Source organism: Duganella aquatilis, assembly GCF_009674565.1.
In the GTDB taxonomy this organism is placed as follows: domain Bacteria; phylum Pseudomonadota; class Gammaproteobacteria; order Burkholderiales; family Burkholderiaceae_D; genus Rugamonas; species Rugamonas aquatilis.
This window is the reverse complement of record NZ_WKJL01000010.1, coordinates 1-109,246: the sequence shown is the minus strand read 5'-3', so window position 1 is coordinate 109,246 and position 109,246 is coordinate 1. Positions and strand designations below refer to the sequence as shown.

Annotated in this window: 121 protein-coding genes and 1 pseudogene (1 of these 122 cut by a window edge); 45 read left to right on the top strand and 77 right to left on the bottom strand. The window is 62.5% G+C overall.

The window, feature by feature from the left end; all coding sequences use genetic code 11:
- On the bottom strand, positions 1-2,769 hold the 5' portion of the coding sequence (locus GJ698_RS15170; RefSeq protein WP_229260009.1) for a sensor histidine kinase. It extends 165 nt beyond the left edge of the window; 2,769 of the gene's 2,934 nt are visible here — the first part of the coding sequence; it begins with the start codon at positions 2,767-2,769; its stop codon lies beyond the left edge, outside the window.
- A gap of 289 nt (positions 2,770-3,058) precedes the next feature.
- On the opposite strand from GJ698_RS15170, the gene GJ698_RS15165 reads away from it, so the two are divergent.
- The gene (locus tag GJ698_RS15165) at positions 3,059-3,673 is read left to right on the top strand and encodes a Crp/Fnr family transcriptional regulator (protein WP_154358497.1); all 615 of its coding nucleotides are present in this window, start codon (positions 3,059-3,061) and stop codon (positions 3,671-3,673) included.
- Between the two features lie 43 nt (positions 3,674-3,716).
- On the opposite strand, the gene ppa is transcribed toward GJ698_RS15165, so the two are convergent.
- Positions 3,717-4,256 carry an inorganic diphosphatase gene (gene ppa / locus GJ698_RS15160; RefSeq protein WP_154358495.1) on the bottom strand — a complete coding sequence of 180 codons (540 nt, stop codon included), beginning with the start codon at positions 4,254-4,256 and terminating at the stop codon, positions 3,717-3,719.
- Positions 4,257-4,505: 249 nt separating this feature from the next.
- Between ppa and GJ698_RS15155 the strand changes: the two genes are divergently transcribed.
- Both GJ698_RS15155 and GJ698_RS15150 read left to right on the top strand, forming a co-directional pair.
- Entirely contained in the window at positions 4,506-4,694 is a 189-nt protein-coding gene (locus tag GJ698_RS15155) for a site-specific integrase (RefSeq protein ID WP_154358493.1), read from the top strand.
- An 81-nt stretch (positions 4,695-4,775) separates the two neighbouring features.
- On the top strand, positions 4,776-5,564 hold the full coding sequence (locus GJ698_RS15150) for a hypothetical protein (protein WP_154358491.1): 789 nt from the start codon (positions 4,776-4,778) through the stop codon (positions 5,562-5,564).
- On the opposite strand, the gene GJ698_RS15145 is transcribed toward GJ698_RS15150, so the two are convergent.
- From GJ698_RS15145 to GJ698_RS15035, 24 genes are all read right to left on the bottom strand, one after another.
- Positions 5,561-5,869 carry a hypothetical protein gene (locus tag GJ698_RS15145; RefSeq protein WP_154358489.1) on the bottom strand — a complete coding sequence of 103 codons (309 nt, stop codon included), beginning with the start codon at positions 5,867-5,869 and terminating at the stop codon, positions 5,561-5,563. The genes GJ698_RS15150 and GJ698_RS15145 overlap by 4 nt on opposite strands.
- A complete protein-coding gene (locus GJ698_RS15140; protein WP_154358487.1) occupies positions 5,866-6,285 on the bottom strand; it encodes a hypothetical protein in 420 nt (139 codons plus the stop codon). Before GJ698_RS15140 ends, GJ698_RS15145 begins: the two co-directional genes overlap by 4 nt.
- Positions 6,270-7,229 carry a lysozyme family protein gene (locus tag GJ698_RS15135; protein WP_154358485.1) on the bottom strand — a complete coding sequence of 320 codons (960 nt, stop codon included), beginning with the start codon at positions 7,227-7,229 and terminating at the stop codon, positions 6,270-6,272. Before GJ698_RS15135 ends, GJ698_RS15140 begins: the two co-directional genes overlap by 16 nt.
- Positions 7,226-7,516 (bottom strand): P-loop NTPase family protein, encoded by a 291-nt coding sequence (locus GJ698_RS15130; protein ID WP_154358483.1) that lies wholly within the window; start codon positions 7,514-7,516, stop codon positions 7,226-7,228. The genes GJ698_RS15135 and GJ698_RS15130 overlap by 4 nt, the downstream gene beginning before the upstream one ends.
- A gap of 68 nt (positions 7,517-7,584) precedes the next feature.
- The gene (locus GJ698_RS15125) at positions 7,585-8,001 is read right to left on the bottom strand and encodes a hypothetical protein (protein ID WP_154358481.1); all 417 of its coding nucleotides are present in this window, start codon (positions 7,999-8,001) and stop codon (positions 7,585-7,587) included.
- On the bottom strand, positions 7,998-9,998 hold the full coding sequence (locus GJ698_RS15120; RefSeq protein WP_154358479.1) for a hypothetical protein: 2,001 nt from the start codon (positions 9,996-9,998) through the stop codon (positions 7,998-8,000). Before GJ698_RS15120 ends, GJ698_RS15125 begins: the two co-directional genes overlap by 4 nt.
- Before the next feature lie 3 nt (positions 9,999-10,001).
- Entirely contained in the window at positions 10,002-11,060 is a 1,059-nt protein-coding gene (locus tag GJ698_RS15115; RefSeq protein WP_154358477.1) for a hypothetical protein, read from the bottom strand.
- Positions 11,057-16,894, bottom strand: a complete 5,838-nt coding sequence (locus GJ698_RS15110) for a tape measure protein (protein WP_154358475.1) — start codon at positions 16,892-16,894, stop codon at positions 11,057-11,059. The genes GJ698_RS15115 and GJ698_RS15110 overlap by 4 nt, the downstream gene beginning before the upstream one ends.
- A 77-nt stretch (positions 16,895-16,971) precedes the next feature.
- Positions 16,972-17,331 carry a hypothetical protein gene (locus GJ698_RS15105; protein ID WP_154358473.1) on the bottom strand — a complete coding sequence of 120 codons (360 nt, stop codon included), beginning with the start codon at positions 17,329-17,331 and terminating at the stop codon, positions 16,972-16,974.
- A 44-nt stretch (positions 17,332-17,375) separates the two neighbouring features.
- Positions 17,376-17,804 (bottom strand): hypothetical protein, encoded by a 429-nt coding sequence (locus tag GJ698_RS15100; protein ID WP_154358471.1) that lies wholly within the window; start codon positions 17,802-17,804, stop codon positions 17,376-17,378.
- A 95-nt stretch (positions 17,805-17,899) separates the two neighbouring features.
- Entirely contained in the window at positions 17,900-18,364 is a 465-nt protein-coding gene (locus GJ698_RS15095) for a hypothetical protein (protein ID WP_154358469.1), read from the bottom strand.
- A 70-nt stretch (positions 18,365-18,434) separates the two neighbouring features.
- Positions 18,435-18,845 carry a tail completion protein gp17 gene (gp17, locus tag GJ698_RS15090; protein WP_154358468.1) on the bottom strand — a complete coding sequence of 137 codons (411 nt, stop codon included), beginning with the start codon at positions 18,843-18,845 and terminating at the stop codon, positions 18,435-18,437.
- Positions 18,842-19,324, bottom strand: coding sequence for an HK97-gp10 family putative phage morphogenesis protein (locus tag GJ698_RS15085; protein ID WP_154358466.1), 483 nt, complete (start codon positions 19,322-19,324; stop codon positions 18,842-18,844). The genes gp17 and GJ698_RS15085 overlap by 4 nt, the downstream gene beginning before the upstream one ends.
- Positions 19,321-19,662 (bottom strand): head-tail adaptor protein, encoded by a 342-nt coding sequence (locus GJ698_RS31425; protein ID WP_154358464.1) that lies wholly within the window; start codon positions 19,660-19,662, stop codon positions 19,321-19,323. Before GJ698_RS31425 ends, GJ698_RS15085 begins: the two co-directional genes overlap by 4 nt.
- On the bottom strand, positions 19,662-20,141 hold the full coding sequence (locus GJ698_RS30660; protein WP_208023827.1) for a head-tail connector protein: 480 nt from the start codon (positions 20,139-20,141) through the stop codon (positions 19,662-19,664). The genes GJ698_RS31425 and GJ698_RS30660 overlap by 1 nt, the downstream gene beginning before the upstream one ends.
- Positions 20,138-20,314, bottom strand: a complete 177-nt coding sequence (locus GJ698_RS30480) for a hypothetical protein (RefSeq protein WP_166454874.1) — start codon at positions 20,312-20,314, stop codon at positions 20,138-20,140. The genes GJ698_RS30660 and GJ698_RS30480 overlap by 4 nt, the downstream gene beginning before the upstream one ends.
- A gap of 47 nt (positions 20,315-20,361) precedes the next feature.
- On the bottom strand, positions 20,362-21,648 hold the full coding sequence (locus tag GJ698_RS15070) for a phage major capsid protein (protein WP_154358463.1): 1,287 nt from the start codon (positions 21,646-21,648) through the stop codon (positions 20,362-20,364).
- Entirely contained in the window at positions 21,645-22,490 is an 846-nt protein-coding gene (locus GJ698_RS15065) for a head maturation protease, ClpP-related (RefSeq protein ID WP_154358461.1), read from the bottom strand. Before GJ698_RS15065 ends, GJ698_RS15070 begins: the two co-directional genes overlap by 4 nt.
- Positions 22,468-23,736 carry a phage portal protein gene (locus GJ698_RS15060; RefSeq protein ID WP_154358459.1) on the bottom strand — a complete coding sequence of 423 codons (1,269 nt, stop codon included), beginning with the start codon at positions 23,734-23,736 and terminating at the stop codon, positions 22,468-22,470. Before GJ698_RS15060 ends, GJ698_RS15065 begins: the two co-directional genes overlap by 23 nt.
- 7 nt (positions 23,737-23,743) lie before the next feature.
- A complete protein-coding gene (locus GJ698_RS15055; protein ID WP_154358613.1) occupies positions 23,744-25,426 on the bottom strand; it encodes a terminase large subunit in 1,683 nt (560 codons plus the stop codon).
- Positions 25,427-25,432: 6 nt separating this feature from the next.
- Positions 25,433-25,720, bottom strand: coding sequence for a hypothetical protein (locus GJ698_RS15050; protein WP_154358458.1), 288 nt, complete (start codon positions 25,718-25,720; stop codon positions 25,433-25,435).
- Positions 25,721-25,952: 232 nt separating this feature from the next.
- Positions 25,953-26,354, bottom strand: coding sequence for an HNH endonuclease (locus GJ698_RS15045; RefSeq protein ID WP_154358457.1), 402 nt, complete (start codon positions 26,352-26,354; stop codon positions 25,953-25,955).
- Between the two features lie 60 nt (positions 26,355-26,414).
- Positions 26,415-27,692 carry an SGNH/GDSL hydrolase family protein gene (locus GJ698_RS15040; protein WP_154358455.1) on the bottom strand — a complete coding sequence of 426 codons (1,278 nt, stop codon included), beginning with the start codon at positions 27,690-27,692 and terminating at the stop codon, positions 26,415-26,417.
- Positions 27,693-28,154 carry a hypothetical protein gene (locus GJ698_RS15035; RefSeq protein WP_154358453.1) on the bottom strand — a complete coding sequence of 154 codons (462 nt, stop codon included), beginning with the start codon at positions 28,152-28,154 and terminating at the stop codon, positions 27,693-27,695.
- Between the two features lie 200 nt (positions 28,155-28,354).
- On the opposite strand from GJ698_RS15035, the gene GJ698_RS15030 reads away from it, so the two are divergent.
- A complete protein-coding gene (locus tag GJ698_RS15030; protein ID WP_154358452.1) occupies positions 28,355-28,678 on the top strand; it encodes a hypothetical protein in 324 nt (107 codons plus the stop codon).
- 132 nt (positions 28,679-28,810) lie between these two features.
- The gene (locus tag GJ698_RS15025) at positions 28,811-29,797 is read left to right on the top strand and encodes a GTP pyrophosphokinase (RefSeq protein ID WP_154358450.1); all 987 of its coding nucleotides are present in this window, start codon (positions 28,811-28,813) and stop codon (positions 29,795-29,797) included.
- Positions 29,798-29,816: 19 nt separating this feature from the next.
- On the opposite strand, the gene GJ698_RS15020 is transcribed toward GJ698_RS15025, so the two are convergent.
- The 5 genes from GJ698_RS15020 to GJ698_RS15000 form a co-directional block, all read right to left on the bottom strand.
- The gene (locus tag GJ698_RS15020; protein WP_154358448.1) at positions 29,817-30,332 is read right to left on the bottom strand and encodes a hypothetical protein; all 516 of its coding nucleotides are present in this window, start codon (positions 30,330-30,332) and stop codon (positions 29,817-29,819) included.
- On the bottom strand, positions 30,329-31,711 hold the full coding sequence (gene dnaB / locus GJ698_RS15015) for a replicative DNA helicase (protein ID WP_267874806.1): 1,383 nt from the start codon (positions 31,709-31,711) through the stop codon (positions 30,329-30,331). Before dnaB ends, GJ698_RS15020 begins: the two co-directional genes overlap by 4 nt.
- Before the next feature lie 2 nt (positions 31,712-31,713).
- Complete coding sequence (locus tag GJ698_RS15010) at positions 31,714-32,553, bottom strand: hypothetical protein (RefSeq protein WP_154358445.1); 840 nt, start codon at positions 32,551-32,553, stop codon at positions 31,714-31,716.
- Positions 32,543-32,854: a hypothetical protein gene (locus tag GJ698_RS15005; RefSeq protein ID WP_154358443.1), complete on the bottom strand. Its 312-nt coding sequence runs from the start codon at positions 32,852-32,854 to the stop codon at positions 32,543-32,545. The genes GJ698_RS15010 and GJ698_RS15005 overlap by 11 nt, the downstream gene beginning before the upstream one ends.
- A gap of 100 nt (positions 32,855-32,954) precedes the next feature.
- The gene (locus tag GJ698_RS15000; RefSeq protein ID WP_154358441.1) at positions 32,955-33,131 is read right to left on the bottom strand and encodes a hypothetical protein; all 177 of its coding nucleotides are present in this window, start codon (positions 33,129-33,131) and stop codon (positions 32,955-32,957) included.
- 184 nt (positions 33,132-33,315) lie between these two features.
- On the opposite strand from GJ698_RS15000, the gene GJ698_RS14995 reads away from it, so the two are divergent.
- The gene (locus GJ698_RS14995) at positions 33,316-33,795 is read left to right on the top strand and encodes a hypothetical protein (RefSeq protein WP_154358439.1); all 480 of its coding nucleotides are present in this window, start codon (positions 33,316-33,318) and stop codon (positions 33,793-33,795) included.
- A gap of 192 nt (positions 33,796-33,987) precedes the next feature.
- On the opposite strand, the gene GJ698_RS14990 is transcribed toward GJ698_RS14995, so the two are convergent.
- Entirely contained in the window at positions 33,988-34,722 is a 735-nt protein-coding gene (locus tag GJ698_RS14990) for a transcriptional regulator (protein WP_154358437.1), read from the bottom strand.
- Between the two features lie 95 nt (positions 34,723-34,817).
- Here GJ698_RS14990 and GJ698_RS14985 point away from each other — a divergent pair, with 95 nt between their 5' ends.
- Positions 34,818-35,027 carry a hypothetical protein gene (locus tag GJ698_RS14985; RefSeq protein ID WP_154358435.1) on the top strand — a complete coding sequence of 70 codons (210 nt, stop codon included), beginning with the start codon at positions 34,818-34,820 and terminating at the stop codon, positions 35,025-35,027.
- On the opposite strand, the gene GJ698_RS14980 is transcribed toward GJ698_RS14985, so the two are convergent.
- Both GJ698_RS14980 and GJ698_RS14975 read right to left on the bottom strand, forming a co-directional pair.
- On the bottom strand, positions 34,993-35,283 hold the full coding sequence (locus GJ698_RS14980; protein WP_154358433.1) for a hypothetical protein: 291 nt from the start codon (positions 35,281-35,283) through the stop codon (positions 34,993-34,995). The genes GJ698_RS14985 and GJ698_RS14980 overlap by 35 nt on opposite strands.
- Complete coding sequence (locus GJ698_RS14975) at positions 35,280-35,495, bottom strand: Cro/CI family transcriptional regulator (RefSeq protein WP_154358431.1); 216 nt, start codon at positions 35,493-35,495, stop codon at positions 35,280-35,282. Before GJ698_RS14975 ends, GJ698_RS14980 begins: the two co-directional genes overlap by 4 nt.
- Positions 35,496-35,577: 82 nt before the next feature.
- Here GJ698_RS14975 and GJ698_RS14970 point away from each other — a divergent pair, with 82 nt between their 5' ends.
- The 5 genes from GJ698_RS14970 (at position 35,578) to GJ698_RS14950 (ending at position 38,583) form a co-directional block, all read left to right on the top strand.
- Positions 35,578-36,288: a helix-turn-helix domain-containing protein gene (locus GJ698_RS14970; RefSeq protein ID WP_154358430.1), complete on the top strand. Its 711-nt coding sequence runs from the start codon at positions 35,578-35,580 to the stop codon at positions 36,286-36,288.
- Positions 36,289-36,415: 127 nt separating this feature from the next.
- Positions 36,416-36,658 carry a hypothetical protein gene (locus GJ698_RS14965; protein WP_154358429.1) on the top strand — a complete coding sequence of 81 codons (243 nt, stop codon included), beginning with the start codon at positions 36,416-36,418 and terminating at the stop codon, positions 36,656-36,658.
- Positions 36,655-36,999, top strand: a complete 345-nt coding sequence (locus GJ698_RS14960; protein WP_154358427.1) for a hypothetical protein — start codon at positions 36,655-36,657, stop codon at positions 36,997-36,999. The genes GJ698_RS14965 and GJ698_RS14960 overlap by 4 nt, the downstream gene beginning before the upstream one ends.
- Positions 36,996-37,307, top strand: coding sequence for a hypothetical protein (locus GJ698_RS14955; RefSeq protein WP_154358426.1), 312 nt, complete (start codon positions 36,996-36,998; stop codon positions 37,305-37,307). The genes GJ698_RS14960 and GJ698_RS14955 overlap by 4 nt, the downstream gene beginning before the upstream one ends.
- A 382-nt stretch (positions 37,308-37,689) precedes the next feature.
- Positions 37,690-38,583: an antA/AntB antirepressor family protein gene (locus GJ698_RS14950; RefSeq protein ID WP_154358425.1), complete on the top strand. Its 894-nt coding sequence runs from the start codon at positions 37,690-37,692 to the stop codon at positions 38,581-38,583.
- A 34-nt stretch (positions 38,584-38,617) separates the two neighbouring features.
- On the opposite strand, the gene GJ698_RS31155 is transcribed toward GJ698_RS14950, so the two are convergent.
- The gene (locus GJ698_RS31155) at positions 38,618-39,199 is read right to left on the bottom strand and encodes an Arc family DNA-binding protein (RefSeq protein WP_154358423.1); all 582 of its coding nucleotides are present in this window, start codon (positions 39,197-39,199) and stop codon (positions 38,618-38,620) included.
- A 124-nt stretch (positions 39,200-39,323) separates the two neighbouring features.
- Here GJ698_RS31155 and GJ698_RS14940 point away from each other — a divergent pair, with 124 nt between their 5' ends.
- From GJ698_RS14940 to GJ698_RS14895, 10 genes are all read left to right on the top strand, one after another.
- Positions 39,324-39,488, top strand: a complete 165-nt coding sequence (locus GJ698_RS14940; RefSeq protein ID WP_154358422.1) for a hypothetical protein — start codon at positions 39,324-39,326, stop codon at positions 39,486-39,488.
- Between the two features lie 85 nt (positions 39,489-39,573).
- Positions 39,574-39,870, top strand: coding sequence for a hypothetical protein (locus GJ698_RS14935; RefSeq protein WP_154358420.1), 297 nt, complete (start codon positions 39,574-39,576; stop codon positions 39,868-39,870).
- Entirely contained in the window at positions 39,867-40,265 is a 399-nt protein-coding gene (locus GJ698_RS14930; protein ID WP_154358419.1) for a hypothetical protein, read from the top strand. The genes GJ698_RS14935 and GJ698_RS14930 overlap by 4 nt, the downstream gene beginning before the upstream one ends.
- Entirely contained in the window at positions 40,262-40,570 is a 309-nt protein-coding gene (locus tag GJ698_RS14925) for a hypothetical protein (protein ID WP_154358418.1), read from the top strand. Before GJ698_RS14930 ends, GJ698_RS14925 begins: the two co-directional genes overlap by 4 nt.
- Entirely contained in the window at positions 40,567-40,806 is a 240-nt protein-coding gene (locus GJ698_RS14920; RefSeq protein WP_154358417.1) for a hypothetical protein, read from the top strand. Before GJ698_RS14925 ends, GJ698_RS14920 begins: the two co-directional genes overlap by 4 nt.
- Positions 40,785-41,186: a hypothetical protein gene (locus tag GJ698_RS14915; RefSeq protein ID WP_154358416.1), complete on the top strand. Its 402-nt coding sequence runs from the start codon at positions 40,785-40,787 to the stop codon at positions 41,184-41,186. The genes GJ698_RS14920 and GJ698_RS14915 overlap by 22 nt, the downstream gene beginning before the upstream one ends.
- A complete protein-coding gene (locus GJ698_RS14910; RefSeq protein WP_154358415.1) occupies positions 41,183-41,770 on the top strand; it encodes a hypothetical protein in 588 nt (195 codons plus the stop codon). Before GJ698_RS14915 ends, GJ698_RS14910 begins: the two co-directional genes overlap by 4 nt.
- Positions 41,767-42,180 carry a Lar family restriction alleviation protein gene (locus GJ698_RS14905; RefSeq protein ID WP_154358414.1) on the top strand — a complete coding sequence of 138 codons (414 nt, stop codon included), beginning with the start codon at positions 41,767-41,769 and terminating at the stop codon, positions 42,178-42,180. The genes GJ698_RS14910 and GJ698_RS14905 overlap by 4 nt, the downstream gene beginning before the upstream one ends.
- Positions 42,167-42,439, top strand: coding sequence for an excisionase family protein (gene xisR / locus GJ698_RS30655; RefSeq protein WP_208023826.1), 273 nt, complete (start codon positions 42,167-42,169; stop codon positions 42,437-42,439). The genes GJ698_RS14905 and xisR overlap by 14 nt, the downstream gene beginning before the upstream one ends.
- Entirely contained in the window at positions 42,430-43,620 is a 1,191-nt protein-coding gene (locus GJ698_RS14895) for a site-specific integrase (protein WP_154358413.1), read from the top strand. Before xisR ends, GJ698_RS14895 begins: the two co-directional genes overlap by 10 nt.
- Before the next feature lie 598 nt (positions 43,621-44,218).
- Here GJ698_RS14895 and GJ698_RS14890 read toward each other — a convergent pair.
- On the bottom strand, positions 44,219-44,569 hold the full coding sequence (locus tag GJ698_RS14890; protein WP_154358412.1) for a lysozyme inhibitor LprI family protein: 351 nt from the start codon (positions 44,567-44,569) through the stop codon (positions 44,219-44,221).
- A gap of 580 nt (positions 44,570-45,149) precedes the next feature.
- Between GJ698_RS14890 and GJ698_RS14885 the strand changes: the two genes are divergently transcribed.
- Positions 45,150-46,211, top strand: a complete 1,062-nt coding sequence (locus GJ698_RS14885) for an MBL fold metallo-hydrolase (protein ID WP_154358411.1) — start codon at positions 45,150-45,152, stop codon at positions 46,209-46,211.
- 97 nt (positions 46,212-46,308) lie between these two features.
- Here the strand turns inward: GJ698_RS14885 and GJ698_RS14880 are convergent, their stop codons facing one another.
- From GJ698_RS14880 to hemC, 4 genes are read right to left on the bottom strand one after another with little or no spacing between them, the layout of a single operon-like run.
- A complete protein-coding gene (locus tag GJ698_RS14880) occupies positions 46,309-47,505 on the bottom strand; it encodes a heme biosynthesis protein HemY (protein WP_154358409.1) in 1,197 nt (398 codons plus the stop codon).
- Positions 47,506-47,507: 2 nt separating this feature from the next.
- Positions 47,508-48,668 carry a uroporphyrinogen-III C-methyltransferase gene (locus GJ698_RS14875; RefSeq protein ID WP_154358408.1) on the bottom strand — a complete coding sequence of 387 codons (1,161 nt, stop codon included), beginning with the start codon at positions 48,666-48,668 and terminating at the stop codon, positions 47,508-47,510.
- The gene (locus GJ698_RS14870; protein WP_154358407.1) at positions 48,665-49,456 is read right to left on the bottom strand and encodes a uroporphyrinogen-III synthase; all 792 of its coding nucleotides are present in this window, start codon (positions 49,454-49,456) and stop codon (positions 48,665-48,667) included. The genes GJ698_RS14875 and GJ698_RS14870 overlap by 4 nt, the downstream gene beginning before the upstream one ends.
- A gap of 7 nt (positions 49,457-49,463) precedes the next feature.
- The gene (gene hemC / locus GJ698_RS14865; protein ID WP_267874804.1) at positions 49,464-50,489 is read right to left on the bottom strand and encodes a hydroxymethylbilane synthase; all 1,026 of its coding nucleotides are present in this window, start codon (positions 50,487-50,489) and stop codon (positions 49,464-49,466) included.
- Between the two features lie 152 nt (positions 50,490-50,641).
- On the opposite strand from hemC, the gene ppc reads away from it, so the two are divergent.
- Complete coding sequence (gene ppc / locus GJ698_RS14860) at positions 50,642-53,467, top strand: phosphoenolpyruvate carboxylase (protein WP_154358405.1); 2,826 nt, start codon at positions 50,642-50,644, stop codon at positions 53,465-53,467.
- A gap of 34 nt (positions 53,468-53,501) precedes the next feature.
- Here ppc and GJ698_RS14855 read toward each other — a convergent pair whose 3' ends face one another.
- From GJ698_RS14855 to dctA, 3 genes are read right to left on the bottom strand one after another with little or no spacing between them, the layout of a single operon-like run.
- A complete protein-coding gene (locus tag GJ698_RS14855; protein ID WP_154358404.1) occupies positions 53,502-53,888 on the bottom strand; it encodes a GFA family protein in 387 nt (128 codons plus the stop codon).
- Positions 53,881-54,369, bottom strand: coding sequence for a hypothetical protein (locus GJ698_RS14850; protein WP_154358403.1), 489 nt, complete (start codon positions 54,367-54,369; stop codon positions 53,881-53,883). Before GJ698_RS14850 ends, GJ698_RS14855 begins: the two co-directional genes overlap by 8 nt.
- A 55-nt stretch (positions 54,370-54,424) precedes the next feature.
- A complete protein-coding gene (gene dctA / locus GJ698_RS14845; RefSeq protein ID WP_371865329.1) occupies positions 54,425-55,726 on the bottom strand; it encodes a C4-dicarboxylate transporter DctA in 1,302 nt (433 codons plus the stop codon).
- Between the two features lie 160 nt (positions 55,727-55,886).
- Between dctA and leuC the strand changes: the two genes are divergently transcribed.
- From leuC to GJ698_RS14830, 3 genes are read left to right on the top strand one after another with little or no spacing between them, the layout of a single operon-like run.
- Entirely contained in the window at positions 55,887-57,305 is a 1,419-nt protein-coding gene (gene leuC / locus GJ698_RS14840) for a 3-isopropylmalate dehydratase large subunit (protein ID WP_154358401.1), read from the top strand.
- A 1-nt stretch (position 57,306) separates the two neighbouring features.
- Positions 57,307-57,912, top strand: a complete 606-nt coding sequence (gene leuD, locus GJ698_RS14835; RefSeq protein WP_154358400.1) for a 3-isopropylmalate dehydratase small subunit — start codon at positions 57,307-57,309, stop codon at positions 57,910-57,912.
- On the top strand, positions 57,900-58,823 hold the full coding sequence (locus GJ698_RS14830; protein WP_229259998.1) for an alpha/beta fold hydrolase: 924 nt from the start codon (positions 57,900-57,902) through the stop codon (positions 58,821-58,823). Before leuD ends, GJ698_RS14830 begins: the two co-directional genes overlap by 13 nt.
- Here GJ698_RS14830 and GJ698_RS14825 read toward each other — a convergent pair.
- Together GJ698_RS14825 and rpoD are read right to left on the bottom strand one after the other, a co-directional pair.
- Entirely contained in the window at positions 58,805-59,707 is a 903-nt protein-coding gene (locus GJ698_RS14825; RefSeq protein ID WP_154358399.1) for a LysR family transcriptional regulator, read from the bottom strand. The genes GJ698_RS14830 and GJ698_RS14825 overlap by 19 nt on opposite strands.
- A gap of 102 nt (positions 59,708-59,809) precedes the next feature.
- On the bottom strand, positions 59,810-62,284 hold the full coding sequence (gene rpoD, locus GJ698_RS14820; RefSeq protein ID WP_154358398.1) for an RNA polymerase sigma factor RpoD: 2,475 nt from the start codon (positions 62,282-62,284) through the stop codon (positions 59,810-59,812).
- 406 nt (positions 62,285-62,690) lie between these two features.
- Between rpoD and GJ698_RS14815 the strand changes: the two genes are divergently transcribed.
- Genes GJ698_RS14815 through GJ698_RS14800 form a run of 4 tightly spaced genes read left to right on the top strand, consistent with a single transcriptional unit; the run spans position 62,691 to position 65,849 of the window.
- Positions 62,691-63,170, top strand: coding sequence for a ProQ/FINO family protein (locus GJ698_RS14815; protein WP_154358397.1), 480 nt, complete (start codon positions 62,691-62,693; stop codon positions 63,168-63,170).
- Positions 63,170-63,835, top strand: a complete 666-nt coding sequence (locus GJ698_RS14810) for a 3'-5' exonuclease (protein ID WP_154358396.1) — start codon at positions 63,170-63,172, stop codon at positions 63,833-63,835. Before GJ698_RS14815 ends, GJ698_RS14810 begins: the two co-directional genes overlap by 1 nt.
- Positions 63,836-63,873: 38 nt before the next feature.
- Entirely contained in the window at positions 63,874-64,578 is a 705-nt protein-coding gene (locus tag GJ698_RS14805; protein WP_154358395.1) for a c-type cytochrome, read from the top strand.
- Complete coding sequence (locus tag GJ698_RS14800) at positions 64,575-65,849, top strand: cytochrome c (protein WP_154358394.1); 1,275 nt, start codon at positions 64,575-64,577, stop codon at positions 65,847-65,849. Before GJ698_RS14805 ends, GJ698_RS14800 begins: the two co-directional genes overlap by 4 nt.
- A gap of 7 nt (positions 65,850-65,856) precedes the next feature.
- Here GJ698_RS14800 and GJ698_RS14795 read toward each other — a convergent pair whose 3' ends face one another.
- Positions 65,857-66,975: a type IV pilus twitching motility protein PilT gene (locus tag GJ698_RS14795; RefSeq protein ID WP_154358393.1), complete on the bottom strand. Its 1,119-nt coding sequence runs from the start codon at positions 66,973-66,975 to the stop codon at positions 65,857-65,859.
- Between the two features lie 64 nt (positions 66,976-67,039).
- Positions 67,040-67,684 (bottom strand): class I SAM-dependent rRNA methyltransferase, encoded by a 645-nt coding sequence (locus tag GJ698_RS14790; RefSeq protein WP_154358392.1) that lies wholly within the window; start codon positions 67,682-67,684, stop codon positions 67,040-67,042.
- Positions 67,685-67,829: 145 nt separating this feature from the next.
- Here GJ698_RS14790 and GJ698_RS14785 point away from each other — a divergent pair, with 145 nt between their 5' ends.
- Positions 67,830-68,600 (top strand): head GIN domain-containing protein, encoded by a 771-nt coding sequence (locus GJ698_RS14785; protein ID WP_154358391.1) that lies wholly within the window; start codon positions 67,830-67,832, stop codon positions 68,598-68,600.
- A gap of 2 nt (positions 68,601-68,602) precedes the next feature.
- Here GJ698_RS14785 and GJ698_RS14780 read toward each other — a convergent pair whose 3' ends face one another.
- The gene (locus GJ698_RS14780) at positions 68,603-69,409 is read right to left on the bottom strand and encodes an alpha/beta fold hydrolase (RefSeq protein WP_154358390.1); all 807 of its coding nucleotides are present in this window, start codon (positions 69,407-69,409) and stop codon (positions 68,603-68,605) included.
- Positions 69,410-69,537: 128 nt separating this feature from the next.
- On the opposite strand from GJ698_RS14780, the gene GJ698_RS14775 reads away from it, so the two are divergent.
- Positions 69,538-70,983, top strand: a complete 1,446-nt coding sequence (locus GJ698_RS14775; protein ID WP_154358389.1) for an NAD-dependent succinate-semialdehyde dehydrogenase — start codon at positions 69,538-69,540, stop codon at positions 70,981-70,983.
- A 6-nt stretch (positions 70,984-70,989) separates the two neighbouring features.
- Here GJ698_RS14775 and GJ698_RS14770 read toward each other — a convergent pair whose 3' ends face one another.
- The 6 genes from GJ698_RS14770 to purU all read right to left on the bottom strand — a co-directional run bounded on the left by GJ698_RS14770 (position 70,990) and on the right by purU (position 75,873).
- Entirely contained in the window at positions 70,990-71,967 is a 978-nt protein-coding gene (locus GJ698_RS14770; RefSeq protein ID WP_154358388.1) for an Rpn family recombination-promoting nuclease/putative transposase, read from the bottom strand.
- Positions 71,968-72,086: 119 nt separating this feature from the next.
- Complete coding sequence (locus tag GJ698_RS14765) at positions 72,087-72,818, bottom strand: GTPase family protein (RefSeq protein WP_154358387.1); 732 nt, start codon at positions 72,816-72,818, stop codon at positions 72,087-72,089.
- Positions 72,818-73,705: a GTPase family protein gene (locus GJ698_RS14760; protein WP_154358386.1), complete on the bottom strand. Its 888-nt coding sequence runs from the start codon at positions 73,703-73,705 to the stop codon at positions 72,818-72,820. The genes GJ698_RS14765 and GJ698_RS14760 overlap by 1 nt, the downstream gene beginning before the upstream one ends.
- On the bottom strand, positions 73,702-74,349 hold the full coding sequence (locus GJ698_RS14755; protein ID WP_154358385.1) for an EcsC family protein: 648 nt from the start codon (positions 74,347-74,349) through the stop codon (positions 73,702-73,704). The genes GJ698_RS14760 and GJ698_RS14755 overlap by 4 nt, the downstream gene beginning before the upstream one ends.
- Before the next feature lie 93 nt (positions 74,350-74,442).
- Complete coding sequence (locus tag GJ698_RS14750) at positions 74,443-74,985, bottom strand: YaeQ family protein (protein WP_154358384.1); 543 nt, start codon at positions 74,983-74,985, stop codon at positions 74,443-74,445.
- Positions 74,986-75,003: 18 nt separating this feature from the next.
- The gene (gene purU, locus GJ698_RS14745; RefSeq protein WP_154358383.1) at positions 75,004-75,873 is read right to left on the bottom strand and encodes a formyltetrahydrofolate deformylase; all 870 of its coding nucleotides are present in this window, start codon (positions 75,871-75,873) and stop codon (positions 75,004-75,006) included.
- Between the two features lie 122 nt (positions 75,874-75,995).
- Here purU and GJ698_RS14740 point away from each other — a divergent pair, with 122 nt between their 5' ends.
- The 3 genes from GJ698_RS14740 (at position 75,996) to GJ698_RS14730 (ending at position 77,933) form a co-directional block, all read left to right on the top strand.
- Complete coding sequence (locus GJ698_RS14740; RefSeq protein ID WP_154358382.1) at positions 75,996-77,015, top strand: NADP-dependent oxidoreductase; 1,020 nt, start codon at positions 75,996-75,998, stop codon at positions 77,013-77,015.
- 104 nt (positions 77,016-77,119) lie between these two features.
- Positions 77,120-77,524, top strand: a complete 405-nt coding sequence (locus GJ698_RS14735) for a phasin family protein (RefSeq protein ID WP_166454872.1) — start codon at positions 77,120-77,122, stop codon at positions 77,522-77,524.
- Between the two features lie 85 nt (positions 77,525-77,609).
- Positions 77,610-77,933 (top strand): KGG domain-containing protein, encoded by a 324-nt coding sequence (locus GJ698_RS14730; protein ID WP_154358380.1) that lies wholly within the window; start codon positions 77,610-77,612, stop codon positions 77,931-77,933.
- A 7-nt stretch (positions 77,934-77,940) separates the two neighbouring features.
- Here the strand turns inward: GJ698_RS14730 and GJ698_RS14725 are convergent, their stop codons facing one another.
- The gene (locus GJ698_RS14725) at positions 77,941-78,618 is read right to left on the bottom strand and encodes an inositol monophosphatase family protein (protein ID WP_154358379.1); all 678 of its coding nucleotides are present in this window, start codon (positions 78,616-78,618) and stop codon (positions 77,941-77,943) included.
- A gap of 97 nt (positions 78,619-78,715) precedes the next feature.
- Here GJ698_RS14725 and GJ698_RS14720 point away from each other — a divergent pair, with 97 nt between their 5' ends.
- Complete coding sequence (locus GJ698_RS14720; protein ID WP_154358378.1) at positions 78,716-79,513, top strand: helix-turn-helix domain-containing protein; 798 nt, start codon at positions 78,716-78,718, stop codon at positions 79,511-79,513.
- Here GJ698_RS14720 and GJ698_RS14715 read toward each other — a convergent pair.
- A complete protein-coding gene (locus tag GJ698_RS14715) occupies positions 79,510-80,430 on the bottom strand; it encodes an AraC family transcriptional regulator (RefSeq protein ID WP_154358377.1) in 921 nt (306 codons plus the stop codon). The two genes, GJ698_RS14720 and GJ698_RS14715, sit on opposite strands and share 4 nt — an antisense overlap.
- Positions 80,431-80,561: 131 nt before the next feature.
- Between GJ698_RS14715 and GJ698_RS14710 the strand changes: the two genes are divergently transcribed.
- Positions 80,562-81,389, top strand: coding sequence for an oxidoreductase (locus GJ698_RS14710; protein WP_154358376.1), 828 nt, complete (start codon positions 80,562-80,564; stop codon positions 81,387-81,389).
- On the opposite strand, the gene GJ698_RS14705 is transcribed toward GJ698_RS14710, so the two are convergent.
- From GJ698_RS14705 to modA, 4 genes are read right to left on the bottom strand one after another with little or no spacing between them, the layout of a single operon-like run.
- Positions 81,386-82,177 carry a TOBE domain-containing protein gene (locus GJ698_RS14705; protein ID WP_154358607.1) on the bottom strand — a complete coding sequence of 264 codons (792 nt, stop codon included), beginning with the start codon at positions 82,175-82,177 and terminating at the stop codon, positions 81,386-81,388. The two genes, GJ698_RS14710 and GJ698_RS14705, sit on opposite strands and share 4 nt — an antisense overlap.
- 2 nt (positions 82,178-82,179) lie before the next feature.
- On the bottom strand, positions 82,180-82,869 hold the full coding sequence (locus GJ698_RS14700) for an ATP-binding cassette domain-containing protein (RefSeq protein ID WP_154358375.1): 690 nt from the start codon (positions 82,867-82,869) through the stop codon (positions 82,180-82,182).
- Positions 82,866-83,576, bottom strand: a complete 711-nt coding sequence (modB, locus tag GJ698_RS14695) for a molybdate ABC transporter permease subunit (protein ID WP_154358374.1) — start codon at positions 83,574-83,576, stop codon at positions 82,866-82,868. The genes GJ698_RS14700 and modB overlap by 4 nt, the downstream gene beginning before the upstream one ends.
- Positions 83,548-84,291 carry a molybdate ABC transporter substrate-binding protein gene (gene modA, locus GJ698_RS14690; RefSeq protein WP_154358373.1) on the bottom strand — a complete coding sequence of 248 codons (744 nt, stop codon included), beginning with the start codon at positions 84,289-84,291 and terminating at the stop codon, positions 83,548-83,550. Before modA ends, modB begins: the two co-directional genes overlap by 29 nt.
- Positions 84,292-84,469: 178 nt before the next feature.
- Here modA and GJ698_RS30650 point away from each other — a divergent pair.
- A pseudogene (locus GJ698_RS30650) lies at positions 84,470-85,123 on the top strand (peroxiredoxin-like family protein); the annotation flags it as partial.
- Between the two features lie 75 nt (positions 85,124-85,198).
- Entirely contained in the window at positions 85,199-85,648 is a 450-nt protein-coding gene (locus GJ698_RS30645; RefSeq protein ID WP_208023828.1) for a carboxymuconolactone decarboxylase family protein, read from the top strand.
- 4 nt (positions 85,649-85,652) lie between these two features.
- Here GJ698_RS30645 and GJ698_RS14680 read toward each other — a convergent pair whose 3' ends face one another.
- Positions 85,653-86,543 (bottom strand): LysR family transcriptional regulator, encoded by an 891-nt coding sequence (locus tag GJ698_RS14680; RefSeq protein ID WP_154358371.1) that lies wholly within the window; start codon positions 86,541-86,543, stop codon positions 85,653-85,655.
- A 147-nt stretch (positions 86,544-86,690) separates the two neighbouring features.
- Between GJ698_RS14680 and GJ698_RS14675 the strand changes: the two genes are divergently transcribed.
- A complete protein-coding gene (locus GJ698_RS14675) occupies positions 86,691-87,311 on the top strand; it encodes a glutathione S-transferase family protein (protein ID WP_154358370.1) in 621 nt (206 codons plus the stop codon).
- Between the two features lie 52 nt (positions 87,312-87,363).
- Positions 87,364-87,873, top strand: a complete 510-nt coding sequence (locus GJ698_RS14670) for a M48 family metallopeptidase (protein ID WP_154358369.1) — start codon at positions 87,364-87,366, stop codon at positions 87,871-87,873.
- A gap of 1 nt (position 87,874) precedes the next feature.
- On the opposite strand, the gene GJ698_RS30960 is transcribed toward GJ698_RS14670, so the two are convergent.
- From GJ698_RS30960 to GJ698_RS14600, 14 genes are all read right to left on the bottom strand, one after another.
- Positions 87,875-88,537: a PEP-CTERM sorting domain-containing protein gene (locus GJ698_RS30960; protein WP_229259997.1), complete on the bottom strand. Its 663-nt coding sequence runs from the start codon at positions 88,535-88,537 to the stop codon at positions 87,875-87,877.
- Entirely contained in the window at positions 88,500-89,045 is a 546-nt protein-coding gene (locus GJ698_RS14660; RefSeq protein ID WP_371865318.1) for an LOG family protein, read from the bottom strand. The genes GJ698_RS30960 and GJ698_RS14660 overlap by 38 nt, the downstream gene beginning before the upstream one ends.
- Positions 89,026-89,826, bottom strand: coding sequence for a tetratricopeptide repeat protein (locus GJ698_RS14655; protein WP_154358368.1), 801 nt, complete (start codon positions 89,824-89,826; stop codon positions 89,026-89,028). The genes GJ698_RS14660 and GJ698_RS14655 overlap by 20 nt, the downstream gene beginning before the upstream one ends.
- A gap of 16 nt (positions 89,827-89,842) precedes the next feature.
- Complete coding sequence (locus GJ698_RS14650; protein WP_154358367.1) at positions 89,843-90,508, bottom strand: TetR/AcrR family transcriptional regulator; 666 nt, start codon at positions 90,506-90,508, stop codon at positions 89,843-89,845.
- 105 nt (positions 90,509-90,613) lie between these two features.
- On the bottom strand, positions 90,614-90,961 hold the full coding sequence (locus tag GJ698_RS14645; RefSeq protein WP_154358366.1) for a phasin family protein: 348 nt from the start codon (positions 90,959-90,961) through the stop codon (positions 90,614-90,616).
- Positions 90,962-91,044: 83 nt separating this feature from the next.
- A complete protein-coding gene (locus GJ698_RS14640; protein ID WP_154358365.1) occupies positions 91,045-91,665 on the bottom strand; it encodes a DOPA 4,5-dioxygenase family protein in 621 nt (206 codons plus the stop codon).
- An 81-nt stretch (positions 91,666-91,746) separates the two neighbouring features.
- The gene (locus GJ698_RS14635; RefSeq protein ID WP_154358364.1) at positions 91,747-92,979 is read right to left on the bottom strand and encodes a DUF1444 domain-containing protein; all 1,233 of its coding nucleotides are present in this window, start codon (positions 92,977-92,979) and stop codon (positions 91,747-91,749) included.
- Positions 92,980-92,981: 2 nt separating this feature from the next.
- Complete coding sequence (locus tag GJ698_RS14630) at positions 92,982-96,635, bottom strand: EAL domain-containing protein (protein WP_371865316.1); 3,654 nt, start codon at positions 96,633-96,635, stop codon at positions 92,982-92,984.
- A 19-nt stretch (positions 96,636-96,654) separates the two neighbouring features.
- Positions 96,655-98,139, bottom strand: coding sequence for a PAS domain-containing sensor histidine kinase (locus tag GJ698_RS14625; protein ID WP_154358363.1), 1,485 nt, complete (start codon positions 98,137-98,139; stop codon positions 96,655-96,657).
- A 71-nt stretch (positions 98,140-98,210) separates the two neighbouring features.
- Positions 98,211-99,155: an esterase/lipase family protein gene (locus tag GJ698_RS14620; RefSeq protein ID WP_154358362.1), complete on the bottom strand. Its 945-nt coding sequence runs from the start codon at positions 99,153-99,155 to the stop codon at positions 98,211-98,213.
- A 19-nt stretch (positions 99,156-99,174) separates the two neighbouring features.
- Positions 99,175-100,794, bottom strand: a complete 1,620-nt coding sequence (locus GJ698_RS14615; protein ID WP_154358361.1) for a GMC family oxidoreductase — start codon at positions 100,792-100,794, stop codon at positions 99,175-99,177.
- Positions 100,791-101,315: a hypothetical protein gene (locus GJ698_RS14610; RefSeq protein WP_154358360.1), complete on the bottom strand. Its 525-nt coding sequence runs from the start codon at positions 101,313-101,315 to the stop codon at positions 100,791-100,793. Before GJ698_RS14610 ends, GJ698_RS14615 begins: the two co-directional genes overlap by 4 nt.
- Positions 101,316-101,376: 61 nt before the next feature.
- A complete protein-coding gene (locus GJ698_RS14605; RefSeq protein WP_154358359.1) occupies positions 101,377-101,823 on the bottom strand; it encodes an acyl-CoA thioesterase in 447 nt (148 codons plus the stop codon).
- Positions 101,820-102,617, bottom strand: coding sequence for an RNA methyltransferase (locus GJ698_RS14600; RefSeq protein ID WP_154358358.1), 798 nt, complete (start codon positions 102,615-102,617; stop codon positions 101,820-101,822). The genes GJ698_RS14605 and GJ698_RS14600 overlap by 4 nt, the downstream gene beginning before the upstream one ends.
- A gap of 100 nt (positions 102,618-102,717) precedes the next feature.
- On the opposite strand from GJ698_RS14600, the gene GJ698_RS14595 reads away from it, so the two are divergent.
- A complete protein-coding gene (locus GJ698_RS14595; RefSeq protein WP_154358357.1) occupies positions 102,718-105,774 on the top strand; it encodes a sensor histidine kinase in 3,057 nt (1,018 codons plus the stop codon).
- A gap of 9 nt (positions 105,775-105,783) precedes the next feature.
- Here the strand turns inward: GJ698_RS14595 and GJ698_RS14590 are convergent, their stop codons facing one another.
- Positions 105,784-106,140: a winged helix-turn-helix domain-containing protein gene (locus tag GJ698_RS14590; protein WP_154358356.1), complete on the bottom strand. Its 357-nt coding sequence runs from the start codon at positions 106,138-106,140 to the stop codon at positions 105,784-105,786.
- A gap of 29 nt (positions 106,141-106,169) precedes the next feature.
- Positions 106,170-106,721 carry a hypothetical protein gene (locus GJ698_RS14585; protein WP_229259996.1) on the bottom strand — a complete coding sequence of 184 codons (552 nt, stop codon included), beginning with the start codon at positions 106,719-106,721 and terminating at the stop codon, positions 106,170-106,172.
- Positions 106,722-106,961: 240 nt separating this feature from the next.
- Here GJ698_RS14585 and GJ698_RS14580 point away from each other — a divergent pair, with 240 nt between their 5' ends.
- Both GJ698_RS14580 and GJ698_RS14575 read left to right on the top strand, forming a co-directional pair.
- Positions 106,962-107,744, top strand: coding sequence for an inositol monophosphatase family protein (locus tag GJ698_RS14580; RefSeq protein ID WP_154358599.1), 783 nt, complete (start codon positions 106,962-106,964; stop codon positions 107,742-107,744).
- Between the two features lie 230 nt (positions 107,745-107,974).
- Positions 107,975-109,246: DEAD/DEAH box helicase (locus GJ698_RS14575; protein WP_154358355.1), on the top strand; the 1,272-nt coding region annotated here is incomplete at its 3' end.

Here is a 109,246-nt window from a genome sequence, read left to right as displayed (position 1 = left end):
GATGCCGATGCCGTCGTCGGCGACCAGCACCTCCAGCCTCCTGCGGCCGAAGTCGAATCCCACGTCGACCTTGCTGCCCTTGGCGTGGCGGAATGCATTGATCATTAATTCGTTGACGATCGCTACCAGTTCGGCGCCGGCATCCTTGCGCAGCTGGCGCCGCTGGCCGTTGACCCGGGCATCGAACGCCACCTGGTGCTCGGCGCTCAGCCGGTTGCCGAGTTCAACGATGCGTTTCAGTTCATCGCTGGCGTCGTCCGTCTCCACCCGCAATGCCTGCACCTTGTCGCGCCCCTCGGCCGCCACATCCTGCGACAGTTCGGCCAGCGCAGTCAGCTGCCCTTTCAGGACGGGATCATCGAGGCGGTTCGCCATGGCGGCCAGCTGCAGCACCACCGCCTGATTGCTCTGCAATAGCGTATCGTGCAGATCGCGCGCCACCGCTTCGCGCTCGTTGGCCCGGATGCGCATTTTGTTGCGCTCGCGGTACATGCCGATGCGAACCTGCACCCGGATTACCGCCCACAACACCAGCAGCGCGGCGGCGGCCTCGAGCGCCTTGAACCACAGGGTTTCATAGTATTTGGGCGCGATGACGAAGGCGAGCGATGCGACCGGGCCATTCCACTCGTCATCATCCTTGTTCCTGGAGCGGACCTCGAAGCGGTAATCGCCAGCGCTCAGCGCGTGATAGGTCGCCTTCCGTTCGGTGCCGGCGTCTTGCCAGGTATCGTCCAAGCCGCGCAAGCGGTACTGGAACCGCAACCGCTCGGGGAAACGCAGTTCCGGCGTTGTGTAGGCAAACTGCAAGTCGCGCGCGGTTTTCGGCAGCGCCACTGTCTGCACATTCAAATCGTAGGATGTCGTGCCATCGAACAGTTGCTCGACGATGGGAGTCCTCAACGGCAGCGGCTTGGGCAGTACCAGCGTGTTGATCCAGGCAGCCGAGGTTTGTCCGGAGATCCACAAACGCCCTCCCGCGCCGCGCCGCATCGTCGGCAATGAAAATATCTGCGCGGGCTCACCGGGGACGCCATCGAGCGAATCAAAAAACCGATAGCGGGGTGTATAGCTGTGTGCCGCGACAGCCTTGCGCACCTCCTCGCGTTCGACCCGGAAAATACCGTCGATTGCCTGCACCCACAGATTACCGCCGTTGTCGAAGACCAGGCCGCTGACCTCCGAGATTTTGCGTCCTCCCGCAAGGGTCAGGCTGGTAAATGTGCGACCATCAAACATTTGCAGGTTTTCGTCGCCGCCTATCCACAACGTGCCGTCATTGGCAACAATGACCTTGATGACGCCGGCAGCCAGGCCATCTTTTGCGGAGTAGGTGCGCGGCTGGTTTTGCTCGAATGCGGTGAGCAGATTCTTGTTACCCGCCCAGGTCACCCCTTGCTTGTCGGTGAACAAGGCGGAGATCGCCGGGAATCCGTCAATCGGCAGCCATTGGCCTTCGCGCAACCGCGTCAGTCCAAATTTCTTCGGCCGGAACGCCAGCCAGAATTCGCCGTCAGGCCTGTGCGTCATCGATAACACACGCCCGGTGCCGGTGACCGGCAAATCGGCAATAACCTTGGGTGGTCCCGGCTCCAGCTGCCACAGCTGCTTCGAGGTCACGGCGAAAACCGCATTGGCATCATCTCTGTACATCATGAGCGCTGCAGGCGGCACGCTGGTCTCGACACTGGCGTGTTGCGTCAGGCGGCGCACCGGAAGATTTTCGCTACCCAGCCAGACGTCATCCATCGCATTCGGCTGCAGGGTGGCCATCATGGTGCCAAAGGGCAGCGCCACCTGCGAGAACGGCGAAGGCATGAAGCGGTCGATGCCGCCATCGGTTGCCACCCAGATGGTTCCGTGGCTATCCTCGTAGACGTAGGAAAAATTGCCCGTCAATCCATTGGCATGATTCAACTTCTCATCGACAGGGAGTGGCGCATCGTCACGCGGCAATTTGTCCAAGGCGCCTAAAAAATGCACCCCGTCATTGGCCGTGCTCACCCACACAAGCTTGTTGCTATCGACGAGCACGCGAAGCCCGAGAAACGGCAATGGCCGTCCAACTTCTGACACCGTCCCGTTATTGTCCTCAAACCGTTTGATCTTGGCCGTGCCAAAACCAACGAAGATGGTGTGATCCGGGCCTGGCCACACCATCAGCGCGCCGCTGACGTCGACGCCGGTATCGACAAACTTTCGGGTATTTTCCCTGAGTACATGCAAGCGGCCGGTCTTGGTTACTTTCCAGACATTGAAGTCCGCATCCCGCGCGACGTAACCTCTTTCCGAGTCATCTTCAGCGATGAACTTGACCCATTTGCCTCCTGAAAACTTCATGAATCCAGGTGCGGTGTAGGCTATAACGTCGCCACGCCTGTCTTCGAAAAACAGGGCCGCCAGGATGCTGTCGAACCCCTGCTCCTTTCCATAGACAGATACATGGCCATTCTTGATGAAGCTGGCGCCGCCAGAAGCATGCGCCATCCACAGTCCCCCTGCCTTGGGGGCAAATAAATTGTTCGCATCCTTGCCGCCCAGGGCCTCCCCGGGAAACGGCTCAAAAGGCTGGAAGCGCTGCCCATCAAAGCGAGACACGCCCTTGCCATTGTCGGCCCACAAATAGCCATCCGCCGTTTCAACCACTTTGTCAGGAAAAGGCGCTCCCTCCTTCTTGGTAAACGAGGTGTGCTGGTAATGGGCGAGTGACCATGGATCGCCGGTGTTCGGCCAGGCGGGCTCAGCCCCCTTGGCGCTGCAGCAGATCATCGCCACGAATAATATTAGGGAGCGCAATTTCCTAGCCATGGAAGCAAATATTTAATTTTATAATTGCTACAGTTTACCGAAATTTGTTGGGAAGTCGGCAATCAACTAGTTTCATTTTCTTAAATTTCACGCTTCAACATATACGGGAATTTACGTAAGGGAGTACAATGCCCGGGGACGAAAGCAGTTTGCTTCATAGCAACCCCCTTGGAAAGTTTTCTAGGAACGTGGCAAAGACAGCATGAATTCAGATTTTATTAAACAACGTAATCGCTTTAAATCCGCCACCATGAAGCGGATCGACGTCAGCGAAGAGTCGTACAACCATGTCACCAACCTGCTGGCGGGCATCGCCAAACCGTTTCATGTGCGTAAGGGCGAATACCTGCAACGCGCGGGCGTACCGGCCACCCAGGTCCACTGGCTGGCCAGCGGCGTGGCCCGCAGCGGCTTCTTCAACCGCGATGGCATCGAAGTGACGCTGCGCTTTTACCGCGAGGGTGAATCGGCCACCACGCTGACCGACCTGATCAGCGGCGAAAGCGGCCAGCCGGCGGTGCAGTTCCTGATCGCCGAGACGCCGATCCACGGCTTTACGCTGGACTGGAAACAGGCCTCCGACCTGCGCGCGCAGCACGAAGTGATGCAGAGTTACCATCTGAATATCGCCTTGGCCGGCTTGCAGAGCATGGCCCAGCAAGCCTACAACAACGGCGAAACCTCGGCGCAGGAGCGCCTGGCCGCCTTCCGCGAAGAGTATCCGGGCCTGGAAGCGCGCATTTCGCAGCGCGCCATCGCCTCCTACCTGGGCATCACGCCGCAGTACATGTCGCGCCTGCGCCGCGAGGCGGAAGCCGGCCTGGAGACGCCCGGCGACGACCTGCCGGACGAGCACCAGGCATAAAAAAAGCCCCTCGCGGGGGCTTTTTATCTTGCAGCTGCAGCGATTAAGCTGCCGATTCTTTCTGATACGCGGCAACGCCAGCCAGGATTTCCTGCTTGGCGACTTCCGGACCGTGCCAGCCTTCGATCTTGACCCATTTGCCTTTTTCCAGGTCCTTGTAGTGCTCGAAGAAGTGCTGGATCTGGCGCAGGCGCAGTTCGTTCAGGTCTTCCGGCTTCTGCCAGTGGCTGTAGATCGACAGCACTTTGTCGACTGGTACGGCCAGCACTTTGGCGTCTTCACCGGACTCGTCGGTCATTTTCAGCACGCCGATCGGGCGGCAGCGCACCACCACGCCTGGAATCAGCGGGAATGGGGTGATGACCAGCACGTCCACCGGATCGCCGTCCGGCGACAGGGTGTTCGGCACGTAGCCGTAGTTGCATGGGTAGTGCATGGCAGTGCCCATGAAACGATCGACGAAGATCGCGCCCGATTCCTTGTCGACTTCGTATTTGATCGGGTCAGCATTCATCGGGATTTCGATGATGACGTTGAAATCGTTCGGCACGTCTTTACCGGAAGACACTTTGTTCAAGCTCATGGATTTTCCTTGTTTGCGGGCTGTGTTTAACCGCGACATTATATCGAAACGAAGCCCCGGATGTTAGGACTTCTGCAAACCTGTGCAGCCCCTGTAAATTTGGCACTTACTTAACAGCAATAAGGCTGTAAGGGTGTAGAAAGGTTTGAGTTTTCGCCCATAATTCGCCCGGGCGACGCGGCAGCGCTTCACGCAGATCAATCTCAATCCTTTCGCTTGATAGACGGCCTGCGCCGCACCGGTGCAACGATGCAGCAGCAGCTGGGTGTGTCGTTGGATATCATCGACCGCTGCCAGAACCACGTCCTGCAGGGGTGCAAAGTCCGGCAGCACTACATATACCACGACTATGCCATCGAGAAGCGCAGGGCGTGGGCTGCGATCGGTGCGCGACTGAAAGTATTATTGGCTGATCCTGATGATGAAGAGGGAGTTTGATGTTGAAACTACACAAAAGTAATTTCCAAATCACAAAACGTCCGTTAGTATCTAGACATCAAATCATACCGAGAGCTAATTATGAAAATTGGGCGGCTCAAACTACTGAGAAATAGATTTCCCAAACACAAAAGAAACTGGACGGTTGGGCCAATCGTCAGTTTGTGCTCGCCATTTTTGCTGTTCGCGATCACTTATTACTTCACAGATTCCATTAAAAACAACATCGGTCTGCAGAATCTGGAACTCGACAAGCTAAAGACAACAATAAGTCAACAAACTCAACAGATTGAACAAGCTCGCTTTGAATTACAACGAGACACTTTCAAGGTATCTACCAAAAATGATGAGAAAAGAATCGAGTTTGAGGATAAAAAAAGTAGGGTTGAAGAGCTGAAATCGAAGGCTGAGATAATTAAGATCTTTGTTGATATGGTACCGAAGACCGATGCCGCATGTCGAGCGGCTCGAATCGGAACTAAATTGCTAAAGGTGCGCTGTTCAGTAAATAATCGAGGAGTTCACGCCGTCTACATCCGCCCTCTCAACTTTAAGATGCTAGATATCAAAGGCGGGATAGCCCCACCAGCAGTTTTCTCTTCCACAACTGGTATTCAGCAAGGGCTAATTGCACCGGGCAGCGCCCTTGATGGGTATTACGAGCTAACTATGTCGACAATGGGTGCCTTTGTCCTTAACAAAGATTTAATCGTCGAGTGGAGATCAGCTACTAATCCGGCTCTGGTCGCAGCCTTAAAGAAGATTACAGCTGGGGTTGTTACTCCCGAGGAGATCTCCGATCTAACAACACAAAGTTACTCTACCAGATTTAGATTTGAGACGTTGGCCCCGGGTGCCGACTTTAACTAGTTAAATACTCCAATGGCTGGGCTAAGATTTATACAGCTGATCAGCGAAGCTTCCAGTTGCACAGCGTATTTCCTGTACCGCACCCAGTCTCGCACCAGAGCCAGGACTTTGTCACCATCGCTGGCCGTGGCCGGCAGCTGGTCGAACTCGTACACTGGACGGGTTGGCATCGCATTAACGCACGGCACGGCCACCGGCACCTCGACGGTTTGTGTGGTCAGCGCCGGCGTGCTGCTACAGCCGGTCAGCACCACGGCGCACGAAATTGCGAAATTGCGAATTATCGAAAGTTCTCGTTTTTTCATCGCACCTTCTCCAGCAGCTGATTCACGTAGGGCATGGCGTCGGCGCAGGTCGTCGCTTTGGCGCCGGCCAGCTGCTGCAGCGCCGCGTCGAAGCGCTGACCGTTGATCGCTGCTTGCTGCTGGGCGGCCTGTCCACGTGCCTTCGCATCCTCGGATGCCCGGTACCAGGCCTGAATAGCCCGATTCTGATCATCCACACCGGCGCGCAGCTGCGCGTTCTCGTCCTGCACCGCCTTCAGGTCGACCAGCGCCCTGTCGCGTGCGGCCGCCGCCGACCACAACAGCGCACCACCGGCGCCACCGACGACCAGCAGGACCACCAGCAGCACCAGCGCGGCCAGCTTCCATGCCTGGCCGGCCAGCAAGCCGCCGACGCTGGTGGCGGCTCCATCGAGGACGTTCATAGCGCCGCCCACGCAGCCAGATACTTCGCCGATCGCACCTGGAACACGTTGCGCACGTGCTCGCGGTTGATGTCACACGCCGACCGGTTGCCGTACAGCGGCTCGCGCGACTTCAGGCAGTGCAACTCGACGTTGCCGAACCACTGGCCGGGATCGCAGCCCCTGGCAAGCGCACACGCGCGGCGCTCGCGCTGCACGCCGGCCGGGCCGCCGTTGTAGCCGGCGTCACCGAACTCCAGCACCGCCGGCGCCGCGCGGAACTGGCGCGCCGAATCGCGCGACATCAGCACCAGCGCACGGAACTGCAGGTCGGGCCGCTGGTACACGGTCGACCAGGATAGCGCCCCCAGCTCGGCGCCGTACTGGTCGCGCAGGCCGGCCAGCGCGTCGAAGCGCACGCTGCCGTCGGCACGGTAGGCGCGCGTGATCTGGCCGACACCGGCGCCCTCCTCGCGCGCCGTCTTCAACTGCGCACCAGGATTCCAGCAGCCGCGCGCGCGCAGCGTAATGCACGACTCCTGCTCGACCAGGCCGGCCAGAAGCGCCGGGCGCGGATGGTCCGGCCACAGGCGCTGCTGCTCGGCTTTCAGCACCGGCAGGTACTTCACTGCGCCGGCCGGCAGGTCAGCCGCATGCGCACGCGGCGAGAACACCAGCATCAGCGCCGCAACGATGATGGCCATGGCAATCAGCGCCAGCCCCGCGCCGGTCGCCCCCTCGCTGGCGCGCGCAAACAGCTTACGCATATCCGCCTCCGGGTAGTCCAGCAAAGCCTTGCGCGCCCAGTGCGACGCGGCCAACGCCCAGATGCCCTGCAAGATCGACACGCCGCTCAGCGCCGTGGCCCAGCCGTGATCAGGATCCGATTCCAGCGATGCCCAGGCTGCCAGCAGCGCGCCGCCGAACAGGAACAGCGAGCGGTGACGGGTCAGGTATTTCCAGTATTTCTGAATCATGGTTTTGCCCTTTCAATGAGGCGCTGCAGTTTGTCGTCGATCGCGCGGTAGTCCTCGCGGACCATGCGCTTGAAGTCATCCACCTCCTTGTCCTGCCGGCTGTCGACGGCGTGCTGCGCGGCGACCTGCTGCTCCAGCAGCGTCACGCGCGTGTCGAACTTGGAGCCGAGCACCACCAGGGTGGCAATGGCGGCGATGGTCGAAAACAAGTGCGTGATCGACACGGACTTTTCCAGGTGCCACTGGCCACGAGGAGGCTGATCCGGTTGCGGGGAGATTTCTGGCATGTGTGGCCTTTCTTTGGGCAATAAAAAACCCGCCGGAGCGGGTGGTTGTGGCGCGTAAAACTGAAAGATCAGGACTGGCGGTCGATCAGATCGGCAGCCACGAACATGGCGTCGATCTCGGCCTCGGTCTTCCCGAGCGCTGGAATCACCTGCGTGACCAAGTCGTCGTCACGGCGCACGGTCAGCGCCGTCGCCCACTTGATGCGCGCGAGGTCGCCCGCCTCGCCAGGCATATTGGCAATGATGCCTTCGACAAGTTCCAGCAGGCCGGCCGTATACAGCACCGTGCGGGCGGCGTACATCGAGCACTGGCGCGGCACTGGCGGCGCGAGCGTCGGCGGTGCTTCAGGAGCGCCCGGCACGAGGACGGCATCACCAACCACGGACGCCGGATAGACCACGCCGTCGCAGATCCACGAAGCACCCTCTTGGTGCGCGGTAACGAAAGGACCGAAGGTATCCGCCGGCGTCTTCAGGGTCATCATGCTGCTGCCTCCACTCGTTTGATTGTAGTGCCCAGCGTGCCGCTGACCGCTGTCAGGCCGGTGAGCACCCAGCTTTCGTTTGCTGCAGCGCCGAGTGTGCCGTTGATTAGATTTTCACCAAGGGCGGGCAACGACTGGATGCTGACGGCGTTGTAGCAGGCATCAGAACCGTGGTTACCACCAAACGCATACTGATTATTGCCGGCGGCCAGCAGCGAATAATGGCGCAGATCTTTGCCAGAAAAGTTCTTGCCAGGGGAATTTACTCCCCAGCGCGATTGGACGCTGCCGCGTACTGGAGAAGCACCAGAGCAGTCAAATTGCAACATCGTTGGAGGGAACAAATCCAAGCCACTGCTGACCGCAAATCTAGCAGTATTTCCGGAGGCGCCAATGGCAGACACCGCAACAGATGTGACGGAAAATTGATCTGGTGTTCCGGCGGCGCTCGTGCCGCCATTGTCGATGTGGATGTTCCAAAGAACCACACTGGAGCCCGACGAAGCTGTCGCCACCGCTGTTTTGGTTGCCGAGATTTGTACATAGTCGAGGCTACTCGAAGTTGCAGAAGCGCTCGCGAACATTGCGATAGAGGTAGACGCTTCGGTTGTTCCGGTCAGTTTGAACACCGTCGCGGCAACTGACCCAACCAAATCGTGGAAGGCAACGATATTCCCAGCAGCGTTTTGGAAGGCTCGCACATTTCCACCGGCTGACGATGAAAAGCTTGCACCAGTCCCTGGCGTCAAGTTGGCCGCAGACAACGTATAGGGCTGGCAAGCGAGAGTCGAGCCTGAGTAATTCACTGCGCGCAGGACTGCACCGGACACGAACAAAAGAGGGAGGGAATCCCCGAACGCGACTTCAGGGCCGATAGTTGGAGCGGTGCCGCTGACCGTCATTGCGCGAAGATAGCCACCGGAAGATCCAAAATACGAGAAGGCGAAGCCTGCGCCAACTGCAATAAAGTCACCCCAGAGCGACACGTTAGCACCAGCCGTTGCAGTGGCTGGCGTGCCCGGTGGCGCGATTGTCACGCCCGTCAGCGTGAGTACGACCGACTGGATACCGGTCGTGCCGTCGCAACTCGCCACCAACACTTTATCGGCGCCAACCAAAATGCCAGAGGCGCGCCCGCCGTTGGGGATGCTCCGAACCAGCATTGGTGATCCCCACGCCTGGGCACTGGAATCATAGACCACGGCATACAGCGCGCCAAACAAGAACAGCGTGCGAGTGGAATCAATGGCGATGCGACGCAGCGTGGTTCCAGGAACGGATGCCACGTTAAGCATCGCGGTCACGCCAAGCTTATGCAAATTGCTCGTCACCCAGGCGCCGCCCAACGTTGCGTTGGATGCCACGCCGATCACGCTGGAAGTTCCAGGACGAATCCAGCCCAGCACCACGCCAGCTTTAGTCCTGACTCCCATGTCGTACACGCCAGCATTGAATACGTGGAAGGCCACCGCGCCCTGGGCGAGCGTCGTGGCATCAGGCAGCGTGATGTACAAGCCTGGCGTCGCCGGCGTGACGCTGATGGCGCCGCCGGATGTGACGATCAGATCCACGCTGCCGGTGATGATCATGCCACCCAGGCCCAGCGCATACAGCTGCAGTACCCAGTGTGCGGCGTCAAGAGCAGGATCGATGGCGCTGGCGCCGTCGCCAATATGGCGATACGAGAAGCGGCTGGTCGGCGACCACACCGCTGCCCCATCAGCATAGTTGCCAGCGACCCACTTGACGGCCGTCGTCGACGCCGCGGCGGCAGCGGCGGCGCTGGAAGCATCGGCCGCCGCCTGCTGCGCTTGAAGCGCGCGCGTCTGGGCCTCGGACGCATTGCTGAAGACGTTGGCAGCCAGCGCGTTCATCTGGTCGCCAAACGGCCCTTCCGCTTCGATGCGAGCATCGGCCAAATCATCGAAGTTGTCCGGATCGTTCGTGTTCGGTGCTGGTGGAAGCGGGGTTACAGGAACTGGAGCGGTGATAGTCATACTTTACATTTCCTCTACTTGCAGGGTGGCGACACCAAACTCGAACTCCTTCAAGTTCAAACTGAACTCCTTGTGCGGGCCATAAATGAAGAGCGGTTCGAAATAGTCGAGTTTGAAATCATCAAGACCGGACCAGACTGCTGGCCGGCCGTTGAGTTGCGAGCGAACATCCAGCAGCTGGCTGGTGAGCTCTTTATCGAACCAGATGGTGAGGTCGACCTTTGGTACCGAGCGCTCCGGAACCAGCTTCAGCTTCCCGTCATCGCGACGCTCGATCGCCGAGAAATTCAGGTGGTCCGATGTGGCCTCATACTGGGCCTCGCCCAGATACACCGAATTCCCAAGAATGATCCCGCCCACGCCGCGCTGACCGTTCACCTTGCTGGCGGTAACAGTGATCGTGGCGTTTCGGTAAGGCGGGAGATTGAAGAACTGCACGCTGGTGCGCATCGGAAATAGCCCGAAATAATACTGACTCCAGCTGCGGCTTTTTCGCTTGCTCAAGTCCACCGTCACGGTGTACTTCACCACGCCTCCAACGGAAACAGTAATCGTCACCCAGCGCGCATCCAGGCCGATGACGGCGATGGAATTCACGCGCTGGCCCGGCGCGATCGACTGAACGACGTCGACCGGTGCAACAGCCTGGGTATTTCGCAACTGATCGAACGACGCCCACTTGTTGGTCGGCTGCTCCAAATCCAGCCATGCGGTGCCGGTGGTGAGCGGCTGGCCGTGATTTGCCGCAATTTGCGACTCGTAGACCAGGTGGGCGACCGGATCGATCACCGTGTCGCCCAGCCCGTAGGTGGCGGCCGGATCGTAGGCTGCGTACGTGTCACCGATGTTGAGCCACCAGTCCGGGCTGCTCGCCGGCGCGTGGCCAACGTTGCCGGCTTGCTTCGAACGGTAGACGGTGATGACCTGGCCGACCGTGCCCACGCTGGCCGTCGCACCGGCCGCGTAGGTCGTGCCCATGGCGTGCATCGCCGGCGGCACCTCAACGATCGAGCTGTTCACCAGCATGCTGTCGGTGATGGTGATGGGAGGGATTACTCTCATGCTGGGGTAGCCTCCGTGTAGAGCTTGTCGTTTCGGATCACGCGCTTGAACAGCTTCGTGCTCTCTTCGCTGCTGGCGGCCGTGCGCGCCGACGTCGCTCGCATTTCCGCCATCTCGCTGCGCAGCGCGCGCAATTCGGCGACCAGGTCGGCGTTGCTGCCGCCGCTCATCGCATCACGCATCTGGCTGGCATTCCAGATTCGCGACGGGCCGGTCGCTTCAATTTCCGGACCGTTTTCACCCACCACGCGCAGGCCGCCGGCATGGAAGCCGCCGCTCGCGAAGCCGGGTGGATGCAGGCTCTGGTACTCGCTGCTGGACATGATTGCGCTCTTGATGGCGTCGATGCTCGCGCCATTGGAGAACTGCAGCTGCCAGAAGGCCAAGCCCGCAGCCTCTGGCGCGCGGCCGAGCAATCCTTCATACAGCGCGGTCACAGTGTCCTTGCTGACGCCCGGATTTGCCGACGCTTGCGAAACTGCGCCACCCAGCGCCGCCAGCGCCTGCGGCAGCGTCATCAGCGACGAGTAAATGCCGTGCAGCAGATCGGTCTGGGTCTTCGCCTGGTCCAGTGTTGCGTCGAGCGCTGCCAGTTCCGCCTTGTGCGCGGCATCCAGCGCAGCCTTCTGGGCCTGCAAGGTCTTCAGCGTCTGCTGCTCGGCCGAGAGCTGCGTGTCCGTCAGGCCGGACAGCGCGCCAACACTGTTCTTCGTGCGATACAAGTCACGCATGTAGTCCGTGTACGAGGCGAACTGACCAGAGGCATCCTTCGACACGGTCGCCAGCGCGTTCTTCAGCGAGTCCGCGTCCGGCAGCGGGCCGCCGGCCTTTGCGATGACCAGCGCCGCCTCGATCTGGGCTTGTGCCGCCGCGCGATCGCTCATCTCCTGGCCGGGGATGGTCATACTATCCAGGGTGGAGTGCAGTGAATCCGACAGGCTTTGCAGCTTCGTCACCGACGCAGTCACGCTGTCGATGCTCGCTTGCAGGCCGTCGGATGCGCTCTGGTAGATCGCGTTGAGGGCATCCTTTTTCGTGCCCACGACAGCTTGAAGGTTCGAATATGCGGTGTCGACATCGCCCAGCAGCGCCTTGGTCGCATCCTTGGCCGCCTGCGCGGCGACCACCTGGTCGTACAGCGCCAGATTGTGCGCATCGATCGCGGCGCGCGCCTTCTCGGCCAGCTGCGCTTCGGTCATGGTCAGCTCGTCGAGCTTGTTCTGCAGGTCGGTGCGCTCGTCGGCGATCTCCTGCTCCGACTTGGTCAGGTCGACCGTGGCGGCGTGAGTTTTCGCGAAGGCATCCGCCAGCGCGAGCAGCGCCGCGTACTGCTGCGCGCCGGCTTCGGTCGCCAGCGCGCCGGAGTTGGCCAGGCCCAGCACGTAGTCCTTGAACTTATCGCGAGTGTCCAGGCTTTGCAGCCCCATGGCCGCCAACTGGTCGGTGACGTACTTTTGCACCGGCGCCAGCTGCTCGGCCTTCGACAGGAAATTCGAGGTGAACGAGTTCGACTGGCTGGCCAGCTGATCAATGCCGCCGGCCAACTCGATCAGACGCTCGCGCGCCGCGATACTGGCCATGCCGGTGGCGCCGAAGGTCGTGCTGCTGGCGGCCAAGATTGCGTCGAGCTTGGCGTAGTCGCCGGCGATGCGCATCACCGTCTCGGCGTAGCCCTCGCCCACCTGGCGGAACTGGTCGAGTTGCGGGAATGCCGCTTCCGCGATTTCGTCCATCGACTTCGAAATGACCGAATTGAGCGCATCCGTCAGCGCGGTGCCGGTCAGGCCCTTCAAGGAAACCTTCGTGCTTTCCAGCGTGAGGTTGTCCAGCACCTTGGTCACATCGCCGGCCGAGCCGCCCATGGCGGTCGCCGCGGCCTGCAGCGACTTGTCCAGGTTCGTGAAGATCAGGCCGAACTGCTTCGACAACTCATCGTTCAGGCCTTGCACCTCGACGCGGTTGCTCGTACTCTTCGACAAGCCGAAGAAGCTGGACTTGGTCGTGTCGATGCTGGCGTACTGGTCGAAACCTTGGCCCTGCTGCAGGGAGCGCACGCTGCCGCCGTATTGCAGACCCGAATCAACGATGTTCTGAGTTGTTTTCCCCCACAGCTTCGAGACCGCGCCACCGATTGCACCGCCAATCCAAACCCCGAGCGGGCCGGCCAGCGCGCCGCCGATCATGCTACCCACCTGGGCGCTGCCGGCGAGCGCAACTACGCCGCCCGTCGCGATCGTGCCGGTCTGGATGCCCATGTTGGCGCCATCGGTCAGGCCCGTGGTGCGCACCACCAAGTTCGTCAGGCCCGTCATCGACGATTCGATGTTCTGCAGCGCGGTCAGCATGCCCTGGTTGATCGGCAGCATGTCGCTGGAATTGGCGGTCAGCTGCTCGATCGAGCGGCGGATCGAATCCGACTTCGCCGAACTGTCGCCGAATACCGAGCCAGTGCCCTGCGCCTTCTGCACGTCGGCGGCCGACTGGCCGCCACCACTGCCACCGCCCAGCCCACCAACAAGCTTGGCGCCGATGGCGATGACAGCGGCCAAAGTGGCGGCGCCGGCGGCAAGGTTGGCAGGGAACGGCAATGAGGCCAACGCCTTGACCACAGCCGTTACACCCCAGGCACTCGCCTCCGTCGCGGCCAGGCTGGTCGATGCGGCACTGGTGGTCGCTTCGCCGGTCAGTTTGGTAGCGTTGAGAGCAACGTTTGCAGCGACCTCCCCCTCCTTGAAGAAGATCTTCTTTACCATCGATTCAAGGGCCATCGCCATCTCATAAGCGCGGAAGGCTCGCTCGGTGGTTTCCAGTATTTTGTAGCCCTTCGAGTTTTCACTGAAGAAGCCCTTGGCCGCGCTGGCCATATCGCCATACGATTTGATCTGTGCCTGCGCGCTTTGCTGGGCGGCCACGGCCTGCGCCCTTGCGACCTTGGTTGGGTCGCCCTTCGCATCTTGAAGCGAAGCAGCAAGCTGCGCGGCAATGGTCGCCTGCGCGCGTTGGTAGCCGGTCAGGGCGGTGGTCAGGTCGCCGACCGCCTTGCCGACGGCGCCGAACGAATCAGCCATGCCTTGCGCAGCCTGACGAGCGGCATCATCCACGGCCTCCATGATTTTCAGAAGCTCGGTCGCGCGCGTGACGTCGACCTCGCTGGTCAGCCGCTTCTGCTGGTTGGCGTACCACGTGCCGTACTCAGCCTGCAAGATACGCTGCGCCTCGGTGCCGTCGCCAGCCAGCTTGATCCGCTCTTTCCAGGTGCGATCGTCGATCGCCAGCAGCGCATCGGCGCGTGCTTTCGGATCTGCAATAGACTCAGCTGCAAATCGTTCGTTGTCGGCCTTGAGGGAGGCTGCGTACTGCAAGGCCTTCGTTTGCCCCAGAGTAGCTTGGCCGACCAGCGTGCGCGCTGCTTCCTCAGACTTAAGCTGCGCGATGATCTGATCGGTAATCGGCAGCTTCGCCACTTGGAGATCGTCAAGCTTCTTTTGTGTGTCCGCTTGCGACTTAACCGCGACCATTTCCATATCGCGCGCATCGGTGGTCTTTCCGTAGGCGGCATATTCGACATCCAACGCCTTGGCCGCCTCGCTACGGGCGGTAGTGCTGGCCGCGATAAATTTCGTCACGTCGCCTTGTGCAGTCTGGGCCTTGAGGGCTTGTTCCGATGCCGCCTGCTGGGCAAGCGCGGAGGCGAGCACATCTTTGTGCGCAGCACTCAGCTTGAGCTTGCCGCTTGCGAGCTCTTCGGTGATCTTGATGGCGGTTTTTTCCGACTCGGTAGCATCCTTGCCGGTATTGAGTTCCGCCTGGTTTTCGGAAATCTTGCTGCGAATCGACGAGATCAGCGACTCATAGGCAGTTTCCTCTTTTTTCATGCCGGCGATACTGTCTTTGCCGGCCTCGGATTTCTTATAAGTTTCAGTAGCCAAGGCCGCCACCAGGCCGACATATTCTTTTTCACCGATCGCGTTGCTCTCACGGGCGGTTTGCAGAGCCTTCAGGTCATCAAGATACTGCTTGTTCACCCCGGTGAGGCGTTCGCGCACGGCGACCAGAGCTTGCGCGGCCGGGCCGACCGCAGCGGCCGCATCTGCCGTAGCATCCCGCTTCTGCATTTTGGCACCAAGCTCATCGATGTCCCTCAGCACCTTCAGGCGCGCGAACAAGATATCGTCGTTGCTTTTGCCCTTGTCGGGTGCGAAATCCCCAGAGCGAGTATTGATATCGTCCAGGCGCCGGGAGGCTGCCGCAAGCTGATCAAGAACTGCCAAGTTTTTTTCGGCCTTGTCCTTATTCATGCCGCCGCTTTGCAGCTGGATCAGTTTTTCGTTCTTGGCGATCTGTTCGTCGAGGCCTTTGATGATGCGGGCCTGCGCTTCATCAAACGATTCAGCGGCTTGCTGGTTACCCTGCTCCGCCTTCGCCCCCCATACCGACCAGGCAGTTGCTGCCAGACCGAGCAGCGTCACAACGGCGCCGATCGGGCCGCCCAGCAGCCCGAGCGCACGGCCGGCGACGCCTGCCGCGGTGGATCCCACGGCGCTTGCGGTGTTGAGTGCAGTTTGCGACGCGGCCTGCGCGGCCGTCGCTGCCGTGATCTGCGCACTTACCCGCGCCTGCTGCTGCCCCAGTACCGCCAAAGCAGATAGTTCAGCAGTGCGCGCCGCCTCGGCGGCTGCAAGTTCAGTGGTAGCGGCACGAAGCGTTCGAAGCGCAAAGCTCTGTGCGCCGGCTGCTGTCGCAGCTTCGACGGCGGCGCTCGCCGCCACGATATTCGAATTCGCCTGTGCCAAACGCACCACCACCTCTTCGCGCGCGACCAGGATCGCGGATTGGGTCGCTGTCGCAACTGCAACATCAGCCGCAGCACGTGCGACCTCTGTTTCGATGGCGGCCAGCGAAGCGGCGCGAACGGCATTCTCTGCCGCTACCTGTGCATATGCTGCGGTGATGCGCTCGTAGGTCTTGGCAACCCACGCAGTCAGCCAGTTCACAACGTTGACCGCAGCCAAAGTCGATACGACACCAGTTACCAACGTCAGATTGTTGGCGAGCACGCCGATGCCGGCGGTCAGCAGCGACACCATGCCATTCGTCTGGGCCTGAACCGCCGTAAACTCCATGAAGCGATCTTTCAGGACCTGCATCGCTCCGCTGATGGTCTGGATCTGAGCGCTCTCGGTGCGCAACTTCTCCAGCGCCTGAGGCAGCACGTCCGCCATTATTTTGGACGTGATCAGGCCATTGCTGGCCATGTCTTTCAGTGCGCCGACCGGCACGCCCATTCCATCAGCCAACGCCTTCATGAGACGCGGCGCCGCCTCGTTGACGGCGTTGAATTCTTCGCCGCGCAGGGTGCCGGACGCGAATGACTGCGACAGCTGCAGCATGGCGGATGCCGATTCTTCGGCCGTGGCGCCGGATACCTTCAGGGCCAAACTGACCGTCTCGGTGATGTCGGCGACCTGCTTCTGAGACACACCCAAATCGCGCGTCCCGTTTGCAATCCGCGCGTACAGCGTGCCGGCGCCCGCCATGCTGGACTGCGCATCTGTGGAGATTCGCTTCACGTCGGCCAGCGCCTGGGCATACTCGCGCTGCGACAGCGTAGCCAGGCGAAGTTGCGCGGTAAATTTCGTGTATTCATCGGACATCTGAATGATCTGCGCCAGACCAGCTCCCAGGCCGATCGCGGCCAATGCCGCCTTCATCTGGTCGGCGGCGCGGCCAATGCCGGCGGCGGTATCGCCAACGACCTGCCGCGCCTGATTCATGTCGCGCTGCAGACGAGCGATATCGGCGCGCAGCCGGATTTCCATGTCGCCTACAATCATCAGTACTCCAAGAAAGACAGATGGCCGCCTCGGCGACCATGAAATAAGCGCCGCTGTTATGCGGCAAGAACGGCGGCTCAGTCGAGCGCGGCGTCGATTTTGTTACTGAGGTTTGGCGCGCGGTATAGCTGGCCGAATGGCGGCTTGCAGGCCGGATCGGTTGCCTTGTGCACCTGCCCCAGGTACTCAGCGGACAGGCGGTGCAAAAGCTTCGCCTCCCACGGTTGCAGCTCGATCCCGGCGTTCTCTTGCCAGGCCCGCAATTCGACATGAGTGACCGGCACCTCACCCATTGCACCAGGGAGCGTCGGACCGATCTCGTATAGGTACTCGATCAGGTGCGCGCCGGCGCCGATCGGCGGATAGCTGGGCGGGACACCATCCTGCTTGTGCCGCTCCAGCCGCGAAATCTGGCGAATCTTAGATTTCGCTTCCACCACTGGAATGGCCGCCAGCCAGGCGGCCTGCCGGACGTACAGGACTAGTTCGTCGGCGACGCCTTCGTAAAATTTGCCCAGTCGCTGATGTGCTTATTGATCTGCTCGGGGATGAAACCGATCTCGGGCGTGGTGTAGACCGCCTTGCTCAGCGCGTCGCCGGTCAGCTGATCGAATTCGACGTTCTCCAGCGACTTGGTGCAGGAAACCAGGAACTCGGCGTCTTCCTGCGCCTTTTCTTCTGCCGAGACGTTGTCCTTACCTTTTTTCTTCAGGCGTTCCATCATGCGGTTGCTGGCTGCAGCCTGGGCTTTCTTGAATGGCTTCGAGCCTGGGCCATACAGCACGGCACGCATCGGGCGCGACTTGTCCGGATTACCTTCGGCGTCGTCGGCATACAGCAGCTCATCGGCCGCGTTGCGCAGATGCAGGGTGGTGGTCGGTTCGACGGCGTGTTTGCGGATATCGGTCATGACGTATTTCTCCAAAATAAAGAATGAAAAAGGCCAGTTCTCAGCCGGCCCTTCGTGGTGCTACGGGGTGAGGTAAAACTCGATCGCAGGTCGGCTTACACCGGTGCCGGCACGCGGATGGTGTCGGTCTGACGCAGCAGGGTCATGCTTCCCTGCACGACGTTGTCGACGGTGCCGTTGTCTTCGGTGAACTTCGATACCTGGGCGGTGAAGTAGCGAATGGCGCCGTCCTGCTTGACCAGCTTGAACGACGGGATGCTGTAGTCCTTGCTGGCCTCGTCGACCATCATCTGGCCTTCGTCGTTTTCATCCCAGCCCATTTTGAATTCGGAGGTGCCCAGCTTATAGCTGGCCTTCTTTTCAATCTGCTGGGCACTGGCGACAGGCGCGTGGGTGGAAGTGTTGTATTCGCGGCCGGTCACGGTGCCGATGTCGGTGATTTCACCGATCAAGACCCAGGTCAGAGCCTCGAAGCCGGCTTTGGTATGCGTCGCCGGCGCCGCCAGGGAAATATACAGTTCACTTTCCGCAACGGTCGTGACGTTTTCACCATTACTCATAATGGTCATCCTTTCAATAAAAAAGCCCGCACGCAAAATTGCGATACGGGCGGGCTGGAGAAACTTATTTTTAGGCCTGTGGCCTGTAATAGACGACTTGAAAATCACGCGACTGCATGTACAGACCGAGCGCGCCATCGCGCAAATCCGGGCCAACGATATCGCGACGAATGCTCGCAACCAAGACTCCTGCAACCCGACGACGACCGCCCTTGATTGCATTGGCCACTGCATCCAGGATGCGCCTTTGGTCCGCGTAGGACGCCGCCAAAACGGTAACCTGGGTGCGCGCCGACATCAGGACCGCGCCAGGTAAGTCGGCTACCCGCTTTCGCTCCGAACTGGAAATTGTTTCGATCGAGATCGCCGGCAGCGTCTCCGCTTGCTGAATCTCGCCAACGACGATTCGGTTCGCCGGCACGAGCGCTGTGAGCGTAGCGTCAGCCACCAGCACAGTGCGGATCACAGCTGTGTCGCTCATTCGCCCTCCGCTGCCGGCACGTTTATCCCTTCGGAGGTCAGGCGCGCGCGGATTTGTGCTGCAACGGCGTCCATCGCCACGCCTGCCCTCGCATCGAAAGCCGGGCGCATAAACGGTTTCGGGCGCGCGCCAGGGTGATGAACCCAGCCGACCACCACACCTGCCAGCGCTAGTGCCTTGGCGTTCTTCGGCCCGATGCGGTGCGCTGCGGTACCGAACTCGACGAAGCGCCAGTACCATGCCTTCTTGCCCCCTACCTTAAGCGATGCAGTCACCGTGCCGGCCTTGATGCGCGTGGTGACACGTACACTGCGACGCAGGTCGCCGGACTTTTCTGGAATTGTCGCCTTGACCTCTTCCTTGAACACGTTGGCGCCGGCGCGCAGCGCGGAGCGCATGATGTTCGTTTCGATCTTGACTGGCAGTCCCCGGAGGAACGCATCCAGCGCGCGGCCGCCAACAACGGTTTCGTCGCTCACGTTGAATAGCTCTCCAAGGTCATTTCGATCCACCGCCGGCGGCCAAGTTCAGCTGGGCCTCCAACGATTTGAAAAACTTCGTCACTTTCGCCGTGCAAAACGACCCTCATGTCCGAAGACAGGCCCCGCATATAACGCATCCGCAAGCGCGCAGGACGCTTCGCCAACAACAGACCCGCCTGCTCGGACTCGGACTTGCTGGGCAGGTCATCGAGAACCTCCGCGGGCACACGGGCGACCACAGTCACCCAGGGGCCGGGCTGAGGGCCGTAGCCGTCCGCGTCGACCTGCGTCTGCCGCTCGATCGTGACCCGGCGATCCAGTTGAGAGCCACGCATCAGAGTCCAACCCCGATCCGGTGAGGCTGAAGCAGCGCCTTGGCGCCAGTGGGCAGCGACGCCACGGTCAAGCCGATAACGACGTCCTCGCGATTTTCGTAAAGATGGCCGAGAATCAACAAGATGGCGGACTTGATCGCGCTGGTGACCACCATGCCCCGACAGGTATGAATATTTACGAGGTTCGCGGCGTCAAACTTCGTGCTTGCCCCCAAAATCGCCATAGCGCGCTCAGCACCATCGGCCAGCGAGGCAGCCGCAGCGCTTGCTTCCAGGTACGCCTGGCGCGCCGCAGAAAATGCCTCCGGCGCAGCGGCCAGGGCAGCGTCCAGTGCATCCTGGTCGCCATAGACATAGCGATTCAGGTACGAGACGGCTGCTTGTTCGGCTGCTTCCAGCTTCAGTTCGACATCAGCGCGCTCATCTTCATCGATCACCCGTAGGTGCAGAATGGCAGCGTCGATCGATACTAACGTCATTTTGCCGACGCTTTCTTGGCGGCGGTGGGCTTGGCTGCGCCCTCTTCGGGTGTAACGGCACCGCACTCGATCGCCGCGGCCTCCAGTTCCGGCGGACACTCGTCGCCCGGCTCGTAATCGACCGGATAGATCTCGCCGTCCGGTACGCCCTTGAATGGTTTTTCGAAAATCATGTCTTCTCCTTTGAGCGCCCGGCGATCGCCGGACGCCGTGGTGGGACTTAAGCGCTGATGGTCAACGCCTTCAGGACGTCAGGATTCAGCAGGCCGCCGCCTACGCGCTTCGTAGTGTAGAAGTGGATGTACGGCTTGTTGGTGAACGGATCGCGCAGCACGCGGATGCCCACGCGATCGACGATAACGTAGCCGCGCTTGAAGTCACCGAACACGATCGGCTTCGAGTTGGCCGCGACGTCAGGCATACCGGCCACTTCGGTGATGCCGTAGCCCAGCATGGTCGCTGGAGCGCCGGCCTGGAAGGATGGCTGCCACAGATAGTTGCCTTCGCCGTCCTTCAGCTTGCGGATCGCCTTTTGGGTGTTGCGGTTCATGATCGCGCGGGCGTTGCCGGTGTACTCGCCGGGCAGTTCGTGTACCAGATCGATCAGGCCATCGGCAGTGAGCGCGGCAGCGGACTGGCTTTTCACAGTCTTGATGTCGCCCCATGGGTGGGCGGCGGCGTTCGCGCCGCCGGTGATGTAGGTCAGCAGACCGTTCGGCTTGTTGTTGCCATTGCCGGTCAGGAAAGCGATGCCTTCCTGCAGAGAGAACTCAGTTTCGACCTCGCCGCCCAGCCACGCTTCCAGGTTGATCGCGGAGTCGTCCAGCATCTGCTGGGTCGCCGCCGGATTGGCGTACAGCTCGCCGGTGTTGTAGGTCAGGCTGCCGAACGTCGGAGTGGCGGTCTGCGCGCGGCCATCCGTTTCGCCGACCCAGCCAGAGGTGGTGCCGCGATTGTTGAACAGTTTGGTGAAACCGTTCGTGCTGATCGGTTGCACAGCGCACAGCGCGCGCATCGGCGATACAACCACCAGGCGATCGGTGATGGTGCGATCCCACTCGGTGGGCGCCAGGTAGCCACCTTCCTGCGCAGCGCCCTTGTTCAGCGCAGCCTGGACCTCGCCTTTTTTGAAGTGCGCGTTGAAGGCTTCGGTGTATTCCTTGTCCTTCAGACCCGCTGCGGCGCCGCCATTCATTTGCGCTGCCGCGATCTTCAGGTTGGCATCGTCGACGGCCGCCTGCAGCTTTGCGACTTCGGTGTTGATGCGGTCGACCTGCAGGGCCTGCAGCGCGTCGGCCTGGCCCTTCTTCACGTCCTCCAGCTGCTTGCTGTGCTCCGCCTTGAAATCGGCGAAGGCCTTGTTGACGCCTTCAATCAGCGCTTTCACTTCGGTGCCCGCGTCGGCGCTCACCGAGACGATGCCACGCGGAACCGGTTGGTTTGCTTGCGCGCCGTAGGCGGCCATGGCATGCGCGACCAGGGCGCTGGCGATCATTGCTTTTTTCATACATTACCTTTCATGTTGTCGATCATGGATTGCAGCGAGGCTGCGAAGTTGGCGTCAGCGCTCGGCTTGACGCCTTTCTCGGCAGCGCCCGGCGTGCCAGAAAACAGGGATTTGATGGCCTCGCGCCGCACCGAACGGGAGTGACCCGCCCGCGCCATCGACGCCTCGACCATCGCGAGATATTTCGTTTGTGCGTGTGCTTCTGGATCCTGCGAGATCTGGTCGCGCTGGATCACTCCGGTGGCGAAGCCATCATCGACGGCCTGACCGGCGCCCAGCCAGCTTTCCTTATCCATCATCGCCGCGATGTCAGCGACCGGCTGGCCCGAGCGCGCAGCGTAGACCTGAGCCATGGCCGCATCGAATGGCGCCAGCTGTTCGGCAGCTGCCATCATGTCGTGACGATTGCCCATGGCGACCGCCCAAGCATTGTGGATCATCAGGAAGGCGCCATCGCCCATCATGATTTCGTCGCCGGCCATCGCGATGACGGAAGCGGCCGACGCTGCGATGCCCATCACGTTGACCGTGACCTTTGCCTTGTGCTCGCGCAGCATGTTGTAGATCGCAACGCCCTGGAAGAAGTCTCCGCCAGGAGAATTCACGTTCACGGTGACATCTCGGGCGCCGATATTGCGCAGCGCTGCCGAGATCCGCTTTGCGGTCACGCCTTCGCCGTCGTACGAATCGCCGATACGGTCGTAAATCGAGATCGTCGGGCCATCATCGGCAGCGGCACGGATTGACGGCTCCCAGCGCTCCAGCGCGTCGGGGCGCATGTCGAACTGGACGGCGCCCGGCTTGAGCGCCGCGCTGATCTCAGGGAGTTTTAACAGGCTCATTCGAAGTTCCTTGCTTTGCTGATGTATTCGGTGGCCGGACGGTGTCCACGCCGGGATCGCTGGAGCGCGGCATATCCTGAAGGTCGCGCACTTCGTTCTGCGCCATCCATGGCGCATGGCCGCCGGAACCGAGCGCCTTGGCGAAGTATTCGGCCTGGTCTTTCAGCGTTCCGCGCAGCAGCGCGCGCTCATTAAATTTCACGTAGTGGGTTTCGGATTCGTCCGGCGTCAGCAGCGACCGCGCGGCGGCCTCTTCCCACACGGTGAACCAGTGCTGCAGCGCGTACTGCACGAAGAAGATGGCCAGCTGCTCGATGCCGCTACCCCACGATGTCTCGTCCATCATCAGCAGAGGCCGCGGCACGCCGAATGCGCGCGCCACCTCTTCTATCTGATGGTTTCGGTTTTCCAAATGCTGGGAATCGGATGGCGATGCGGCCCACTTCTCTGCTTTTAACCCCTCCTCCAGGATCATCCATTTGTGTGCCTGGTCGGCGCCGCTCTTCCCTTCCAGCGAATCCTGAAGCCGCTTGTATGCCTGATCACTGAGCGGGCCAGGCGCTGCCAGCGATCCGCCGGCCATCACGCCGTTCTTGAAAAGGCGTGCCGCGGCGCGCTCGGCCTGCTGGGCGATCCCTAGCGCTTCCTTTGCCAGCTTCACGCGGGACAGACCGATAATTCCGTCGTCCGACAAATCGCGCAGGTGCAGAACTTCAGCGCCGGGAATGTCGAGCGACGTGCCATTTTCACGCGTGTAGCGGTACGACAGGCTCCAATCGTCGTTCTGCTTCGGCACCGTGCGCGTGGGGTGCATTGGGATCAGGTTTGTGACCTCGCCGCGCGAGCGGATGATCCGGGCATAGCCATTTCCATGCTGCAGTACGTGCGACTGGAGCAGGCTCTTGAATTCGTAAGGGGTTTGCCAGCTATTCGGCCGGCGCTTCAGTACTTTGTACAGCGGGTGATCTACAGCCTGATGCTTGTCGGCGCCGCGCACCATCAGATTCAGCGGCAGCATGCCGATCGATTCCGAGATCAGCGTCACACACCGCAGCAGTGCCATATTCTGCAACGCCTTCGAAGCACTGATATAAGCACCGGACGCTGTTTCGGGACCGGCGCGCATGAAGGCCAGAAGGTCCGGGTCATCCAGTCCGGCAAACAGCTCGCCCGATGATGCGTTCGGGCCTGGGCGTGACTGCGCCTCCGGCGTCGATTTCGACCGGAAAATATCAAAAATGCCCATGGATTCCTTAAATCATGCGAATGCCGCGTGTCTCATACACCGAATTGCCCTTGCCTACCGGGTTCAGCGCCATCAGCGACACTGCGTTGAACAGCGCCATCAGCGGGTCGATCTTTGCCTTGCCTGACGCCGCCTTCGTGACCAGAATCGCGTTGCCTTTGTCCTCGATGCGGGCGTTACCCACGCACCAGTTCATCATTGGTCGACCTGCGTGGACCAGCGTCTTCGCGGCCACCTGGCGCTCGGTTGACTTGATGGCGCCGTTCAAGGAATAACCCTGACGGATGGAGATGATCTGTTCCATCGTGATACCCCGCTCCGTACTGACAAGCTCGGTCACGATGTCGATGATGCCGGCGGCGTCGACGCCGATACCAATCTTCTCCGGCAACAGGCCCGCGTCGTTCACCTGGCACACGAAGTCGGCCACCTCGATGACGTCATCACCTGGCACCTTCACGATGGTGAGGTCGCCTTGCTTGACGAAGTCGAGCAGCGCCGGCGCAATTTCCTTGCGGCGCTCCAGCGCGATCTCGTGCGCCCAGGCATGGAACCACGCGAGCAGCCGACCAGTTCCGCGCTCGCGGCCGGTAACAGCCAGCCCCAAGAGGTCGTCCAGGCCACCGCCGTCGATACCAACTGTCGCCACCTCACAACGGGCGACCAGCTCCTCCAAGGTAAATACCTGAATCGCCGCTTTCTCCCAGAACTCGGCGCCAGCCCAGCGGTCGGACCGCAAGTTCAGGCCGATTTCGACGTTGGCGTGCTTGGACATAAAGCCGCGGAACGACTCTGGCCCGGCCTGCTGCGCGATCTTGAACTCACGTTCAAGGAACGCCTCATCGACAGAGAAGCCGATGTTCGGATTCACCATCGCCATGTTTTCCAGCAGCAGACATTCGCCCGAAATCACCATTTCTGGCGGGTGCTCGAAAATAATTGGCACGAACGACGGATCGTTGATCTCACCGTCGCGTACCTTGCGCGCGTAATCCAGCTTCTGCTTGAACACGCCGGCCGGCGGCTCATCGGACTGAGTCGTCAGCCAGATCACGAAGCCCTCCGGGCGTGATGCGCGTCCACCCAGCGCCTCGCGGAACATGTTCTCAGCGCTCGGGATCTTTCCAAATAGGTGCAACTCGTCGACCAGCGTACCGACCGACTTCTTGCCGCCGACGGTATTCTGATCTGCCGCCAGCACCTTGAGCGTGGCGTTGCTCTCACGGTGCGTGATCGTCTTTACATGCGACTGAACATGCATCAAAGCGTCCAGGTCGTCGTCCTTCTGCACCATGTCCCGCGCGGGCGTGTACGCGTTGTTGGCGACCTCCACTGTTGGGGCCAGCACCGAGAACTCTGCCGACTGGCGCCAGTTCAAGATCAGTGCCGTCATCATGATCCCGGCCGCAACCGTCGATTTCGAATTCTTCTTCGGTAGCAGCACGAAGAACTCGACGATCAGGCGCCTGCCGGTGTCAGCGTCGTAAGCACCAAAGATGCAGCGCACCAAGTCAAACACCCACTCCGCACAGGATTCGCCGAATGTCGGGCTGCCGGGCGCGTCAACAATCTTGAGTTGCTTGAAGATCGCGAGGGCCTGCTCCGCCTGGTCAGGGAAGATCGGCGGCGGGATGATCGTTTCACCCGCGCGCAGGCGCGTCGCCCAGTCCGGGCATGCCGTGGTCCACATCACCACTTAAACCTTCTTTCCACCGGCAGCAGCCAGACGAGGAGGAGCTGCCGGGGCAAATTTGCCAGCGCCCGCCTTCTTGGCTTTCTCGGCGTCCTCGTCCTTTTTCCCGCCGTCGCCCTTCTTCGTGTGCGTGTACTGAACTGCAGCAATCGCGGCGCGGATCTGACCGGCGCTGGCGTCAACCTGGCCCAGCGCGATCTTCTGCAACAGGGTCAGCATGTCGCACGCTTCGATCTCTACCGGCACCGCCTTCTTACGCTTAAGGGCGCCGCCACGCGGCTGCGGCTCCAACTTTGTCTCTACGGCCGCATTTGCTGATTTCTCGGCCGTCTTTGGCTTCCGCCCAGCGCCAGGACGTGCGCCGCCAGCGTTGGGGCGCGGCCCTCCGCTCTTGCCTTGTACGCCTGCCATTTGCTGATTTCCTAAAATCAAAAAGGGGAATTTTTTCCGCGAATGGGGGAATGCGCGGTCTAGGAAAACTGGCAGTCCAAACTTTTGACCGCCCCCCCCTACCAGACCACAATCATTCCCTGATGAAACTTTTCTCAGCCCGGTCTCGGATCAGGCCGACACCATCGATCACGCGCGGATCGAGCAGTGCCGCCCGGGCTTCCTCTCGCTGCTTCTGGCCATCGTGACAGGGCTTGCACAGCGCCTGCCAGTTCGCCTTATCCCAAAACAGCGCCTGGTCGCCGCGGTGCGGAATGCGATGGTCGACCACTGTCGCCTCGGTGGTCCGCCCTTGCCGCTCGCAGTAAACGCAGAGCGGGTGGCTGCGCAGGTAACCGGCGCGCGCTTGCTGCCACTTGTAGCCATATCCCCGCTGGGTGCTGCTCTCCTTGCTGGCGCGCCACGACAGCGGCTGAGCGATAGGCAGCGTATTGCGCAGCTGCTGCACGCTTGATTTCAACGTCCGGAGCTTCATGTTCTGCTCATCGGCAGCGTGGTGATAAGAGGCTGGCCAGCGCGACTTGCCGCAGAATATTCACAGCTTGTTGCGAATCATTGGGCGGCCAGCAGATAGCTTGATCGTGCCGTTCGCCTCGGAGAAATAGACATTCGCAGTCAGCGTCAAGGAGGTGATCACGCCAGATGCTGGAAGTTGGAATGGCGTCGTGGTGAACGGCATGCTTTCGAAGTCAGACTGGTCGATCTGCGATGAGCCCAGCGACTGGTCGCCGGAACTGGAGCAGTCGATCGAGTTGTACAGCACGCCATCAATCCGGCACGTCAGCGACAGCTGGATGCGGTAGACGTTCGACATGTTCTGCGCAGCGAGCCACATCTGACCGTACAGCACGTCACCAGCGACTGCGCGCGTGTACGCGGTGTCGTTGTTGCGGATCAGTGCATCGCTGCCTGCGATGACACCACCAGTCACCTGCATCACTTGATCGAAACCGTAGCCGTCGGCGCGCGCCACCAGGCTCGGCACAATTGTGGGCCCAGCCACAGATGTACCAACCTGCATGCCCGTCGCGACCGAATTCGCGGGGATCGCCCCGATGTTCAGCCCGGTACCGGTCGCCCCCATCATGAGCGCACTGCTCAGCAGGTTGCTACCGTCCGGGTTGAGCGTTCTCAGATCGAGTGCCGAGACAGCGTGCACGGACCTGTCAGGGAAGAGATCGGCGACCGCCTTCCAGGCCATAAGCCCACAGGCGCGCGCAGTGCGCTGCACGAAGTGGGTGAAGTCAGGCAGCAGAGCTCCTGGTTTCGCCCAGCCAGTAACCGACATTGGATCGGCAACGATCTTGAAGAGATCCACTAGCCTGCAGCCAAAGGCCCGAGCCTGCTCCCGCACCCATTCATTGAGTGCGACAAACTTCCCACCCTCGACGGCGGTCAGCTTGTACAGCGGCGGTGCAGTGACCATCACTATCCGGATGCCGGCGTCGCGCAGCGCCTTGTAGATCGCCGACAGGGCTGTCTTGGTGCGAGAAATCGGCCAGCCGTTGACGATATCGTTGGTCATCCCGTTGACGAAGACGGTCTTGGCGCCGGATGCAATGACTGCAGGGATGGTCTCAAGGATCTGCTCAGTGGTGTACCCGATCACGGCGAAGTTTCCGACCAGGTTGATCGCTCCGTTGGAGAAACGGATCATCCAGCCACCCCATCCGATATCGGGTTTCGTGATGGTCACAGAGGTGCCTGGCACGATCGTGGTGATCGGCCCCGACTGTGCCTGCAGGGAATCTCCAGCAAACGCTGTCGCATTGCCAAGAGCGGTGACTGAACTGATGGATGCCGCATCGCGCACTTAGGCGGTGATCTCGCCCAGCGTGCACGTGATGGTCACCTTCTGCACGCCGGCGTACGGCCCGATCTGCGGCAGTCCGTAAGCGCCGATGGTCCATTTGTCGGTAGTGCCAGCGCGCGACGCCTCGCCGACCGTGCCGGGCTGGCCCTCGATCAGCAGCACCTGCCCCTCCGGCAACGTTACCGTCGTCCGCTCTTCCATTTTCAGCGTCACCGAGCCGACAGCGATCTGCTTCGATTGCAGCATCGGACCTGGGCGCGGCACGAAGTACTTGAAGCCACCAGTCAAATCCGCCGATGCTTTATTCGCAGCGATCAGGCCAGCCTCTACGCTTGCATCGAACGTGGCAAGGGCGTTAGCCGGGCGCTGGTTGTACGGCTTCAACAGGCGGACAGTCATGTGTACCTCAAAATGAAAATGGCCGCTCAAGGCGGCCAACTGGTTCAGCGAACTTACTTTCAACTATCCTGCTTATTCGGCACCTGCGCCACGATCGCGCTGGCCGACATACCGCTCTGGCCGTAGCCTTTCAGTACCACTCTTTCCCATATTCACACAAGCACGTCTTCTGGCTCAAAATAACCAGTTAGACAATGCTTTTTTGCAATATAATTTTCAAACTCGCCGATATACCCTGGCACAACCCAAACGCTATCCCAAACATGAGCGATTATTTTACCGAGCGATTTCTCAACGACGCAGTGTCATTCGCCGAATTACATAAAGGCTTGGAGAACCATGGCTTTGTCACAGAGGACGATGAGCCAAGGATGAATCGACCAATCCACAACAGCTTGACCAAAGAGCGGTATAAAAAAATGTTCGAGACGCACTATCCAGGCCAATATACGGCAGTGAAGGCAGCGTCGTGCGCATTTGATGTCGGTGACGGATTCCCATCCTTCTATGTCGCATTTGACACCGCGCAGTTCAAAGACCAGGACGCATTAGAGATTAAACTCAAAAAAATTGGCGTGCTGGAATAGAAAAAGCCACCTCTAGGGTGGCTTGCTCCCGCGACAATCGATGCGCGGTGAACTTTTTCAAGGCGAGCGAAGCCCGCCTGTGGTTTGATCATATCAGAACAGCGCCTACGCGCGCAACCGAAATTCTAGAACATGACCGCAACGAGCGAACAGCTAAAAATTCAACATCAGGATAATGCAAACAGAGCCGAAAGGTTACGTGATGCGGTGGTCGTGCAACTACAAGCTCTTCTCGATAAGCACGAACTCACTTTAGGTGTCCCTATTGAAAGTAGAGTTAAAACGTGGGCGTCCATTGAGGAGAAGTTACAGCGCAAGGGAGCTAAACTAGAAAACATCTTCAGTTTGGAAGACCTAATCGGAGTTCGAGTGATATTCCTTTTCAGGAGTGACCTTGATCTCGCGATTAAGATGGTCACTGATCATTTTGAAATACATTCTGCGGAAGACACCTCTGATCGACTAGGCGAGTCAGAGTTTGGCTACCAGTCTCAGCACTTCGTTGTTCGACTCCCATCCCAGTGGCTTTCCTTACCAAGCCTCACGGGCCTCGGCGATTTCGTCATCGAACTACAATTGCGCACACTCGCCCAGCATATCTGGGCCGCCGCATCGCACAAACTTCAATATAAGCAAGAAACAGGAGTACCTCCTCCTTTACGTCGAGCGATAACACGTGTATCAGCTTTACTAGAAATCGTCGACCTTGAGTTCGAACGAGTGTTGGAAGAGCGAAGAAAGTACGTAGAAGAAAACCAAGCAAATGCGTCGGACGACGAACCACTCAACGTGGATAATATTGCCTCGATCTTAGCAAGCCTCCTTCCAGCGAACAACAGAAAAGACGGAGAGCATTATGCAGATTTGTTACCTGATCTTATTGCGTTCAAAGTAGATACGCGTAAAAAGCTCACGGAGATAATTACGCGACACAAGTCAAAAATAATGCAATCCGATTCCGAGCACCTGGCGCGCCGCAAGCGGGAAAACGAACCTGTCACTGAGCGAGATGCCAGGGGCGTTTTCTTCGCTCATATCGGCTTGGCTAGAGAAGCTCTTCGCATGGAATTCGGCTCGAAGAAGGTGTCAGATGTTATGGCGCGCAATCGTAAGTCTTAAGCTGAAGCGTCTCCGGTACTTAAAACAGAACTGCCGTACAAATATTGCGTCGCAGCTTCCCTCTAAGTTCTACGCGTGCCTCAGCCGCCACTTCCACCAGCGAGGCATTCGGAAAGGTCCACACAGTCGCCAAGCTGCATGCGCGGTAGATCGCCCACACATGCAACCGGCTCAGGCTGTTGATCATCGCATCAGTCGCCTGAGCCACCTTGATGTCACTGGCCTGCTGCGCCTCGTACAGATCGTAGCCATGCCCATCGCCCTCGCCCACCAAGCCGCGCATGGTCTTGGCACCCAGATCACGGTCGGCATCGCCAGCCATCCAGTTCTTCCAGATTTCCAGGCATAGGTCGACCGGGTCTGGCATGGTGCCGAAGTCGGTGCGCGCCGGCGTGGCGGCGGCCCTCACCACTCGCACCGCGCGCGCACCTGGCGTCGCAGCAGCGCGCTTCGATTCAGCGGCGCTGATCTGCGCCAGTAGTTTTTCGTTATTGTCCATCTGGGTCCCTGCATTTTGGTTGGTGTTGGTGCTCATCGATTTCCGAAGCCGCGGCTTTTGCCTGCCGTCTGTTCCTCACTCGCCGATGGCGGCGCGCCGCTCCAGCGGCTGAACCGGCAGGTCGGTCCGTCAAACATCAGATGCACGTCGCCCAGCGCGCCGCTGCGCTGCTTACGGATCAACGCCTCGGTGAAGCCTCTCAGATGCTCAGCGTTCGGGTTGTGCATTTCCGGCCGGTGCACCAGGATCACCACGTCGGCGTCCTGCTCGATCTCGCCGGAATCGCGCAGGTCTGACAGGATCGGCTTTTTGTCGCCGCGCTCCTCGGACTTGCGGTTCAGCTGCGCCAGCGCGATGACGGCGACGCCCAATTCCTTGGCCAGCGCCTTTAGGCCACGCGAGTACGAGCCGATCTGGTCGGTGCGCTTGTCGCCTTCCCCGCCCTGCATCAGGCCGATGTAGTCGACGATGATCACATCCAGGCCGTGCTTGCGCTTCCAAGCCTTGGCCTTCATGCGCAGCTCCAGCAGCGTGATCGCCGGCGTGTCGTCGATGGCGAAACGCGAGTCGTTGAGGCGGATGATGCCATGCGAGATCCCGTTCCAGACCTCCGTCTCGTCGGCGGCCACGCGACCCATCACCTTCGCCAAGTGCACGCCGCCACGGTTCGCCAGCGCGCGGCCGGCCACCTCCTGTCCCGACATCTCCATCGAGAACATCAGTACGCTGCGATCCTCGGCGATGTTGATGCCGATGTCGGCCGACAGCGCGGTCTTGCCCATCGACGGCCGGCCGGCCACGATGATCAGCTGCTGCGGGCGGAAACCGCCGTTGAGCATGCTGTCCAACTCCGAGATGCCGGTGCTGATCGCCGAATCCTCGCCTTCGGCGCGGCGCGCCACGCCGTCGACGAACTCCAACAGGATCTCGCGCACCATGCGCGGTTCATTACGCACGCGGCGTTCGGCCAGGCCGGTCACCAACGATTGCGCGTGGTCCAGCACCTGGTCGGCGGTCTGGCCTTTTGGCGCATAGGCGACGCCGGCGATCTTGTCGGATGTGGCGATCAGCGCGCGTAACAAGGCGCGATCCACCACGATGCGGGCGTGCTGCGCGGCGTGGAAGCTCGTAGGGACACTTTGGGCGATCTGGTTGAGGTACGCCCCCAGGTTGCCGTCGAAAACGCCGCCACGGCTTTCCATTGCGGCCAGAACGCTCATCACGTCGGTGGCCTGCCCCCGCTCCGCCAGCCGAACGATCTCGGTGAAGATGCTGCGGTGGTCGTCGCGGTAGAAGTGCCGGGCGCGCAAGTCGCCCACCTGATCGAAGGTCTCTGGCCAGCGCATCAGCGCACCCAAGACGGCGTGCTCGGCATCGATGGAGTGCGGAGGCAGCAGGTGCTGCGGTTCGTTCATGTTCATGCTGCGTCCCGGTGGTACTTGTTCTCGAGAATTTTGGCGAAGCCGCTAGGCGAAAAAATGAAATCGATATCGGCGATGAACGCCGGCTTGCCGGGTACGGACGGCGGCGCTTGGCCGGTGAGGAACTTCGATTCGGCGCAGACCTGGAAGAACGCCCGCCAGGCGGCCAGGCCGGCCGACCTCGCGGTGTAGCCGAACGGCTCGCAGTCCAGCGCAGCCGCCTGCTTCCAGCGCGCGCGGATGGCTGCCTTGCGGGAATCGCTTGCCACCTTGACGCGAGGGTTCAGCGGCATGAGCTCGTGGTACAGGTTCAGCAACTGACCGACCGGGCACAGCCGCACATCGTCGGCGTCAGCCGACAGAGGTAGTTGTAGTTCTTCTGTATCTGTATCTGTATCTGTATCTAGGGCGTTAGTTTCCCGTTTCTGTAACGTTACAACCTTGTTTTTAGCCCCTTCTTCAGCGGCCTTTTTACGGTCGCGGTGCCGTTTTACGCGGGCCGCACTCGAATCGGAGGTAAATTGGCGCTTGTCCCAGTTCAGGATATTCCAACCCTCATCGATGAAGTTCTTGCGCAAAAACAGCGCCTTGGTTTGCGCCAAATCCTCATCGGAAACACGAAGCGCAAACGCAAGTTCATCGTCATGTAACGTTACAAGCGTGTTACTGCAACGCAGACACAACAGCATCATCAAGCGACGCTGCATTGCCTCGGACATGCTCTGCACTTTGGGATCGTGGGCGAATTCCGCGTACATGCGAAACCATGGATTGGCCGACCTGCCTGCCGAACCGGTGGCGACATCAACCAAGCCGGGATGCTGCTCACTCATCATGGTCCTTCGCAAAGCCGTTCGGCCCGATGCTTTGGATAACGAGGTATTCCCGCTGTCCCTCTTTTTCTTTACAGATAGCACCGGCCACCACCAGTTCATCGATGAGCGCTTCCAGCGCGCGCAGATCGATTTTCTCGTAGGGCAGCAACTCAGCTTGAATGGCGGCCAGATCGTACCGCAGGCGACGGCCAGAGCCTGCCAGAATCTTCAAACCGGGAAAGATATACCTCGCCAGTGGCGCGCATCGCGCGAGGTCTTGGTGACGGTAAAGATTGAGCTTTACTTTCGTTGCTTGTTGCATTTCCAACCTTTCATCCAACCATAAAAAAAGGTCAGGGCGTGACCAGCGGGTTGGAGTCGCTTCGGTCGCGGCCGGCCGGCCGCTGCCCTGTTTGTGATCGTTACTGCTGCTTCCGGTCCGCCTCGGCGCCGGGCGGCGCCTGATCGGCGGCCGCACCCTTCGCCTGTTCGGTGGCCTGCTGCTCGAAGGCCTGCGCCAGGAACACGCTGACGTGCTTGAAGCCCGCGGTGCGCTGCTCGACCTGGGTGACTTCTTGTGGTGGGTACGGCTTGGCCATGATGGTTCCTCCAGCTTAGTGCCGCGCTGCTCGGGGCGCGGTTTCCCGTTCAAACTGAATCGTAGCCAAAATCTTTCTCGCAAAAACTGCTAACTTTTACAGAGGCCCTTGGTGCTATGTAGGCCGGAGCATTCCTGCGTGTTAAATTAGCAATTCCACTCAACAATTAAGAAAGGGAATTCCTGTGAAACTGGATCGTGCTCTCCAAAAACAACTACTCACCAAACTCTCCGAGTCATATCCCGAAGAGGTGAATGGAGATGACCTAGGGTTCGAACCAGAGATCACTGCAAATCTGTTCTATCTGCGCGAGCACGGGTTAATTTCCGGCCAAACCCCTAACTTTATTGGCAGGGAGATGTTTTTTATATCCGCCACCATCACCGCAAATGGAATGGACTTCCTCGCCGACGACGGCGGCCTAACTGCGATCCTCGGCGTCGTCACGATCAAGCTCCATGAGGACACCCTACTTCGGCTGATCGAGGCCCGGGTGGAGTCGTCAGACTTGGCTCCCGAAGAGAAAAACGGTCTAATGAAATCGATTCGGGAATTGCCCGGCGATGCCATAAAACACCTGACAGAGAAACTGATTGATGCGGGGCTGGAAAACTGGCCGGCTGCACTTCCATTAATTCAAAGAGCCCTTGGCGGACTCCTTTGATAAGCTCCTCACCGCGCCGCTCGAAGCGCGCGTAGCCGATCGGATGGTCGTCGGCGGTACTGCCCAGGGCGATCCAGAATTCGGTCAGTGGCGTGTCGGCAGCGAGGAACAGCTCGGTGGCGCCGGTGAACGCACGGCCCGCCAGTAAGACCATGCTCGATGGCTTGAGATCACCGGCAGCTACAGCGGCGGTCATGCCACCACCATGCTGGTCGTGCGATGCATACGTTTATGCTCGGTGCGCAAGCCGCGCAGTTCCGCCAGCACCATCAGCTGCACCACCAGGTCGGCGGGCTGCTGCAGCTTGTCCGACAGGCTGAACACCTCGCGCGATAGCAAGGCCAGCGGGTCGACCGCCGCACGTGCTGCGGCGCCGGCGGCAGTGCGCTCAGCATCTGCAACCAGCTGCGCGGACTCGGCGGCCATCGCGGCAGCGGCCTGGTCGGCGGTGGTGCTGGATGCATGCTGGGCGGCGCCCGCCACCGGCACGGCGCCAGCGCCAGTAAGGGTTTCTTCGGTGATGCTTGCACCGCCACCACCAGCGATTCTCGTTTGCGCGGGAACCGGCGCGGCGGCGGCCAGCACCGACTCCAGATAGTTCAGCGCGTCGCCGGCGGCCGGCTCGGACTCGAACACGATGCGGGTTTCAGTAATCGCGCGGCGCAGCTCGGCGGCGTGGTCGTTGGTGCAAGCATGCGGTCGAACTTCGGCGGCCAGTTCGGGCCAGATCGTCGCCCAGGTATCGGGAAACAGCTCCTTGCGGGTGACGGTGCCGGCGGTGGCGTGCTCGATCGCGACGGCCTTTTCAGCCGGCAACGGGTGCGTGCCGGTGGCCCAACGAGAGAGGTTCGCCTGCGGCTCGTTCAGCACTTCCGCCAAGCGAAGTTGGTTGCCGCGCGCCAGCGCAAAGTATTCGGAGAGGGTCATGGTCGTCTTTCGATCAAAAACATGTAAGGGTGAGGGTTGCCAAATGCGCTACTATTTAAGTTCCCCAACTTCTATAACAGAGCAAAGGAACCCTCATGGACTACGCAAAATACGTACTGGCCCATCAGCTACTGTCGCAAGCAAAACCAGAGCTTGCTGCCGCGCTCAAAGCACAAACCGGCCGGGAGCCGCTGCAAATCCTGCCATCCTCAGATTTGCAAGCAATCGTTTGGGACGCCTTGGATGAGCTGGAAAAAGTCGTCACGATGATTAATGGCTGGTCAGAGAGTCACGGCATTCGATAAAGCCAGGCCAGCGGTAGCGGCGATGTAGCGGCGCCCGAATCCTCAGGAGCGCCGCGCCGCCTGCATAGAGCTGTGCCTCCCGCTCATCCAGCAACGCCAGGCGCGCCGGATTTCGACGCAGGCCATGCCGGAGCAGCGCCACGATGTTTCGACGTTGCTCAATGTCTTCGATCAGGCAGGTGAGCCGGCGGTACTCGGCCAACTCGCTGTCAGTCAGTGGCGCAGTCATCGGGCCAACGGGGCTGTCGGCGGTCATGGGGTTTCCTTGGTGGTGGTGGCTGGGCCGAACACGCCGGGGCAAAGCAGCCACGGCGACAATCCGAGAACCGCCGAAGCCGCAAGCGCGCGGCGTGGTGGAACCTGCCCATTCTTCGCCCACTTCGAGACCGCCTGCGGCGAAACGCCGAGCGTTGCGGCGAGCTTGTTGTTGCCGAACTTAACAATGGCATCGGTGACTGGAGTGTTCATGCTTGGATTATCAACCCATATTTGATGATCCGTCAACCAGTTTTGGATTGCACTATTTTCGGTGAGGTGGCACAATCAACATATGGTTGATAAATTCGATACGTTCGCAGAGCGTCTAAAATATCTGCGCAGTAAGAGCGGCTTGAGCTTGGCGGCGCTGGCCAAGCAACTTGGCGTGTCGGCGCAGGCCGCTCACAAGTGGGAGAACGGTGGCAGGGTCGATTCTGATCGACTGTGGGCACTGGCCGCGCTCTTCAAGGTCGATCCATCGTGGCTGATGCAGGGCCCTGTCATCGAAGATGGCTTGGAGAAAAAGCCGCACTTTCATTATCTTGTTGGGGCTCCCTCAATTCCAAAGACAACGGACTCCGGAGTTTTTGTGCCACTTCTAGATGCTGCAGATGTGATTGAGTGGACAACTCAAGAGGGAGACATCAGCTTCGATTACCACAAGGGTGAATGGGTGGCTTGCCCTGCTCCACATGGCGGCCTGACCTTCGCGCTCATGGTGAAGGGTGTGAGTATGGAAAACTTGGGGAGCAAGGTCTCTTACTCCGATGGCGACATGATCTTTGTAGATCCGGAAGTTGAGCCAACATCTGGGGTCCGCGCCGTGTTCAGCGCATCTGGATTATCGAGAAAGCTGGACGTGGTTTTTCGCGAGCTGATAGTCGAGGGAGGTCAAAGATTTTGGCGGAGTCTGAACCCACAATGGCCCCAAGCAATTTCCCCAGTGGAGGAAAAGCACCAAGTGCTAGGCGTGGTAATCGGCAAGTGGTCGCCGGAGCGCTAAATCCACAGCCGGCCCAGCGTCGGCTTTTTTTTGCCCATAATATCAACTCACAGTTGACATAAACCAAGAGTTAAATTACAGTCTCAGCATCAACCGGAAAATGATGCCGGCCACCACTGAGGCGAACATGACCACCCCCACCCCCACAGACGCCACCGCCGACCAACTCTTAGCGGCGGCCTTCAATGCGTCGCGCGATCCACGCAGCACCGAGTGCCGCGCGGGCGCGCTGCGCTTCCGCATCGACGGCCGCAATATTCCCCGTCCATATTCCGCCGGCACCGCTGCCGATGACGCTTATCACGCCGGCATCGCCGAGGGCCGCGCCATCTGGCGCGCAGCCGCAGCCAGCGCGGCAGGTGCCGCATGAGCGCGCGCCTCTTGCAAGAGCTTGAGCTCGAAGAATGCCCCCAATGTATCGCAACTTTCTACGCCTTCTTCGTCGTCGCGAATGATCCCACGCAACCACGCAATCCGATGGTCCAGCACCACGTAAGTCGAATCGTGGCCTGCGCCGCCGCGCGCGGCTTCACGCACGCCGATGTCCTGGCCGGCTTGGTAGGTAGCGGCCAGCAGCTCAGCGAGCAGGCGCTGTGGCTCGGCACACGCCTGGGCGAATTCGTCGGTGCTGAGCGCATGCAGTCCATGGTCGATGACATGCTCGCCGACCTTCAAAACAAGCCGATCAACAAATCAGGGGAAGACGCATGAGCAGCAGCACCGCACACGTGATCGCCCTCCTGTCTGCCGGCGAGCTGGCGGTAGAACTCTGGCGTGCAGAGACAGCCGCCGCCGATGCGAAGCACCGCTACGTCCGAAAGATCGAGCGCTACGAGCAGCAGCACGGTGATCTGGTCGGTCGCCTCAGCCCAGCGAAACCTGAGCACGCCGGTGCCATCGCCTTCAGCGCCGCCGCCTACGCCTCACATCAGGCAGCACGCCGGAAGGTCTACAGCCTGCGGCGCCGGCTGCGCGCGGCCAGCTGCAAAGCCGCGCGTCTGGCGGCGGCACACGCGTAGTGAAGCTGGATAACTACTACCACCTCGGCGATCTGCAGGTCTACGAAACGCTGGTGCGCATGGTGACTGCAGGGTGGCAAAGGCGTGAAGCTAAGTGCATGAACAGAAAGGATATTTACCATCAAAAATCCCAAGGCAGTACCGGTCTGGGATTTTTTTAACGTGAATCCAAAGCGATTATCGACCACTACTCTTGCAACCACGCCATCAATCGCATCGTAAGATCGGCGTCACCAGTCGGCGGAATCGATGCTGAGTGTGCGAAGGATTTACAGCCTGCCGGCCGATGGTAACTTTTACAGTTTTTAAGCGATCGAAGCGGGATAAGCTTCGGTTTTCACAAGCGGCTCGATTCGAGTTGCCCATAACTTGAGAGGAAAATATGAGTGCATTTGAACCGCATGAGCAGCTGACGGCGGCAACTCACCAGCCTACGTCGGCGATCGCCGCGCTGATCCCTGTCGGGACATCGAAAATCGCCGGCGCCAACGTCCAGACGACCGACGCCCGCGGTCTCCACGCCTTTCTCAAAGTAGGCAAGGATTTCTCCAGCTGGGTCAAGGCGCGCATCGAGCAGTACTCGTTCGTGGAAAATGAAGACTTCATCGTCATTGACGCCGCTCCCCAAAACGGGGGAGCGGGAAATCGAGGCGTTCGAGTTGAATATGCGTTGACCTTGGACATGGCGAAAGAGCTGGCCATGGTCGAACGCAACGCTAAGGGCAAGGAGGCGCGGCAGTACTTCATCGAGTGCGAGCGCCGCGCGGTGGCGGCCCCTGTCCGGCCGACCGAGCTGTCGCGCCTGGATCTGATCGAGATGGCCATGGCCGCCGAGCGCGAGCGCATCGCGGCCGACGCCAAGGTGCAGCAATTGGAGCACCGTGTCGCCGACCAGGCGCCGGCAGTGGCCGGGTTCGACCTGCTGGCCAGTGCCGACGGTTCGCTGTGCATCCGCGACGCGGCCGCCACGCTCAAGATGCGCCCGTGCGACCTGACTGACTATCTAATTGAAAAGGGATGGATCTACCAGCGCACCGGCGCAGAGGATCACAAGGCCTTCGGCAAGCGGCTGCAAGCGCTCGATCTGAAGTACAACGTGTTCGGATACACCAGCAAGACCACCGGCGACCGTAAAGCGCGGCAGCAGATCCGCATCACGAACAAAGGTCTGACCAAGCTGGCGGCGATGCTCGCTCAAGACGCGGTGGCGAAGCGACTGACGGCCGGCGCAGGCCAGAATCAGCAGCGCTTGCCGCTGCCAGGTGATGACGGCTAGTTTTGCAGCAAAAGCCGCATGCCGCATGGATTAATTACTTCGAGGTATTGCGAATGCTCTTGCGCTTCACTGCCGAGCCGTCTTTCGCAGATGTGCCGCGCTTATCAGGTTTTGGAACTGGCGGAGACTCCTGTTTCTCGGTAGGAGGAAAGTCGGCATCTCGCAGCACTACATGAGGAATCATTCTCAAATATGACGATGTCTTACCAGTGCCCACGGGGGCGGATACGAAGATTTCTTTCTCTTGGCCGGGGCGGTCTTCGCCACCAGGTGTGAATGGCTTCACTTCGAAGATCAGGGTTTCGCTCAAACGCTGCAACACGAGGTCGGCAAACGCACCCGCGACGTGAGGGTCTGGTTTCATTTGCGCTGCCAGCTTGTCGAGCTCTTCAGTTCCCAGTCGTTCACCGCTGAGGTGAAGGTCGGCGCTGTCTACGAGTTTTTCATGAAAGTCCTGGCGCATGTAGTAATCGTGAAGCGCCAGGATGATCTCGGAGTTCATGCTACGTCCATTGCGCTTCGCGGATTCGGCAATCTGTCCACGCATGCCGTCCGGAAATCTCAGCATGAATTTGTCGGACTCGCGCGACACGGCGCTCTTGGGATCTTTGCTCATATGCGCAGGATACAAGTATACGCAGGTGTTTTAAATGGAGTCACCGTGACACAAATATAGCTTGTCGTAAACGTGCGAGACGTTTACTATCAATGTGTGTCACCGTGACATCAAGGAGATAGTAGTGAAGATTGATCAGCCTGTAGTGCAGATTCTGGTTCGCACATCGGAAGAAAACCGTGACTGGCTCAAGGCAAAGGCACTGGGCCAAGACCGATCGGTGAACTGGATCGTCAACAAAATCTTGGACGAAGCGAGGGAGAAAGAGGCGGAGCGTCACGCCATCTAACGCAGAAAAAACAAAGCCCCGAATCGAGAACGCTGGGGAGCAGATCGATTCAGGGCTCTTGACACCACTCAAATGGAGCCAATAAATGAACTCTAACACCAACCAACCACGTTTACAAGCGAAACATGCAGTAAACACAACGCTACTCGTATCGCAGGCAAAACAACACGCTTGGGACATCGGCGCCCTGGCAGCCAACGCCGAAGCTCTGCTCGAAATGCTGCACGAACAGATCGATGAAATCACCACGCCCGACGTCCAGCGCGCCCTCCTGCGCGTTGATGCGCTCGCAGTCGGCGCGCGCCGCAGCATGCTGCTGATCAAAGAAGCCGGCAAAGAAATCGAGGCGAACCTGGAACAAACCGAACAGGTGGCCGCATGAACGCCCGCGTCACTCCAGCCGCAGCTGCAGCCCTGAAACAGGCCGCCGCGCAGGCGATGCCGAAGGATCGCGTCTCGGTGTACGAGCAGGCCTTCGGCCAGTTCGCTGAAGAACTGATCCTGCAAACACGCGGCGCTGGCGTCAGCGTTGAGCCCTACCTGCGCAACTTGAATCGCATCGCCACGCTTACCGCCGGCCTGGGCGCCGTCTTGCGCATCGTGGCGGGCAACTGCGTGGTCGCCGATACCTTCGACGCGGAGAATCCAGCCATGGAGCCGCCGCTCGGCAGCTACACCGTCAACGTGCTCACGAACATGGCCGCCGAGGTGTGCGAACTGATCACGGACGACATCAGTGGGTCCGCCGATAAACTGCGCGACGAGGTGCAGCCATGAACTCGCGCGCTACCACAGCATCTGCTGCAGCGATGCATCAGATCGAAGCCCTAAGCGAAGTCGCCGATCAGGCGCAGGTCGCCGCATCTTGGACGAATGACCGGTTGGCGCCGATCATGGCGGCCATCAAAGAGCTAGCAAAAGTCGAGAAGCTTACGCACGGTCAGTTGTCGCTGCGCGTGAATCTGATCAGCAAGCTGGCCGCCATCGGCGAGATGGCTGCAGACGAAATGGCTGCCGACTTCGAGGCTACCGCGGACACGGCCAAGCAGAAGCTGGCCAGCCTGCAGCGAGGTGCTCAATGAACGCGCGCTTTGTGCCGCCGGCTGCTGACCTGGTGTTCGAGGCCCCCTACTCCAACGTTAGCATCACCACCGGTGATTTGAACGATCACGCCATCATGCGCGCGCGCCAGCTGGCCGCGCTGCTGCTCGCCATGCAGCCCCCGGAAGGACCTGACAGCCTTCTCTGGCTGGCGCAGCAGATCTCGGACGAGCTGGTGGTGTGCGTCGAACGTCAGTGCCTCGGAGGTGCAGCATGATGCGCGCCTTCGTCTGCAGCATGCTGGGCCACCGGCCGGCGCCGAGCCGCTACCGACTGACGGCCGGCGGCGCTGCCCGTGCGTGGGAGTGCTGCCCGCGCTGCCAGCAGCACCACCGTCCCGACGTGCAGACGACGCTGCTGGTGCGCACGGTCGACCATGGTTGCCTGATCCCGGCCGGCTACGGCGTCGCGTGGGTCGACTGGCGCACCGGCGACGCTGTGATGATGCCGATCCCGCTCAACCTTGCCGCCGCCGGTGCGCACCGCGCGTGGTATTGGGTGAAGGTGCCGCGCGCGCTGATCATGGACACGCGACAAGCCTACGCCAAAGGCATCCGCGACGGCCAGCGCCAGCAGCGCGCGGGAGGTGGCAAGTGAGCGCGCAAATCGTCACGCAGTTCCTGCGCCTGCGGCGGTCCATCCGTCAGCACCAGGTACTGTTGGACCGCGCCAGCGCGACCCGGGCGATGCTGCTGCGCCAGGCCAAGGTACTGGATGCCGGCTCGCCGTTCGACCGCGCTCGGGCGGCCACCTACCGCGCGCGGCACGAGAACATCAATCCGTTCTGGCATGCGGGCATCGAGCGGCGCCGCGCGCTCGGCCGCCAGCTGCTGGATCTGGCGCCGGCATTCGACGCGGCCACCACCTTCGAGCAGCGCCTGGATCTGTTGAACGTGAACGTGGCCGACCGCGCCGACATCACGCCAGGCGCCGGCCTGGTGATGATCGTGGCCGGCTACTGCCGCGAGGATTCAGCGGCACGCCGACGCGAGGAGTTCAACGACGGGGCGCTGTTCAACAGCGCCCACCTGGAGATCGTCATCACCATGGCCGACAGCGCCACCGGCCGCGCCGCGACCGAGAAGGTGCTGGTCGATGTCTTCGGGCCGGCCGCCTTCCACATGCTGGACGAGAAACCGAAACTGCACCTGGTCAGCACCACACCGGAGGGCGCCTTATGAGCTCACGACTGAAACCATGCCCATTCTGCGGCAGTCCGGCGGAGCACTATCCGGACGGCGAGATGGAGGGCTACGACGTGATGTGCTCCAGCACCACCAGCGACTGCAAGTTCAACGTCTTCGGGTCGCGCACGCCGGCGCAGGCGGAAGCGCTATGGAACCGCCGCGCGGCGCCGGGGGTGGCGTCCGCCACCGCTCTCGATTCGGAGTCGCTGCTCAAGGCCGTAAACGCGATCGCGCGCCAGCTGATCGACGAGCAGTCCGCCGCGCCCGCCGACGTCGACGAGGAAGACTTCGCCGCCGGCAAGATGGCCGGCACCGTGCAGTTCGCCGCCGAAATGATCAAACACATCCAGCTGGCCAGCGCCAGCACCACAATGAAAGGAGAATTGTCGAATGAACCTGAGTGACGTCGAGATGGTTGCACGGCTCGTCGAGCGCATCGAGAAGATTGGGGAGGCCGCAGCTGTCAAGGCCGCCCTCGCCGGCCAACCCATGACCTGGGTAAAGCTCGAGCGCTACGTCGAGATCGCCGGTGATTCCGTGGACGCCGTCCAGGCGCGCCGCAAGGCCGGCAAATGGCTCAACGGCCGTGAGTGCAAGGTGGTCGACGGCAGGGTCTGGATCAACCTGCGCGCGGTCGAGCAGTGGATCGAAAAATGGGAGTAGAGAAAGCCACATCACGCGGCGTTGAGCTGCGCAGCGGGGTCGGCAGCCAGTCGATCCGGATCAAGTTCATGTATCGCGGTATGGAGTGCAGGGAGACGCTGAAGATCCCGCACACCAAGCCGAACATCCGGTTCGCTGAACGGCTGCGCGGCGAGATACTGAATGCGATCGAGCTGGGCACGTTCAACTACGCGAAGTACTTTCCCGACTCCGGCCAGCTGGAGAAACTCGGCCTGGCCCGCACGGCGGAGCGCCTCACCATCGGCCAGCTGGTGCGCGAGCAACTCAAGCTGGCAGAGCGCACGCTGGCGCCCAGCACGTTCGTCAAATACACGACGTCATACACGACCTACCTCAAGCGCTTCGACAACACGCTATTGGTAAATCTGACGCCGGCGCTGTTGCGCGAGTGGATCACGGGCCTGAACCTCAAAGCTCGGAGCATCCGGCAACTCTTGATACCGCTGCGGGGCGCGCTTGAGCAGGCGGTGAACGACGACCTGATCACAGGCAATCCGCTGGACCGCGTGAAGCTGAACAAGCTGCTCCCCAAGGAAGCGAAGCGGGTCGACTACGAGGTCGACCCGTTCAGCGCGGCCGAGATCAAGGCGATATTAGCCGCCGCCAAGCCACAGGAGCGCAACATGTTCCTGTTCGCTTTCGCTACCGGCATGCGTCCGAGCGAATACATGGCACTGAAGTGGAGCTCCATCGACCTGGTCGGCAACACAGTGCTGGTCGAGCGAGCGCGCGTCGTTCGGGTCACCAGGGAGGAAACTAAAACTGACGCCGGGCGCCGCTTGATCGATCTGCGACGAGGCGCGCTGCAAGCCATCCTCGACCAGCGCCAGTTCACCTCGCTGGAGAATGACCTTGTCTTCCACGACCCGTATCACAATGCCGGATGGCAGGACTCCTCCCGCATCTCCACCCGGTGGAATGCCACCTTGAAGAAGGCCGGCGTCCGGCAAAGGGTACTGTACCAAACGCGGCACACGTTCGCCTCCACGCTGCTATCGAGCGGCTCGAACCCACTGTATGTTGCCAAGCAGATGGGGCACAAGGACACTACGATGGTGACAAAGACCTACGGAAAGTGGATTGAGCTGGAGGACAATGCTCTACCAGATTTTTTTGAGAAGATTGTCGAACGGAAGGCTGCGGCCCGCCCCGGCCGCTAGCACTGGCTTTGGTGCGAATGACGGGTTCCACCCCAAAGCGGAAGTTCTCTTATCTACGGAGTGCATTGCCGATTATCTAATGTCGATTAGGCGTGAACCAAAGTGTATTTGCAATGACACCTGCCACTCCCCATGCAAACGTCAGCGGCAAGCCGAAGTAACCTATAGCTCCAAGGACTGAATCACCAGTTTCTCCATCATGAAGCATAAGAGAAATGCAAGTTGCGGCAACTGCGGCGACTATGAGCGAGCTACGCATTGTCCCGATTCGTGCCTTTAAGAACACCATTGATGGCAACAGAATCAATGTGGAAATTACTGCTTGAGTTAGCATTAATGGGAATCCGAATATAGCTAGTGCTCGCTCGGACGCATCGTCAATTAAATAACCACCCACCGCACATTGAAGAAAATCATACGCCCACAATATCAACGCGGGAAAAATAAGAAATACAAAAACTGCGCTTAATCGACGTCTCATCGTAGGAGGGGGACAGTTTATCGGGGAGGTTACTGGCTGGCGGTGGCCAAATCCTATAACAGTGGTTTCATCTAATTCGTTATTTGATGCCGTCTGCTTTTGGCCGGTTAGAGTCTGTCATTTTTGCAAGTCAAGACTAGTGTATTCGCCATTCGGTGCCCAAAACATGCTGCCCTTTAGCTCTTCTGTTCGATGTAAAGTTCTATCTATCATGCAATCGAGTGGTTCCGCCGCGCTGGCCCATTTACAGTCCGCCTCGCGAAGCGAAATCCAAATCCGCTGAGCCTTTTTGAGCTTTTCCTGTTCTTCCTTTCGCAGCTGTTTCATCAGATCTGCATATGTAGCATTTAGTTCTTTGTCTGCGGTAGCTAGCTCAGCCGGGCGAGTATCTCCAAACACCGCCTGCGCAGGAAAAGCGGTCATCAAAGCAGCAATTGTGATGGCGAAAACAGAAACGATACGTAGCATTTTTTTCGATAAAATAATTGTGGGGTGATTTCGAGAGTCTGCTGTTGGCCGCTAGCCGACTCTTCTACTAGAGAAAGACTGCCAGCAAAAGATTAAAGCTAAGACTAGAAACGCGACGGAAAATCCGAGAACCAAATAGTCCGGTAGCAGAGATGGATATACCTTGTCGAAAATAAAATAGCTTAACCCGAAGGCATATGCAAGGGAGGGTAGCCATTTCTTCTGCCAAGCGAAACTAACCATCGCTAAGGCGCAACCCGCGATACCTAAAATAGTGACAAGGTGCATATCATCCCTCAATAAAACTTTGGACTGCTTTTGACCGAACTCGGCTGTCGGCGTTTAGGATAGCAGCTTGCCTGCGTGAAAGATTCACACTTTATCACTTCGACCACATCTGGGGGCGGCTCTACGATTTTCGCCCAGGTTTCGCCCAAATGCCAATCTGGCAAAAATCAGCCTGTAGGTAAAGGCTGTATGGCGAATCCTTGACGTTATATCGAAGTACAGGCGGCTTGTGCGGCGCAACACCGTTGAACATTTGTTATGATGAAGGCTGTTCTTATTCAGATACCGAATTATGATTTTCCGCCAATTGTTCGACCCGACCTCCTCCACCTACACCTATCTGCTGGGTGACGGCGGCGAGGCGCTGCTGATCGATCCGGTCTACGAACAGGTGCCGCGCGACCTGGCGCTGTTGCAGGAACTGGGCCTCACGCTGATCGCGACGCTGGACACCCACGTCCACGCCGACCACGTGACCGGCGCCTGGCGTTTGCGCCAGCGCAGCGGCAGCCGCATCGCCATCTCGGCCGCCGCCGGCACCACCGAGGCCGACACCGCCCTGCAACACGGCGACCGCATCGATTTCGGCGCCCGCCACCTGACGGTGCGCGCCACGCCCGGCCACACCAGCGGCTGCCTGACCTATGTGCTGGATGACGCCAGCATGGCCTTCACCGGCGACAGCCTGCTGATACGCGGCTGCGGCCGCACCGACTTCCAGCAAGGCAGTCCGCAGCAGCTGTTCGCCTCGGTGCACGAGCAGATCCTGAGTTTGCCGGGCGCATGCCTGCTCTACCCTGGCCACGACTACCGCGGCATCACCGTCACCAGCGTGGCCGAGGAGCGGCGCTACAACCCGCGCCTGGGCGGCGACGTCGACGTGGGCGACTTCACCGGCCACATGAACAATCTGCACCTGCCGCATCCGAAGCTGATGGCGGTGGCGGTGCCGGCCAACCTGCGCTGCGGCCAGCCGCAAGGCGACGCGCCGACCGACACGCCGGGCTGGGCGCCGCTGACCCTGCGTTTCAGCGGCGTATGGGAAATCGAGCCGATGGCCCTGCTGGAGCAGCAAAGCAAGGTCCAGATCGTCGATGTGCGCGAAGCGCCGGAATTCATCGACCGCCTGGGCCACCTGCATGGCGCCACGCTGGTGCCCCTGTCGCAGCTGAACGAGCGCATGGCCGAATTCGACCGCGAGCAGCCGATCGTCGCCGTCTGCCGCTCTGGCGTGCGCTCGGCGCAAGCCAGCGTGCTGCTGACCAAGGCCGGCTTCAGCAAAGTCGCCAACCTCGCCGGCGGCATGCTGCGCTGGAAAATCGAAGGCTTCCCGGTCGACTCCGACCCAGCATAAATCCGGGGTCAGTTCTGCCAATCGCACACGAGCTCTACCGTAGCGGCTGCTACGGTAGAGCTCGTGTGCGATTGGCAGAACTGACCCCGGATTGGGTTTAGAGGATAGTTGCCAGCGCGCACTGGCGGTAGTGGTTGGCGGCCTCTTCTTCCTGGCCGAGCGCTTCGTGCAGTTGCGCCAGCTTCAGGTGGGATTCGCGCACCATGTGCGGGTCGGCGGCGTCCGACAGCGCCTGCTCCAGGTAGCGCTGCGCCTTGCCCCACAGTTTCTGCTTCAGGCACAGCGAACCCAGGGTCAGCGCCAGTTCGGCGTCGGTCGGGCGGGCGCTGGCCCAGTTTTCGCAATGTTCGATCTGCAGCAGCAGCGCGGCCGAGCCGGCCGGTGCGGCGGCTTCGCGGTAGGTGCGCACCACGCGGTCGTCCCAGTCGGCGGCCAGCGATTCTTCCGCCACCAGACGCGCCTCGTCGTGCAGGCCGCGCGCATTCAGCGCGGTCGCGGCGCGGCAGGCCACGTAGGGCTTGATGCGGTCGGCCGACGGCACCGTCGACCACACGCGCAGCAGCGATTCGGCATCGTGGCTGGCGTCGGACAGCAAATCGTCGTACGCCAGCTCGCGCAGGCGCGACGACAAGGCCGGATGCAGCGCGCGGTGCTTGTCGAGCGAACGCACCAGACGCAGCACCTCCGGCCAGTTCTTGGCCTGCTGCTGCGCTTTCAAGGACATCTGCAAGGCATGGATGTGACGCGTGCCGCTGGCGTTCAGCTCGCGCACCGCTTCCAGCGCCTGCTCCGGCTGATGGTCGTCGACCAGCAGTTCGGTCATGGTCATCAGGCGCGCGGTTTTCATCGCGTTGTCGTCGACCAGCTTGTTCAGCCACTGGTCGCGGCGCGCCGACTGGCGCATGCGGTGCGCGGCACGGGCGCCAATCAGCGCCGCCACGCCGGCGTTTTCCGGCAGCTCGGAGGCGCGCAGCGCGGCTTTTTCAGCATGGCCGAAACGGCCTTCGAACAGCGCCTTCAGCGCCTCGCGCAAGCCTTTATTGCCATCGCGCTCGCGCTTTTGCTGGCGGTAGGCCGCCACCTTGCCCGGCATCTTGACCGTCGCGCGGAAGGCGCGGATCACGATGTACAGGAAGACGAACAGCGCCAGCTCCAGCAGCACGAAGAAGTTCAGCGACAGGTCGATGCGGTGCGGCGGATAGAACAGCACCACATTGCCCGGATTGAAACGCGCCGTCACGGCAATACCGATGGCGGCGGCCATCATGGCGACTAACCAGAGAAATAAACGCATGACTATGGCTTCGCTTTGTAGTTGCGCACGGCGTTCAGGCTGTCGGCCAGGGTCGGCATCTCAATCGCGAGATTGCTGCCCTGTACCTGGCGCAGCAGCGCCTGCACGGTCTGGGTGGAGCGGGCGCGGGTGTCGAAATACTTGACCAGCGCGTCCTGCGCCGCGATCAGGTCGGAGCGGAACGCCCCCTCGTTGCGCGACAGCAGCGCCATGCGCGCATTCAGCAGGCGCAGCTTGAGGTTTTCGCGCATGAAGTAAGCCTGGGTCGGCGACAGCATCAGCGCATCCGGCGTTTCGACATTGCGCACGCGCACCAGCTCGCGCATGTCGCTCCACATTTCGCTGCTCCAGCCATGCCAGCCGTCCTGCAAGGCTTGCAGCCACGGGCTGGTCGTCTGTTCGACCACCACCGGCTTGCCATCCTTGCCGTGCACGACCTTGGTTTTGGCTTTCTTTTCAGGCAGCGCCGGCGCGGCCTGCTTTTCGTCCGACAGCATCGGTAGCGTATCAATCTGCGCGATGGCATTGTCCAGGCGCAGCGCCACGCCCACCGAATCGACGCTCGGCAGGGCTTTCAGCTTGTCGGTGTCGCGCGCGATGGCGCGGCGGATGGTGATGAATTGCGGCTTGTCCGACCGCGACAGGCTGCGGTCGGCATTCTGCAGCGCGATCAGCGCGCCCGGCACGTTGCCGGCCAGTTGCAGCTGCTGCGACGCGGTCGACAGCACTTGCTCGATCTCGGTCAGCGCCCATTCGTCGCGGTTCTTGGACAGGTCCTGGTACAGCTGCTCCAGCGCCAGTTGCTGGCTCTGCGCTTCCTGCTGCTTGCTTTCCAGCAGCGCGACCTTGGATTGCAGCTCCTTGGTGTTTTCCTGCACGCTGCGCACCAGGTTGCCGGTGTCGGCATTCGAGGCGTCGCCTTTTTGCAGGCGCAGCGCCATTTCCTCGCGCAGCTTGTTGACGCGCGCATGCGACGACCAGGTCTGGCCGGCCAGCAAAATGGTCAGCACGAGCAGCCCCACCAGCAGCATTTGCGGCTGTTGCAGGGTTTCGAGCAGGCTCGGTTCAGGCTGCGATGGCGGCGTGGCCGCAGGCGGGGTCTCGGCCTCGGCGGCCTTGGCGTTCGAGACGGCTGGGTCAGGTAAAGTAGGCAAATCGTTCATAGGCATGATTGTAACGCGGCCAGCAGGCGTTCGTCGCCTGATCCGGTGAGCGTCAGCTTGGAAAATCCTAAATTATTTGCCGTTTCGGCAATTCGGGCGTGTGGCACGATCAGATGCTGCTGTTGCATAGCTACAACGCTATTGTGCTGCATCGCGTCAGGGTGCTGCAAGTCCAAATTGGCCAGGAGGCCGCACAGGCCCCGTAACGCCTCGGAACTGGTGATGATCCAGTCGTTTTGTTGCGCCAGCAGACGGCGCAAGGTGGCGGCCAGCTGCGGCGTCAGCGCCGGCACCGAGCGGCAATAGGCCGGCACGATGTCGACCAGCGCACCGGCCGCCCGCAAGCCGTCGCCCATCAGCTCGCGGCCGCTTTCGCCGCGGATGATCAGCACCCGGCGGCCGTTCAGGGCCGCCAGGTCCAGCGTTTGCAGCAGGTGTTCGGAGTCGCTGTGGGCGCTGTCGGCCGGGCTGACGATGGTGTGGCGCGCCGGCGTGACGCCGTACGCGGCCAGCGCGGCGCGGCTGCCCTCGCCCACCACGGCCAGCGTCACGCCGGCCGGCCACTGCTTTATATGGGCAAACGCCGCGTCGATGGCGTTGGGCGAGACGAACGCCACCATAACGTACCGATCCAGCTGCGCCAGCGCGGCCAGCAGCGGCGCCGGATCGGCCAGCGGCGCGATTTCCAGCAGCGGCAGGATTTCCACGGTACGGCCCAGGGCGGCCACGCGGGCCGCCAGCGGCGTGGCTTGCGCCAGGGGACGGGTGATGACGACGGCGCCGGCCATCCCCGGATCAGGCGGCAGGCTTGCCGGCGGCGCTGGCGGCCAGTTCGGCCGAACGCGCATCGTCGTCGGCCTGCGCCGCTTCGCTCAGGCAGGCGGCCAGGATGCCTTCGGCGTCCTGCACGCGCAGCTGTTCGGCCACTTGCAGGCCCAGCGCCTCGGCCTCGGCGGCCGGACCATGCGCCTCGGCGCTGATCATGCGCTTGCCGTCCGGCGTCGCCACCATGGCGCGCAGGTGCATCTGGTCGCCATCGATGGTGGCGTAGGACGCCAGCGGAATCTGGCAGCTGCCGCCAAACACCTGCGACACCTTGCGCTCGGCGATCGACACCAGCGCGCTGTGCCCGTGGTGCAGCGGCGCCAGCAGCGCCACCAGGTCGAGGCCGTCATCGCGTTCGGGGATTTCAATCGCCAGCGTGCCCTGCCCCGGCGCCGGCAGGCTGGTTTCCGGCGACAGCAGCGCGCGGATGCGCGCGGCCAGGCCCAGGCGCTTCAGGCCGGCGGCGGCCAGGATGATGGCGGCGTACTCGCCGCGATCCAGCTTGGCCAGGCGGGTATCGAGATTGCCGCGCAGCGGCTTGATCACCAGCTGCGGATAGCGCGCGGCGATCAGCGCCTGGCGGCGCAGGCTGCTGGTGCCGACCACGGCGCCGTCCGGCAGTTCGTCGAGCGACGCGTAATCGTTGGACACGAAGGCGTCGCGCGCATCTTCGCGCTCCATCACGGCCGCCATGGCGAAGCCTTCCGGCAACTCCATCGGCATGTCTTTCAGGCAGTGCACGGCCAGGTCGGCGCGGCCTTCGGCCATCGCCACTTCAAGTTCTTTCACAAACAGCCCCTTGCCGCCCACTTTGGACAGGGTGCGATCCAGAATTTGATCGCCGCGCGTCGTCATTCCGACAATTTTGACATCGCACTGCGGATATAATAATGTCAAGCGATCGCGGACGTGCTCGGCTTGCCACATGGCGAGGCGGCTCTCGCGCGACGCAATAACCAATCTCGACGGAGAATGCTTAGATTCAGATGTTTTCAAAACCAGTTCTTTCGCTGTAGCTGACGCTAACCGGCGCAAGCCAGTACCACGCGCGTGTTTAAGATCACAAATTTTAGCATGCTCACCTTCTCGCAGAACCGGGCCATAAGCCCATGCACCGACATATTTCACCCTTTCGTGACTTAAAACACATGGCCAATCCATCTAGTGCATTGAACGAACAAGCTGCTGAACAACCGGGCGTCGACAAGGACGCGCCATTGAAAGAAGACATCCGCCTGCTGGGCCGCCTGCTGGGCGACGTCCTGCGCGACCAGGAAGGCGAGGAAGTCTATGCCGTGGTCGAGACCATCCGCCAGACCGCCGTGCGCTTCCGCCGCGAAGCCGACGCCGGCGCCGCCAAGGAACTGGACGGCATGCTGAAGATTCTGACCAAGGAGCAAACCATTTCGGTGGTGCGCGCCTTCTCGTATTTCTCGCATCTGGCCAATATCGCCGAGGACCAGCACCACATCCGCCGCCGCCGCGCCCACCTGCTGGCCGGCTCGAAGCCGCAGCAAGGCAGCGTCAACTTCGCGCTGTGCAAGCTCAAGGAGGCCGGCGTCAGCCAGGAGACCGTGTCGACCTTCTTCCAGGACGCGCTGATCGCCCCGGTGCTGACCGCCCACCCGACCGAAGTGCAGCGCAAGTCCATCCTCGACGCCGAGCACGACATCGCCCGCCTGCTGGCCGAGCGCGACCTGCCGCTGACGCCGAAGGAACAGGCGGCCAATCTGCATCTGCTGAAGGCGCGCATCGCCACGCTGTGGCAGACCCGCATGCTGCGCTACTCCAAGCTGACCGTGGCCGACGAGATCGAGAACGCGCTGTCCTACTACCGCATCACCTTCCTGCGCGAACTGCCAGGGTTGTACGATGACATCGAGCAGGACATCGCCCACCACTACGGTGAAAGCGAACACATCACCGCCCCCTATGTGCAGATGGGCAGCTGGATCGGCGGCGACCGCGACGGCAATCCCAACGTCAACGGCGGCACCATGTCGCATGCGCTGACGCGCCAGGCCACCACCATCCTCGATTTCTACCTGGAAGAAGCGCACACGCTGGGCGCCGAGCTGTCGATCTCGACGCTGATGATAGCCTGCTCGCCGGCGCTGCAGGCGCTGGCCGACCAGTCGCCGGACACCTCCGACCACCGCGCCGACGAGCCGTACCGTCGCGCCCTGATCGGCATCTACGCGCGCCTGGCCTCGACCGCGCGCGCACTGGGCGCCACCAACATCCTGCGCAAGGAAGTCGGTCACGCCGAGCCGTACAACGGCGCCGCCGAATTCGCCGCCGACCTGCAGGTGCTGATCGACTCGCTCAACGCCAACCACGGCGCCGTGCTGGTGCAGCCGCGCCTGGCCACCTTGAAGCGCGCGGCCGACATCTTCGGCTTCCACCTGGCCTCGCTGGACATGCGCCAGTCGTCCGACATCCACGAACGCGTGCTGGCCGAACTGTTCGCCACCTCCGGCGTGCTGGCCGACTACGCCGCGCTGGACGAGGACGCCAAGGTCAAGCTGCTGCTGAGCGAACTGGCGCAGCCGCGCCTGCTGAATTCGCCATACATCACCTACTCGGCCGAGACCGTTTCCGAGCTGGGCGTGCTGCGCGCGGCGCGCGAGATCCGCGCCCGCTACGGCGCGCGCGCGATCCGCAACTACATCATCTCGCACACCGAAACCGTGTCCGACCTGCTGGAAGTGCTGCTGCTGCAAAAAGAGCTGGGCCTGCTGCGCCTGGCCGCGGGGGAAGCTGAACCCGAGCTGGACCTGATGGTGATCCCGCTGTTCGAGACCATTCCCGACCTGCAGCGCGCGTCCGGCATCATGGAAGCCGTGATGGCGATCCCGCTGGTGAAGCAACTGATCGCCAAGCAGGGCCAGATCCAGGAAGTGATGCTGGGCTATTCGGACTCCAACAAGGACGGCGGTTTCCTGACCTCCAACTGGGAGCTGTACAAGGCCGAGACCAACCTGGTCAAGGTGTTCGAAAAAGCCGGCGTCAAGCTGCGCCTGTTCCACGGTCGCGGCGGCACCGTCGGCCGCGGCGGCGGTCCGTCGTACGACGCCATCCTGGCGCAGCCGCACGGCACCGTCAACGGCCAGATCCGCCTGACCGAACAGGGCGAGATCATCGCCTCGAAGTTCTCCAACAAGGATATCGGCCGCCGCAACCTGGAACTGCTGGTCGCCGCCACTTTGGAAGCGAGCCTGATGCCGCAGCCGGAAGATGCCGAACACAGCAAGCAGCTGCACGGCTACGAAGCAGTGATGGCCGAGATTTCGGACCGCGCCTACAAGGCCTACCGCAACCTGGTCTATGAAACCCCGGGCTTCACCGACTACTTCTTCGCCGCCACGCCGATCGCCGAGATCGCCGAGCTGAACCTCGGTTCGCGCCCGGCCTCGCGCAAGTCGACCAAGCGGATTGAAGACCTGCGGGCGATTCCATGGGGCTTCTCGTGGGGCCAGTGCCGCCTGCTGCTGCCGGGCTGGTACGGTTTCGCCAGCGCCATCGGCGGCTGGATCGCCGACGGCGACAAGGCCGAGCGCCTGGCGCAGCTGCAAGCCATGTTCCAGCACTGGCCGCTGTTCGCCACGCTGCTGTCCAATATGGACATGGTGCTGGCCAAGACCGACCTGGCGATCGCCTCGCGCTACGCCGAGCTGGTGCAGGACAAGGAACTGCGCGAGCGCATCTTCAAGCGCATCACCGACGAGCATGCCGACACGCTGGACATCCTGCAAAGCATCACCGGCGCCACCGAGCGCCTGGCCGGCAATCCGCTGCTGGCGCGCTCGATCCAGAACCGCTTCGCCTATCTGGACCCGCTGAACCACTTGCAGGTGGAGCTGATCAAGCGCCACCGCGCGCTGTCGTCGGAAAGCAAGGCCGACGAGCGCGTGCACCGTGGCATTCACTTGTCGATCAACGGCGTCGCGGCCGGCCTGCGCAATACCGGCTAAGTCCGATCAAACGCCCCGCCAGCCGGGGCGTTGTTCATTGGTCCCGGCAAGGCAGCCACGCGGGTTTGTGTTCGACAAACAGTTCGCGCTCGACCGGTCCGCTGTATGCCGGCTCCATTGTGCCAAGCGTGATGGCGACGCGGTCCGGCGCCGCCGTGCTGCGCCAGAACAAGGTGGAACCGCACACGCGGCAGAAGTCGCGGCGGCCGTCGTCGGACGAGGCGTACTCGGTGATCAGCGCCGCGCCGTGCTCGATCACCAGCCCGGCGCTGGCGACATTGGCATACGATCCCGCCGCCGCGCCATGCTGCTTCTGGCACATGGTGCAGTAGCAGTGGCTGGCATGGAACACCGGCAACGCCGCCCGATAGCGTATGCCGCCGCACAGACAGCGTCCGTGTAAATACGCGGCATCACTCATGTCGAGGGTCCTGGCGCGCCAGCATCTGCGGCAAGGCGCTCAACGGCGCAAGTTTTTCGCCCTGCCGCCATCCCAGGCGCTGGGGATCGAAATAGACCTGGCCGTCGTTCTCGGTCAAACGCGACCACGACCAGGACTGCCCCTTCTTCAGCAGGAATAATGAATGATCCATGGGCAACGTCGCACTGCACCACTCGCCGAGCGTGCTCTGCAGGGTCAGCACATCGCCCGGGCGGGCCTCGCTGCCCTGATAGACGCGCTCCACCTTCACCTTGCTCTCCTGGCAGCCGCATGCATTTGACACGACCACGCGCGTGGTGCCATCGGCATTCGGATAGCTGCCGGTGGGATTCTTGCCGCAGGCACCCACGCCGGACGGCGTCAGCGTGACCGACTCCAGCCGCGCCGAGACCAGCAAATCTTCGGCGCTGGCGGCCACGCACGCCGCCATCAGCAATACGCCCGTGAGTTGTCGCTGCATCACTGCCTCCCATGATGGCATTCCATGGTTGGCAATGTTATCACGATCAAAACACCTAGGGATTGACGTAGACCGGTGGCGCTGGCTCAGGCTCGGGCGCCGCCAGCACGTCGAGCCGTCCATCCAGCGCGGCTGCCAGGGTTTCGCGGTCCAGGCTCTTGTCCCAGGCCGCCACCGCCACCGCGCCGACCGCATTGCCGATGGTGTTGGTGACGGAACGCGCCTCCGCCATGAAGCGGTCCACGCCCAGCAGCAGCACCAGGCCGGAGACAGGAATGCTGTGCATCGCCGCCAGCGTGGCGGCCAGCGTCACGAAGCCGGCGCCGGCCACCCCCGCCGAGCCCTTGGAGGTCAGCATCAGCACGCCCAGTATCGTCAGCTGTTCAAACAGCGCGAGCGGCGTATTGGTGGCCTGCGCGATGAAGATGGCGGCCACCGAGAAGTAGATGGCGCTGCCGTCGGCATTGAAGCTCAGGCCGCCCGGCACCACCAGGCCCACCACCGGCTTCGGCACGCCGGCCAGTTCCAGCTTGCGCATCAGTTGCGGCAGCACCGACTCGGACGAACAGGTGCCGGCCACGGTGATCACTTCATCGCGGATAAATTTCAAAAACTTCCACAGGCTGAAGCCGCTGAGACGCGCCACCAGGCCGAAGCCCACCACCACGAACAGGATGCAGCTCAGGTACACGCACAGCAGCACCTTGCCCAGCGACACCAGGCTGCCGAGACCGTAGGCGCCGATGGTGAAGGCCATGGCGCCGAACGCACCCAGCGGCGCCACCCGCATCACCATCGCCACCACCTTGAAGACAGCGGTCAGAAAACTGTCCATGAACGCCACCGCCGGGCGCGCGGCGGCGCCGATCTGCGACAGGGCGATGCCCAGCAGCACGCCAAAGAACAGGATCTGCAGGATATCGCCCTTGGCAAAGGCTTCGACCACGCTCTGCGGCACGGCATGCACGATGAAGTCGAGGATGCCATCCTGTTTGGTGGCGGCGGCGGTGTACTGGCTGACGCTGGAGGCATCCAGACGGGCGGCGTCGACATTCATCCCCGCGCCCGGCTGCAGCAGGTTGACCACCAGCAGCCCGAACAGCAGGGCAATGGTGGAGGCCACCTCAAAGTACAGCAGCGCCTTGACGCCGATGCGGCCCAGCTCCTTCATGTTCTCCATTTTGGCGATGCCGAGCACCACGCTGCAGAAAATCACCGGCGCCAGCACCATCTTGATCATGCGGATGAAAATATCGCTCAACACCTTCAGTTCGGTTGCCAGGTGCGGTGCGAAGTGGCCCAGGATCGCGCCCGCCACCACGGCGATGAGGACCTGGATGTACAGTTTTTTATAAATCAATGTCGTCTCCTTTATGCGGTACACCGGCAGACTAAGCGCAGCGCGAGGCGCAGACAATTGCATTAATTCGATGAACGTATTCGATAATTGCATTAGAGGCGGCCGGACCGAATCGCTAGAATCGCCCCATACCTCACAACAAGAAGGCCCATGCATCATGGCGAAAACCCTTTACGACAAAATAGTCGACAGCCACGTGATCCGTCCGCTCGACGCCAGCGGCCGTCAAGTGCTGCTGTACGTCGACCGCACCGTCCTCAACGAATACACCTCGCCGCAAGCCTTCACCGGTCTGCGCCAGGCGCAGCGTCCCGTCTGGCGTCCGCAGGCGGCGCTGGGCACGGTCGATCACGTCAATCCCACCGCCGCCCGCCGCACCACGCAGATGCCGGATCCCGGCGCGGCGCGCCAGACCGCCTACTTTGTCGAGAACTGCCGCGATTTCGGCATCGAGCTGTTTGACGTCATGCACCCGCTGCAGGGCATCGAGCACGTGGTGATGACGGAGATCGGCTCGGTCCTGCCCGGCATGGTGATCGCCGCCGGCGACAGCCACACCACCACCTACGGCGCGCTGGGCACGCTGGGCTTCGGCATCGGCACCTCCGATATCGAGCACTACCTGGCCACCCAGACCGTGATCTACAAGCGCCTGAAAACCATGCGCGTCACCGTCGACGGCACGCTGGGACCGGGCGTGCGCTCCAAGGACATCATCATGGCGCTGGTGGAAAAGATCGGCGCGTCCGGCGCCACCGGCTATGCCATCGAATTCCAGGGCGCCGCCATCCGCGCCCTCAGCGTCGAGGCGCGCATGACGATCTGTAACATGGCGGTCGAATGCGGCGCGCGCGGCGCGATGATGGCGCCGGACGAGAAAGTGTTCGCCTACCTGCAGGGCCGGCCGCGCGCGCCGCAAGGCGCGTTGTGGGATGCGGCGCTTGCGTCGTGGCAGGCGCTGCACAGCGATGCCGACGCGGTATTCGACGCCGAAGTCGCGCTGCACGCGGACGATATCGCGCCCATGGTCACCTGGGGCACCAGCCCGGACCAGGCGGTGCGCATCCACCAGCACGTCCCGGACCCGGCCGGCGAAACCGATCCGGCGCGCCGGCACGACATGGAACGCGCCCTGCACTACATGGGCCTGCGGGCCGGCCAGGCGGTCGACACCATTGCCATCCAGCGCGCCTTCATCGGTTCCTGCACCAATTCGCGGATTGAAGATCTGCGCGATGCGGCGCGCGTGCTGCGCGGCCGCAAGGTGGCGGCCGGCGTGACGGCCATGGTGGTGCCCGGATCGAGTTCGGTGCGCCGCGCCGCCGAGGCGGAAGGCCTGGACCAGGTCTTCATCGACGCCGGCTTCGAATGGCGCCAGTCCGGCTGCTCGATGTGCCTGGCCATGAATGACGACATCCTGGCCAGCGGCGAGCGCTGCGCCTCCAGCACCAACCGCAATTTCGAAGGCCGCCAGGGCACCGGCGCCCGTACACATTTGATGAGCCCTGCCATGGTGGCGGCCGCCGCGATCGCCGGCCGCCTGGCCGATGCCCGCGCTTATCTCGAAGGAATGTAAGATGACACCATTTGTAACCGTAGAGGGCATCGCCGCGCCGCTGCCCGCCGCCAATATCGACACCGACGTCATCATGCCCAAGCAATTCCTCAAGGGCATAGACCGCAGCGGCCTGGATCGCGGCCTGTTCCATGACATCCGCTTCGACGAGCAGGGCCAGGAACGCGCCGGCTTCGTCCTCAACCAGCCGGCCTGGCACGGCGCCAGCTTCCTGGTGGTGGGCGACAATTTCGGCTGCGGCTCCAGCCGCGAGCATGCGGTATGGGGACTGATGCAATACGGCGTGCGCGCCCTGGTCGGCACCTCGTTTGCCGGCATCTTCTTCGACAACTGCGCGCGCAACGGCCTGCTGGCGATCACCCTGCCGGCGGCGGACGTGGCGCGCCTGATGCGCATCGCTGAACAGGCGTCGACCAACCGCATGACCATCGACCTGCCACAGCAGCGCATCCACGCCGCCGGTGCGGAAATCCAGTTCGAGATCGACACCGTGCGCAAGCAGGCGCTGTTGCAGGGACTGGACGCCGTCGGCCAGACCCTGACGCTGCGCGACGAAATCCTCGCGTTTCAGAACCAACACCTGGAGGCGCACCCATGGTTCGCGTAATGCCGGCGTCAGTCGCGCCTGCGGGCGCGTCGCTCTTCCTCGATGGCTTCGGGCTCTACACCTTTACCGCCTCGTCGGGCGTGAAGATCCGCTTCGCCATGGCCGGCTCGGGCCCGGCGCTGCTGCTGGTGCACGGCCATCCGCAGACCCATGTCACCTGGCGCAAGGTGGCGCCGCAGCTGGCCGCCCACTACACGGTGGTGACGCCCGACCTGCGCGGCTACGGCGACAGCGACAAGCCGGAGGGCGGCGAACAGCACGTCAATTACTCCAAGCGCGCCATGGCGGCCGATCTGGTGGAACTGATGCGCGCGCTGGAACTGGACCGCTTTGCACTGGTCGGCCACGATCGCGGCGGCCGCGTCGCCCACCGCCTGGCGCTCGATTATCCCGAGGCGGTGTCGCGCCTGGCCTTGTTCGACATCGCACCGACCGCCACCATGTACGCGCGCACCGACAAGGAATTCGCCACCCGCTATTTCTGGTGGTTCTTCCTGATCCAGCCGTATCCGCTGCCGGAACGCCTGATCGAGGCCGATCCGGAATTCTTCCTGCGCAAGCATATCGATGGCCAGAACAAGATCGCCAACGCCACCGAGCCGGCCGCCTTCAATGAATACCTGCGCTGCTACCTGGATCCGCGCACCCGCCACGCCATCTGCGAAGACTACCGGGCGGCGGCCGGCATCGATCTTGAGCACGATGCGGCGGACCAGGAGAAGAAGCTGGCGATGCCGGTCCTGGCGCTGTGGGGCGGACGCGGCACCGTTGGCGCGCTGTATGATGTGCTGGCAACCTGGCGCGAAAAGGCCGGCGATGTGCGCGGACGCGCGCTCGATTGCGGCCACACCCTGCAGGAAGAATGTCCCGACGAGGTGCTGGCCGAACTGCGTCAGTTCCTGGCCGACTGAGCCACGCGTTCCTGCACCTGTTCCCAGAAGCGCTCGGCGGCCCGCAACTGCCGGGCGCGCGGGCGGAACAGGTGAATTTCCATCCTGACCTCATCCTCCGCCCCGCCCAGTTGCACCAGGCGGCCGGCCTGCAAGTCGTCCGCCACCAGGCTTAAGGGCGACCACGACACGCCGCGGCCATCGCGCGCCATCATCGCCAGCACCGACGCCAGGTGCGAGGAAAACGCCGGCTCCGCCAGCGGCGGCCGGCGTCCCTCTTCCCAGGCCGCCCGCAAAATGCGGCCCATGCCGGAAGCGTCCGAGTAGGCGAGAAACGGCCCGTTTTCCAGCGCGCCGGTGCCGGCCAGCGACGGCGCAGCCACCGGCATCAGCACATCCTCGCCCAGCACCACGGAGCGGAAGCGGTCGGCAGACAGGTGGCTGGCCGCCGCCGGATGCACATGGCAGAGCAGGAACTGCGCGCGGCCATCGATCATCAGGCGCTCGCAGCCCTGCATGCTGTCGGCGGTCAGCTGGATCGACGACATCAATGCCTGCCGGCTTTCCAGCGCGCGCAGCCACGGCGGGAAAAACGTCAGCGACAATGCATGGGTGGAGGCGAACAGCAGGGTCTCGGTCGAGGTCTGCGCCGCGTTCAGCGCATCCCGGCGTCCGGTTTCCAGCTGGCGCAGGATCTCTTCGGCAAACGGCTTCAGCCGCTCGCCGGCCGGCGTCAGCTGCACCGAGCGCGCGGTGCGGTCGAACAGCGGCGTGCCGACCCACTCCTCCAGGCAGCGGATGCGGCGGCTGAAGGCGGGCTGGCTGATGGCGCGCTGATCTGCGGCGCGCGAAAATCCGCCCTCCCGTATCACCGCAACAAAATCTTCCAGCCAGGTAGCATCCATGCCCACACCACAAGCAATAAGTTAAGGGAGTCAGGGACGCCATGCTAGCACGCCCGAAAAAAAGGGAGGCCGCAGCCTCCCTTCCTGTTTGCTTCGCCGACCTTAGTTCTGGGTCAGGAAGGTTTTCAGCTTGTCCGAGCGCGATGGCTGGCGCAGCTTGCTCATCGCTTTCGCTTCGATCTGGCGGATACGCTCGCGGGTCACGTCGAACTGCTTGCCCACTTCTTCCAGCGTGTGGTCGTTCGACATTTCCACGCCGTAGCGCATGCGCAGCACCTTGGCTTCGCGCGGGGTCAGCGAATCCAGCACTTCCTTGATGACGTTGCGCATCGAGGCGTGCAGCGCGGCGTCCAGCGGCGCCAGCGTGGTGTTGTCTTCGATGAAGTCGCCCAGCTGCGAATCGCCGTCCTCGCCCATCGGCGTTTCCATCGAGATCGGCTCTTTGGCGATCTTCATGATTTCGCGGACTTTGTTCTCCGGCATTTCCATCTTGACCGCCAGGGTCGCCAGGTCCGGCTCGCTGCCGGTTTCCTGCATGATCTGGCGCGAGATGCGGTTCATCTTGTTGATCGTTTCGATCATGTGCACCGGCACGCGGATGGTGCGGGCCATGTCGGCGATCGAACGCGTGATGGCCTGACGGATCCACCAGGTCGCGTAGGTCGAGAACTTGTAGCCGCGACGGTATTCGAACTTGTCGACCGCCTTCAGCAGACCGATATTGCCTTCCTGGATCAGATCCAGGAACTGCAGACCGCGGTTGATGTACTTCTTGGCGATCGAGATCACCAGACGCAAGTTGGCCACGGTCATTTCACGCTTGGCCTGGCGCGCGCGTTTTTCGCCGGCGGCCATCTGCTTGTTGATCTTGCGCAGGTCGGCCAGCGGCAGCGCCACGCGGGCTTGCAGGTCGATCATCTTGCGTTGCAGCTCTTTCACGGCCGGCACGTTACGGCCCAGCACGGTGCTGTACGGATAGCCGGCATCCACTTCGCCGTCGACCCAGTCCAGGTCCGTCTCATTGCCCGGGAAGACCTTGATGAAGTGCGCGCGCGGCATGCCGCAGCGGTTGACGCACAGGTCCAGCACGGCGCGTTCGATCGAACGCACTTCTTCCATCTGGCCACGCAGCGTGTCGCACAGCTTCTCGACCACCTTGGCGGTGAAGCGGATGCCCAGCAGCTCGGCCGAAATGGCTTCCTGCGCGGTCACATAGGCCTTGGAGCCGTAGCCGCCGCTGGCCTTGCGCATTTTTTCGAACTGCGCCGAGATGAAAGAGAACTTGTCCAGCGCGGCGATTTTCAGCTGTGCCAGTTGCTCGGTCGAGTAGCCGGCGGCGCCGCCGCCGACGTCGCCGTCTTCCTCTTCGCCGTCGTCTTCTTCGTCCTCGTCGTCATCCGACGGCGCGGCGCTCACGGCCGGGGCCGGCGCGCTTTCGTTCGGATCGACAAAGCCGTCCACCACGTCGTCCACCTTCATTTCGTCGGACTCGATCTTGTCGGCCAGCGAAATGATTTCGGCGATGGTGGTCGGGCAGGCGGAAATCGCCTGGATCATGTCCTTCAGGCCTTCTTCGATGCGCTTGGCGATCTCGATCTCGCCTTCGCGGGTCAGCAGCGCCACGGCGCCCATTTCACGCATATACATGCGGACCGGGTCGGTGGTGCGGCCGAAATCGGAATCGACGGTCGACAGCGCGGTGGCGGCAGCCGCTTCCACTTCGTCGTCCGAGGTGACGGTGGCCACGTTATCGCTCAGCAGCAGCGCTTCCGCATCCGGCGCGCGCTCGTAGATGGCGATGCCCATGTCGTTGAAGGTGGCGATGATGCCTTCGATCGCTTCCGGATCGATGATGTTTTCCGGCAGCTGGTCGTTGATCTCCGCATAGGTCAGGAAGCCGCGTTCCTTGCCCATGTTGATCAGGTTCTTGATCTGCGCGCGGCGTTTTTCCAGTTCCTCGGCCGACGCTTTCGGGTCCAGGCCCAGCATGTCGGCGCCGCCCTTGGCCTTGCGTTCACGGGCTTTCGACACCGCTTTCAGTTCGGCGCGCTCGACCGCGTTCAGCGCCGCGACTTCGTCGTTTTCCGGCGTGAATTCGGACGGCTTGCGGCCGCGGCGGCCTGGCACCTTGACGCCTGGCAGCAAATAGCCCGAGGTGTCGATCGACGCCAGCGTGGCGGCGTCGGTCACCTGGCTGACGGCTGGCGCCGATGCCGAAGGGGTGGTGACGATCACCGGCGCGACGTCCGGCTTGGCCTTGACCAGCTTGGATTTCGGCGCGGCTTTCACGGTCACGGCCGGCGCATCGTCGGCGGCAACGGTTGCGGCAGCGCTCTTGCGCGCCACTTTGGCGACCTTGGCGGCGCCGTCGTCCACGTCGGCCGACTGCACGTCGGCCTGCGCGGCCTCGGCAGCGGCGCTGAGGCGGGTTTTCTTTTTGACTACCGTTACTTTGCTCGCTGCCTCTTCATTATCGATGACATAAGATAGAGTCGTCTTTGGCACCACCAGTGGCGCGGCGCTGGCGCGGGCGGCGGGCTTTTTGACGGACAACGTTAAAGTTTTCGGTTTTGTCATTAAAATCTCTCAATGCGTATTCGCCAGAAATTACAAAAAAGCAGACCCCGCGCCGACCGCGAAGGTGCGCCTGGGGTGGAAATGTTGTAATTTAGCTGACGATTTTCTGCGGAATAAAAAAAGCCCGCGTCCTTGCTACGGGCTTGTTTCTCTTGTCAGGGAAGATGAGAAGGGCAAATGAGAAGGGCCAAAGCCCTTGGTCAGACCATCCGAATCGCATCCTGTACCAAACTGAACCACACCGTGCTGCCAGTGGTGCGTCGAGCATTATACACAATTTGGGCCGCGAACGCACGTTCGCAAGTGGCCTTAACCCCATCCTAAGGCTGAGCAATCCGACACAATGGCGCAAAAGGCACTGCAATCCGCTGGGCAGCATGCTATGCTGACGGTTGTTGCTTAACCTATGAAGTCGATGAACACTAGTCTTACCCAACAGCCTCCGGCCACCGAGCCAGCTACCGCTGCCTCCGCGCCGGCGCCTGCCGCCCAAACCCCGCGCAGCCTGCTGAAACAACTGCAAACCCAATTCCCTGCTTTCCGCGATTTCCTGCCACTGGCAATCGGAATCGACAAGCAGCTGCTGGCCGTCATGCCGGACCTGGACCGCAAAACCATGCGCACCGCGCTGGGCATCCACACCGGCTCGCTGCGCTACCTGAAAGTCATGGAAAAAGCCAAGGTGCGCCATGACCTCGACGGCACGCCCGGCGCCGAAGTGACCGATACCCATCGCGCCCACGCCACCCAGGTGCTGCAGGAGCGGTTCAAGAAGGAAGCCGACCGCAAGAAGGCCGAACGCGACGCCAAGGCCGCCGAGGAAGCCGCCCGCGTGCGCGCCGACAAGCTGAACCAGCTGGCCGCGAAGTTCTCGAAAAAAGGCTGATGGATAGCCAGCCTGTGGCAGTGGTGGCGGCAGAGGACAACCTGCCGCCCTACCTCGGCATCCGCATCGCCGACGTCCACATGGTGGTGACTCCGGAACAGGCCGTCGCCGCGCGCGACGCCCTGCTGGCCTGCGACGCCATCGGCTTCGATACCGAATCCAAGCCGACCTTTACCCGCGGCGAAACCTCGACCGGACCGCACCTGATCCAGTTCGCCACCGATGCCCAGGCCTATCTGTTCCAGATCGGCAGCAGCACCGACGCGCATACGCTGGCAGTGCTGCAGGCCATCCTGGAAGGCGCGGCGCCGCTGAAGATTGGCTTCGGCCTGTCGGACGACGTCAAGCGCCTGCACGCCAAGCTGGAGATCCGCGCCGCCGGCGTGGTCGACCTGTCGGTGGCGCTGCGCACGCCGGGCCAGCGCAACGATCTCGGCGCCAAGACAGCGGTGGCCAAGTTCTTCGGCCTCAAGCTGCAAAAGTCGAAAAAAATCTCCACCACCAACTGGGCCCTGCCGCGCCTGAACGAAAAACAGATCCTGTACGCGGCCGACGACGCCCAGGTCGCCCTGCGCGTCTACCGCCATTGGATTTCCTTAGGTAACAAGTTGCCACCCCTCAAAGGTGTCAAATTGCCAAAACCTGCCAAAACCGGTATATCCTAGTCCTGCGGCCGCCATGCGCCGCCTGCACAAGGAGGAGTATGCCGATTTTTTCCGCATTGGGTCTCGCTGCCGCACTGACTGCTGCGCCTGTCGCCGCGCCGGATACGCTGGAGCAGCGCATTGCCGCCTGCCTGGCCTGCCATAGCGTCAAGGAACGCGGCGACGCCTACTTCCCGCGCATCGCCGGCAAGCCGGCCGGCTACCTGTACAACCAGCTGCGCCACTTCCGTGATGGTCACCGCCATTATCCGATGATGACCTACATGGCCGGCAACCTGTCGGACGCCTACCTGCGCGAAATCGCCGACTACTTCTCGTCGCAACATCCGCCCTACCCGCCGCCGCCGCCCGGCAGCGGCGCCAGCGCCACGGCGGCGCAGGTGGCGCGCGGTGAAACGCTGGTGCGCCAGGGCGACCCATCGAAGAAAATCCCGGCCTGCGTGGCCTGCCACGGCACGGCGCTGAGCGGCGTCGAGCCGTCCATCCCCGGCCTGCTCGGCCTGCCCAGCGACTACATCAATGCCCAGTTCGGCAACTGGAAAAGCCAGTCGCGCCGCGCCAGCGCGCCGGACTGCATGGCTGACATCGCGGGCCGGCTGAGCGACAGCGACGTCGCCGCCATCTCCGCCTGGCTGGGCCGGCAGACGCCGGACGCCGCCGCCCGCCCCGCCGCCAGCATTGCGCTGCCATTGCCGATCGCCTGCGGCAGCTACCCGGCGGCCGCGCAGGGAGGCGCCAAATGAGGAAAATCGTTTATACCGTTGCGGCCGTGGCGCTGGCCGTCGCTGTCGTCGCCGCCGTGCTGCTGGCGCGCCAGTTCGGCAGCGACAGCAACACGCCGCCCTCCGCCGCCAGCGCGGCGTTGACGCCGGCCGAACGCATCGCGCGCGGCGCCTACCTGGCCAAGGCCGGCGACTGCATGGCCTGCCACACCACGCGCGGCGGCCAGGCCTATGCCGGCGGTCGCGCACTGCAGACGCCGTTCGGCAGCGTCATCGCACCCAACATCACCTCCGACCGCAACACCGGCATCGGCATGTGGAGCGCCGACGATTTCTGGCGCGCGCTGCATCACGGTAAATCGCGCGACGGCCGCCTGCTGTATCCGGCCTTCCCATACACCAACTACACCCGCGTCACGCGCGACGATTCCGATGCGCTGTACGCCTACCTGCAAACGGTAACGCCGGTGGCGCAGGCCAGGCAGCCGCACCAGCTGCGCTTCCCGTACAGCCTGCAGATTTCGCTGGCCGCGTGGCGCCTGCTGTACTTCAAGCCGGAAGTATTCCAGCCGGAGACCGGACAATCCGTGGACTGGAATCGCGGCGCCTACCTGGTGCAGGGACTGGGACATTGCAGCGCCTGCCACAGCGCGCGCAATCCGCTCGGCGCGACGGAAGGAGAAAGCCTGTCCGGCGGCATGATTCCGGCGCAGGGCTGGTATGCGCCGGCGCTGAACGCACGCGGCGACTGGCAGCAGGCGCACCTGACGGCGCTGCTGCAAACCGGCGTATCGCCGCGCGCCGCCGTGTTCGGGCCGATGGCGGAAGTGGTCAAGGACAGCCTGCAATACCTGAACGATGGCGACGTCAACGCCATTGCGACCTACCTGAAAGCGCTGCCGCCGGACGCCAAGCCGGCGCCCTTCGAACGCGAAGGCGCGGCCGAAGCGGTGGCCTTCCTGGCCGCCGGCGCCAAGCTGTATGAGAAGCATTGCGCGGAATGCCATGGCGCCGACGGCGCCGGCAAGCCGTCCATCTATCCGCCGCTGGCCGGCAACCATGCGCTGATCATGACCAACGCGGTCAATCCGATCCGCATCGTGCTGAATGGCGGCTTTGCGCCGGCCACGGCGGGCAATCCGCGCCCGTACAGCATGCCGCCGTTCGGCCACGCGCTGAACGACACGGAAGTGGCGCAGGTGGTGTCCTACCTGCGCAGCGCCTGGGGCAACAACGCACCGCCGGTCAACGGCGGCGACGTCAACCGCTACCGCGCGGTGCCGCTGGAATAAGGCTGGATTACGGCTCGACGAAGCCGATGCGGTCAGTGGTGGCGTTGCGCGCATCCTGCACGGCGATCTTGCCTTCCGCCAGCAGCGCGCGCAGCGAGGTGTTCATGGTGTGGCAACCCTCGCCCGGCTTGTCTTCCATCCAGATACGCAGGTTGGAGATCTGGCCGTTGGCGATCATCTCCGTCACTTCCGGATTGTTGGTCAGGCACTCGGTGGCCAGGTAGTAGCGCTCGCCCTGCACCGCCGGCAGCAGCGCCTGGCACAGCACGCCGCGCAGCGCGTGACCCAGGGCCTGCGCCTGCGGTTCGGTGTTGCCCAGCAGACGCAGCATCTTTTGCAGGCCCAGTTCGGTCGACCGGGCGTGCAGCGAGGCCAGCACCAGCGGACCGGCCTCGGCCAGCGCCAGCGCTTCCTGCGCCGTCTGCGCATCGCGGATCTCGCCGATGCAGATCACGTCCGGACGTTCACGCAAGGCATCCAGCGCGCCGAGGTAGAAGCTTTCGACGTCGCCGTCGAAGCCGACCTCGCGCTGGGTGATCACGCATTGGCGCTGCGGTATCAGCGTCTCGACCGGATCTTCAATCGTGATGATGTGGCCGGAGCGGTTCTTGTTGATCTCGTCCAGCATGGACGCGATGGTGGTCGACTTGCCCTGGCAGGTGTCGCCGATGATCAGCACCAGCCCGCTGGTCAGCTTGGCGAAGTGCTGCTCGTGCTTGGCCAGGCCCAGCTTGGTCAGCGGCATCGGCTCCTTGGGGAAGCGGCGAATCACGCAACCGAGGCGCTTGCGGCCCTGGAAGCTGAAGCAGTTGGCGCGGATGCGGGCGGTGTGCAGGTCCACCGCGCGGTCGAAGGCGCGGTCCTGGATGCGTTCGGCCCAGTTGGGTTCCACCACCTCGAAGAATTCCTGCAGTTCCTCGCGCGTGATCGGCGAGTCGGTGACGGCGACCAGGCCTTTCGGCTGGCGCAGCATCAATGGACTGTTCTGGTGGATCAGGATGTCGCTGAAGATCAGCTTGGAGTTCAGCAGGTGCAGAATCTGCTCGACCAGGGTGCCGAAGACCGGGTGGTCTTCGTTCTCGATGTAGCTCAGGGTGCGAATTTGCGACGATTGGTAGTGTTCCATCTCTGCTCAAATCTCCGTGGATGCCGGATGATTATAAGAGAAAAACTTGCAATGCCGAAACTTTTTAAGCGCGGACCTTCGGATATTTGAAGCCGGTGCGCAAATCCATGCTGAAGCGCTGGCCGTTTTCGGTCACCAGCACGTGCTCCGGCGGCTCCTCGCCGGCCAGCGGGCGGTAAAACACCGGCAGGCCTTCGGATTTGCGGATCAGATCGTCGCAGCGTTCGTAGACGTTGGGGCAGCCGGTATCGGCCAGCAAGGCTTGCACGATCGGCACCTTCCAGGCATCGACGCCGGCCGCCTGGAACTGGCAGATCAGGTAGCCGGCGGTGCCGCCCCAGCTATCGACCAGCAGGCCGGGCAAGCCGTCCTCGTCGCCGCGGATCACGGGCACCAGGTCGTTCGGACCGGCGCTGCGCACGGCGTGGGCGCGCTTGGCGATGGCGGCGCGCACGCGGCGCTTCATCATCGCATGGTCGACCGGCTCGTCTTCCTTGTAGCTCCAGACGCGGGCCCGCACTTCCGAATGCGGATTGTAAGCGGCGCGGGCGAGGAACTGGCGCGACGAGGTTTGCAGGATGGCGGTGGCGCCAGGTTTGTTCTTTTCTTGCGGGCGACCGTCCACGCGCTCGATGGCGGTGGCGTAGACCAGGATATCGCCGGCCAGCAGGCGTTTTTCCTTGCCCTGTTTGATAGTTATAGTAAGCATACCGGCATGATACCCTAAGCGCCGCCCATTCCCGGTTGCATGCATTCTGCTCCCCGCAGGCTGCAATCTGTCGCAGCAGGGTTACGCGCGCCCGGGCAAGGCCGTAGGATGCATACTCAAGACAACCGAATTCGAGGAGAACACCATGAACGCCAACCGCATCCTGCCTACCCTGCTGCTGTCCGCCGGCCTGCTGGCCGCCACCGCCCCACTCCTGCCAGCGCAGGCGGGGCCTTTGAGCTGGCTGGGCGGCGAGCGCGTGCAGGGCAGCGGCAAGGTCGTCAAGCAAAGCCGCGAAGTCGGCCACTTTACCGCGCTGGCGATCGGCGTCAGCGCCGACGTGGAAATCCGCCAGGGCGCTACCGAGGGCGTGATCGTCGAGGCCGATGACAACATCCAGCCCCTGATCGAAACCGTGGTGGACAACGGCACGCTGCGCATCCGCTCGGCCAAGCGCAACGTGTCCTTTGAAACGCGCAACATGAAAATCATCGTCATGGCGCGCACCCTGGACCGGATGTCGATCGGCGGCTCCGGCAACGTCACGGCGGACAAGCTGCGCGGCGAGAACCTCACCATTGACGTCGGCGGTTCCGGCTCGTTCACGGTCGGCCAGCTGGACAGCGAATCGGTGGCGATCGCGCTGGGCGGCAGCGGCAACCTGAAAGCCGGCGGCAACACCGAGCGACTGCAGGTGTCGATCGGCGGCTCCGGCCGGGTCCAGGTCGGCCAGTTGCAGTCGCGCGATGCGGTGGTCAGCATCGGCGGCTCCGGCCAGGCCACCGTGTGGGCCAAGAAATCGCTGAACCTGAGCGTGGCCGGCTCCGGCGACATCAACTACTACGGCGATCCGCAGATCAGCAAAAGCATCATGGGTTCCGGCAGCATCAAGCGCCTGGGCGGCGCGCCGATGTAAGCTTAACGCTTGTCGAGCATCTGCATGACGGCCGCGGTGATCGCGGCCGGCTCGGCCTGCTGCACCTCCACCACCGGCAGGTCGCCGAACGGTTTGCGGGCGCTGCGCAGCTGGCCGGCGCTGACTTCAAGGCTGTCCAGCTCGGAAGCGCGGGCGCGCCAATAGGTCGGCTTGCGCACCTGGGCAGCTTGCGCCGCCGCCAGCGCCGGGCCGATCTCGCCATTGATGCTGGTGGCGGGATAAGCGCAGCCATCGCCGGTCTTGCCCTGCTCCGCCGCGCTCAGACAGGCCAGCACCGCATCCAGGCGCGCGCTACGGTCGACCGGCAAGGCGTCTTCCCGCATCGGTTCCACCAGCACCAGGCCGGCTACTGCGGCGCCACGCGCGCGCAACGCGAAATGCTGCGCCACCATGGCGCCATAGCCGGCGCCGACCAGCACGAACGGCCCTTCCAGATGCGCATTCCTGATCAGGAAATTCAGATCCTTGCTGGCGTTGGCCACCGTCGAAGCGCGGATGATAGGATCGCTGGCGCCGAAGCCGGCACGGTCGTAGACGCAGGCGCGAGTGCGCTGCGCCACTTCCGGCAGCACCGCCGACCAGTCCCAGCCGGCACGGCCGGCATCCGCCTCGAACAGCACCGTCGGCGAACCCTTGCCGGTGCAATACATATTCAGCTTGCGGCCGCCGACATCGACCCGGACCTGGGCGCCAGCGAGCGCAGCCTGGCCGGCCGGCGGTTCGGCAAAGGCGCCGGCGCTGGCCATGAGCAGGGCGGCGGCGAGAAAATTGTGTGTGAGTTTATTCATAGCATTAAATATAACATTGCGGGCGAGAAAATTGGCGCGGTAATACGAAGTTGACGAATTTCTGGCACAGTAGAGGGTGTTCGGGCATCGCTACAGGCGCCCTTTACATACATCACAGGAGATTTTTCATGACCACGACTACCTACCCTAACGTCCGCCTCCTGATCGCGAACGAGTGGAGCGACGCCACCGGCGGCAAGACCATTCCGGTTGTGAATCCCGCCACCGGCAAGGAAATCGGCACCGTGGCCAAGGCCAGCATCGCCGACCTGGACCGCGCGCTGGCTGCGGCACAAAAAGGTTTCGACGCCTGGCGCAAAGTGCCGGCCTTCGAGCGCACCGCCACGCTGCGACGCGCCGCCGCCCTGCTGCGCGAACGCGCCGACGAGATCGCCCGCCTGCTGACCCAGGAACAAGGCAAGCCGCTGGCCCAGGCCCGCGCCGAAGCGCTGGCCGGCGCCGACATCATCGACTGGTTCGCCGCCGAAGGCATGCGCGTGTACGGCCGTATCGTGCCGTCGCGTAATCCGGCTGCGCAGCAGCTGGTGCTGAAGGAGCCGGTTGGTCCGGTGGCCGCGTTCACGCCGTGGAACTTCCCGATCAACCAGGTGGTGCGCAAGCTGGCTGCGGCGCTGACCACCGGCTGCTCCTTCCTGTGCAAGGCGCCGGAAGAAACCCCGGCCTCGCCTGCGGCGCTGTTCCAGTGCTTTATCGACGCCGGCGTGCCGGCCGGTACGGTGGGCCTGGTGTTTGGCGATCCGGCTGAAATTTCCAACTACCTGATCCCGCACCCGGTGATCCGCAAGGTGACCTTCACCGGTTCGACCCCGGTCGGCAAGCAGCTGGCCGCGCTGGCCGGCGCGCACATGAAGCGCGTGACCATGGAGCTGGGCGGCCATGCGCCGGTGATCGTGGCGGAAGACGCCGACGTGGCGCTGGCCGTGGAAGCCGCCGGCGGCGCCAAGTTCCGCAATGCCGGCCAGGTGTGCATTTCGCCGACCCGCTTCCTGGTACACAACAGCATCAAGGAAGAATTCACCCGCGCGCTGGTGGCGAGCGCCGAGCGTCTGCAACTGGGCAATGGCCTGGTGGAAGGCACGACCCTCGGTCCGCTGGCCAATCCGCGCCGCGTTGCCGCGATGACCCAGTTCGTGGAAGATGCGCGCGCCAAGGGCGCCAGTGTGGCGACCGGCGGTCAGCGCGTGGGCACTGAAGGCAACTTCTTCGCGCCGACCATTCTGTCGGACGTGCCGCTGAATGCCAGCGTGTTCAATGATGAGCCGTTTGGTCCGCTGGCGGCGATACGCGGTTTCGATACGCTGGACGAGGCGATTGCCGAGTCCAACCGTCTGCCGTTTGGTCTGGCCGGTTATGCGTTCACCCGTTCGATCAAGAACGCGCACCAGCTGATGCACAATGTGGAAGTCGGCATGCTGTGGATCAACCAGCCAGCCACGCCTAGCGCCGAGATGCCGTTTGGCGGCGTGAAGGATTCGGGCTATGGCTCGGAAGGTGGTCCGGAGGCGCTGGAAGCCTATCTGAATACCAAGTCGGTATCGCTGATGGCCGTCTAAGCCACCTCAGCCCTCGGCAAACAACTGCCGGGGGCTGGCGCCGCCAGCCAACGCCTTGATCGCCGCGCGAAGCTGAGCAGCATCAGCCGTGGCAACTTTTACCGCTGCGGCAGCCGGAATATCTTCGCCAGCCAACTCCCGCAGTATCTCCCGCAACGCGAGCAACTCTCCCTCAATTACGCCCTTTTGATGGCCCTCTGCCAAAGCCTTTTGTGCGGCCTCTCTGATTGGCCGGTCGAAGATTTCTGGGCTGAACATTTCATCGGTCGTGAATTTTCTGGCTGTTTTCATGGCAAATTCCTCCTCCAAATCCATGCTAGTCAGGCCGGACGCGTCTTGCAAGGTGAGCTGAATCCAGCGTTTGAGGCTATCGCGCGCCGGCGCCATATCATCCTGTCGCACACGCTCCGCAAGCAAATCGACAGCGGCACGCATTTCGGTACCGGTTTGGGCATGCAGCAAGCGGAATAGAAGGCTGACGATATCGCCGCGCTGGCTGTCATGATGCCGGTCGAGCAGCAGGTATTGCTGATTCGCCTGAAAGCGTTCAAGGCCGGCAGGCGACGCCAGCATCAGTTGCGACAGCTCGGTCGCCGAAGTCCACGGACGGCGTCCGTGGTAAAGCACAATCGGCAGCACCGGTGGCAGCTTGCCGTGTTTGCTCAGCTTGTGCTGCGCCACCAGATCCTGGTACAGCAAGCCGACATACACCTGCATGCGCAACGCCATCCACTTATCCGGCCGCGCCTGAAACTCCAGCAGAATGTAGACATACACCCAATCGCCGCCGATGCGCACCCGCCACACCACATCCTCATGCCGCGCCTTGCCGCCATCGCTGGCATAGCTCGCGTTGACGCGCTCGAACGCGTCCACCGTCAAGCCCCGCGCCCAATCGGCCGACAAAAATCCCGCCACCAGATCGCGCACGATTTCCGGATGGGAGAACAGCTGCTTGTACAGCACGTCGCTACGGGAGCTCATGAAAAAATATTCTAACTACCGCTACCGTTGCCGAGTGCGTCAGGCGACGCGCTCGATTTGGCACACCTCAACAAAACATCGACTCGACGGCCATCTGTTGAGTCCGGCCCGCATCGGTGCTACCCCGGCTGCATATGTGGCAGCAATAATTTGCTCAACCGCCCCACCAGCCGGGACGTATTGATCTGCTCCGCCGCCGAAATTGGAATAATCGCCGCCGTCACCAGCTTTAGCTTCTTGCTGATACTGGCGATGCGCAGATCGACATTCTGCCACTGGGCAGCACTCATTTCAAATGGGTGGCGGCGATTCATCGGCTCGATTTTGTCGATCGCATTCAGCGCGACGATCACCTTCCCGCGCTCGGCACGGCTTGGAAACAACTCGCTGAAAACCCACTCGTCGATAGCGTAGTCGCGCTGATCAGCACGCATGAAATAAATCACTGCATGGGCTTTTTCCAACGCGGCACGGTAGAGCTGAATGTATTCAGCGTCAAGCTGCGGATTCTCGCCGATGCCGGGCAAGTCGGCCAAGGAAAAATAATGCGTTCCCGACGTTGACGCGAATTTGAATTCGGCCGATTGCATAACGCGTGTACAGCCTTCGGTATCGCTGGTATCAAAGGCCTCCTCGCCAATCAGGCTGTTCAGCGTGGTCGACTTGCCGTAGCCGGACTTGCCCATCACGATCACCTGCAAGTCTTCCGACACCGTGTTGCCTCTGCGCCATCGCGATGCCGAGGACGGCACCGGCAACCCATCCTGCAAAAAATCAAAGGCATCGCAGTGGGCCACCAGATCGTCAACTGTGCGGGTCAGCTTTACCGTGCACGCCAGCGCAGCCGTCATCACCAGAGACCGAAGAATCCGCCGATGCCGCCGATCACACCGCCAACGAGCGCACCGGGCACGCCGAATTTAGCCCCGATAGCCGCCCCCTTGGTCGCACCGGAAATGACCCGGCCAATCACTTTGGTGGTCGATTCTTTGACCTCCGCGCGCGCGGCAGACGACAGATTTTCCGCCGCAACCTCGCGCGCTACAGCCAATTTCTTCTCGTCCGGCAGCGAGAAGATAATTTCGTCGACCAGGCCGCTCAAACCGAATTTTTCCTCGGCCGAAACGGCCATGATTTGCGATTTCTTCAAACCGAAATTAGCGGCCACCACAGAGATCTTGGCGTCGATGTTGCTGGCCTGCTTGGGGCCGGGACGTCGCGCTGCCTCATCCCACTCGCGGAACGGTTCGATTTTATCGACCTGATTCAGCACAACAATAAACGGCTTGCCCTGTTGCAGCTGCGGCTTGACCACATTATTGTAGAAATCCAGATCAACCGAATTGGCGCGGTCGTCCGCTTTCAACACCCACAGCACGGCATCCAGTTCCGGCAGCAGTTTCTGGTACAGCGCCGAATACTCCTCATCGCGTTGCTGGTCTTCGCCAACACCGGGCACATCGATCAGCGTGATGCCTTTGCCCTTACCCATCTTCAGGATCACGTCCTGCGCGCTGCGGGTGCACGCTTCAACGTCCGACACTTCGCAGATGTCCTCGCCAAACAAGGCGTTGCACAACGACGACTTGCCGACACCGGTCTTGCCGAACACGCCGATTCGCGGAGTGTAGGACAGCATCTCGTCGATTTTTTTCTCGATGCGTTTTTTCTGCTCGTCGGTGAAACCGCTGTCCAGCTCTTGCAACAGCTCCAGGATATTCAACGAATCTTTTTTCATTTGGCGGTTTCCGCAGTAAGGGAGGAGATGAAGGTGTTGCGCGCAACATTGCCGATGGTGTTGGTGGCAACCGAATCGAAGGTGGCGCCGATCAGGCCACCCAGCAGCGGTACCGCCTTGCCCAAATTGATGGCGCCCTTCTCACCGAACTTGGTCAACAGCCGGAAACCGACTTTCTGGTTGATCGCCGTGATGGTTTTGCCGCTGATGTTCTTGATCGCGTTTTCCGTCAGCTTGCGGCCGACCACGATGCCAATATCCTTCAGCACGTCTTTTGCGCCGTTACCTAGCAGGCACACATACACCAGCGACTTGACCTGGTCTTGTTGCAGATCGTGTCCGCCCATCCTTGCGATGGCGGCGATCATGCGGATCTGCACGTACATGACACTGGTGATATTGGCCGGGATGGTGATCGGCATCGTGAGCAAGCCGCCTAGGCCACTCAGAAAGCCGGAGGTCCCGGCCTTGGTGTTTTGCCAGCGGATCAAAGAGTTGACCTGATCTTCCAGCGTTCCATCCTGCTTGAGATAGTCATTCGCCAGCTCGTCGGCGGAATCCAGTCCCGCCACGCCGTTGACCGCCTTGTCATAGGCCCAATCCAGGGCCGCCATGATTTTACCTTCACTGAGCGCCGTCGCCATGATCCTCCTTATTCCTCAAAAGAAATGTTGGATGATTATAACTAAGATTTCCCAGCAAAAACTAACGAAAAATCACAATGGTGAATTGTTTGATCAGCGCTCGGACTTCAGCACTTCGCGGGCGATTTCGACGGTCTCGGTGCCGTCGGTCAGCCAGATCTGGCCGTCCTGGATGGTGCATTGCAGCTGCATCGTGCGCTGCGCCATCTTGCCCAGCTGCTCGGTGGCGGCGGCGTCGAGGTCGACCACGGTCAGGTTCTTGCAGCGCTCGACCTTGTTGGCCAGGCCCTTCCACCAGATGTGGCTGGTCGAAGCATAGCTGTAGACGTAGACGTGCTCCGAACGGCCGCACGCCTTCAGGATCACCTTTTCATCCGGCTGGCCGACTTCGATCGACAGCTCGATCGCGCCGGTCAGATCCTTGTGCCACAGGTCCGGCTCCTCGACATCGAACAGGCCCTTGGTGAAGGTCAGCGCCTCGTTGGCGTGGATGGCGAAGGCGACCAGGCGCACCATCATGCGCTCGTCGGTTTCCGAGGGATGGCGCGCCAGCGTCAGCTGGTGCGTTTCATAGTAATTGCGGTCCATGTCCGCAATCGACAGTTCTGCTTTATAGATTGTTGCCTTGAGTGCCATGCGATTCTCTGTGACGGATTACTTAAAGACGACGGTTTTATCGCCGTTTTGCAAAATGCGGTGTTCGACAAACCATTTCACTGCGCGCGCCAGCACCACGCATTCGACATCGCGGCCAATGGCCGACAAGGTGTCGGCATCCATCGAGTGATCGACGCGCTCGACGTCCTGCTCGATGATCGGACCTTCGTCCAGGTCGCCGGTGACGAAATGCGCGGTCGCGCCGATCAGCTTGACGCCGCGGTGGTGCGCCTGCGCATACGGCTTGGCGCCCTTGAAGCTCGGCAGGAACGAGTGGTGGATATTGATCGCCTTGCCCTTCAGCGCCGTGCACAGGCCCGGCGACAGGATCTGCATGTAGCGCGCCAGCACCACTAGGTCGATCTTGTGCGTGTCCATCAGTTCGATGATCTTGGCTTCCTGCGCCAGCTTGGCCTCCTGCGGCGCGCCGGTGGCCAGCGGCAGGTGGTGGAACGGAATATTGTAGCTGGCCGCCAGCTGGTAGAAGTCCATGTGGTTCGACACGATGGCCGGAATTTCCACCGGCAGCAGCCCGCTCTTGTAGCGGAACAGCAGGTCGTTCAGGCAATGGCCGATCTTCGACACCATCAGCATCACGCGCGGCTTGTAGTGGGCATCGCGCAGCTCCCAGTCCAGCTGCATGTCGGCAGCCAGCAGGCTGAAGTCGGCGCGCAGCAGGTCATCGTTGATGGTGCTGTCTTCGCGCGCGAAATGCACGCGCATGAAGAATAATTTCGACTCGCTGTCCCCAAACTGGGCCGAGTCGATGATGTTGCAACCATGGTCAGCCAAGAAACCCGACACGCGATGAACGATTCCGCGCTGATCCAGGCAAGAGAGTGTCAAAATGTATTCGGGATTGCTCATGACTACCGTAAGAGGTTGGACAAAAGACAGCTATTGTCGCACGCCTTGTCTGTCGCGACAAAAATAGCACGATCGTGCAAATTGAGATATAGTCATCCGCACCCACACAAGGAGGATATCCAATGGAGACAAATCTGCAATTCCGCCTGGCCGCGCGTCCGGTCGGCATGGTCAAGGACAGCGACTGGCAACAGGTCGACGAACCGCTGCGCGAACTGGCCGATGGCGAAGTCCGCATCAAGGTGCTGTACCTGTCGCTCGATCCGGCCATGCGCGGCTGGATGAACGAAGGCAAATCCTACATCCGCCCGGTCGCCATCGGCGAGGTGATGCGCGCCGGCGGCGTCGGCGTGGTGGTGGAATCGAAATCGCCGAAATACGCGGTGGGCGACTACGTCCAGGGCGGCACCGGCGTGCAGCGCTACTGGACCGGTGCCGGCGACGACAAGCAAGCCTCTTTCCACAAGGTCGATCCGAAACTGGCGCCGCTGACCACCTACCTGAACACGCTGGGCATGCCGGGCATGACGGCCTACTTCGGCCTGATCGAATCGGGCCAGCCGAAAGCCGGCGACACGGTGGTGGTGTCGGGCGCGGCCGGCGCGGTCGGCCAGACCGTCGGCCAGGTCGCCAGGCAACTGGGCTGCCGCGTGGTCGGCATTGCCGGCGGCAAGGAAAAGTGCGACTTCGTGGTCAACGAACTGGGCTTCGACGCCTGCATCGACTACAAGAACGACTCGGTCAAGGACGGCCTCAAGCAGCATTGCCCGCAAGGCGTGGACGTCTACTTCGACAATGTCGGCGGCGAGATCCTCGACACCGTGCTCACCCGCATCAACATGAAGGCGCGCATCGTCATCTGCGGCGCCATCTCGCAGTACAACAACACCACGGCGGTGAAGGGGCCGTCCAACTACCTGGCGCTGCTGGTCAACCGCGCGCGCATGGAAGGCATCGTGGTCTTCGATTACGCCGACCGCTACCCCATCGGCGTGGCCGCGCTGGCCGGCTGGATGAAGGACGGCAAAATCAAGAGCAAGGAAGACGTGGTGCAGGGCCTGGAAAACTTCCCGCAGGCGCTGAACATGCTGTTTGAGGGGAAAAACTTCGGCAAACTGGTATTACAGGTGGCCACGCCGTAAAAACGCGGAACCTTCTGTCTGCCTCGGCGTCTATCCATGTATCGCCAACACGCCGAGGACCCATTATGTTCCCACAACTCCCTTCTTCCGCGATCGCATCGCACATGGAAACCTTGATCGGCTTTTACGTCGACGTCATGCAGCATGTGATCGAAGCCACGCAAAGCGTCAGCCAGCTGAACATGCAATTGGGCCGCGACCTGATCACCGAAGCCGGCGCCAACGGCCAGCGCATCATGTCCAGCAAGGACGCCGGCCAGCTCGGTTCCGCCTTCGCCATCCTGTTGACGCCGGGCAGAAAGTCCCTCGCCACCTACCAGCACCGGCTGGCCGCAGTGTTGAGCCGCAGCCATGCCGGCATCACCGAAGTGGCCGCCAGCCACATGCCCGGCGTGCAGCGCTCGGCCACCGCCATGACCGAGCAGCTGGTGCAGGAAGCCACCGCCCACAGCACCCGCGCCGCCGAACAGCTGGCTCGCTTTCAACCTGGGGGACACCTCAGGCATTAAGTGGAACTTCCGTCAATCTTGCACCTCTAACATGTAGAACAGCGGGGCCAGCCTGCTGTTTTCTTACCATTCGACGGAGGGATCTATGGCCAGCAACACCAGCAACGATCAGGGCAAACCCAAGGGCACTGCCAAGCGCGGCTTTGCCGCAATGGACGAAGCAACCCAGCGCGCCATCGCCAGCAAGGGCGGGCAGGCGGCGCACCAGAAAGGCACGGCGCACGAATTCGATTCGGAGGAAGCGCGCCGCGCCGGCCAGAAAGGCGGTGAAGCGGTCAGCCGCGACCGCGAGCACATGGCCGCCATCGGCCGCAAGGGTGGTGAAAGCCGTCAGTCCGCCGCCCGCGCCAACGCCGAAAAGAACCGCAACGCCGGTTCCGAGCAAACGGCCAAGGGAGGCAACAAGTAGCCGCGCCCTACGCCACCCACCGGTCCTGCAAACGCCGCAGCACGGCCACATGCAGGGCCGGCGCCGCAGCCGCAATGCCGCGCGCGGCCAGATGATAAGGCTGGCCGTCCGCCTGCGTCGCCATGCCGCCGGCCTCGCGCACCAGCAAGGCGCCGCCGATGCAGCGGCAACCATCATTCCCCTGCAGCCAGAAGCCATCCAGCCGGCCGCACGCCACGTAAGCCAGTTGCAGCGCCACCGGACTGAGACTGCGCGTCGTCACCACCGCTTCATCCTGCCGTGCGCCAACGCGCATCGGCGTGCCGTTGTACCAGGCGCCGTGACGCCACAGCGCATGGAACAGCTCGTCATGCATGGCGTCGTAGATGACGGCGAACACCGGCACGCCTTCGCGCATCAAGGTCAGCGACATGCACCAGTTGGGAATGGCGCGCAGGAACTGTTCCACGCCATCGACCGCATCGCAGATCCAGTACTCGCCGCTGCGGGCGTGCGCCTCGCTGAGCAGGCCGTCGGCCCAGGCGATGGCGGGATAGTCTTCGGCCAGCTGACGCCGCAACGCCGCCTCGGCAGCCCGGACGTCATCCATGCTCACGGCCGGCGTGCTGCGCCAGAAGGTCGCGCACAGGCTGGCGCCAACCTCGCGCACCAGCTCCAGTACGCCTTCCGTATCGATTGCAGTCATGCTTTTTCCTTGCAGTGGATGAAAGCTGTAGATTGCCTGTAGAATTCAAGGTCCGCTAACTGCAAACGGACAACTGATAACGCAATCGGGCCACAACATGAGCAACTACTACGGCGACAAGCGGCTGACTGACGAGATGCCGATCTACGTGGCGGCACAACATACTGACGGCGGCGTCGGCAAGGGCAAGCTCACCCATCACCATCCGGAAGGCCAGATGTACATTCCGGCGCAGGGCGTGATCCTGGTGGAGGCCGGCGGCAACCGCCAGGTGCTGCCGCCCGGACGGCTGGGCTGGATTCCGCCCTATATGCCACACGCCGCCAGCGTGCACGGCAGCACGCTGAAACCCGGCCTGGCCGGCCACACGATTCATATCGCGCCGTCGCTGTGCGTCGGCTTTCCCGAGCAGTCGCTGGCGCTGCGCATGTCGCCGCTGGCGGTGTCGCTGATGGAACGCATGTGCCGCTGGCCCGACGGCATGCCGCCTGATGCGGCCGGCTTCCGCGTGATGAACGTGTTCCTGGACGAAATCCGCGCGGCGCAACCCGATCCGCTGCACCTGACCATGCCGCACCACCCGCGCCTGCTGGCCATGGCCGCCGCCATCGCCGAAGATCCGGCCGACGAAACCGACCTCGACGCCTGGGCCGATCAGCTGGGCTGGTCGCGCCGCAGCCTGACGCGCCACTTTCGCAACGAGACCGGCATGTCGGTGGTGGAATGGCGGCAGGTGGCGCGCCTGCAGAAAGGCATGGCGCTGCTGAACGGCGGCGCTTCCGTCACCACGGTGGCGCTCAGTCTCGGCTACGACAGCGTCAGCAGTTTTATCGCGCTGTTCCGCCGCATCCTCGGCACCACGCCGGCGCGTTTCGCGCAATTCCAGGGCGGCTAGTGCGCCGCCACGTACCACGGTGACGGCTGCGGGTCCGGCGTGGCAAAGGTCTTGCGCATGTGCTCGACCTCCTCCACCGGACTGCGGCCGAACAGACGCTTGAACTCGCGGCTGAACTGCGACGAACTTTCGTAACCGACGCGCGCACTGGCCGCCGCCACCGACATGCCGTTGCGCAGCATCAGCAACCGCGCCTGGTGCAGCCGGGTCGACTTCAGGTACTGCATCGGCGAGGTGCTGGTGACGGCCTTGAAGTGGTGGTGAAACGTCGCCACGCTCATGTGGGCCTCGCTGGCCAACTGGCCGACGTCCAGTTCCTCGCTGAACGACGCATGAATCTTGCGCAGCGCGCGGGCGATGGTGGCAAAGCGGCCCTGCTGCATCAAGGCAGCACGCATGCTGGCGCCCTGCACGCTGGTCAGCACGCGGTAATAGATTTCGCGCACCAGCGCCGGCCCCAGCAGCGCGGCATCCAGCGGATCGGCCAGCGCTTCCAGGAAGCGTTCCACCGACGCCGCCAGCCGTTCATCCATCGGTGTCGACAACAGGCCTTTCGGCTCGGCCGTCACTGCGTGGCCCTGCTCTTCCAGTTCCAGCAACAGGTCGGCGGTCAGCTGAAAATCCAGGCGCAGATACATCGCCAGCAAGGGCTGCTCGGCGCTGGCCTCGGTCTCCATCGAAAACGGCACCGGCACCGCGACTGCCAGGCAATGCTGGGCGTCGTAGACGAATTCCTGCTCGCCGAGAAAGCCGCGCTTGCGGCCCTGGCAAACGATCACAATCCCCGGTTCGTACAGCACCGGCGTGCGGTCCAGCGGGCGGTTGGAGCGCAAAAAGCGCACGTCCGGCAGCACGCTGAGGTTGTAGCCCTCCACCGGCGCCAGCCGCTCCATCAATGTCACCATGCGATTTTTCATGTGCCGATTGTAAGCCGGAATGCCGACGCCGCCATCGCGCTCAGAGAATCAGGCAAATGATGCAGAGCTTCCGACATAGGCGCGTGGCGCCGGCGTCACTACCATGGCTGCTTTCACTGAAAGGACATACCATGAGCAAGCTCTTTTTCATCACCGGCGTCAGCAGCGGTTTCGGCCAGGCGCTGGCCCAGGCGGCGCTGGACGCCGGCCACACGGTCATCGGCACGGTGCGCAACGTCCAGGCGCGCGACGCCTTTGTGGCGCTGCGGCCCGGCCGCTCGCACGCCTACCTGCTGGACGTCACCGAGTTTGACGCCATCGACGGCGTGGTGGCGCGGGCACAGGCTGAAGTCGGACCGGTGGACGTGCTGGTCAACAATGCCGGCTACGGCCACGAAGGCATCATGGAAGAATCGCCGCTGGAGGCAATGCGCCGGCAGTTCGACGTCAACGTGTTTGGCGCGGTGGCGATGATGAAGGCTTTCCTGCCCTCCTTCCGCAGCCGCCGTCGCGGCCACATCATCAACATCACGTCGATGGGCGGCTTCATCACCATGCCGGGCATTGCCTATTACGCCGGCAGCAAGTTCGCGCTGGAAGGCATTTCGGAAGTGGTGGGCAAGGAAGTGCGGCAGTTCGGCGTGCAGGTGACGGCGGTGGCGCCGGGGTCGTTCCGCACCGATTGGGCGGGCCGCTCGATGGTGCGGTCGGAACGCAGCATCGCCGATTACGACCAGTTGTTCGATCCGATCCGCAGCGCGCGTGCCGAACGCAGCGGCCATCAGCCGGGCGATCCGGTCAAGGCCGCGCAAGCCATGCTGGCGCTGACGGAAGTGGCCGAGCCGCCGGCGCACCTGCTGCTCGGCAGCGATGCGCTGGGCCTGGTGCGCGGCAAGCTTGCGCAGATGGACAGCGAGATCAGCACCTGGGAAGCGCTGACCCGCTCGACCGACGTTTAAGCCGGCGTGCCGATGATGACGCTGGAGGCCTTGAAGATGGCGCTCGCTTCGACGCCGTCTGCCAGCGCCAGCGATTCGCCGCTGTCGCGGGTGACGATGGCGGCGATGGTGCCGCCGCCCGGCAACTCGATACTGACTTCGGTATTCACGGCGCCCGGCAGCACGCGGCTGACCTTGCCGGTCAGGCGGTTGCGCGCCGACAGCTTGACGTCGCCCAGGTCGGTTGCCACGATGACCGACGAGGCCTTGATCAGCGCAAACGCCTCGACGCCCACATCCAGGCCCAGGCTGTCGCTGCTGTCGCGGGTGATGGTGGCGACGATCTGCTGGCCGCCGACGATTTCCAACACCACCTCGTCATTGACGGCGCCACGCTTCAAGGCCACGACTTTGCCGCTGAACTGATTACGTGCACTGGTTTTCATTTTCATCCTTTGAATGAGTAAAAAATCATCCGCCAGTGTATGCGATTGGGCGCTCAGGTGGGCGACAAACTCGCGGTGCGCCGCATCGACCTTGCGGAAATTTTCCACCAGTTGCGCGCCGCGTCCCGTCAGCCGCGTGCCGCCGCCGCCCTTGCCGCCCGCCACGCGTTCGACCAGCGGTTCGCCGGCCAGGTTGTTCATCGCCTCGATGGCGTCCCAGGCGCCCTTGTAGCTCATGCCGACCGCCTTGGCCGCCGACGTGATCGACCCTTCGGTTGCCACCGCCGCCAGCAGCGCCACGCGGTCCTGTCCGCCCAGCTTCTGGCCATCGATGGTCAGCCACACATTGCCTTGCAATTCCATGCTCATGCCGCATTCTCCTCCACACGGAAGATGCTACCATTTTCCATGCGCAGCACATGGTCGCCGAAGGCGCGCACGTCTTCCGGATCGTGGGTAATCATCAGCATGGGGATTGCCAGCCGGCGCTGCAGGTCGCCGAGTTCGGCGCGCATGCGTTCGCGCAGGCCGGGGTCGAGCGCGGCGAACGGCTCGTCCAGCAACAGCGCCTGCGGCTGCGGCGCCAGCGCGCGCGCCAGCGCCACCCGCTGCCGCTGGCCGCCGGACAACTGGTGCGGATACTGGTGCGCCACGTGGTCCAGCGCGAACGCCTCCATCCAGTAGCGGATCGCCTCGCCATCCACGCGCGCCAGCGGATTGCGCCAGCCGCGCTGCAGGCCGAAGCCGATGTTCTGCCGCACGTTCAGGTGCGGGAACAGCGCGTAATCCTGGAACAGATAGGCCACCTTGCGGTCCTGGGCCGGCAGGTTGACGCCGCTGCCGCTGTCGAACAGGCAGCGGCCGGCCAGCTCGATGCGGCCGCTGTCCGGCGTCATCAGGCCCGCCACGGCTTTCATCATCTGGCTCTTGCCGGCGCCGGACGAGCCGTACACCACCACCCGCTGGCTGGACGATTCGAAGCGCGCCTGCAGCTGGAACACCCGCTCGCCGGAGCGCAGGGTTTTGTGGATGTCGACTGTAAATTGGGTGCTCATGCTTGCGGATTGCGGTTAGGCGTCAGTTTGTTGGCGGTAACCAGCACCACCACGCAGACCACGGAAGTAATAATCACCAGCAGGTTGGCCTGGTCGTCCTGCCCGGCCTGCACGGCTTCGTAGACGGCGATCGATAGCGTCTGCGTCTTGCCGGGAATGCTGCCGGCCACCATCAGCGTCGCGCCGAACTCGCCCATCGAGCGGGCGAAGGCCAGCAAGGTGCCGCCCAGCACGCCGCGCCAGGCCAGCGGCAGGGTCACACGCAGGAACACGCCAAACGGCGACACGCCCAGCACCCGTGCCGCCTGTTCGAACTGCGTATCGATGCTTTCAAACGCGGCGCGCGCGCCCTTCAGCACCAGCGGAAACGCCACCACGGCCGCCGCGATCACCGCCGCCTGCCAGGTGAAAATCAGGTTGATGCCGAAGTGCTGCTGCAACCACGCGCCGATCACGCCATTGCGGCCGATGATGACCAGCATGTAGTAGCCCAGCACCGTCGGCGGCATCACCATCGGCAAGGTCAGCACCGCGTCCAGCAGTTCGCGGCCCGGAAAGCGCTTGCGCGCCAACAGGTAGCCGAGCGCCACACCAAACACCAGATCGATCAGCGTGGCCCAGCAGGCAACCTTCAACGACAACCGCAGCGCCACCCACGCAGGATCGAACGACTCCACGTTATGGTCGGCCGAAACCGTACTTGGCAAGAATGGCCTGGCCGGCCGACGACTGCACGTAGTCGGCAAACTTGCGGCCAGCCGCCGCTTGCGGACCGGCGGCGATCACCGCGATCGGATAACTGACCGGCGTTTCGGTCGGCACCGTGGCCACCACGGTGACCTTGTCTTTCACGATGGCGGCGTCGGTGGCGTAGACGAAACCGGCGTCCACTTCACCGCGCGCCACATAATCCAGGCACTGGCGCACCGAGGTGCCCAGGATCAGTTTCGGCTCGACAGCGGTCCAAAGCTTGGCGTTTTCCAGCGCGGCCTTGGTGTAGCGGCCGACCGGCACGCTGGCCGGATTGCCGATGGTGATGCGCGCCACGGCAGGCTGCGTGACGTCCGCCAGGGCCTTGACCGCCACCTTGCCGCCTTGCGGTGCGATCAGCACCAGGCTGTTGCTGGCGAAGTTCTTGCGGGTGCCAGGGGCCAGCAGCTTCAGATTATCGGCCTTGTCCATCGCATCCTGGTCGGCGGAGGCGAACACGTCGACCGGCGCGCCCTTGCTGATCTGCTGCACCAGCGGATCGGAAGCGGCGAAGTTGAACTGCACCTTGTCGCCCGCGTGCTCCTTCTCATACGCCGCGCCAATTTCCTTGAACGCATTGGTCAGGCTGGCCGCGGCCGACACCGTGATGTCCGTTGCCGAAGCCGTGGCGCCGAAGGCCGCCAGGATAATCGCTACACCTGCTTTCAACATATTCTCTCCTCTGATCAAAACCGCAATAAACACAATTATATAGCGCCAGAGAAATCTGGGCATGGTCCATGAGGGAGGCATTCCCACAAAGAATAAGTCATATGGTTTCCACGTATCTTACGGGAATGACTGGCAACTCGCATACTGAGTTCTCACTTACTCACACAGGGAAATCATCATGACTCTCAAAGCCAAACTGGACGCCTTCAAAGCCGACTTCGAAGCAGGCAAACCACCCTACAACGTACCGTACTCGGTGATCGAAACCATGCACCGCGCCACCGCCGAACTGCGCGCCTCGGGACTCGCGGATGGCGCACTCAAGGTCGGCGACCGCGCGCCCGCCTTCACCCTGAGCGACGCCGACGGCAACCCGGTCAGCTCGGTTGAACTGCTGAAGCAGGGGCCGCTGGTGGTCAGCTTCTACCGTGGCGTGTGGTGCCCGTACTGCAACCTGGACCTGCAGGCCCTGCAAGCCGAGCTGCCGCAGATCCAGGCGCTGGGCGCCAGGCTGGTGACCATCTCGCCGCAGACCGCGTCCAACAGCCGCAAGTCGATGCGCCAGAACGAGCTGTCGTTCCCGGTGCTGACCGACGCCGGCAACGAGGTGGCCGCCGCCTTCGGCATCCGCTACCAGATGCCGGACTATCTGATCGAGCTGTACAAGTCGCTGAAGAACGACCTGCCTGGCTTCAACGGCGATGACAGCTGGACCCTGCCGCTGCCCGGGCGCTTCGTCATCGACACCGACGGCACCATCCTCTACGCGGAAGTCGATCCCGACTACACCAGCCGTCCGGAAACCGCTCTGCTGCTGCCAGCACTGGCCCGCTTCGCCGTGCCGAAGGCCGCCGAGGTGTCGACGGCCAACCAGGCGATCTTCGAACAGCTGAAAAAAGGCCTGGGCATGGTGCCCAACCTGTACGCCACGCTGGCCTACTCCGAGACCGCGCTGGGCAATTACCTGACGCTGCAAAACGGCAAAAGCTCGCTGAACGCCAAGGAACGCGAGGTCATCAATCTGGTGGTCAGCCAGGTCAACCAGTGCGAGTACTGCCTGGCCGCGCACACCGCGCTGGGCGGCATGGTCGGCTTCACGCCGGAGCAGATCATCGAGATCCGCAAAGGCGGCGCCGCGTTCGACGCCAGGCTGGATGCACTGGCCAAACTGGCCAGGAGCGCGACGCTGAACCGCGGCCACGCGGAGCCGGCGCTGCTGGCCGCCTTTCTGGCGGCCGGCTACAGCAAGGTGCAACTGGTCGACACCGTGATGGTCATCGGCGACAAGATCATCACCAACTACCTGCACGCGCTGACGCAGGTGCCGGTCGATTTCCCGCCAGCGCCGGCGCTGTAAGGGCTCAGGCAGGCGTCAGCGACGCCTGCATGAAATCGACAAACGCGCGCGCCTTGGCGCTCGCCAGCCGGCCCGATGGATAGACTGCCCACACATCCATCGCCGGCAAGGTCCAGTCGCTCAACACCGCCTGCACCGCGCCGCTGGCCAACTCCGGCGCGAACATCCATTCCGACGCCACGGCCAGTCCCTGATCGGACAACACGGCCGCGCGCAAGCCTTCGGCCGCCGACACCCGCAACCGTCCTTGCAGTGTGACCTGCTGGCGCTCCCCTACCCGCTCGAACACCCAGGCGCCGCTGCCGCCCGCGTCCTGCACATACGGCACGGCGGCGTGGCCCAACAAATCCGCCGGCGCTTGCGGCACGCCGTGTTGCGCGAAATAGGCCGGCGTGCCCACCACCAGCCGCCGACCTTGCGCAATGCGGCGCGCCGTCATCGAGGAATCGTTCAGCGTGCCCATGCGCAGCGCCACGTCGATGCCGTGTTCCAGCAAATCGATGTGACGGTCGTCCAGCACCATGTCCAGCTCCAGCTCGGGATGCGCCTGCAGCCACGCGCCCAGCTTGGGCACCACGTGCAGCCGGCCGAAGGTCAGGCCGGCGCAGACGCGCAAGCGGCCGCGCAGGCTGGCGCCGGCGCCGCGTGTGTCGAGTTCGGTTTCGTCGGCCTGGCTGATGGTCTTGCGCGCGCCTTCGTAATAACGGTGGCCGGCATCGGTCGGCGTCAGGCCGCGCGTGGTGCGCGACAACAGCCGCGTGCCCAGCCGCGTCTCCAGCTGCGCCACGGCCTTCGAGACGGCCGGCTGGCCGGTATTCAGGCGGCGTGCGGCGGCGGAGAACGAACCGGCCTCCACCACGCACACAAAAATTTCCATCAAGGTTAAACGGTCCAAGGCATTCCTCCTGGCCTCATCTTAACGGGGCATGGCAGGACTGTCACCCTATTCTCCGGAGGAATGAGAGATATGGCGCCGGCCGGTCTTCCGGCATCGCGCCGGCGGCGGCACAGTGACGGTATCGACACTCACAGAGGAAACATCATGTACCAGCTCTACGCATTCGCCACGCCCAACAGCATCAAAGCCATCATCGCCCTGGAGGAACTCTGGCTGGACTACCAGCTGCACGCGGTCGACGTCCGCCAGGGCGAGCAAAAGACCGAGGCCTTTGCCTTGCTCAATCCGAACGCCAAGGTGCCGGTGCTGATTTCGCCCGGCGACAAGCTGGTGCTGACCGAGTCGGCCGCGATTCTGGTGTACCTGGCGGAGCGGCACGGCCTGTTGTTGCCGCCGGATGGCGCGGCCTGCGCCCGCGTGTTCGAGCAGCTGTTCTTCCATGCTTCCGGTCTTGGCCCGGCATTCGGCCAGTCCGGCTATTTCCAGAAGTCCGCGCCGGAGGTCATGCCGGCGGCGATTGCGCGCTTTCACGGCGAGGCCCGGCGTACGCTCGCGCTGCTGGACCGCGTGCTGGCCACGCAAGCCTATGTATCGGGCGACAGCTATTCAATCGCCGATATCGCCCACTTCGGCTGGCTGTGGCGCCGGGAGTTTGCCAATATCGATTTCAGCGCCACACCACATGTCGCGCGCTGGTATGAGCAGATTGCCGCGCGGCCCGCGGTGCAGCGCGCCATTGCCCGCGCCGAGCGGCTGAAATCCTGAGCCTGGCCGCCGCTGTGGTACATTCCCGGTTCGCCATTTTTTAGCAGCCGTCATGTCGCACCTGAAGTACCTCAGCGCTTATTCCGAACAAACGCAACAGCAAGTCGCGCAGCTGATCGCCAAGAACCAGCTGGGCGAGGTGCTGCTCAAGCGCTACAGCAAGCCGCACGACCTGCGCACCGACCGCGCGCTGTACCAGTACGTGCAGGATTTGAAATCGGAATTCCTGCGCAACGCCGAGCCGATCAACAAGGTCGAGTATGACAGCAAGATCCACGTGATCAATCACGCGCTGGGACTGCACACGGCGATCTCGCGCGTGCAGGGCGGCAAGCTCAAGGCCAAGCACGAGATCCGCGTCGCCACCATGTTCAAGGAAGTGCCGCTGGAATTCCTGCGCATGATCGCCGTGCACGAGCTGGCGCACATCAAGGAAAAGCAGCACGACAAGGCGTTTTACAAGCTGTGCACCTACATGGAACCGAACTACCACCAGTATGAATTCGACCTTCGGCTGTACCTCACGCAGCTGGACACCGAAGGCCGGAAGTTGTGGGGCTAGTTCACGCCCGCTGGCGGCGCGCCACCCAGCCCAGCATGCCGAGGCCGGCCAGCAGCATGGCCCAGGTTTCCGCTTCCGGCACGGCGGACGTGATGTTGATGTTATCGAACTCGAACCTGGTGGCCACGCCCTGGCTCCAGCTCAGCGACGACAGGTCGGTAAAATTCGGATTGAACCAGAAGGTGGTCCAGTTGCCCGTGTAGTCGAACTTCTGCACCACGGGGGTCGAGGTGCCGGCCTTGGTGCCGTAGAAGGTGACCGAGCCGTTAAGCGCGAACGGTCCCATCAACAGCTTGGCCAGGTCGATCGACGTCACATTGAAGGCGCTGTGATCCACGCTGCTCAATGTGATGGTGGCGGCAGCCGTGGCCGCCATGGCGTAGGAGTCGGCGGCCGGCCGGTAGAGAATATTGTGATCGTCCGCAACGAACAGCGAGTGCAGCGCCGTGGCGCCGAGCGAACTGCTCAACTGGAAGCCATCCTCGACATAGCTGGTGCCATGGTAGACGTTCACCACATTCAGCGGAGACGGCAGGTTGGTGTGGCTCAGTTGTGCGACCGAGGCGGCGTCGAAGTCGACCACCGCCGCCTGGGCGGCGGCAGCAAACGTCGAATTGACAGCAAAATCAGAAACGGTGCAGCAATGCCTGTGGATCGTTTTCAACCATCATCAGCTCGGCGTGCTGCGGACGCACCAGGCCCTGCTCGGTGGCGTGGCGGACGAAAGCCACCAGGCTGTCGTAGTAGCCGTCCACGTTCAGCAGGCCGATTGGCTTGGCGTGGATGCCGAGCTGGGCCCAGGTCAGCACCTCGAACAACTCCTCCAGCGTGCCCAGGCCGCCCGGCATGGCGATGAAGCCGTCGGCCAGTTGCGCCATCATGGCCTTGCGCTCGTGCATGTCCTTGACGATGAACTGGCGCGTCAGCCCGGTGTGCCCCACTTCGCGCTCGACCAGCGCGGTCGGAATCACGCCGGTGACTTCACCGCCGAGGCGCAGCACTTCGTCCGCGATGATGCCCATCAGGCCGACATTGCCGCCGCCATACACCAGCGACAGATTGCGTTCGACCAGCGCCGCGGCCAGCGCGCGGGCTTCCTCCGCAAAACGGGGAGAGGCGCCGGCATTGGCGCCGCAGTACACACAGATCGCTTTATTTAATAACTGCGCCACTTAACTTTTCCTCTTCCAATTCTTTTTGCGCAGCGTCCTGGTCCAGCCGCTCGGTGGCGTCGCGCACGTTGCAGCAGGCGGCCTGCTCGTATAAATCCCTGGCCTGCGCCAGTTTCTTTTTCCCGTCCAGCATCACCAGCGCGCGTGCGTACTGGATGCGGGCGATCGACGAATCGGGATTCAGCGCCAGCGCCGTTTCAAACTGGCGGTAGCTCTCGTCCTTCTTGACGCCGTAGGTCAGGCCGGCCAGCACGGCGCCGGCCTTGTCGATGATTTCGGCGTGGTACACGCCCAGCGCCACGTGCGCATCGGCGCGCTGCGGCGCCAGCTGCACGGTCTTGTCGAGGCTGTGCTTGATCTTCGCGCCCAATCCCTGCGCCAGCGCCTTCACCACCGAGATGCCCTGCGAATACTGGCCCAGCGCATACGCATGCCAGTAGTAGCCGGCCGGCTGGTCCGGCTGCTCGCGCTGCTGGCGCTCGCAGCGCTCGGCCACGCATTCAAAAGTGGCCAGGCGCTTCTTCTCGTTCGGCTCCAGGTAGTTGGTGTACATGCAGATGGCCTTGTGGGCGACCGCGTAGCCGTTCACGCCCACATCCAGCCCCAGCCGCGCGGCGCGCTCGAACTCGCCGGCGTGGAAGGCGATCCAGGCCTGCACCAGCACCGGATGGGTCGGGAACGCTTCGCGATCGCCGCCGTGCAGCTGCGGCCACGCCGCCTGCAGGCTTTCCGGCGTATAGCGAAACGCCGGATCGGGGTACGGAAAAGCGGTCCACGCCATCAATGCCTCCTTCAGTTCACTTGAGCTTCTTCAGATATTCTTCGGACAGTTTCTGGAACAGCAGCGCCGTTTCATTGCGCAGGTACGGGCCGATCTGCGACAGCACCTGGTAACAGCCGCGCGCCAGCGCATCGGCCATCGACTGCTGCTCGCTGTACTTGCGCGGATTGCGCACGTATTCATAGGATAACCAATATGTCGCCACCACCACCATATTGGTGGCCATGGCGTCGATGGCGTTGTCGGAGGCTTCCAGCGATTTCTCGGTGCGCAAGTCTTCACACAGCTGCTTGGCGACCTTGATCTTGTGCGCCAGGATCTGCTTGAAGTGCAGTTCCAGCTTGCGGTTGCGCGACAGCAGGTCGTTCAGGTCGCGGTAGAAAAAGCGGTAGCGCCAGATCAGTTCGAACATCAGGTGCAGGTACAACCACACGTCCTCGATGTTGGAGCGGCGGCCGTTCGGCACGGTCAGGATGCGTTCGATCTCGGCTTCGAACTGGACGAAGATCGAGTTGACGATGTCGTCCTTGTTACGGAAATGGTAGTACAAATTCCCCGGCGAGATATTCATCTCTTCGGCGATCACGGTGGTGGTGATATTGGGCTCGCCGAACTCGTTAAACAAGCGCAAGGACAGCTCAAGGATGCGTTCGCGGGTACGGCGTGGGGCTTTTTGTAACATAGCAGGGAACCTCTGTTTATTCTCGTGCAAGCATAACACCGATGCACACAACAGAGGAACACCCGCGCACGCTTTTAGCCGCACATAGCGGCCTGATGCCGCCAGTTAGCGTGTCGCTTTCTTGGCAGCAGGCTTTTTAGCGGGCGTTTTTTTCGCGGCCGGTTTCTCTTCCTTGGCCGCCTTCTTCACAGCGGGCTTGCCGGACAGCGCGGCCACCTGTTTGGTCAGCTCGTCGATCCGCTGGTGCAGTGCATCGATTTCCTGGCGCGTCGGCACGCCGATCGAACTCAGCGCGCGCAGCACGCGCTCCTCGAACAGCTGCATCGAGAAGAACTTGCCCTCCTCTTCCTGCGCCTTGGCGAATGCCGCCAGGCCTGCCTGCCAGATCTCCTGCGACGACATGCGCACGGCATCCGCCAGCTGGTCGTCGTTCTTCTTCAACTTCTTAGCCATTTCCATCCCATGAGTTCTGTTTGCCGGTATTTTATTCTATGCCGGCATCTCTAGAGAATGGTTACTAATGGCATCGCACTAGATTAAGTTTCGAGCTGGACGCCAGGCCTGGTGTTGGGATAGATCTGCTCCACCGCCGGCTCGTCCGGCCCCGGCTTCTTCATGGCGTAGGCGTTGACGGGTTGCGAACGGTTGACCCACAGCGTGTAATACAGGTGATCGGCGCGCGGATCGTCGGTGTTCGGGTGGATCAGGATGGTCAGGCCCAGGCTGTTCAATTGCAGCCATGGCACGATGACCTGCAACTGCTCGTTGCTGAAGCCGAAATAGAACGACGGCGTCACGTGCGGTCCGCGCGGCTCCAGGTTCCAGTTGCCCAGCTCGACCTCGAACCGCTCGGCCGCCCACTTGTGCAGCAGCGCCGCTTTCTGGAACGTGTCCTCGTCAAAATAAATATGGGCGTGGTAGCTCTTGATGTCGGTGTAGGCGCGCGGCTTGGTCGGCAAGGTCTGCTCGCCGGGACGCACGCTGTGCGGCCGGGTGGTGGCTTCCTTGTAGGTTTCGTAGCCCCATGGACTCTTGCCCGTGGTTTGCGCCGATGCGATGCCCGAAGCGGCAAACGCCGCCAGCAAGCCGCCGCCGCGCAGCAGCCCGCGACGTGCCGGCGACAACAGGTCCGCCCAATCCTGATCTTCATTGCTCATGCAGTTCTCCTTTACGGCTTAGCGTAAGGGCAAATACGGCCGAGCTGAACGAATGGTTTCGCAGTTCCTTATGCGTTTTTCTCAGGTTTCCTGATCGATGTAGACCAGCGACTCCAGCAGCTCGCGGCTGGGAAAGCTCGGCAGCCGGTAGCGCGCCGGGTAGCCGGGCACGCCTTGCTGCAATTCCTTGATGTGGGAGCGCAATTCGTCCCACGCCACCACGCGCACGTCCGGCTCGCCGCTTTCCTCGTGGTAGCGCACCAGCGCCACCTTGTCGACCTCCGGCATCAGCGTGTCGACCTGGTCGGTCCAGACGCCGTAGCTCTCGATGCGGCCGGTCTCCGGCGATTGCAGCAGCTTGTAGGTGGCGACAAACAGGTCGAGCTTGGCCTGGTCGTTCAGCTTGTCCAGCATGTTTTTCTGCGCCTGGTAATCCTCCAGCAGGAACAGCTTTTTCAGTTCGGCCGCCAGTTGCGCCACGTTGCCGTCGCCGGGAATGAATTCGACCGGCTTGCCGTTCTTGAAGCAATACATCAGCGACGACACCTGCCGCCCCTCCTGCTCGGCGTAGCTGCGCGCCAGCGCCAGCATGCCGATCAGCGCCTCCTTGTTGTTGGCGGACGCCACCAGCAGCTTGTGCCGCGACGGCGCCATCACCACCGGCTCGCCGCCCAGTTCCAGGCGGTAGAACAGATCGGCAAACAGCAGGCGCGAACTTTCATAGGCGTCGTTCCAGGCGCCAAGGTAGATGCCGGGCGCCACCTGCTCGAAGTTGGACACCGTGATGTCGCGCAGGTTGTCGATGGCGGCCGCCAGCGCCTCGTCGAACGACACGCCCCATTCCACCAGCGTGCCGCCGGTCAGCGTCTGGATCGACAGTTCGCTGTCGCAGGCCAGCATGATCACGCTGTCGCTGCTGAACGGCGCGTGGGCGTCGACCAGCGGCGGCTTGGCGGCGCCGCCGGACAGCGTCGCCGGCAGCAGCCGCAGATATTCCAGTGTGCCACGTCCACGTATCAGCGGCCGCAGGCTGGCGCGCGCGGCGGCAAAGCTGGACGGCAACGGCGGCGCCAGCAAGCTCTGGACGAAATTCGCCAGCACCTGCGGCCGCTGCTTGCGCGGCGCGGCGCAATAGGCCTGGTAGCCGTTTTCCAGGTTGACGACCTGCGCGCCGTCGCCGCTGCCCAGCAGGCGCTGATCGGCGGCGTCGTAACGCAGCTGCGACGGATTGCCGGCCTCGGCAAACGCCTGGATCGCCAGCTGGGCGAATTGTTCGATGGTGGGGGTGGAACGGAAGAAATCTAAAAATCCCAACGCTACTCCTTGATGGCTTCAGTCTCGGCCACCACGGCCGCCGGGCCGTGGGCCTGGGCATGCAGGCGGAAGCCTTCGCGGATGTTTTCGCGCAGCACCGCGCCCTTCCACGGCTTGGTGTAGAAGCGGTCGATGGCGCCGTGGTTGATGGCGGCCATGATCGGCGTCAGGTCGGCGTAGGCCGACAGCATGATGCGGAAGGTGTCCGGGCACAGGTTCTTGACCCGCTCCATGAACTCGGTGCCGCTCATCAATGGCATGCACTGGTCGCACAGGATCACCTGCACCCGGTGCCGCGCCAGGATGTCGAAGCCCTCGGCCGCGGTCTGCGCGGTCAGGATGCGGTAGCCGTCCTGCGACAGGAAATCGGTCAGCACGTCGAGCATGAAGGCGTCGTCGTCGACGATCAGCAGGGTCTGCTGCTCGACGATGTTGTCGTCCGCCGGCGCCTGCAGCCGGCGGCCTTCGCGCAGCATTGCTTCGAACTCGTCTTCCGGCAACGGCCGGCTGAAATAATAGCCCTGCATTTCGTCGCAATTGTGGCGGCGCAGGTAGGCCAGTTGCGCCTCCTTCTCCACGCCCTCGGCGATCACGTTCAGCTTCAGGCTGTGCGCCATGTTGATGATGGCCAGCACGATGGCGGCATCATCCGGATTGCTGGTGACTTCGCGCACGAAGGCGATGTCGATCTTCAGCTTGTCGATCGGGAAGCGCTTCAGGTAGGCCAGCGACGAGTAGCCGGTGCCGAAGTCGTCGATCGAAATCTGGATGCCCAGCGCCTTCAGGTTCTGCAGCACGGTGATGGTGTCCTCGGCGTTGGACATCAGCGAGCTTTCGGTCAGTTCCAGCTCCAGCAGCTCCGGCGCGATATTGTGCTCGCGGATGGCCTTCAGCACCTCCTCTTCCAGCCCGCCGACGAAGAACTGGATGCCGGAAACGTTGACCGACAAATGCACCGCGCCGGCATTGGTCTTCTGCCAGTGGGCGATCTTGCGGCAGGCCTCGTGAATCACCCAGGTGCCGACCCGCACGATCAGCCCGGTCTCTTCCAGCAGCGGAATGAACAGCGCCGGCGACACCATGCCGTGGCCCGGACGCTTCCAGCGTATCAGCACCTCGGCGCCGCTGATGCGGCCGCTGCCGATGTGGACCTTGGGCTGGAAGTGCAGCACGAACTCGTCGTTCTCGATGGCGCGGCGCAGCGCGTTTTCCAGGTCCAGCCGCGCCAGCGACTGCGCGTTCATCTCGGCGGTGAAGAAGCGGAAGGCGTCGCGCCCCGCTTCCTTGGCGCGGTACATGGCGGTGTCGGCGTATTGGATCAGCGTGTCCGGCTCGGCGCTATCGTCCGGGTAGACGGCGATGCCGATGCTGGCGGTCACCGTCACCTCATGGCCTTTCAGGTCGAACGGCTGGCGCAGCGTCTCGCGGATCTTGTCGACCACGGCGATGGCGTTCTGCGCGCCTTCCGGCAGCATCAGGATGGCGGCGAACTCGTCGCCGCCGAAGCGGCCGATGGTGTCGCGCACGCGCAGGCAGTCGACCAGGCGGCTGGAGAACTGGCGCAGCAGCTCGTCGCCGATGGTGTGACCGAGCGTGTCGTTGACGTTCTTGAAGCGGTCGACGTCGAGGAACAGCACCGCCAGCGACCACTTGTGCTCCTGCGCCTGGCGCAGCGAATGCACCAGCGAATCGTAGAACTGGCTGCGGTTGGGCAAGCCGGTCAGCGTATCGAAGTGCGCCAGCTTGAGCAGGCGCTGTTCGGCTTCCTTGCGCTCGGTGATGTCGCGCGCCACCGCCACCAGGATCCAGCTGGCGCCGGAGCGCAGCGTGCGGCGCTGCACCTCCACCGCCAGCGGCGCGCCGTCCTTGCATTGCAACAGCAGCTCGGTCATGGCGCCGCTCTGGTCGCCGGCCAGCAGCTTGTCGTACAGCTCTTCCAGCTTGTGCAGGTCGCCTTCCAGCGAGCGGTTGGGGCCAACCTTGAGGAAGTCCTCGCGCTCGAAGCCCAGCATGCGGCAGGCGGTGGCGTTGACGTCGACAAAGCACATGCCGGCGCGGTCCACCAGGAAGATGGCGTCGGCGGTGGCGTCCATCGCCAGGCGGAAGCGGCGCAGGTCTTCGTCGAGGCGGATGCGGGCGTTCATGTCCAGGGTCAGCTGCGCGTGGTGGCGCTTGATTTCCTCGTACAGCAGCAGGTTTTCATAGGCCACCGCGACCTGCGCCGCCACCGTCGCCGCCACCCGCTCGTCAACTTCGGAGAAGCCGTCGGCGCCCAGCTTGTCCACCAGGTACAGCCAGCCGTGGGTGCGGTCGCGCGAGGCGATCGGCACGCCGAGGAAGGAGTGCACCGGCGGATGGGTCGGCGGCAGGCCGATGGTGGCCGGATCGCCGTTGAGGTCGTTGATGCGGCACGGCAGGCGCTGGTCCAGCAGGCCGCGCAGCACGCCGGCGCGCGGGGTCTGGGCGATCTGCCGGGTCGGCATGCCGGCGCCGCAGCTGGCAAAGTGGCTCAACTCGGTCGCGCCCGGTTCCAGCACGCCGATGCAGGCGTATTTCGACACGCAGATGTTCTGCGCCACGCGGCAGCCGATGTCGACCAGCGCGCCCGGATCGCGCTCGGCGCCCAGCTCGATGCCCAGCTCGATCAGCGCGGTCAGGCGCAGGCTCACCGCCTGCAGGCTGGACAGCGAATGCGACAGCCGTTGCGTCATGCGCGACAGGTTTTCCGGCGAAGAATCCTCGGTGTCGTTGGCGATCTGGCGGATCAGCTGGCTGCTGGATTCCAGCTCGTCCAGGTACTCGGCCACCTTGTGGTCGATATTCTGCAGCCGCCCTTCCTGCGGCGGCTCGGGCGCGAAGGCCGGCAGCGTCTCGTCCGCCTGCGTGAAGTCGGCCAGCCCCAGCGCCTCGTGCACGGTCTGCAGGATCACTTCCGGATCGGACGGCTTCGGCAGCACCCAGCGCACGCCGCACGACTGCGCCACCGCCATCGCCTCGCGCTCGCGGTAGGTGGCGGTGTAGAAGATCACCGGCACGTCGGCGGTGGCGGTGTTTTCGTGCAGGCGGGTGACGAACTCGTAGCCATCCATGTTCGGCATCAGGATGTCCGAAATCACCAGGTCCGGTTTTTCCGCCAGCACCATTTTCAAGCCTTCGGCGCCGTTGGCGGCCTCCAGCAAGCGATGGCCGCCGTAGCTCAGCAGCGTCATCAGGAACTCACGGTTCAGCACATGGTCGTCCACGATCAGGATCGTGGCGGTATCGTTTTTATTCGCCGGGGACGATACTGCCCCTTGCAAGAAAGACTCGATTTGGGTGACAAAAGTGTCAGGCTCGATAGGCTTGCCGATGTAGCCGTTAAAGCCGGCCTCCAGCAGCTTCTCGCGGTCGCCCACCATTGCCAGCGCGGTCACCGCCAGCGCCGGGATATGGCTCACTTCCGGATCGGCCTTCAGGGCCGCCACCACGCCGTAACCGTCCAGCTTGGGCAGATGGACGTCGCAAATGATCAGGTCAGGCCGCTCGCGTTTCGCCGCGGCCACCCCCGCCTCGCCATCGCTGGCCGACAGCGGCGTGTAGCCAAAGGCACGCAGCAAATACACCATCAACTCCATGTTGGTGGCATTGTCTTCTATGATCAGGATACGTGCTGACACGTTCGATCTCCCCTTCTCTCTATTCTTCCAATGGCAGGGCCAGCGTGAACACGCTGCCGACGCCATACTCGCTATCAAATAAAATCTCACCCTGCAGCAACGAGGCCAGCTTGCTGCTCAGGTGCAGGCCCAGCCCGGTGCCCTCGAACTGCCGCAACGCCTTGCCGTCCAGCTGGGAAAACGCCTGAAACAAGGTGTCGCGCTGTTCGCTGCCGATGCCGATGCCGGTATCGCTGACGCTGATGGTGGCGCAGGCCCGCGCGCCTACCACCGACCTGGCCAGCCGCACCAGCACCGTGCCGTTGTTGGTGAACTTGATCGCGTTGTGGACCAGGTTCATCAGGATCTGCTGCACCGCCTGGCGGTCGCTGGACACCGTCACCTCTTCCGGCGGCGGATCGAACTCCAGCGCCAGTCCCTTGCTGCGCGCCTGCGGCTTGAACGATGTCAGGACTTCATCGATCAGCGCGCGGCACCGCAAGGGCCCCACTTCCAGCGTGATCTTGCCCGAGTCGATGCGGGTTAAATCCAGCAAGTCATTGATCAGCGACAGCAGGTGGCGGGCGCTGCTTTGCACCATGCGCAGCTGCTTGTTCTGTTCATCATTAATGGGGCCAGGCAACTTCATCAGCATAGTACCTGTAAAACCGATGATCGCGTTCAACGGCGTGCGCAATTCGTGCGACATGCCGGACAGGAAACTGTCCTTGGCCGCCACCGCTTTTGCCAGTTCGACATTCTTTTCCTGCAGCGCCAGTTCAAACCGCTTGCGTTCGCTGATGTCGCGGATCGCGCTCATCACCAGTTCGCCCTCCTCGGTGCGGATCGGGCTGAGGCTGATCTCGACCGGGAACTCGACGCCGTCGCTGCGCAGGCCGTACAGGTCGCGGCCGCTGCCCATGGCGCGCACCAGCGGCTGCACGGCAAAGCCGGCGCGGTGTTTGAGGTGGCCGGCGCGGAAGCGCACCGGCATCAGGCTCTCCAGCGCCATGCCGCGCAAGGCGCCACGCGCATAGCCGAACAGCGCCTCGGCCTGGGCGTTGGCCAGCACGATGCGGCCGGCGGCATTGGCCATGATGATGGCGTCCGGCATAGAGTCGAGGATGCCGTCGTAGCGCGCCTCCACCAGCTTGGCGTCACGCAGCACCTTGAGCGCGGTGACGTCCTTCTTGCTCCATAAAATATAGTCGGGCTGGCCGGCGCCGCCGTGCACCAGCTTGCAGGAACTGTCGATGTAGACCAGCGCGCCGTCCTTGGCCTGGCGCACCGATTCGTAGCTGGCCACGCCCTGTCGCAGCGCCTGCTGCAGCACGCCGGCGTCGTCGTTGGCCATCCCCGGCGGCACGATCAGGGCGTCCAGCTGGCGGCCCACCGCCTCCGCGCTGGAGTAACCGAACACGGCTTGCGCACCGTTGGTCCAGCACACCACCTCGCCGTCCGGCGTGGTGATGACCACGGCGTCGGGAGTTTCATTCAGGATCAGGGTGCCGAAATCGATGGCCATTGCTTCGCCTTGTTTGCCATGCGTACAGGAACCACCATACAGCAACGCGGCAACAAGATCCTCACACAAAATCACGCGTGTGCGGCGCTCTCGATTTCCTTCAGCGCGCAGCGCATGATTTCCGGATGCCTTCCCAGCGCTACATGGCCTATGGCGCCGAACACCAGATTGCGGGCGCCGGGCAAGTCGCTGGAGTCCTGCGGCGCGATGATGTTGTCATGGACAGAATAAATGGAACTAAACAACATCCGTTGCGTATTTGCCTCAGATGTAGACAAGGCATCAAGCCACGGACTGTCGCGCCGCATCTGCGCCGCGTTGCTGCCGGGACCGAACGACGCCAGCGCGGTGCCGTGATGCGGCGTGCCCAGCGTGATGACGCGCGCGATCGGCGCGTCGGCATGGCGGCGCAGGTAGGCGCGCGCCACCAGGCCGCCCATGCTGTGCGCCAGGATCACGACTTGCGCACTGCCAGTCTCCTGCCGCAGGCGCTGCACCGCCGCGTGCACCTGCGGCACGAAATCGTCGATCGAGGCGCCCGGCGGTTCGAGGTCGATGCCGTAATGGCTGATGCGCGCCTGCCGCAGCAGCTTGCTCATCGGTAGCCAGTAGCCGCTGTTGCAGGCGTAGCCGTGGATCAGCAGCACCGGCAGGCCCTGCGCCTGTCCAGGCGGCTGCAGCTGCATGCCGACCGGCCGCAGCATGTAGTACGACGAAGTCAGCATCGAGGAATGGAATTCGTGCCAGAACAGGTTGGCGGCGCTGAGCAGGTTCAGCGCATGGTCCGGCGGCGTGACGCTGCCGGCGCGCCAGCTCAGGTAGAAGTTGTTGGCCGAGATCAGCAGCCGCACCAGCAGCACCGCCAGCAGGCCGCAGGCCAGGTAGAACGCCGCCGTCGCCGGCGCGGTCAGCTGCGCCTCCCAGGCCGGGCGCCACCCGTAATAAAGACCGGTCGCCAGCAACGCCATGAACGCGGCTTGCAGCGCCAGCAGCAGTATCAGCAGTCGTTTGATCATGACTGCATGATACCGTGTTTTAAGCGCGCGTCGGCCGCGCCGCCGGCTGTCCGGTCAGTTGCTGCGCCAGCCCGCTGGCCAGGCGCGCGACGATGCCATAGATCGACAGCTGCGGATTGGCGCCGATCGAGGTCGGGAACAGCGAACCGTCGTGCACTGACAGATTCGTCAGGCCGTGGTAGCGGCCGCGCGAGCTGGTCACGCCGAGGCGCTCGTCGTCCGACATGGCGCAGCCGCCCATCACGTGCGCCGACACCACCCTGGTTTGCAGCAGCTTGTACGGCAGCGCGCCGATGCCGGCCTGCGCCTGCGTCCAGCTGCTGTAGGCCTCGCCGCGCTCGTGCACCGGCGTCACGCTCCTGGCGCCGGCGGCGAACTGGATCTCGGCCATGGTCAGCAGCGCGCGGCGCGCGCCGTCCCAGATGAAATCGCTGACCGGATAATCCAGCACCGGCGCGCCGTTGACCAGCGCCACGCTGCCGCCGGGCGCCTCGTCGTGGAAGCCGTCGCGCAGCAGCGCCAGCAGCGCGTGCACGTGCGGGAACTGCTGCATCACCGCCGCATGCTGCGCGCCGAAACCCTGCATCGTGGTGGAAAACAGCAGCGGATGCAGCGGCGGCGCTTCCAGCTTGTAGCCCATGGGGCCGTCGATGCGGTCGGTGTGCAGGAAGTGATCCGAGTACACGGTTTGCGGCGCGCCGGCGTAGCCGTCCACGCGCTGCTCGAACACGCCGGCCGAGATCACCGTCGGATGCAAAAAAGTGCGCTTGCCCAGCAGCCCGCGCGGATCGGGCGCGGCCGAGCGCAGCAGCAAGGCCGGCGTGTTGATGGCGCCGCCGGCCAGCACAAAGTGTTTGGCGCGCAGCGTGAGGCGGCGGCCGGTCGCGGCCAGGCCGTCGGCGCCCAGCGCCACGCACTCCAGCGCGGTGACGCGGTCCCTGGCGATCACCAGCTTGTCCGCGCGGGCGTGCGTCAGCAGGCTGGCGCCGTGCCGCAGCGCCGACGGAATGGTGGTCACCAGCATCGACTGCTTGGCGTTGGTCGGACAACCCATGCCGCAATAGCCGAGGTTCCAGCAGCCGTTGACGTTGCGGCGTATCAGCCCGGTCGATATGTTGAGCTTGCTTGCGCCGCGCCGCAGCAGGTCGTTGTTTTCGTTGGGCGGCGCCTGCCAGTCGCTGATGTTGAGGCGCTCCTCCATCATGACGAACCACGGCGCCAGCGTCTCCGGCGTGTAATCTGCGAGGCCGTAGTGCCGGTTCCAGTGACGCAGCGTGATGTCCGGCGTGCGGAAGCTGCTGGTCCAGTTCACCGTGGTGCTGCCGCCGACGGTGCGGCCCTGCAGGATGGTGATGCCCTTGTCCTTCGTTTTGCGCGCGGCGGATTCCTGGTACAGCGCCGGATAGGCGTCGGCCTCGCGCATCTTGAAGTCCTTCGAGGATTTCAGCGCGCCCTCTTCCACGATGATGACCTTCAGGCCGGACAGCGCCAGGATCTCGGCCGTAACGCCGCCGCCGGCGCCGCTGCCGACGATGACCACGTCGGCTTCCAGCGTCTGGTCGGCCTGCAGTTGCGCGCAATCGGTGACGTGCCAGCCGGCGGCCAGCCCGGCCTGGATCGGATCGGGAATGACGCTCATGCCAGCTCCTTCAGCGGTCCCGGATAGCCGATCGCCGCCCAGGCCGAGGGATCGGCATACCAGGCGCCGATCACCAGGTCGTGCAGCGCGTGGTAAGCAACTTGCAGCGTCTGCAGGCGATGCGTGCGCCAGTTGCCGAGGAAGGCCGCGACCTGATTCGGATCGGCCTGCTCCCAGCCGCCGGCGACACCGGCCAGCAGGCGTCGCGCCGGCCCCAGCGCCAGCAGCCCGAACAGGTCCTGCACCTCCTTCTGCGTGGCCAGCGGCAGGCCGCGCACGGCGGCGGTCACACGCTGGCCGGCGGCGGCCAGCGCTGCGGCGCGGGCGCCGGCTTCGTCCGGCAGTACCGGACCCAGCAACGCGGGAATGACGGCGTTCAGCACCGCCTGCGCGCCGCCCTCAAGGGCGAAGCGTTGCGGCGACGCCGGCGGCGTGACGAGGCGATAGACGGCGCCGCCGGCTGCGAGCGTGCACGCGCCGATGACGCCGATCTTCAGAAAAGATCTGCGGGATGATGGCATTGTCTCCGTCCATTTTTATGGTTTTGCGGCTAGTGTAACTTGCAAAACTAGAGGACGCAGTCTAGTCGGCAAGGTGCGCGGCCACCACGGCCGGCAGATAGCCGTCGCAGAATTCCGCCGGCATGCGGCGCGCGCGGCCGCTGCTGATCTCGATGCACACCAGTTGCCAGCGCCCGCGCAGCACGGTGGCGCCGTCGCTGGCGCGCAGCAGCTGGAAGCGGCGCTCCATGTTGAGCTTGCCATCGGTGCTGTACAGCCAGGTGCCGAGGAGCAGCGCTTCGCCGGCGGCGGTCGGCAGCAGGTAGTCGTATTCGGAACGGCGGATCGCCATTGCGCGGTCGAGCCGCCGGTAATCGGCCAGGCTCAGGCCCAGCGCCTCGGAATGCGCCCAGCCGGCCTTTTCGCACCACTGCACGTAGACCGCGTTGTTGGTGTGGTCCAGTCCGTCGATATCGGCGGCGGACGGCGACAGGTCCAGCGTGAACGGCTGCGGGTGATCCCAGTTCATTGGCCGCCCTTGCCGTCGCGGCCCGTCATGTGGCGGGCGATGCCGCGCAGGATGTTGACCTCTTCCTTCTCTAGCTGGGCACGGGCGAACAAGCGCTTCAGGCGCGGCATCAGCTTGCGCGGATTGGCGGCGTCGAGAAAGCCGATGGTCACCAGCGCCTGCTCCAGATGGGTAAACATGCCTTCGATCTGCTCGATGCTGGCGGCCTCGCCGTGGAAGCCGACCTCGCTGGCGTCGCCGACGGGCAGGCGCGGCGTGAGGGTGACGCCGGCGCCGTCCAGCACCGCCATGCGGCATTCATAGGCCAGCACCTGGGCCGCCTGCGACAGGTTCAGCGACGAGTATTCCGGATTGGCAGGGATGTTGATCAGCACATTGCACTTTTCGACCAGCTCGTTCGGCAGGCCGAAGCGCTCGTTACCGAAAATCAGCGCGGCGCGCAGCTCCGGCTGCGCCGTCAGCTGCCCGGCGAACTGGCGCGGCGACAGCACCGGCGGCGAGAACTCGCGCAGCCGGGCCGATACGGCGGCGGCAAAGTTGATCCCTTCCAGCGCCTCGGCCATGCTGCCGACCACGCGCGCGCCGGCCAGGATGTCCTGGGCGCCGCTGGCGAACGCCACTGCCTCGGGATCCTGCAGCGCATCCTCGAAGCGCGGCGTGACCAGCACCAGGTCGCTATAGCCCATGGTCTTCATGGCGCGCGCCACCGCCCCAATGTTGCCGGCGCGGCTGGTCTCGACCAAGATGAATCGCAGGTGCTTGAACTGATTGGCGTTGATAGGCGGCTGGTTCATTGAAATAGGAAATCGTGAAAGCAACGAATTTTACCCCGTCGCCCGCCATTCGACGCAATCTCTTGTGTCTATTGCATCAGGCAAGTAAAGTGGCAGGTTAATGATGAGCTTATGGCATCTGATTAAGTCGCGCGAGGGGATGGCAATGTTAAGAATCTGGGCGTTTAGTTTAGGGCTGCTGCTGTGCGGGGCCGCGCTTGCCATACCTCTGGATCGCAAAATCTTCCAGCTTCAGCATCAGACCTGGACCACCAAGGACGGCGCTCCGGCGTCCATCGCGACGATAGACCAGACCGATGACGGCTACCTCTGGCTCGGCACAGACGCCGGACTGTATCGTTTTGACGGCGCGCATTTCGAGTTGTACGAGCCGCGACAGGGCAAGATCTCCCAGGGACTCGTGTATTTCATCAAGGCGCAGCCCGGCGTTGGCTTGTGGGTCGGCTGGGGTATCGCCGGCATCAGCCTGATCCGCGATGGCGTCATTACCAATTATGGCGTCAATGACGGCGTGCCCGAAGGCAGCTGGTGGGGCTTCGATTTTGATCCGCAAGGTGGCGTATGGGCCGCCGGCGTTCGTGGGCTGCTGCATTTCGATGGAAAAAAATGGCGGCAAATTGGCGAGCAGGACGGCTTCACCGCGCGCAAGGCCTCGGCCATTTTTATCGATCAACAAGGCACGGTCGGCGCCTTCAGCGAGCAAGGATTGTTTTTAAAGGCGGCCGGCAGCCGGGTGTTTGCCAAGCCGCTGGGCCGTACCGACGTTCGCCAGCCGCCGCAGCTTGGCGCGGACGGTCGCATTTACTTCCTGGATGAGTCCAGCATCCGCATCATCGACGGGCTGGCCCGGTATGAACAGCCCGACCATGCGCCCATCTTCAAAGGCCCGCGTGGCGAAGTGCAAAGCATGTTGATCGACCGCTCCGGCAGTTTTTGGTACTCGACCCACAGCGGTCTGCGCCGTACCGACCCCCACCACCCTGACAGCCCGGAGCCATTTGATAAAAAGGACGGACTCACCGCCGACATCATCAATTGTTTTTTTGAAGACCGGGAAGGCAATATCTGGCTGGCGACCAGGGACGGCCTGGACCGTTTTCGCCAGACCGATGTCAACAAGGTCAAGCCGTCCCTCGATTCCTACCAAATCGACCAGGTCAAATTGCTTGCTGGCAGTGGCACGGCGATGACGATGGCGTCCTCGAAGTTCGGCGGCGGCTGGATCGCAATGGAGCCGGACGGCGCGGTGCAAAATACCGATTGGCTAAAGCGCCACCAGGCACTCCCGACGCAATCCTTGACACGGGGACGCGATGGAACGGTGCTTGTCGCCGCCGCGGACGCCTTGTACCGGATTGCCGCCAACAATTCCGAGGAAAGGATTGCATGGCCCGCCGACATGGGCCCGGTTCACCGTGTCTATACCATCGCGCAGGATGGCGACGGTGCGCCGTGGATCGCCGTTGTGGGCAATGGCGTATTCCAGTATAAGGACGGACGGTGGCAACGCAATGCCGACCTGCCCAAGGAAGGCAAGCAGACGCCCATGTGCATACTGGCCGACAGCCACGGGCGGCTGTGGTTCGGCTATTCCGACAATACGATAGCGTTGCTGGAGAACGGGAAAATATCCCTGCTCACCACTGCTCAAGGCCTGGACCTGGGCCGTGTGTCGGTTATTCACGAGGCGGACGGACAAGTCATCGCGGGCGGCGAACGCGGCCTCGCGGTCTATCGCAATCAACGGTTTGAAGCCTGGAAAATAAATGCGAAGCTGCTGATCAATGTCGCTGCGATCGTCCACTCCAGCGCCGGAGACTTATGGATCAACTCCACGGCGGGCACGGTCAGGATCAGATCGGCGTTGGCGAGTTGGCGCCAGGGGCTGCCGATCGCTCCTTCGCAAATTCGCGTTCTGGACGGGGTTGACGGACGGGTTGGTGTCGCCAGCTTGTTGGGCAGGTTTTCATTGGCAGAGGCGGGCGACGGCAGAATCTGGATCGCGGACAACGGCGGCGTTTCATGGATCGATCCGCAACAAGTTCTCAAAGTGCCGATGCCGCCACCGGTCACCATCGAGTCGCTGACCGCCGGCAACCAGTATTTCAGGTTACCGCTGGACACGACCCTGGCGCCCAACTCGCGCGACATCCAGCTCAATTACTCCAGCCCGGTCCTTGGAACGCCCGAACGCATGCGCTTCAAGTATCGGCTGGACGGCTATGATACGGAATGGCATGAGGCGGGAGCGCGCCGTCAAGCCTTCTATACGGGCGTGTCACCCGGACGCTATCACTTTCGCGTCATCGCCTCCAACGGCGGCGAACGTTGGACGGAGGAAGGGCCGGGACTGCATTTCACTGTGACGCCAGCGTACTACCAGACGATCTGGTTCAAGGCCTTGCTGCTGGGGTTGGCCGCCTGCCTGCTGTGGCTGGCCTTCCAGCTGCGGCTGCGGCACAATGCCAAAACGTTCAAGGCGCAACTGGAAGCGCGACACGGCGAGCGCGAGCGGATCGCGCGCGAACTGCATGACACGCTGCTTCAAGGCATGCACGCCCTGATCCTCGACGTCGACAACGCGACGAACCGGCTGTCGCTGGATGAACCCGGCCGTAAAAGGTTCGATCACCTGCTTGAACAGGCCGAAGCCGTGCTCGCCGAGGGCCGCGAGCAGGTGCTCGACTTGCGCGGGACCGACTTCCACGGCAGCGGGACATTCGCGCTGATCCAGCGCGACGGCGCCTCGCTGATCAAGGAAACGGGCTTGCAATTTGTCTGCCGCGAACTGGGCAAAAAGCGGGATTTGCAACCGGCGTCGGGCCATGAAATGTATCGCATCGCCATGGAATCCATCACCAACGCGGTCAAGCATGCGCAAGCGAAAAATCTTGCTGTCACGGTGCGCTACACCTATTTCGCGCTGCACCTGGAAATCAGCGACGACGGCATCGGCATTCCGCCGGAGGCGTTGGCGCAAGGAGGAACACCAGGCCATTTCGGCCTGCCCGGCTTGTATGAGCGCGCTGCACGGCTGCACGCCGATCTGCACATAGCATCGAAGCCTGCGTTCGGCACCGTGGTCAGGCTGCGTGTGCCGGCGCAACTCGCTTATGTCCGAAAATCCTGGCTGCCGTCATTCATGCGCCGGCATTGAGGCTTGCACTCAGCTCATATTGGCGGCTTTGACCATGCACTTCGACAGCTTGTCGAAATACTTCAGGGCCTCATTGGTCAGTTCGACCTGCTTGCGCCGCGTGTCCTCGGTGTCGGCCAGCACCAGCCAGCCCTTTTCCCGCATGGAGGTCAGACGGCTGTGCACCGTGGCCGGCGCCCCCAGTTCCTTCTTGCCCATCATGTCGCGCACCGACAGGCGCTGCTCTTGCTGGCTGGCGCGGGCGACGATCGCCAGGATGCGCTCTTCCAGCGGATCGAGCGGCGGCAACGATGGCAGGCCGCGCAAGGCGTCAGCCATCTGCAGGAAGCGCATGTAGATATCGGCGGGTCGTTTAGGAGCGGTCATGGACAAATTTTAGCACGCGCCCTGCCGCCTTACGCCGGGCGCGGCAGCCGTGACAGCAGCCACTTCGCGGTGTACAGCACGATCAGGGTGCCGACTAGGTCGCCGATGAACATGACCAGGAAACCCGGCAGCAGGTTGGCCTCGCCGTGAATGGCGAACCACAAGTGGTGCAGCAAGGGACTGGCGACCGAACATCCCAGCGCGCAGATCAGCAGCTTGCGCGGCGTCAGGTTGCTCAGCGAAGAACGCAATCCGAACCGGGATTGCGCCAGCAGGTAGATCAGGTAGGGCCCCAGCGCGCCGGCGATGGTGCCGCTGGTGGCGCGCAGGACGTCGCCGGGAAAATAGTACCAGTAGCAGGCGACCCATCCGGAAATCAGCAGCCCCAGCGCGCCGGCCTCGCCGAACATCAGCGTGCACAGCAGGCGTGTGCCGGCCGGCAGGTAAATCCAGCCTATGCCCTGCAAGAACTCGGTGCGGCGAAAGAATAGCTCATTGACAACCATCATCGCGCCATGCAGCGGGATGGTGCCCGCCACCATGTAACAATGGAGGCGGAACGGCGATGGCGGCGCCTTCATGCGCCCGCGCGGCCGGCGTGGTGCGGAAAAAATCGCAGCTGTTTAAAAAGATTCGTGTTGATTTGCGGCAGGTTCATTTAAAATAGCGCAATCGCGCGGTATCGATACGGAAATTCAAGCAGAATTTTACCTGTTGCCACCGCCCCGCTCTTTGTCATTTTGTCTCCTGTCGTGCCGCCGGGTTGGAATTCCCCTGGCGGGCGTTAGCATTTTTATACGGAAAAGCCCATGCAATCTCCAATGATTAACACGGCCGTGAAGGCCGCTCGCCGCGCCGCCGCTGTCATCAACCGCGCCTCCTTCGACCTCGACCGCGTCATCGTGACCGAGAAGAACCACAAGGACTTCGTCACCGACGTCGACCAGGCCGCCGAACAAGCCATCATCGAAGTGCTGTCGAAAGCCTACCCGGACCACGCCTTCCTGGCCGAAGAGTCCGGCGCATCGAAAAACGCCCACGACGAGACCGAATTCACCTGGATCATCGACCCGCTCGATGGCACCACCAACTTCATGCACGGCTTCCCGCAGTACTCGATCTCGATCGCGCTGGCCCAGCGCGGCGTGATCCAGCAAGCCGTCATCTACGACCCGGTCCGCAACGACCTGTTCACCGCCACCAAGGGCGCCGGCGCCTACCTGAATGAAAAACGTATCCGCGTCGGCAAACTCGACCGCATCGCCAACGCCCTGCTCGGCACCGGCTACCAGACCGGCAGCCCGGCCGCGCTGAAGGAATACCTGGAAATGTACGGCGTCATGGCCGAACGCAGCCAGGGCGTGCGTCGCGCCGGCAGCGCCGCGCTGGACCTGGCCTACGTCGCCGCCGGCCGCCTGGACGGCTTCTACGAAAAAGGCCTGAAACCGTGGGACATCGCGGCCGGCTCGCTGCTGGTGACCGAAGCCGGCGGCATCGTCGGCGAGTTCAGCGGTGAATCGGATTACCTGTTCAAAGGCGACATCATCGCCGGCAGCCCGAAAGTGTTCGGACAGATGGTAAGCCTGCTGACTCCCTACGTATAAGCAAGCTTTAACAGTTTGTTACAAAAAAAGGGCCCTGTGGCCGTAAGGCGGCCTTGGCCGTCTTAGCGCACAGGGCCTTTTTTCATTTCCATAGCGAAACATCCACCCCACTTAGCTGCTATACTGAAAGCTGCGGCCTACGCCCAGTCCTGTACCGCAAGCTACGAACAACCGATTGCCTGCGACTGACGCCTTACAAGGCGACAGGCAGATCATAACAAAAAGTTAATATGTCCTTTACCTCCCTCGGTTTGTCCGACGCCCTGCTCCGCGCTGTAACTGAAACCGGTTACACCTCGCCTACCCCGATCCAACAGCAGGCGATCCCTGCTGTACTGAATGGCGGCGACCTGTTGGCAGGCGCGCAAACCGGCACCGGCAAGACGGCAGGCTTCACGCTGCCACTGCTGCACCGCCTGTCCACCGACGCGGTCGGCGCCAAGCTGACCAGCAATAACTCGCCGCGCGCCATCCGCGCGCTGATCCTGACCCCGACCCGCGAACTGGCGGCCCAGGTCGAGGAAAGCGTGCGCATCTACGGCAAGTACACCAAGCTGAATTCCGCCGTGATCTTTGGCGGCGTCGGCATCAACCCGCAGATCAAGCAGCTGAAACACGGCGTCGACATCCTGGTCGCCACGCCCGGCCGCCTGCTGGACCACATGGACCAGGGCACCGTCGACCTGAGCAAGATTGAAATCCTGGTGCTGGACGAAGCCGACCGCATGCTTGACATGGGCTTCATCCGCGACATCCGCAAAGTGCTGGCCAAGCTGCCGCCGAAGCGCCAGAACCTGCTGTTCTCGGCCACCTTCTCGGACGAAATCAAGGCGCTGGCCGATGGCCTGCTGGACAAGCCGGCCACCATCGAAGTGGCGCGCCGCAATTCGACCGTGGAAATCATCGCGCAGAAGATCCACCCGGTCGACCGCGACAAGAAACACCCGATGCTGGCGTACCTGATCAAGACCAACAACTGGAGCCAGGTGCTGGTATTCACCCGCACCAAGCACGGCGCCAACAAGCTGGTCGAACAGCTGGAAAAAGACGGCATCGGCGCGATGGCGATCCACGGCAACAAGAGCCAGTCGGCGCGTACCCGCGCGCTGAGCGAGTTCAAGGATGGCAGCCTGCAAGTGCTGGTGGCCACCGACATCGCCGCGCGCGGCATCGACATCGACCAGCTGCCGCACGTGGTCAACTACGACCTGCCGAACGTGCCGGAAGACTATGTGCACCGGATCGGCCGTACCGGCCGCGCCGGCGCCACTGGCGAAGCGGTGTCGCTGGTCTGCGTGGACGAGCATGACATGTTGAAAGACATCGAAAAGCTCATCAAGCAGACCCTGCCGCGTGAAGTGATTCCGGGCTTCGAGCCGGATCCGACCGCGCGTGCGCAACCGATCCAGCTGCGCAGCGGCGGCCCAGGCCACCGCAACGGCGGTGGCGGCAATCGCGGCGGCGGCGCGCCGCGCAAGCCGGGCACTGGCGGCGGCAACGGC

Excerpts from the sequence above, each read along its gene's own strand:
- GJ698_RS15165 (WP_154358497.1), top strand. The coding sequence starts at position 3,059 with ATGAAGCGGATCGACGTCAGCGAAGAGTCGTACAACCATGTCACCAAC.
- ppa (WP_154358495.1), bottom strand. The coding sequence starts at position 4,256 with ATGAGCTTGAACAAAGTGTCTTCCGGTAAAGACGTGCCGAACGATTTC.
- GJ698_RS15155 (WP_154358493.1), top strand. The coding sequence starts at position 4,506 with ATGCAGCAGCAGCTGGGTGTGTCGTTGGATATCATCGACCGCTGCCAG.
- GJ698_RS15150 (WP_154358491.1), top strand. The coding sequence starts at position 4,776 with ATGAAAATTGGGCGGCTCAAACTACTGAGAAATAGATTTCCCAAACAC.
- GJ698_RS15145 (WP_154358489.1), bottom strand. The coding sequence starts at position 5,869 with ATGAAAAAACGAGAACTTTCGATAATTCGCAATTTCGCAATTTCGTGC.
- GJ698_RS15135 (WP_154358485.1), bottom strand. The coding sequence starts at position 7,229 with ATGATTCAGAAATACTGGAAATACCTGACCCGTCACCGCTCGCTGTTC.
- GJ698_RS15130 (WP_154358483.1), bottom strand. The coding sequence starts at position 7,516 with ATGCCAGAAATCTCCCCGCAACCGGATCAGCCTCCTCGTGGCCAGTGG.
- GJ698_RS15125 (WP_154358481.1), bottom strand. The coding sequence starts at position 8,001 with ATGATGACCCTGAAGACGCCGGCGGATACCTTCGGTCCTTTCGTTACC.
- GJ698_RS15120 (WP_154358479.1), bottom strand. The coding sequence starts at position 9,998 with ATGACTATCACCGCTCCAGTTCCTGTAACCCCGCTTCCACCAGCACCG.
- GJ698_RS15115 (WP_154358477.1), bottom strand. The coding sequence starts at position 11,060 with ATGAGAGTAATCCCTCCCATCACCATCACCGACAGCATGCTGGTGAAC.
- GJ698_RS15110 (WP_154358475.1), bottom strand. The coding sequence starts at position 16,894 with ATGATTGTAGGCGACATGGAAATCCGGCTGCGCGCCGATATCGCTCGT.
- GJ698_RS15100 (WP_154358471.1), bottom strand. The coding sequence starts at position 17,804 with ATGACCGATATCCGCAAACACGCCGTCGAACCGACCACCACCCTGCAT.
- GJ698_RS15095 (WP_154358469.1), bottom strand. The coding sequence starts at position 18,364 with ATGAGTAATGGTGAAAACGTCACGACCGTTGCGGAAAGTGAACTGTAT.
- gp17 (WP_154358468.1), bottom strand. The coding sequence starts at position 18,845 with ATGAGCGACACAGCTGTGATCCGCACTGTGCTGGTGGCTGACGCTACG.
- GJ698_RS31425 (WP_154358464.1), bottom strand. The coding sequence starts at position 19,662 with ATGCGTGGCTCTCAACTGGATCGCCGGGTCACGATCGAGCGGCAGACG.
- GJ698_RS30660 (WP_208023827.1), bottom strand. The coding sequence starts at position 20,141 with ATGACGTTAGTATCGATCGACGCTGCCATTCTGCACCTACGGGTGATC.
- GJ698_RS30480 (WP_166454874.1), bottom strand. The coding sequence starts at position 20,314 with ATGATTTTCGAAAAACCATTCAAGGGCGTACCGGACGGCGAGATCTAT.
- GJ698_RS15070 (WP_154358463.1), bottom strand. The coding sequence starts at position 21,648 with ATGAAAAAAGCAATGATCGCCAGCGCCCTGGTCGCGCATGCCATGGCC.
- GJ698_RS15065 (WP_154358461.1), bottom strand. The coding sequence starts at position 22,490 with ATGAGCCTGTTAAAACTCCCTGAGATCAGCGCGGCGCTCAAGCCGGGC.
- GJ698_RS15060 (WP_154358459.1), bottom strand. The coding sequence starts at position 23,736 with ATGGGCATTTTTGATATTTTCCGGTCGAAATCGACGCCGGAGGCGCAG.
- GJ698_RS15055 (WP_154358613.1), bottom strand. The coding sequence starts at position 25,426 with ATGTGGACCACGGCATGCCCGGACTGGGCGACGCGCCTGCGCGCGGGT.
- GJ698_RS15045 (WP_154358457.1), bottom strand. The coding sequence starts at position 26,354 with ATGAAGCTCCGGACGTTGAAATCAAGCGTGCAGCAGCTGCGCAATACG.
- GJ698_RS15030 (WP_154358452.1), top strand. The coding sequence starts at position 28,355 with ATGAGCGATTATTTTACCGAGCGATTTCTCAACGACGCAGTGTCATTC.
- GJ698_RS15025 (WP_154358450.1), top strand. The coding sequence starts at position 28,811 with ATGACCGCAACGAGCGAACAGCTAAAAATTCAACATCAGGATAATGCA.
- GJ698_RS15020 (WP_154358448.1), bottom strand. The coding sequence starts at position 30,332 with ATGAGCACCAACACCAACCAAAATGCAGGGACCCAGATGGACAATAAC.
- dnaB (WP_267874806.1), bottom strand. The coding sequence starts at position 31,711 with ATGAACGAACCGCAGCACCTGCTGCCTCCGCACTCCATCGATGCCGAG.
- GJ698_RS15010 (WP_154358445.1), bottom strand. The coding sequence starts at position 32,553 with ATGATGAGTGAGCAGCATCCCGGCTTGGTTGATGTCGCCACCGGTTCG.
- GJ698_RS15005 (WP_154358443.1), bottom strand. The coding sequence starts at position 32,854 with ATGCAACAAGCAACGAAAGTAAAGCTCAATCTTTACCGTCACCAAGAC.
- GJ698_RS15000 (WP_154358441.1), bottom strand. The coding sequence starts at position 33,131 with ATGGCCAAGCCGTACCCACCACAAGAAGTCACCCAGGTCGAGCAGCGC.
- GJ698_RS14990 (WP_154358437.1), bottom strand. The coding sequence starts at position 34,722 with ATGACCCTCTCCGAATACTTTGCGCTGGCGCGCGGCAACCAACTTCGC.
- GJ698_RS14985 (WP_154358435.1), top strand. The coding sequence starts at position 34,818 with ATGGACTACGCAAAATACGTACTGGCCCATCAGCTACTGTCGCAAGCA.
- GJ698_RS14980 (WP_154358433.1), bottom strand. The coding sequence starts at position 35,283 with ATGACCGCCGACAGCCCCGTTGGCCCGATGACTGCGCCACTGACTGAC.
- GJ698_RS14975 (WP_154358431.1), bottom strand. The coding sequence starts at position 35,495 with ATGAACACTCCAGTCACCGATGCCATTGTTAAGTTCGGCAACAACAAG.
- GJ698_RS14970 (WP_154358430.1), top strand. The coding sequence starts at position 35,578 with ATGGTTGATAAATTCGATACGTTCGCAGAGCGTCTAAAATATCTGCGC.
- GJ698_RS14965 (WP_154358429.1), top strand. The coding sequence starts at position 36,416 with ATGACCACCCCCACCCCCACAGACGCCACCGCCGACCAACTCTTAGCG.
- GJ698_RS14960 (WP_154358427.1), top strand. The coding sequence starts at position 36,655 with ATGAGCGCGCGCCTCTTGCAAGAGCTTGAGCTCGAAGAATGCCCCCAA.
- GJ698_RS14955 (WP_154358426.1), top strand. The coding sequence starts at position 36,996 with ATGAGCAGCAGCACCGCACACGTGATCGCCCTCCTGTCTGCCGGCGAG.
- GJ698_RS14950 (WP_154358425.1), top strand. The coding sequence starts at position 37,690 with ATGAGTGCATTTGAACCGCATGAGCAGCTGACGGCGGCAACTCACCAG.
- GJ698_RS31155 (WP_154358423.1), bottom strand. The coding sequence starts at position 39,199 with ATGAGCAAAGATCCCAAGAGCGCCGTGTCGCGCGAGTCCGACAAATTC.
- GJ698_RS14935 (WP_154358420.1), top strand. The coding sequence starts at position 39,574 with ATGAACTCTAACACCAACCAACCACGTTTACAAGCGAAACATGCAGTA.
- GJ698_RS14930 (WP_154358419.1), top strand. The coding sequence starts at position 39,867 with ATGAACGCCCGCGTCACTCCAGCCGCAGCTGCAGCCCTGAAACAGGCC.
- GJ698_RS14925 (WP_154358418.1), top strand. The coding sequence starts at position 40,262 with ATGAACTCGCGCGCTACCACAGCATCTGCTGCAGCGATGCATCAGATC.
- GJ698_RS14920 (WP_154358417.1), top strand. The coding sequence starts at position 40,567 with ATGAACGCGCGCTTTGTGCCGCCGGCTGCTGACCTGGTGTTCGAGGCC.
- GJ698_RS14905 (WP_154358414.1), top strand. The coding sequence starts at position 41,767 with ATGAGCTCACGACTGAAACCATGCCCATTCTGCGGCAGTCCGGCGGAG.
- xisR (WP_208023826.1), top strand. The coding sequence starts at position 42,167 with ATGAACCTGAGTGACGTCGAGATGGTTGCACGGCTCGTCGAGCGCATC.
- GJ698_RS14895 (WP_154358413.1), top strand. The coding sequence starts at position 42,430 with ATGGGAGTAGAGAAAGCCACATCACGCGGCGTTGAGCTGCGCAGCGGG.
- GJ698_RS14890 (WP_154358412.1), bottom strand. The coding sequence starts at position 44,569 with ATGCTACGTATCGTTTCTGTTTTCGCCATCACAATTGCTGCTTTGATG.
- GJ698_RS14885 (WP_154358411.1), top strand. The coding sequence starts at position 45,150 with ATGATTTTCCGCCAATTGTTCGACCCGACCTCCTCCACCTACACCTAT.
- GJ698_RS14880 (WP_154358409.1), bottom strand. The coding sequence starts at position 47,505 with ATGCGTTTATTTCTCTGGTTAGTCGCCATGATGGCCGCCGCCATCGGT.
- GJ698_RS14875 (WP_154358408.1), bottom strand. The coding sequence starts at position 48,668 with ATGAACGATTTGCCTACTTTACCTGACCCAGCCGTCTCGAACGCCAAG.
- GJ698_RS14870 (WP_154358407.1), bottom strand. The coding sequence starts at position 49,456 with ATGGCCGGCGCCGTCGTCATCACCCGTCCCCTGGCGCAAGCCACGCCG.
- ppc (WP_154358405.1), top strand. The coding sequence starts at position 50,642 with ATGGCCAATCCATCTAGTGCATTGAACGAACAAGCTGCTGAACAACCG.
- GJ698_RS14855 (WP_154358404.1), bottom strand. The coding sequence starts at position 53,888 with ATGAGTGATGCCGCGTATTTACACGGACGCTGTCTGTGCGGCGGCATA.
- GJ698_RS14850 (WP_154358403.1), bottom strand. The coding sequence starts at position 54,369 with ATGCAGCGACAACTCACGGGCGTATTGCTGATGGCGGCGTGCGTGGCC.
- leuC (WP_154358401.1), top strand. The coding sequence starts at position 55,887 with ATGGCGAAAACCCTTTACGACAAAATAGTCGACAGCCACGTGATCCGT.
- leuD (WP_154358400.1), top strand. The coding sequence starts at position 57,307 with ATGACACCATTTGTAACCGTAGAGGGCATCGCCGCGCCGCTGCCCGCC.
- GJ698_RS14830 (WP_229259998.1), top strand. The coding sequence starts at position 57,900 with ATGGTTCGCGTAATGCCGGCGTCAGTCGCGCCTGCGGGCGCGTCGCTC.
- GJ698_RS14825 (WP_154358399.1), bottom strand. The coding sequence starts at position 59,707 with ATGGATGCTACCTGGCTGGAAGATTTTGTTGCGGTGATACGGGAGGGC.
- rpoD (WP_154358398.1), bottom strand. The coding sequence starts at position 62,284 with ATGACAAAACCGAAAACTTTAACGTTGTCCGTCAAAAAGCCCGCCGCC.
- GJ698_RS14815 (WP_154358397.1), top strand. The coding sequence starts at position 62,691 with ATGAAGTCGATGAACACTAGTCTTACCCAACAGCCTCCGGCCACCGAG.
- GJ698_RS14810 (WP_154358396.1), top strand. The coding sequence starts at position 63,170 with ATGGATAGCCAGCCTGTGGCAGTGGTGGCGGCAGAGGACAACCTGCCG.
- GJ698_RS14805 (WP_154358395.1), top strand. The coding sequence starts at position 63,874 with ATGCCGATTTTTTCCGCATTGGGTCTCGCTGCCGCACTGACTGCTGCG.
- GJ698_RS14800 (WP_154358394.1), top strand. The coding sequence starts at position 64,575 with ATGAGGAAAATCGTTTATACCGTTGCGGCCGTGGCGCTGGCCGTCGCT.
- GJ698_RS14795 (WP_154358393.1), bottom strand. The coding sequence starts at position 66,975 with ATGGAACACTACCAATCGTCGCAAATTCGCACCCTGAGCTACATCGAG.
- GJ698_RS14790 (WP_154358392.1), bottom strand. The coding sequence starts at position 67,684 with ATGCTTACTATAACTATCAAACAGGGCAAGGAAAAACGCCTGCTGGCC.
- GJ698_RS14785 (WP_154358391.1), top strand. The coding sequence starts at position 67,830 with ATGAACGCCAACCGCATCCTGCCTACCCTGCTGCTGTCCGCCGGCCTG.
- GJ698_RS14780 (WP_154358390.1), bottom strand. The coding sequence starts at position 69,409 with ATGAATAAACTCACACACAATTTTCTCGCCGCCGCCCTGCTCATGGCC.
- GJ698_RS14775 (WP_154358389.1), top strand. The coding sequence starts at position 69,538 with ATGACCACGACTACCTACCCTAACGTCCGCCTCCTGATCGCGAACGAG.
- GJ698_RS14770 (WP_154358388.1), bottom strand. The coding sequence starts at position 71,967 with ATGAGCTCCCGTAGCGACGTGCTGTACAAGCAGCTGTTCTCCCATCCG.
- GJ698_RS14765 (WP_154358387.1), bottom strand. The coding sequence starts at position 72,818 with ATGACGGCTGCGCTGGCGTGCACGGTAAAGCTGACCCGCACAGTTGAC.
- GJ698_RS14760 (WP_154358386.1), bottom strand. The coding sequence starts at position 73,705 with ATGAAAAAAGATTCGTTGAATATCCTGGAGCTGTTGCAAGAGCTGGAC.
- GJ698_RS14755 (WP_154358385.1), bottom strand. The coding sequence starts at position 74,349 with ATGGCGACGGCGCTCAGTGAAGGTAAAATCATGGCGGCCCTGGATTGG.
- GJ698_RS14750 (WP_154358384.1), bottom strand. The coding sequence starts at position 74,985 with ATGGCACTCAAGGCAACAATCTATAAAGCAGAACTGTCGATTGCGGAC.
- purU (WP_154358383.1), bottom strand. The coding sequence starts at position 75,873 with ATGAGCAATCCCGAATACATTTTGACACTCTCTTGCCTGGATCAGCGC.
- GJ698_RS14740 (WP_154358382.1), top strand. The coding sequence starts at position 75,996 with ATGGAGACAAATCTGCAATTCCGCCTGGCCGCGCGTCCGGTCGGCATG.
- GJ698_RS14735 (WP_166454872.1), top strand. The coding sequence starts at position 77,120 with ATGGAAACCTTGATCGGCTTTTACGTCGACGTCATGCAGCATGTGATC.
- GJ698_RS14730 (WP_154358380.1), top strand. The coding sequence starts at position 77,610 with ATGGCCAGCAACACCAGCAACGATCAGGGCAAACCCAAGGGCACTGCC.
- GJ698_RS14725 (WP_154358379.1), bottom strand. The coding sequence starts at position 78,618 with ATGACTGCAATCGATACGGAAGGCGTACTGGAGCTGGTGCGCGAGGTT.
- GJ698_RS14720 (WP_154358378.1), top strand. The coding sequence starts at position 78,716 with ATGAGCAACTACTACGGCGACAAGCGGCTGACTGACGAGATGCCGATC.
- GJ698_RS14715 (WP_154358377.1), bottom strand. The coding sequence starts at position 80,430 with ATGAAAAATCGCATGGTGACATTGATGGAGCGGCTGGCGCCGGTGGAG.
- GJ698_RS14710 (WP_154358376.1), top strand. The coding sequence starts at position 80,562 with ATGAGCAAGCTCTTTTTCATCACCGGCGTCAGCAGCGGTTTCGGCCAG.
- GJ698_RS14705 (WP_154358607.1), bottom strand. The coding sequence starts at position 82,177 with ATGGAATTGCAAGGCAATGTGTGGCTGACCATCGATGGCCAGAAGCTG.
- GJ698_RS14700 (WP_154358375.1), bottom strand. The coding sequence starts at position 82,869 with ATGAGCACCCAATTTACAGTCGACATCCACAAAACCCTGCGCTCCGGC.
- modA (WP_154358373.1), bottom strand. The coding sequence starts at position 84,291 with ATGTTGAAAGCAGGTGTAGCGATTATCCTGGCGGCCTTCGGCGCCACG.
- GJ698_RS30645 (WP_208023828.1), top strand. The coding sequence starts at position 85,199 with ATGGTGCCCAACCTGTACGCCACGCTGGCCTACTCCGAGACCGCGCTG.
- GJ698_RS14675 (WP_154358370.1), top strand. The coding sequence starts at position 86,691 with ATGTACCAGCTCTACGCATTCGCCACGCCCAACAGCATCAAAGCCATC.
- GJ698_RS14670 (WP_154358369.1), top strand. The coding sequence starts at position 87,364 with ATGTCGCACCTGAAGTACCTCAGCGCTTATTCCGAACAAACGCAACAG.
- GJ698_RS14655 (WP_154358368.1), bottom strand. The coding sequence starts at position 89,826 with ATGGCGTGGACCGCTTTTCCGTACCCCGATCCGGCGTTTCGCTATACG.
- GJ698_RS14650 (WP_154358367.1), bottom strand. The coding sequence starts at position 90,508 with ATGTTACAAAAAGCCCCACGCCGTACCCGCGAACGCATCCTTGAGCTG.
- GJ698_RS14645 (WP_154358366.1), bottom strand. The coding sequence starts at position 90,961 with ATGGCTAAGAAGTTGAAGAAGAACGACGACCAGCTGGCGGATGCCGTG.
- GJ698_RS14640 (WP_154358365.1), bottom strand. The coding sequence starts at position 91,665 with ATGAGCAATGAAGATCAGGATTGGGCGGACCTGTTGTCGCCGGCACGT.
- GJ698_RS14625 (WP_154358363.1), bottom strand. The coding sequence starts at position 98,139 with ATGGCCATCGATTTCGGCACCCTGATCCTGAATGAAACTCCCGACGCC.
- GJ698_RS14620 (WP_154358362.1), bottom strand. The coding sequence starts at position 99,155 with ATGATCAAACGACTGCTGATACTGCTGCTGGCGCTGCAAGCCGCGTTC.
- GJ698_RS14615 (WP_154358361.1), bottom strand. The coding sequence starts at position 100,794 with ATGAGCGTCATTCCCGATCCGATCCAGGCCGGGCTGGCCGCCGGCTGG.
- GJ698_RS14610 (WP_154358360.1), bottom strand. The coding sequence starts at position 101,315 with ATGCCATCATCCCGCAGATCTTTTCTGAAGATCGGCGTCATCGGCGCG.
- GJ698_RS14605 (WP_154358359.1), bottom strand. The coding sequence starts at position 101,823 with ATGAACTGGGATCACCCGCAGCCGTTCACGCTGGACCTGTCGCCGTCC.
- GJ698_RS14600 (WP_154358358.1), bottom strand. The coding sequence starts at position 102,617 with ATGAACCAGCCGCCTATCAACGCCAATCAGTTCAAGCACCTGCGATTC.
- GJ698_RS14595 (WP_154358357.1), top strand. The coding sequence starts at position 102,718 with ATGATGAGCTTATGGCATCTGATTAAGTCGCGCGAGGGGATGGCAATG.
- GJ698_RS14590 (WP_154358356.1), bottom strand. The coding sequence starts at position 106,140 with ATGACCGCTCCTAAACGACCCGCCGATATCTACATGCGCTTCCTGCAG.
- GJ698_RS14585 (WP_229259996.1), bottom strand. The coding sequence starts at position 106,721 with ATGAAGGCGCCGCCATCGCCGTTCCGCCTCCATTGTTACATGGTGGCG.
- GJ698_RS14580 (WP_154358599.1), top strand. The coding sequence starts at position 106,962 with ATGATTAACACGGCCGTGAAGGCCGCTCGCCGCGCCGCCGCTGTCATC.